A 111,282-nucleotide genomic window follows, 5' to 3' on the forward strand; every position below is an offset into this window, starting at 1 on the left:
ACTCCGGCCCGGCGCCGAGCACCAGCCCGCCGCAGGCCTCGGCGAGGTCGCTCAGCGTCGTGAGGTCGTGCTCGGTCGCGAACGCCTGCGTGACGGCGAACGCGTTCTGGTCCTGCGCCGGGGACGGGGTGCCGAAGGCCAGGCCGGCCTGCTCGCCGAGGTCGGTGAGCGCCGTCATCGTCGCGTCGAGGTCGCCGCTCGCCTGCGGCTCGGCGTCCGCTCCGTTGAGGTCCTTGTTGAGGAACTCGGTGAGCGTGCCCACGTACTCGGGCACCATCTGCACCTGGTCGCCCTTCAGCAGCGCGGGCAGGTACGTCTCGCGGTTGCCGATCGTCGTGACGGAGGCGTCGTAGCCCGCGCTCTGGAGCACGTCGGCGTAGATGTTGCCCAGGGTGGCGCTCTCGGCGAAGTCGGCCGCGCCGATCGCGACCTTCACGCCCTCGCCCGCCGAGGCGTCGTCGGCCGCGAGGCCGGCGTCCTCGACGAACTGGGCGGCGACGTCCTCGGAGGTCTTGCGGTCGATGTCGACCGCCTTGTTGAGGCCGATCAGCGTGTCCGTGTCGAGCGCGGCGGACACGGTGTCGAGCAGCGGGATCAGGTCGGGCGCCTGGGACGCGAGGTCGGCGTTGACCGCGGGGACGATGTTGTCCACGGTCTGCAGCTTCTTGTCGTCCTCGAGCACCACGAGCGCGTCGTCGGGGACGGCCTCGCAGGTCGCGGCTGCGGCCGAGGCGGTGGACGTGGAACCGCCGCCCCCGGCCGAGCCGGGGTCGCCGCAGGCGGCGAGCAGCCCGCTCGCGCCGACGACGGCGGCCAGCGCGGCCGTCGTGCGACGCAGGGTGGTGGTGCGGTGGGAGGTCATCGAGCTCTCCGTCCGTGGGAGGGACCAGGGTGGGGGTGGGTACCGCGTGGGAGTGACGGGCGAACCGCCCCATTCGACCGCGGAGGCCGGGGCGGGGCAACCGGTTTGTGGTGGATCGACCTGGTCACCGCCGGGCGGACGCCCGCAGGGGAGCCGGGGTGACGAGCCGCTGCACGACGGCGAAGACGCCGTCGAGCACGAGGGCCAGGGCCGCGACCAGGACGCCCCCGGCGAGCACCTGGCCGTAGCGCTGGGTGCCCATGCCGAGCGCGATGATCTGCCCCAGGCCGCCGCCGCCGGCGAGCGCCGCCAGCGGCACCGTGGCGCTGACCTGCACGACGGCGGTGCGCACGCCCGCCGCGACCAGCCCGGTGGCGAGCGGCAGCTCGACCCGGGTGAGCACCTGACGACCCGGCATCCCGAGGCCGACCGCGGCGTCGCGCGCGGAGGGGTCCGCGCCGCGCACGCCCTCGTACGTGTTGACCAGCAGCACGGGCGCGGCGAAGAGGGCGGCGGCCACCACGGTGGCGCCGTCGCCGAAGAGGCCCGCCGTGGCGAGCAGCAGGATGATGCCGAGCGTCGGGACGGCGCGGCTGGCGTTGGTCAGCCAGACGGTGACGCCGCCGCCCCGGCGGCCGTGGCCCAGCCACGCGCCGACCGGCAGGGCGACGGCCGCGGCGACGAGCACGGCGGCGGCCGTGAGCGCCAGGTGCTCCCGCCCCAGCTCGAGGATGCCCCCCGGCCCGGTCCAGCTCAGGGGGTCGTTGAGGTAGGCGATCGCCTGGCTGACGACACCGGTGTCCTGTGCCATGGTCACGGGCCCGGTGGCCGCGGCGCTCATGCGGACCTCCCGCGCAACCACGGCGTGAGCGCGCGGCCGGCGGCCCACAGCACGAGGTCGAGGACGAGGGCGAGCAGGACGCAGGCGATCGTCGCCGTCATGATCTCCGCCCGGTAGAAGTTGTTGCGGAAGCCCTGGAACATCAGCTGGCCCAGGCCGCCGTAGCCCACCACCACGCCCACCGTGACCAGCGCGACGGTGGTGACGGTGGCGAGCCGCAGCCCCGCCATGATGCTCGGGAGCGCGTTCGGCAGGCGTACGCGGGCGAGCACCTGCAGGGGCCCGTGGCCCACCCCGCGGGCGGCGTCGACCGCGGCGGGGTCGACGCCGTCGAGGCCCGTCACCGTGTTGCGCAGGATCACCAGCAGCGCGTAGAGCACCAGCCCGAGCAGCACGGGCTGGCGGCCGATCCCCATGATCGGCGCGAGGATCGCGAACAGTGCGAGGGACGGGACCGTGTAGAGGATCGCCGCGGTGCCGAGCAGCGGCCCGGCGAGCCAGCGCACCCGGGAGGCGAGCAGACCCAGCGGGATCGCGACGAGCGCGGCGATCGCCACCGCCTCGACCGTGAGCAGCGCGTGCTCGGTGGTGCGCGCCCACAGCACGTCGGCGTTCTCGGTCACGTACGACCAGGAGAACCACGGGTTGTCCGCGGCGGCGGTGCTGACCATGGGCTCGACCGTAGCGGCCGGGTCCGACGCCGTGCCGTGGGCCACCCCGGCGCGCCGCGGTCCGGGGTGTCGGACGGCGTGGATAGCCTCGCAGCCATGCCCGCCCCGACGGACCAGTCCGCACCGCCCGCGTCGCCGCCCGCCCGGTTGACGACCGGCATCGAGCTCGACGCCGTCCGCAAGGCCTACCCGGACGGCACGGTCGCGGTCGAGGGGTTGAGCCTCACGGTGCGGCCGGGGGAGGTGCTCGCCCTGGTGGGGCCCTCCGGCTGCGGCAAGTCGACCACGCTGCGGATGATCAACCGCCTCGTCGAGCTCACCTCCGGGCGGGTGCTGGTGGACGGCGAGGACGTCACGCACGTCGACCCCGTCGCGCTGCGCCGCCGGACCGGGTACGTCATCCAGGACGTCGGGCTGCTGCCGCACCGCACGGTCGAGGCGAACGTCGCCACCGTGCCGCGGCTGCTCGGCTGGGACCGGCAGCGCGTGCGCGACCGCGTGTCCGAGGTGCTCGACCTGGTCGGCCTCCCGGCCGACCGGTACGGGCGGCGCTACCCGCACCAGCTCTCCGGCGGGGAGCGGCAGCGCGTCGGCGTGGCCCGCGCGCTGGCCACCGACCCGCCCGTGCTGCTCATGGACGAGCCGTTCGGCGCGGTCGACCCCGAGCGCCGCCGGGACCTGCAGAACCAGGTGGCGCGCATCCTCGCCGAGGTCGGCTCCACGGTGGTGCTGGTCACGCACGACGTCGACGAGGCGGTGCGGCTCGGGGACCGGGTGGCGGTGCTCTCCCGCGGCGGGCACCTGGAGCAGGTCGCCTCGCCGCTGACCGTCCTCGCGCACCCCGCGACCGACCGGGTGCGCGACTTCGTCGGCGCCGGGGCGCACCAGCGCATGCTCGCGCTCGCCGTGGTGCAGCGCGAGGACCTCGAGGACGCGTCGCTGGTGGTGCTGCCCGCGCCGCCCCCCGTGGCCCTCGGCGCCAGCCTCGCGGAGGCGTTCGAGGCCGTGGCCGCGCTGCCGACGTCGTCCCAGGGGCGGGTCCCGGTGGTCGACGACGGTGGTGCCGTCGTCGGCTCGCTCACCGCGGCCGGCATCCTCGGCGGGCTGCGCCGTGCCGCGGACGCCGCGGCGCCTGCCGTGTCGCCCGCCGACTAGGCTCGACGCGTGACCACGACCCGCATCGGCCTCGCCACCTGCTCCGCCCTGCCCCGCCTGGACAGCGACGACCGCCCGCTGCTCGCCGCGCTCACCGATCGCGGCGTGGTGACCGAGGCGGTGGTGTGGGACGACCCGGACGTGGACTGGTCGGTCTACGACCTCGTCGTCGTCCGCTCCACCTGGGACTACTCGCCCCGCCGCGACGACTTCCTCGCCTGGGCGCAGACGGTGCCGCGCCTGGAGAACCCGGCCGACGTGCTGCGGTGGAACACCGACAAGGGCTACCTGCGCACCCTCGAGGAGGCGGGCGTGCCCGTCATCCCGACGATCTGGCTGGACCCCGACCGGCACCTGTCGAAGCGCGCGGTGCACACGCGCATGCCCGCCTTCGGCGACTTCGTGGTCAAGCCCGTGGTCAGCGCCGGCGCGCAGGACACGGGTCGCTACCAGCCGGTGTCCGCGCAGTCGCGGGCGCTCGCGATCAAGCACGCGGTGGACCTGCTCGACGGCGGCCGCGCCGTGATGATCCAGCCCTACGTGACGTCGGTGGACACGACGGGGGAGACCGGCCTCGTCTTCGTGGACGGCGAGCTGCGGCACGCGGTGCGCAAGCACGCGCTGCTGACCGGGCCCGTCGAGGCCAGCGAGGCGCTCTACGCCGCAGAGCGCATGGAGCCCGCGGTGGCGACGCCCGAGCAGGTCGACGTCGCGGAGAAGGCGCTCGCGGTCGCGCGCGAGCAGGTCGGCGGCGAGCAGCCGTTCCTCTACGCGCGCGTCGACCTCGTCGCCAGCGACGACGGCACCCCGATGGTCATCGAGCTCGAGCTCACCGAGCCGTCGCTGTGGATGCAGCACTCCGGCACGGCCGCCACCCTGGACGCGTTCGCGGACGCGATCGTCGCGCGGGCCTGAGCCCGGCGGCCCCGCGGCGGTCCCGGGCGCGCGGTGTCGTCAGCGGGCGCGGTCGAGCTCGGCGACGATCGCGTCGTAGCCCCGGGAGGCGGCCAGGTCCCGGAGGAGCACGCCGTCCCCGTCGCGGATCGTCGGGTCCGCGCCGGCGTCGAGCAGGAGGCGTACGACCTCGACCTGGTCCGCCGACCCGTCGCCGAGCACGATCGCCTCGTGCAGCGCGGTCCACGACAGGCGGTTGACGTGGTCGACCGGCACGCCGGCGTCGGGCAGGATGCGCACGGTCGAGACGTGCCCGTGCTCGCTCGCGGGGATGAGCGCCGTGCCGCTGTCCCGGTTCGTGCTCGTCACGTCGGCGCCGGAGGGTGTTCCGGAGGTGGTGTCGCGGGCGCCGGCGTCGTCCGCGCGACCGATGCGCAGCAGGGCAGGGACGGCGACCACGAGGACGACGAGGCAGACGACGAGCGCCAGGCTCGCCCCGAGGGCCGTGCGGGGCACGCCGACGTGCTCCGCGACCACGCCGATCACCAGCGTGGCGGCGGGCATGACGCCGATCACGAGCTCCTGCAGGCCGAGCGCGCGGCCGTGCACGCCGGGGTCGGTGACCATGAGGAGCAGCGTGGTCTGCAGCACGCCGAACGCGGCGCCGGCGAGCCCGATGACGGCCATGAGCACGAACGCGGGCGCAGGCGCCGCGGTCAGCGAGAACGCGGCCCAGGCCAGCCCCCACACCGTCGTGCCGAGCACGAACAGCGCGCCCTTGAAGCGGAAGTCGCCGAGCGCGGCGATGACGAGCGACCCGACGAGCCCGCCCACGCCGGCGCAGGTGAGCAGCGCGCCGAGGCCCGCGGCATCGAGCCCGAACGACTCGGCGGCGAAGACGGGCATGAACGACTGGTACACGGGCCAGAGGAAGACGTTCGCGGCCAGGGTGACGAGCAGGACGCCGACAGCGAGCCGGTTCCCGGCGACGGCGCGGAACCCGCCCGCGACCATGGCGAGCACCGACGCCGAGGCGTGGCCGCCCGGACCGGTGCGGGTGCGCAGGCGGCGCAGCGGCAGCAGGAGAAGGAGAGAGGCCACGTACCAGGCCGTGGAGACCCAGAGCGCGGCCGGGGCGCCTATCGCCGCGATCATGCCGCCGCCCAGCGCCGGCCCGATCACCTGGGTCATGTTGAGCGCCATCGAGTTCAGCGCGTTCGCGTTCGAGAGGTTCTCACGGCCCACGAGGTCGAGCACGAGCGACATCCGGGCCGGCTGGGAGGGCGACTGGGCGATGCCGATCGCGAAGCCGCCCAGGACGATCGCCCCGTAGGGCAGCAGGTCGGCGGTCGCGAGCGCGGCGACCACGGCCACGGCACCGGTGGCCCAGGTGCAGGCGACGAGCAGCAGCCGCACCCGGTCGTAGCGGTCCGCGAGCGCCCCCGCGACGGGTCCGAGCAGCAGGGGTGCCAGCCGTGCCGCGGTGTACACGGCGACGAGGAGCTCTGAGCCGGTGAGCTCGAACGCGAGCCAGCCGAGCACCAGGGTCTGCGTCCAGACGCCGCCGAAGAAGAACAGGTTGGACGCCCACAGGAGCTGGAACGGGCGGTTGCCCCGCAGGGAGGAGAAGGTGGCGGTGGCCGCGCTCGGGCGGGCGGGGGCGGCCTGTCGTGCCACGGCGGGGGTGTCTCCTTCGGTCACGGGGGACCGCGTCCGCGGCCGTGGCGATGGTATACCGAATGGACCGGGGCGGGCCCTGCCCGCACCCGCCCGGAGACGGAGAGAGGCCCCCGTCGCGTCCGGACGGACGCGACGGGGGCCTCTTCTGGTGGGGTGGCTAACCGGGCTTGAACCGGCGACCTCCTGGACCACAACCAGGCGCTCTACCGACTGAGCTATAGCCACCATGGTCCGGTTACCGAAGCACCGGGCCGTCGAAAAGTGTACATGCTCCGCGGGGCGGTTCAGGCCTCCGTGGTGCGCCGGGTGACCGACGTCTCGCTGACGCGCTCGGCGACGACGCGGGCGGTCTTCGTGTCCGGGCCGGGCTGGGGCACGAACAGTGCCTCCCGGTAGTACCGCAGCTCGTCGATGCTCTCGAGGATGTCGGCGAGCGCCCGGTGGCCGCCGTCCTTCTTGGGGGAGGCGAAGTACACGCGGGGGTACCAGCGGCGGGCGAGCTCCTTGATCGACGACACGTCGACGATCCGGTAGTGCAGGTGTCCCACCAGCTCGGGCATGTCCCGGTCCAGGAACATCTTGTCCGTGCCGACGGAGTTGCCGGCCAGCGGTGCCTTGCCCGGGTCCGGCACCCACTCGCGCACGTAGTCGAGCACGGCCTGCTCGGCCTCGGCGAGCGTCGTGCCCGCGGGCAGCTCCTCGATGAGGCCGGACGTGGTGTGCATGTCGCGGACGAAGTCGTTCATCTGCTCGAGGGCGGCAGCGGGCGGCGCGACGACGACGTCCACCCCCTCGCCGAGCACGTTCAGCTCGGAGTCCGTGACCACGGCGGCGACCTCGACCAGCGCGTCCGCGCGCAGGTCCAGACCGGTCATCTCGCAGTCGATCCAGACGATGCGTTCGTTCGGGTTCGCGGGGCTCACGGGGTCAGCCTACGGTCCGCGCGCCCGGGGGCGGCCCGGTGACCCTGGTGACCCCGGTGAGCTCGGTGACACGACGAGGGCCCCGGCGCTCCGGACGGTTCGGTGCGAACGGTCCGGGCCCCGGGGCCCTCGTGGTGGCGTCGTCGGCGGGTCGATACCCGGCCGGCGCCCGCCCTGCGGGTGTCATGCGGTCAGCCAGTCGTACAGCCACCGGGCGATGCTGGTGCGCTGTCGGCGGGCGTGCGGCTGCGGGCGCAGCTTGCGCTGCTGCTGCAGTCGGTGGATGGTTCGTCGTCGCTCGGCGTCCTCGAGACGCTCGCGCTGGATGGCCTGCACGAGAAGCAGGTTCTCCGGGGGAAACATGGTGATGGTGTCCTTCGTGACGTGGGGTCGTCGGTCCGGGCCAGGGACCACCCGTGCGACCGGTGTCTGACCGGCCGCGCGTCACCGCGGTGCATGCATGAGTCTGCCGGGACGTCATCGTCCGGCGCACGGCTTTTTCCCAGGTGGGCGCGCCCCCGGCCGTGCACGGGGCCGTGGTCGACGGGCGCCGTGCCGATACCATGGGTGCGCGCCTCCATAGCTCAATGGATAGAGCAACGGCCTTCTAATCCGTAGGTTGCAGGTTCGAGTCCTGCTGGGGGCACCGTCAGACGGCAGCGGGGCGCGGCATGGCCGCCGCGTCGGCGTGGTCGACCAGCTCGCGCCCCTCGCGCCGGATGCGCTCGGAGCCCCACAGCCCGAGCGGGGCGAGCGCGTCGTTGAGCGCCCGCCCGTGCTCGGTGAGCGCGTACTCGACGCGGGGCGGCACCTCGGCGTAGACGGTGCGCACCACGAGGTCGTCGGCCTCCATCTCGCGCAGGTGCTGGGTGAGCACCTTCTCGCTCACGCCCGGCAGCCCGCGGCGCAGCTCCGCGAAGCGGCGCACGCCGTGCTCCTCGAGCTCCCAGAGGATGAGGCCCTTCCACTTGCCGCTCACGACGTCGAGCGCGGCGTCGATGCCGCAGACGTAGGGGCCGCGCCGGGTGCTGGTGGTCATGGTGCTCCTCGTGTCCGGGTACCTCCCTCGAGGTAAGTACCGCAGTTTTTTGTGCGTACTTCACACGCTTGCCGTACCCCCTGAGCATGGAGGTGTCCGGCTCGAAGGACAAGTCCCGACACCAGGAGGAGACCCCATGACGCAGCACCACGCACCGATCGAGCAGGCTCCGGTCACCGTGATCGGCCTGGGCCCGATGGGCCAGGCGATGGTCCGCAGCCTGCTCAACGGCGGCCACCCCGTCACGGTCTGGAACCGCACCCCGTCCCGGGCCGACGGCGTGGTGGCGGCCGGTGCGGCCTTCGCGCCCACGCCCCGCGAGGCGCTGGAGGCGGCCGAGCTGGTCGTGCTCAGCCTCACCGACTACGCCGCGATGGACGCGATCCTCGACGGCGCGGCCGACGCGCTCGCCGGTCGCACGCTCGTCAACCTCAGCTCGGACACGCCGGACCGGACCCGCGCTGCGGCCTCGTGGGCCGCGGAGCACGGGGCCGGCTTCCTCACCGGCGGCGTGATGACGCCTGCGCCGATGGTGGGTACCGACGAGGCCTTCGTCTACTACTCCGGGCCGCAGGAGCTGCTCGAGCGGCACCGCGACGCCCTCGGGCGGATCGGGCGCCCGCGCTACCTCGGGGCGGACCCGGGGCTGGCGCAGCTGATGTACCAGGCGCAGCTCGACGTCTTCCTCACGTCGTTGTCCGCGCTGATGCACGCCACGGCGCTGATCGGCTCCGCGGGCCTGCCCGCCCGCGAGTTCGTGCCTGACGCGGTCGCGCAGCTCGGAAGCATCCCGGCGATGCTCGAGGCCGGCGGGAGCACCGGCGAGCAGATCGACGCCGGGGACCACCCCGGGCACCTGTCCACGGTGACGATGATGGGCGCAACGGCCGACCACGTCGTCGCGGCGAGCGAGGCGGTCGGCATCGACACGGCCCTGCCGCGGGCCGTGCAGGCGCACTACCGCCGCGCGATCGACGCCGGGCACGGCGCCGACAACTGGACGCGCATCATCGACGGCATCCGGGACCCGCGGTGAGCCGGGCGCGCGAGGCGGTCGCACTGCTCGGGCTCGGCGTCATGGGACGGGCGCTCGCCGCGACCCTGCTGGACGGCGGTCGCGCCGTCACGGTCTGGAACCGGTCGCCCGGGCGGGACACGGAGCTGGTGGAGCGCGGCGCCCACCGGGCGGCCGCCGCCCGCGACGCCGTCCTCGCGGCGCCGGTGGTCGTCGTCTGCCTCTACGACCACGTGTCTCGGTGCGCGACACGCTCGAGCCGCTCGTCGAGCAGCTGCGCGGCCGCGTCGTGGTCAACCTGACCACGACCACCCCGAACGAGGCGCGTGCGCTCGCCTCCTGGGCGTCCGACCACGGGGTGCGGTACCTCGACGGCGCGATCATGGCCACCCCGCCGATGATCGGGTCGCCGGGCGCCGCGATCCTCTACAGCGGGGACGAAGGCGTGTTCGACGAGGTCAGGGGCCCGCTGGACGTGTGGGCGACCAGCACGTTCGAGGGGCCGGACGCCGGCCGCGCGTCGCTGCTGGACCTCGCGATGCTGTCGGGGATGTACACGATGTTCGCGGGGTTCCTGCACGGCGCCGCGATGGTGGGGGCCGACGGCGTGGACGCCACCAGCTTCGCGCGCCGCGCGGCACCCTTCCTCGCCGCCATGACCGAGGCGTTCGCGCTCGACGCCGCGGTGATCGACGACGGCAACTACTCCGACCCCGTGCAGAGCCTGGACTGGTCCGACCTGGGCCACCTGGTGCGGGCGAGCGAGGAGCAGGGGGTCGACCCCGCGCCGATCGCGATGGTGGAGGAGCTGCGCCGGCGCCAGGTCGACGCGGGGCACGGCGGGTCGGACTTCGCGCGGATCTACGAGAGCCTCCGCCGCCGCTGAGGAGCCGCGCCCGACGTCGTCCCGGCGTGGCGACGGACGCCGTGGCCGGCGAGCGTGCCGCGCGGGGGAAGATCGGCCCTCCGCGCGGCGCGCGCGTTTGGCACGGAACGCCCCAGCGGGAAGGATGTGCCCGTGACACCTTCCCTGGAAACCCGCGCCTCGCGCCGCGCCGCGAGCAGGAAAGACGGCGGGGCGGGCGAGGAGATCGGCGTCACCGTCCACGACGTCGCCCGAGACCTGCGACGTGACGTCGCGGCCGTCGAGCTCCCCCTGCCGATCGAGGGGGCGGAGGAGGCGGCGGCTTCCCGGGACCGGCTGCTCGCGCAGCTGGACGAGCACCTGCTGCCCCGCCTGAAGGAGCTGTCCTCGCCGGCCGTCGTCGTCGTGGCCGGCTCGACCGGGGCGGGCAAGTCCACGCTGTACAACTCGCTGCTCGGCGAGGCCGTCTCCGAGGCCGGGGTGCTGCGGCCCACGACGCGCGAGCCCGTGCTCGCCCACCATCCCCTGGACGCCGACGTCATGTCCTCCGGCCCGGTCACGGAGCTGTCGCGCGTGGTGCAGCACGAGGGCGTGCCGCGCGGCACGGCGCTGCTCGACGCCCCCGACCTGGACTCGTTCGTGCAGCAGAACCGCTCCACGGCGCACCAGCTGCTGGAGGCCGCCGACCTCTGGCTCTTCGTCACGACGGCCGCGCGGTACGGCGACGCGCTGCCCTGGCAGGCGCTCGCCCGGGCCACCGAGCGCGGGGCGTCCGTGGCGATGGTGCTCAACCGGGTGCCGAAGGAGACGCTGACCACGGTGCGCGGCGACCTGCTGCAGCGCCTGCGCGAGCACGGCATGACCGACGTCCCGCTGTTCGTGGTGCCCGACGTCGGCCCGCACGAGGGCCTGCTCGACCCGTCGGTCGTGCAGCCCGTGCGCCGCTGGCTCACGATGCTCGCCGGGCCGGACCGGTCGCGCGCCGTCGTCGTGCGGACCCTCAAGGGCGCCCTGGGCGCGCTGCCCGGCTGGGTCACGTCGCTCGCGGACGCGATCGACGCGCAGCAGGAGGCGGAGCACGTGCTGCGGCGGCGGGTGTCCGAGGAGATCCCGCCGGCGGAGCGGCTGGCTCGGGACGCGGTGGCCGCCGGGGTCGTCGCCGGGGCGTCGGTCGAGGCGCGCTGGCGCGAGCTGTCCGGCACGGTCGGTGTCGACCGCGTGAAGGTCCGCGGCGACCGGGCGCGCAGCACGCGCCGGGCCGGTCGCGCGCGGGAGGCGGCGCTCGAGGAGCTGCGGTCCGACGTGGTGGACGCTGCCACGCGCACGCTGGCCGCGTCGGGCGCCCGGGTCGAGGAGCGGCTGCGTGCCGTCCTCGCCGGCCCGGGCGCACCCGCCGGCGGCGAGGCGGTGGCGCCCGACGGCGCGGCGCGCACGGCCGCCCGCGAGGCGGACGTCCCGGGTCGCGTGGCGGGCTGGGCCGAGCGTGCCGACGAGCTGGTCGCCGGGCTCACCGGCGGTGCGGCCCCGGCCCAGGACGAGGCCCGCGTCGAGGCCGCGGTCAAGGCGTTCGGGCCGCGCGGGCTCGCGACGCTGCTCCTGGCGTCCGCCGCGGGCAGCGACGACGCGGCGCGGCTGCTGTCCCGGGTGCTCGGCGAGGTGGCCGACGCCTCGGTGTCGACCCTGCGCGACGACCTGGGCGACCGTGCCGCCGCCGTCGTCGACGCCGAGGTGCAGGCCGTCCTGGACGACCTCGGTCCGTCCGAACCCGCCGACGACGCGGCCGCGGGGCTGCGCGTGCGACTCGCCGAGCTCAGGAGGCTGACATGACCGAGAGCCCGTCCCACGACGCGACGTTGCGTGCCCGCACCGAGGACCTCGCCCAGGCCCTCGACATCGCCGGGCCGCGGCTCGACGACGCCACGTCGGAGCGCGTCTCCGCGGCCGTCGAGGGGGTGCGCCAGCGCCTCGCGCTGGGCGTCGACCACACGGTCGTGGCCTTCGCGGGCGGCACCGGCTCCGGAAAGTCGAGCCTGTTCAACAAGGTGTCGCGCCTGAGCTTCGCGGACGTCGGGGTGAAGCGGCCCACGACGGCGCGTGTCACCGCCTGCTCCTGGTCGGACGGCGCGGAGGCGCTGCTCGACTGGGTGGGCGTGGACCGCGAGCGCCGCATCACGCAGGGCGGGGAGCTCGACGGCCAGGACGAGGAGAAGCTGGCCGGGCTCGTGCTGCTCGACCTGCCCGACCACGACTCCGTCGAGCCCGCCCACCGCGAGGTCGTCGACCGCGTGCTGCCGCTCGTCGACCTGCTGGTGTGGGTCGTGGACCCGCAGAAGTACGCGGACGACGCGCTGCACTCCGGCTACCTGCGGGCGTCCGTGGGCTCCGAGTCGTCGATGGTCGTGCTGCTCAACCAGGTGGACACCGTGCCGGACGCGCAACGGGAGAACCTGCTGGCCGACCTGGCCCGCCTGCTCGAGGACGACGGGCTCACCGGCGTGTACGTGCAGGGCGTGTCCGCGAGGACGGGCGAGGGCATCGACCGTGTGCGGGTGCTCCTGGAGGAGGCGTGTGCGCGCCGCTCGGTCGCGGCCGGGCGGGCGGCGGCGGAGCTGGACACCGCGGCGCGCCTGCTGCTGGCGCAGACCCCGGCCGAGGTGCCGTGGCAGATGGGCCCGGCCGTCGAGCGGGAGCTCGACGCCCTGGTGGCCGCCACCGGGCTGGCGGCGGTCGCGACCCAGGTGGGCAACGCGGTGCGCAACGGCTACGGACGCCCCGAGGTGCCGCCCCCGGACCGGGACGCGGTCGCTCTGTCCCGGGCCCGCTGGCTGACCCGGGCGGGCGCGTCGCTGCGGCCGGGCTGGCAGCGGTCGCTCGCCGCGTCCGTCGCCGGGGCGGACCAGCTGCGCACGTCGGTGGCGGGCGCGCTGCGCGGGGTCGTGCTGGACACGCGCGGGCCGTCCTCCGCCCGGGTGCTGCGCCGCACGTCGTGGGTGCTCGGGGGGGTGGCCGTGGTGGCGGCGGTCGTCGGCGTGCTCGCGCTGACCGGGGTGCTGGACCTCGCCTCGCCGTGGCCGGCGGTCGTGCTGGGCCTGGCCGGCGTGACGGCGGTGGCCGCCGTCACGGTGGCCCTCGCGGGCGCGGGTGCGCGGAGGGGGCTGGCGCGCAAGCGGGAGCAGGCCGTGGCGTCGGCCGGCCGCGCGGCGCTCGAGCGGGTGCTCGCCGAGGGGCTCGGGGAGCCGACGCAGCAGCTGCTCGTCGAGCACCGCCGGGTGCGTGAGCTCGCGCAGGCCGCGACCGAGGTGCCGACGTCGCAGCCGCTCACCGGGTCCCTGAGGCTGCCCACAGACTCCGACCTGGCGTCGTCGTCCACAGCTGCGCCCCGGGCGGGTGCCCACCGGGCGTCGCGCGACTGATCCTGGGCGGACCGCCGGCACCCGCCGACGGCGAGCCCAGGAGGAGCGCATGAACGAGGTCAGCATCACGGTCAGCGGGTTCGTCGGGACGAAGCCGACGCTGAACCGGTCCCAGAACGGGGTCGAGTGGACCACCTTCCGCGTGGCGAGCACGCGACGGGTGCGCGACGCGCGCAGCGGCGAGTGGTCGGACGGCCGGACGCTGTGGTTCACGGTGAAGTCGTTCCGCACCGGGGCCCGCCACGTGGCCGAGTCGCTGGCGCAGGGCGACCCGGTGGTCGTCGCCGGCCGGCTGTCCACCGAGGAGTGGACGGACAAGGAGGGCAAGGACCGCTGGCAGCTCGTCGTCGACGCGCACGCCGTCGGTCCGGACGTCACCCGCGGCCTGGCCCGGTTCACGCGGGTCGTGGACCGGCCGGACCGGGAGGGAGCGCCGGCGGCGGGCGATCCCTGGGCCGAGGTCGCGGACCCGGGCGACCACCCCGGCACCGACGCGGCCGCCGAGGTCGAGGCCGAGGAACCGGTGCCGGTCGGCGGATGACGGCTCCTGTCGCGTAGGCTGGTGGACCGGCCGCCATGCCGGTCCTCCAGCGTGCTCGCTGGAGCCTCGAACCTCTCGGACCCGACCTCTCGGGTTCTCCGCGCGATCGAACGGTGGAAGCAGAGCCAGTGGCTGAGTTCATCTACTCCATGTACAAGGCGCGCAAGGCGCACGGCGACAAAGTCATCCTCGACAACGTCTCGCTGAACTTCCTGCCCGGCGCCAAGATCGGCGTCGTCGGGCCCAACGGCGCCGGGAAGTCGACGATCCTCAAGATCATGGCCGGCATCGAGCAGCCGTCGAACGGCGAGGCACGTCTCTCCCCGGGGTACACGGTCGGCATCCTCATGCAGGAGCCGCCGCTCAACGAGGAGAAGACGGTGCTCGGCAACGTCGAGGAGGCGGTCGGCCCCATCAAGGCGAAGATCGACCGCTTCAACGAGATCTCCGCCCTCATGGCCGAGCCCGACGCCGACTTCGACAGCCTGCTCGCCGAGATGGGCACGCTGCAGGAGGAGATCGACGCCGCCGACGCGTGGGACCTCGACTCCCAGCTCGAGCAGGCGATGGACGCGCTGCGCTGCCCGCCGCCGGACGCCGACGTCACCGTGCTCTCCGGCGGTGAGCGCCGCCGCGTCGCGCTGTGCAAGCTCCTGCTGGAGAAGCCCGACCTGCTGCTCCTCGACGAGCCCACCAACCACCTCGACGCCGAGTCGGTGCTGTGGCTCGAGCAGCACCTGGCGACCTACCCCGGCGCCGTCCTCGCCGTCACCCACGACCGGTACTTCCTCGACCACGTCGCGGAGTGGATCTGCGAGGTCGACCGCGGTCGCCTGTACCCGTACGAGGGCAACTACTCCACCTACCTGGAGAAGAAGCAGGCCCGCCTCGAGGTGCAGGGCAAGAAGGACGCCAAGCTCGCCAGGCGCCTCAAGGACGAGCTGGACTGGGTGCGCTCCAACGCGAAGGGCCGCCAGACCAAGTCGAAGGCGCGCCTGGCGCGCTATGAGGAGATGGCCGCGGAGGCGGAGCGCACGCGCAAGCTCGACTTCGAGGAGATCCAGATCCCGGCCGGCCCGCGCCTGGGCAGCGTCGTCCTCGAGGCGTCGAACCTGCAGAAGGGCTTCGACGGGCGCCAGCTCATCGACGGCCTGAGCTTCACGCTGCCCCGCAACGGCATCGTGGGCGTCATCGGCCCGAACGGCGTCGGCAAGACCACGCTGTTCAAGACGATCGTCGGCATGGAGCCGCTCGACGGCGGCGACCTCAAGGTCGGCGAGACCGTCAAGATCTCCTACGTCGACCAGTCCCGCGGGGGCATCGACCCGAAGAAGACGCTGTGGGAGGTCGTGTCCGACGGGCTCGACTTCATCAAGGTCGGCAACGTCGAGATCCCGTCCCGCGCCTACGTGGCGTCGTTCGGCTTCAAGGGCCCGGACCAGCAGAAGCCCGCGGGCGTGCTGTCCGGCGGCGAGCGCAACCGCCTCAACCTCGCGCTCACGCTCAAGCAGGGCGGCAACCTCCTGCTGCTCGACGAGCCGACCAACGACCTGGACGTCGAGACCCTCGGCTCCCTGGAGAACGCGCTGCTCGAGTTCCCCGGCTGCGCCGTCGTGGTCTCCCACGACCGGTGGTTCCTCGACCGTGTCGCGACGCACATCCTCGCGTACGAGGGCACGGAGGAGGACCCGGCGAACTGGTACTGGTTCGAGGGCAACTTCGCCTCGTACGAGGAGAACAAGGTCGAGCGTCTGGGCGCGGACGCCGCGCGTCCGCACCGCGTGACGTACCGCAAGCTCACGCGCGACTGAGCGCACGGGCTCCGCGCACGCACGACGCCCCCGGCACCCCGCGGTGCCGGGGGCGTCGTGCGTCACGGGCGTCGTGAGCCGCAGGCCCGTCGCGGTGCCGGTCGGCGTGCCGGTCGCGACAAAGGGCTTGGGTCCGGCCGAGGGGCCGTGGATACTCCCCGGATGACCGCCGTGCCGCTGTCCCGCACCCGCCCTGCCTGGCCCGACCTCCCCGCCCCCGTGCGCGCCGGGATCGAGGCCCGTCTCGCCGCGCCCGTGACGGCGTGGACGAGCCACGACGGTGGCTACTCGCAGGGCCTGGCGTCCACGCTGCGCACGGCGGACGGCCCCGTGTTCGTCAAGACGGTCGGGCCGGAGCACGCGTTCACCGTGGGTATGTACCGGGAGGAGGCGCGCCGCGCCGCACTGCTGCCCGCCGGAGTGCCCGCGCCCCGGCTCCTGTGGTCCGCCGACCTCCCTTCCGGCGGCGAGGACGACAGCGGGGACGGTGCCGGCGGGACGTGGGTGGCCCTGGCGTTCGAGACGGTCGCGTCGCGCAACCCGGCCACGCCGTGGGTCGACGAGGAGCTGCAGGTCGTGCTCGACCTCGCCGTCGCGGTGGGGGAGCACCCGGTGCCCGACGGCGGACTGCCGGCGTTCGAGACAGAGCTTCCCACCGACCGCACGCAACGCCTGGCCGCCGAGGCGCCCGCCGGCCTGGCGACCTACGACCCGTGGCTGATCGCGCGGCTCGACCGTCTCGCGGAGATCGAGCTCGACGCCGCGGCCGCCGTCGCCGGGTCGTCGCTGGTGCACGGCGACCTGCGCGGCGACAACGCGCTGCTGGTCGCGCCGCCCGACGGGCCTCCGGGCGCTACCCGCGCGCTGGCCGTCGACTGGCCGAACGCCGCTCGGGGCGCGGCGTTCTGCGACCTCGTGGGCATGCTGCCGGCCGTCGAGGTCGAGGGCGGGCCGCTCCCGGAGGAGGTGCTGAGTCGCCGTCCGCTGCCGGCGGGGACCGACGAGGACGCCGTCACGGCCTACCTCGTCGCGCTCGCGGGGTACTTCGTGCACTCCTCGCTGCAGCCGCCGCCCCCGGGCATCCCGCACGTGCGGGCGTTCCAGCGGGCGCAGGGCGAGGCGTGCGTCGCGTGGCTGCGCCGCCTCCTGAGGTGACGGCCTGGCGGCCACGAGAGCGGATCCGGACGAGGCCAGCGGCAGCTCGCAGACATCGGAGTATCTCTGGCTCTGCACGCCCGCGGCGGAGAACGAGTGCGACCGCAGGTTCTCGACGGCGACCCATCTCGGTGAGCTCCACCACCACGGGGGAGCCGAGCCGTGCCACGAGCGCGGCGACCATCTCGTCGGTGACGGTGGGCGGGGTCGCCGTCATCGCCTCGGCGTACGCCATGACGTCGCGCTGAGCGCGGTGTGTCGACGCTCTCGGCGTCGCGCCAGCGCGGCACCTGCCCGAACGTGCGTCGCGCGTACCAGGCGATGGCGCGGCCGTAGAGGCCCGTGAGCTCTTGCGGGGGATGCGGAACGTGCTGGTCACCTGCGGCCTCCGGGGGCTCGGGATGGGGGTCCCGGCGTGCAGGGCACGCCGTCGTGCCCTCCCCTCTCACCGCGTGCGCGGCCGTCGCGGGCGGTCGTGCGGGGCGTCTCACACGTCGGCTCTGCACGGATCGTCCCGGATGGGCACACTGGGCACATGACCGACCCGGATCCGACGCCTGCCCCCGACCCGCGGGACGAGGCAGCGGCCCGGGAGCTGGTCGACGCGCTCGAGGCACTGCGCGCCCGCCTCGGCGTCCTGCGCCTGCCGCTGGAGACGCCCGGGGCTGCCGCGGCGCGCATCGACCTGCGTCAGGCCACCGGCCAGCTCGACGACTACCTGCTGCCGCGGCTGCGCGCCCAGCAGGCGCCCCTGCTCGTCGTCGTCGGCGGGTCCACCGGCGCCGGCAAGTCGACCCTGGTCAACTCGCTGCTCGGGGAGCCGGTGTCGGCGCCGGGCGTGCTGCGCCCCACCACCCGCGCGCCCGTGCTCGTGCACCACCCGCTCGACGCCCGCTGGTTCACCACCGACCGGGTGCTGCCCGGACTCGCACGCGTCACCGCGGGACACCCGGCGGACGCGGCGCGCACCGCGGCGGACGGCGGGTCGGGCGCGGCGTCGGCGGAGGGCGCCGCGGCCCTGCGCCTGGTCGCGAGCGAGGCGCTGCCTCAGGGCCTCGCCCTGCTGGACGCGCCCGACGTGGACTCCGTGGAGACGGCCAACCGCGAGCTCTCCGCGCAGCTGCTGGGCGCGGCCGACCTGTGGCTCTTCGTCACGACCGCGGCGCGCTACGCGGACGCCGTGCCGTGGGACCTGCTGGGTCAGGCCGCCCGCCGGCGGGCGCAGGTCGCGATCGTGCTGGACCGTGTGGACCCGGGGGCGGAGGAGGTGGCCGGCGACCTGCGCCGCATGACCGTCGAGCACGGGCTGGGCGACGCGCTCGTGTTCGTGGTCGGGGAGGCCGCCGAGCAGGGGTCGGGCGCCCTGGTGGACGGACTGCTGCCCGAGGCCGCGGTCGCGGAGATCGCCACCTGGCTCTCCGGGCTGGGCGGCGACCCCGAGGCGCGGGCGTGCGTCATCGCCGCCACCCGCGACGGCGTGGTCGACGACCTCGTCCGGCGCGCCGTCGCGCTCGCCGAGACCGCGGACGGGCAGGAGGTGGCCGACGCCCGGCTGCGCGACGCCGTCCGCCGGTACCACGCCGAGGCCCTGACGCAGGTGGAGGCCGCGACGTCCGACGGAGCGCTGCTGCGCGGCGAGGTGCTGGCGCGCTGGCAGGACTTCGTCGGCACGGGGGAGTTCTTCCGCGCCGTCGAGGCGGGGGTGGGGCGTGCGCGGGACGCGGTGGTGCGGTTCTTCCGCGGCCGCCCGAAGGAGGCCCCGCAGGTGGAGCAGGCCATCGCCCACGGGCTCGAGTCGGTGATCCTCGACGCGGCGGAGCAGGCCGCCGAGCGCACCTTCGCGGCCTGGCGGGGCGACGGCGCGGGTGCGGCGCTCCTGGAGGGCCTGGATCTGGCGCGGGTGCCGGCGGCACTGCGCACCGAGGTGGCCGAGCAGATCCGGGGGTGGCAGGAGGACGTGCTGTCGCTGGTGCGCGAGCAGGGCGAGTCGCGGCGGGGCACCGCGCGCGCGGTCTCGTTCGGGGTGAACGCGCTCGGCGTCAGCCTCATGGTGATCGTGTTCGCCTCGACCGCGGGGCTCACCGGGGCGGAGATCGGGATCGCGGGCGGCACCGCCGTCGTGGCGCAGAAGCTGCTCGAGGCCGTCTTCGGCGACGAGGCCGTGCGTCGCCTCGCGGCCCAGGCCAAGGAGCGGCTGAACGGCCGCGTCGACGCGGTCCTGCGCGGGCAGGCGGCCCGCTACACGGCGCAGCTCGATGCGCTGGGCACCCAGGACACCGGTGCCGACGGGGTCCGCGCCGCCGCGCACCGCGTGGCTTCGGCGGCCCGGGCCGAGCGGTCCGCGCGGGCGGTGCCGCACGAGGGTGCCACCCGCCCGTGGAGCGGCGGGCTGCTGCGCGGAGCGGGCACCTTCCGCCTGCCGGACACGCCCGGCGGGGCGGACGACGCGCCCGCCGGCGAGGAGGGTGCACCCGCACGCCGCGCCGGCTGGTGGTCACGCTGGCGGTCCCGGGACCGGCACGAGGAGGGGGACCAGTGAGCCGGATCGACCTCGCGGACCGGACCGCGGCGCTGGAGACGGCGGTCGTCGCGGCGAGCGGCCGGCTCGACCGCGGGCTGCTCGACGACGCGCGCGCCGTCGTGAAGCGGGCCCGTGAGCGCGGCGGGCTCTCCGCCGAGCACACGGTCGTGGCGCTCGCGGGTGCCACCGGCTCGGGCAAGTCGAGCGTGCTGAACGCCGTGGCGGGCGCCCCGATCGCGACCGTGGGGGTGCGCCGGCCCACGACGGCCCACCCCGTCGCGGCCGTGTGGGGCGACGGCGCCGGCCCGCTGCTCGACTGGCTGGAGGTCAAGCGGCGCCAGGAGATGCCGGCGCCGACGGCGGACGACGACCCCACCGACGCCGCGGGCGCGGCACGTCCCGCCCGCCGCGGGCTCGCCCGGCTGCGGGGGCGGCGCGGTCCCGCGGGCATCTCGACCGGGCTCGTGCTGCTCGACCTGCCCGACCACGACTCGGTCGTCGTCGAGCACCGGGTGCGGGCCGAGCGGCTGGTGGAGCGGGCCGACCTGCTGGTGTGGGTCGTGGACCCGCAGAAGTACGCGGACGCGGCTCTGCACGAGCGCTACCTGCGGCCGCTGGCGGGCCGGGAGGACGTGGTGGTCGTGGTGCTGAACCAGGCCGACCGGCTCGCCGACGCGGAGACAGACGCGATGCTGGCCGACCTGCGCCGACTGGTCGCCGCCGACGGGTTGGACGGCGCGCGCGTGCTCGCCGTGTCGGCCGCGACCGGGCGCGGGATGGACGAGCTCAAGGGGCTGCTCGCGGAGGCGGCGGCGCGGCGCGAGGCCGCGACTGCGCGGCTCGCCGCGGACACACGCGCCGCGGCGCAGCGGATCGCGGACGCGTGCGGCTCGAGCCCGGCGTCGCGGGCGGGGGAGCGCGCCACCGGCGCGCTGGTGGACGCGCTCGAGGCCGCCGCGGGGGTGCCGGTGGTGGCCGACGCGGTCGCGTCCGCGCACCGTAGGGACGCGCACCTCGCCACGGGGTGGCCGGTCACGCGGTGGGTGTCGCGGTTGCGGCGGGACCCGCTGCGTCGCCTGGGCCTGCGTCGCGGAGCCGACGACGCGGGGACGGGAGCCACGGGTCCGGGCGGCGAGCCGGACCGGCCCGACCTGGTGCGCAGCTCCCTGCCGACCACGCGGCCCGCGGTGCGCGCGGCGTCGGCGTCGGCCGTGCGCCGGTACGTCGACGACGTGACCGACGGGGCCCCCGACCCGTGGGTGCTGGTGGCGCGGGCCCGGGCGCAGGACGCGATCGACCGGCTGCCGGGCGACCTCGACCAGGCGGTCGTCGGCACGCAGCTGGAGGCCGCGCGCCGGCCGCGCTGGTGGGCGGTGGCCGGCGCCGTGCAGTGGCTGCTGCTCGCCGTCGCGGTGGCAGGGCTGCTGTGGCTGGGCGCCGCCGCGGTGGTGGAGTACTTCCGGCTGCCGCCGCTGATCCTGCCGGTGGTCACCGTGGACCTGACGGCCTCGGGCGGGGGCGTGCTCCAGGTCCCGTGGCCGACGCTCCTGGCGCTCGGGGGCCTGGCGCTGGGCCTGCTGCTCGCGCTCGTCGCCCGGGTCCTGACCGCCTGGGGCGCGCGGCGCCGGGCCTCCCGCGTGCGCCGCCGCCTGCGCGAGTCCGTCTCGGGGGTGGCTGACCGGCTGGTGCGCGTGCCGGTGGGCGACGAGCTCACCGCGCTCGCCCGGTGCCGCGCCGCGGCGGCGATCGCCGCCGGCTGACGGATTGCCGGGGCACACGACCGGCGTGCGACCATGCGGGTCATGACCCGTCTGCACGTCCCCGTCTCCCTGCGCTGGTCCGACCTCGACGCGTACCAGCACGTCAACAACGTCGCGATGTTCCGCCTCCTGGAGGACGCGCGCATCACGGCGTTCTGGCGGCACCCGGAGGCCGTGGACGGCGACGAGTGGCCGACCGCCGTGCTGGACACCGGGCCGCACGCCACGTCGCACACGCTGGTCGCCGGCCAGCAGATCGAGTACCTTCGGCCCCTCGGCTTCTCCCGCACCCCGGTGCGTGTGGAGATGTGGATCGGCGCCATCGGGGGCGCCAGCCTCGAGGTCTGCTACGAGGTGCACGACGGCGTCCCGGGCGGCTTCGCCCGCACGGGTCCGGCGACCGGCGGCAAGGCGTACGTCAAGGCGGTCACGACGATCGTCCTCGTCGACGCCGCGACCGGCGCCCCCCGCCGCATCGGCCACGACGAGCGCGCGGTGTGGGAGACGTTCCTCGAGGAGCCCGTGGCCTTCCGCCGCCGCGGCTGACCTGGCCCGGCGGCGGCCGGCGCCCGGGCGCTGAGCACGGTGGCGTGCCAGGCGAGGCGCCCGTCCTCGCCGGTCTCGCGCCAGGCGAGCAGGTCGACGCCGCCGCGCCGGCGCTTCAGCGTGGTGACGAGGCCGGCCACCACCGGGTCCTCGACAAGCACGTCGCGCAGCTGTCCCGACTTGGCGGGATAGCGGAGGTGCGCGCTGCCGTCGCGGCGCACGGTGGCGTGCTCCTTGCGGATCGTCGCGAGGCCGTAGCTGTCGTGCCGCTTCGCGTACACCTCGCCGCGGCGCGGAAGTACGCCTCGTCGAGGAGCCGGAACGCGAGCGCGAGCACCGTACGGCGCTCGAGCCCGGGCCGGGCGAGGTCCCCGGGTGACCCCGGCGCGGGCCGCCGGCAGATCCAGACGTCGGACCAGGCGGGCGGGATCGCCAGGTGGGTGCAGCGCGCGATCTCGGCCTCGTCGGCGAGCGGCGCGCCCTCGACGTCGAGGAACACCCAGCCGTCGCCCTTCGCCCGGCGCGAGTCACCGGGGGAGGACACGGAGACGCGGCGCAGTCGCACGCGCACAGTGTGCGGCGCGCGCTCCCCGCAGCCGCGTCGCGCCTCAGCCGGGCAGCCGGATCATGCCCTCCTGGGCGATGCTCGCCACCAGCCGGCCCTCGCGGTCGTACACGCGGGCGAGGCCCAGACCGCGCCCGCCCTGCGCGCCCGGCGACTCCTGCACGTACAGCAGCCAGTCGTCGGCGCGTGCGTCGCGGTGGAACCACATGGCGTGGTCGAGGCTCGCCATCGGCACGGTGCCGCCGACGTCGATCCACGACCTGCCCGCCTGGCGCAGCACCGGCTCGAGCATCACCTGGTCGCAGGCGAAGGCGAGCAGGGCGCGGTGCAGCAGCCGGTCGTCGGACTCGATCGCGTGCCGGGCGCGCACCCACACCTGCTGCGTGGGCTTCGGCCGAGGGTCGGGCCCCAGGTAGAGCGAGCCACCCACGTGACGCAGGTCGAACGCCGACTCGTGGGACCAGAACTTCGCGGCCGGGTGGTCGATGCCCTCGAGCATCTCGATCGCGGAGGTGACGTCCTCCGGCGGCGGCACGTCGTCGGGGGCCGGCGCGAAGGCCTCGTAGCCGGGCTGGTCGGTCTGGAAGGACACCGTCAGCGACAGGATCGGCTTGTTGTGCTGGATCGCGTGCGACCGGCGCGCGCTGAACGACCGGCCGTCGCGCAGCCGCTCGACGGCGAAGTCGATCGGCGTGTCCAGGGTGCCCTCGCGCAGGAAGTAGGCGTGCAGGGAGTGCGGCAGCCTGTCGTCGTCGACGGTGCGGCCGCAGGCGAGCAGGGCCTGCGCCAGCACCTGGCCGCCGTACACACGGCGGGCGGGGCCGGGCACGCTGTCGCCGCGCCAGACGTCGTCCTCCCCGCGGGGGCCCCAGCCGTCGACCTCGCGCAGGTCGAGCGCCGCCAGCAGACGGTCCAGGGCGTCGGGGATACCCGCCGGGGCCGGCGTGGTGGTGGACGTCTCGCTCACGGGCACTCCTGGTGGGGTCGAGGGGTCACTCGTCGAACGTGTTGATCATGCTGAACGCCGCGCGCTCCAGATAGTCCCACAGCTGGGACTCGTGGATCGGCGCCAGGCCCAGGGAGTCGACGGCGGTGCGCATGTGGCGCAGCCAGCGGTCGCGCGCGTCGGGGTTGACCTTGAACGGTGCGTGTCGCATGCGCAGGCGCGGGTGGCCGCGCTGCTGGCTGTACGTCGTCGGGCCGCCCCAGTACTGCTCGAGGAACAGCGTGAGCCGCACCTTCGCGGGCCCGAGGTCCTCCTCGGGGTACATGGGCCGCAGCACCTCGTCGGTGGCGACGCCCTCGTAGAACACGTCGACGAGGCGCTCGAACGTCGCGTGCCCGCCGACGGCGTCGTAGAACGACGCGGGTGAAGTCTGGTCCGTCACCGGGCCATCCTCCCAGACACCCGCGGTGCTGCTCCTCCCGCTCGGCGCCCCGGAGGGTTACGCTGGTCACGGACCTGCAACGACGCACTCCACGGGAGGCCCCCATGACCATCGCCCCGCACAAGGCCGACGACATCCTCGCGGCGCTCGGCGGCAGCCGTAACGTCGTCGAGCTCGAGCCGTGCATCACCCGGCTGCGGGTCGAGGTGAGCGACCCGGCCCTCGTGGACGAGCCGGGGCTCAAGGCGTCGGGCGCGTTCGGCGTGGTGCGCTCCGGCCGGGTGGTGCAGGTGATCGTGGGCCCGGAGGCCGACGACCTCGCCGCGCAGATGGACCCGCTGCTCGTCTCCTGACGGCCCGGATCAGACCTCGGGCTCCTCCAGCAGGGCCGGCTCGACGTCGTCCTGCTGCAGCAGCACGCCGGACCGGCGCAGCTCGGCCTGCGCCAGTCGGCGGAGCTCGCGCGAGACCTCCCACTGGTCGCCCGGTCGGGTCTGCGCGTGCAGCGTGAACGTCATGGTGATGTCGTTCACGGCGTCGACCCCGCGCACCGAGGGCGCCTCGAGTAGCAGCGGGGAGAGCTCCGGGTCGGCCTGCACGGCGTCGGCGGCGCGGCCGAGCGCGGCGCGGACCACGTCGACGTCAGCGTCGATCGGCACACGGACCTCGGCCACGGCGCGCGACCACTGCTGCGTCATGTTGCCGGCCCGCAGGATCTCGCCGTTGCGCACGTACCAGAGGGTGCCGTCGAAGGCGCGCACCTGCGTGACGCGGAGCTGCACCTCCTCGACCGTGCCGGTCGCGCCCGAGCCGAGGTCGACGACGTCGCCCACGCCGAACTGGTCCTCGACCAGGAGGAAGACGCCGGAGATGAAGTCCTTCACCAGGCTCTGGGCGCCGAAGCCCAGCGCGATGCCGACGACGCCGGCGGAGGCGAGGAGCGCTCCGACCGGCTGACCCACCGCCTGCAGGATCATCAGCGCCATGATCGTGCCGACCGTGATGTTGGCCGTCGAGCGCAGCACCGACCCCACCGTCCGTGCCCGCTGCGCGCGCCGCTGGCTGGCCAGCGGGTTCGCCAGCGCGATCGCGTCCTCGACGAACGGCGTCCGGCCCAGGTAGCGGCGCCACGCCCCGGAGGACGCCGAGGCGTCCTTCGGCGGCTCGGTCGTCTTCGTCCCCGCTCCCGTGGCGATGCGCTCCGTCACGTGCCCGATCACGCGCCGCAGCAGCGCGAGGATGACGCCGCCGATCACCAGGATGACGAGGATCTGCAGCGGCCAGCCGGTGAACCACTCCCAGAAGGCGTTCCCCGCCTCGACGGTCGCGTCGAAGCCCTGCTCGACGATGCCGGTGTCGGACGGGCTGGGGCTCGGGCTCGGGGTCGGGCTCACGGACGCCGGGGCAGCGGTCCGGAGGGCGAGGTTCAGGGGAGTCACCCACCCACGGTAGCGAGAGCGCGTCCGGTGACGAAACACCGGCCGGGCGGGACCGCCGCCGCGTGGGCGGACGGCCTGGTCGGGCAACCGATGGCAGGATCGTCCCCGTGAGCAAGGATCAGCCGACGACCCCGGACGCCGCCCCGGACGAGATGGACGAGACGCCCGACGACGTGCGCACCGACGCGCCCGAGGCGGTGGCCGACGCCCCGTCGGCCTCCGACGAGCCGACCGCCGAGCTGCGCGAGCTCGCCGCGGCGCACGGCGTGCTCACGGAGCACCACGGCTTCGGCGGCGAGGCGGTGACCACGTCGGCGCCGACGCTCGTGGCGGTGCTGGGTGCGCTGGGCGTGCCCGCGGGCACCCCGCAGCAGGTGACGCACAGCCTGCAGCGGGCGCGCGACGACGAGTGGCGCGCCGTCCTGCCGCCCACCGTCGTGGTGCGCGAGGGTGACGACGCGCAGGTCCCGGTGCACGTCACCGCCGGTGCGGCCGTGCACGTGTGGCTGGAGGCGCACGGCGCGGAGCCCGCCGCGCGCGAGCACGCGGTGCGCCGCCGCCGCGACCTCGACCAGCTGGACGTCCTCGTGGAGCCGCGCACGGTCGACGGCCGCACCATCGGCCGCGCGACCTTCGCCCTCCCGGCGGACCTGCCGCTCGGCTGGCACTCGCTGCACGCGCTCACGGAGGGCCATGAGTCCCGCGCCACCGTCGTCGTCACCCCGCGCCGGCTCGAGCTGCCCGCCGGGCTGGAGGACGACCAGTGGTGGGGCTTCCTCGTCCAGCTGTACTCGGTGCGCTCGCGCACGTCGTGGGGCGTGGGCGACCTCGCCGACCTGGCGGACCTCGCTTGGCTGACGGCGCACCGCGCCGGTGCGGACTTCGTCGGGGTCAACCCGCTGTCCGCCACCGAGCCGGTGACGCCGCTGACCACGTCGCCGTACCTGCCGACCAGCCGGCGCTTCCTCAGCCCCCTGTACGTGCGGGTGGAGGACATCCCCGAGACGGCGTACCTCACCGCGGCCGACCGCTCCCTCGTGGAGTGGGCGGCCGACCCGGTGCGCGACCTCGTGGCCGACCCGGGCGCTCTCGACCGGGATGCCGTGTGGGAGGCCAAGAAGGCAGCGCTCGAGGTGGTGTTCACCGCGCCGCGGCGCGCCGCACGGCAGGCGGCCTACGAGGAGTTCGTCGCCGCGGAGGGCACCGGCCTGCGCGACTTCGCGACCTGGTGCGCGATCGTCGAGCACCTCGGGTCGCGGCCGCGTCCCGACGAGCTGGGCGACCCCGCGTCGCCCGCTGTCGCGGCGCTGCGCGAGCAGCTCGCCGAGCGGGTGGAGTTCTACGTGTGGCTGCAATGGGTGGCCGACGAGCAGAAGCAGACCGCCCAGCGCGTGGCCCGCGAGGCGGGGATGCGGATCGGCATCATGCACGACCTGGCCGTGGGCGCGCACCCGCAGGGTGCGGACGCGTGGGCCCACCGCGACGTGCTCGCCCGCGACGTCTCCGTCGGGGCGCCCCCGGACATGTACAACCAGCAGGGGCAGGCCTGGTCGCAGCCGCCGTGGAACCCTCGGGCGCTCGCACGAGCGGGCTACGCGCCCTATCGCGACATGCTGCGCACCGTGCTGCGGCACGCGGGCGCGCTGCGCGTCGACCACGTGCTGGGCCTGTTCCGCCAGTGGTGGGTGCCGGACGGCGCGTCGCCGGCCGCCGGCGCGTACGTCCGCTACGACCACGAGGCGCTGCTCGGGATCCTGTGCCTGGAGGCGCACCGCGCGGGCGCCGTCGTCGTGGGGGAGGACCTCGGCGTCTTCGAGCCGTGGGTGCGTGACGAGCTCGCCGACCGAGGCGTGCTCGGCACGTCGGTGCTGTGGTTCGAGAAGGAGGACGGGCGCCCGCTCGAGCCGGAGAAGTACCGGCGGGCGTCCCTCGCCACCGTCGGCACGCACGACATGCCGCCCGCGGCCGGGTACCTCGCGGGGGAGCACGTGGACCTGCGTGAGCGCCTCGGCCTGCTCGCCGACGACGCGCAGGAGCTGCGGGCCGCCGCGCGCGCCGAGCGGGACGCGGCCGTGCTGGCGCTCGCGATGCGCGGGCTGGTCGGCGACCACCCGTCCGAGCGGGAGATCGTCGAAGGGCTGCACCGGTACCTGCGCAAGACCCCGGCCGCGCTGGTGGGCGTGCAGCTCACCGACGCCGTCGGCGAGCGGCGCACGCAGAACCAGCCCGGCACCGACCAGGAGTACCCGAACTGGAAGGTGCCGCTGGCCGACGGGTCGGGGAACGTCGTCCTCGTGGACGACCTCTTCGACAACGCCCGCCTGCGCTCCCTGGTCCAGGCGGTCCGCACCGCGAGATAGAGCGCGCGTCGCGCCGAGATAGAGACGGCGGTCCACAAGGCCGCCGTCTCTGCGGTTGTCCACAGATGGGCTGACCGCGCCGCTGAACGACCCCGCCGGTGGCGACGCTGGACACGTGCCCATGAGAACCGCCCCCGGTCCGCTCCGTCCGCCGGCTCTGCCGTCGCCGGTGACATCGGGCCTGCTCCTCGACCTCGAACAGGCGGCGAACCTGTCCGGGGTGCTGCGACTACGCGGCGACCTGTACACGACTCCGGACCCGGAGGCACCACCGGCGGTGGCGCGCGGGGACCTCGTCATGGCGCGCGTTGCTGCCACCTTGGCGGCCCTGGACACCCAGTTCTGGTTCAGCGGTCCGACGGCGGCACTCGTGCACGGCCTGTGGACCTATCGGCTCGCCGACGCCGTGCACCTGACCCAGCTGTATCCGCCGCAGGTGCGCCGGGAGACCGAGTCGTGGGACCACCGGCACAAGGTGACGCGGCACTGGACCGACCTCCCCTGGCGCGACCGCGTCGTCGTGCAGGGCGTCCCGGCGAGTGCCTGGTGCGACTGATCGCTGTCGAGCAGCGGTTCGGCCCGGTGGAGACCCAGATCCCGGTGGAGACGCGGATCGGCACCCGGTGGATCGACGTCGGGTGGACGCGGCCGCGAGTCGGGATCGAGTTCGACGGCGCCGTCAAGTACACGGACCTCGCCGCCGGGGACCACGACGGCGTGCGGCGGCGGGAGCGCGAGCGTCACGAGGCCATCGAGGAGACGGGCTGGCACCTCGAACGCGCCGACTGGAGCGACGCCGAGGGCGATGCGGCGTTCGTGCGGCGGCTGCGGAGGGCGTTCGTCGGCCGGTGGCGCGCGACGGCTGGATAGCGCAGCGCGCGCGCCGCGCCGGAATAGAGGATCGCGCTCTATCTCGGCGCGACGCGCGCTCTATCTCGGCGCGACGCGCGCTCTATCTCGCGTCAGGCGGCGTCGACGGCCTGCGCGGCAAGCGCCCGCTCCGTGCCGGCGAGCTGCTCGACCACCATGCGGCGCAGGGCGGCCGGGGCGTCCGCGTGGGTCTCCAGCCAGCCGCGGACGGCGTCGCGCAGCGCGACCGACGCCAGCGGCGCCGGGTAGAGACCCTCGATGAGCTCCTCGGCGATGTGGTAGCTGCGTGTGGTCCAGATCGGCAGCAGCGCATCGACATAGCGGGCGGCGAAGGGCTCCAGCACCGCCGGGTCCGTCACGTGCACGAAGCCGGCCGCGGTGGAGCGGATGATCGCGTTCGGCACGTCCGTCTGGTCGACGACGGACGCGAACGCGGCCTCCTTGCCCGCCACGGTCGGCGTCGCGGCGCGCGCCCGGGCGGCCGCCTGGCGGCCCGTGGCCGTGTCGTCCTGCTCGAGCGCGGCGTCGACCTCGGCACCGTCGGCAGCGCCGAGCAGCACGAGGCTCTCCAGCAGCTCCCACCGCAGGTCGGTGTCCACCGTGAGCCCGTCGAGGGTGACCGAGCCGTCGAGCAGGCCGCGCAGCGGGGCCGCGTGGCCGGGCGTCGACGCGAGCTGCGCGAAGAACTTCACGAGCTGCAGCTGCAGGTCGGAGCCCGCGGAGGCCTCCTGTGCGAGGGCCCACAGCCGGTCGCCGATGCGCGCCAGGGTCGCGGCGCGCCGCTCCGGCGCCACGTACGAGCGGGCGGCCAGGCCGAGCTGGTTGAGCGTCGTGCGGACGGTGGTCGACTCGGTCTCCGCGGCGATGTTGCCGAGCACCAGGTCGACGTACGCGGACGCCGGCGTCTCGCCGTCGCGCACCGCGTCCCAGACCGAGCCCCAGACGAGGGAGCGGGCCAGCGGGTCGGTGATGCGCGACAGGTGCTCCAGGGCCTCGGCGAGCGACGCCTCGTCGAGGCGGATCTTCGCATACGCGAGGTCCTCGTCGTTGAGCAGCACGAGCGCGGGGCGCTCCCGACCGACCAGCTCGGGCACGTCGGTGCGCTCGCCGTCGACGTCGATGACGACCTCGTGCGTGCGGGTGAGCGCGCCGTCGACGAGGTCGTAGAAGCCGATGCCGAGGCGGTGCGGCCGGATGGTCGGGTAGTCGGCGGGGGCCGACTGCAGCACGGCGAAGCCGGTGATGCGCCCCTCGGCGTCCTCCTCGATCTCCGGGCGCAGCGTGTTCACGCCGGCCGTCTCCAGCCACGCCTTCGACCAGGCGGTCAGGTCGCGGCCGCTGGTGGCCTCGAGCTCGACGAGCAGGTCGCGCAGCTCGGTGTTCGACCAGGCGTGCTTGCGGAAGTACGCCGACACGCCTCCCAGGAACTCGTCGCGGCCGACCCACGCGGCGAGCTGCTTGAGCACGGACGCGCCCTTGGCGTAGGTGATGCCGTCGAAGTTGACCTGCACGTCCTCGAGGTCGCGGATCTCCGCGACGATCGGGTGCGTGGAGGGGAGCTGGTCCTGGCGGTACGCCCAGGTCTTCTCCATCGCGGAGAAGGTGGTCCAGGCGGCCTCCCACTCGGTGGCCTCGGCGGTGGCGAGCGTGGACGCGTACTCGGCGAACGACTCGTTCAGCCAGAGGTCGTTCCACCACTTCATGGTGACGAGGTCGCCGAACCACATGTGGGCCAGCTCGTGCAGGATCGTCACGACGCGGCGCTCGCGCATGGCGTCGGTCACCTGGGAGCGGAAGACGTACGACTCGGTGAACGTCACGCAGCCGGGGTTCTCCATCGCGCCCATGTTGTACTCGGGCACGAACAGCTGGTCGTACTTGTCGAACGGGTACGGCACGCCGAACGTCGACTCGTAGAAGGCGAAGCCCTTGCGGGTCGTCTCCATGATGTAGTCCGCGTCCAGGTGCTCGGCGAGCGAGGAGCGGCAGAACACGCCGAGCGGGATCGTTCGACCGTCGGACGACGTGAGCTCGCCGCGCTGCACGGCGTACGGGCCGGCGACGAGGGCCACGAGGTAGGACGAGATGCGCGGCGTCGGCTCGAACGTCCAGGTCGCGGTCGGGACGTCGGCGTCCGTCGCGTGGGTCGCCGTCATGGGCTCGGGCGTCGGCTGGTTCGACACGACCTCCCAGGCCGCGGGGGCCGTGACGGTCACCTGGTACGGCGCCTTGAGGTCGGGCTGCTCGAAGGTCGCGAAGACGCGGCGGGCGTCGGGCACCTCGAACTGCGTGTAGAGGTACACCTCGCCGTCGACCGGGTCGACGAACCGGTGCAGGCCCTCCCCGGTGTTCATGTAGGCGCAGTCGGCGACGACGCGCAGCTCGTTGGTCGCGGCCAGGTCGGTCAGCGCGATGCGGGAGTCGGCGAACACCTCGGCCGGGTCCAGCGCGCGGCCGTTGAGCACGACCTCGCGCACGGCCGGGGCGACCAGGTCCACGAAGGTGCTCGCGCCCGGCGTGGCCGAGAACCGGATGACGGTGGTGGACGCGAACGTGGTCGGTCCGGTGGTCAGGTCGAGATCGATCGCGTAGGACGCGACGTCGGTGACGACGTCGGCGCGCTCGATCGCCTCGGCGCGGGTCAGGTTCTCTCCGGGCACGGGTTCTCCCTCGTCTCAAGGTGGTGCAGCGCGTGATGGGCGCGCAGGCTCGCGCACGATGATGCCACCTCGGGCCTGCCGAGCCGCACGGGTTTCTCGGGGTCCGGTGGGGCCGGGTTCGACCGTCGAGACCGGATCGTGACATCCTGCCCGGTGCGTCGCCGCGGCTCGGGTGCCCGACACCCCGCCCGCGACGCCCGAGGAGTGACTGGAGGGAGTCCAGATGTCCGGCACCGTTCCGCCGTCTCCGCCGGGGTCCGACGGCAGACCGCCGTCGGTGCCGCCGACGTCGCCGGCCGCCGGCGTGCGCCGCGTCGCGTCCGCGTACCAGCGCCCCACCGTGGTCGACCCGTGGGCCGACGTGCCGCTGCAGCAGGTCACCGCACCGGCCGCCGCGGCCCCACCGCCGCGGCCGGAGCCCGCCGCGGCCGCACCCACCACGCCGCCCGCCGGCGCGGCGACCGTGCACGCCCCCGTGCCGCCACCGCCGGAGCCGGCGGTGGCCGCGCAGCCGACGTACCCGCCGGCCCACCAGGCCACGCAGCAGATCCCGCCCACCCCGGCGTACTCGCCGCAGGCGGCGCCGTACCCGCCGGCGTACTCGGCCCAGCCCGCCTACGCCGCGCAGCCGGCCCCGGTTCCGCCTGCGGCGGCGACCCAGGTGCAGCAGCCCGTCCACGCGCAGCAGGCGACCGCCACGCACGCGCCAGCCGGGTACGCCGCCCCTGCCGCGGCACCCCCGCCCGCGCCGCCGCGCCGTCGCCGGAGGCTCTCCGCCGGCTGGATCGCGTTCATCGCGGTCGACGTCGTGCTCATCGCCATGGCGGTCGTGTTCGCCGTGCAGATCTTCAGCTCGTCGTCCCCTGACGCCCCCGCGGCGGACGCCGGGACGGTCGCCAGCCCCACGCCGTCGGCGTCCGCGTCCGCGCAGGAGCCGATGCAGGGCGAGGTGCTGGCGCACTTCGCGGCGCCGTCGAAGAACATCGCGTGCTCGATCTACGCCGACGGCGCCTCCTGCGGGATCGCCCAGCTCAACCAGCAGCCCGCCCCGACGGAGGGTTGCGACGGCACCACGGGCTACGCCGTGACGGTCGACGCCGAGGGGACGGTCGCGCAGCCGTGCGTCCCCGCGAACGAGCAGCCGGAGGCCGCGGGCGACGACGTCGACGTCCTGGACTACGGCGACTCGATCACCGAGGGCGACTACACGTGCACCAGCGAGGAGACGGGCATGTCGTGCACGCACGACCCCACGGGCAAGGGCTTCTCCCTGGCACGGGCGGGCATCGGCACCAGCTGATCCGCCGTCCGCCTCCCGACGCGACGAAGCCGCCGACCGTGAGCACGGCCGGCGGCTTCGTCGCGTCGGGAGGGTGTCCCTGCCCGGTGCGTCACCAGATGCGCACGCGCTCCTCGGGCGCGAGCCACAGCGCGTCGTCGGGGCGCACGCCGTAGGTGGTGTGGAACTCGTCGACGTTGCGGACCACGCCGTTGCAGCGGAACTCGTTGGGGGAGTGCGGGTCGGTGGCGATGCGCCGCACGATCTCCTCGTCGCGCCCCTTGGACTGCCAGACCTGGGCCCAGCCGAGGAAGATGCGCTCGAGACCGGTGAGCCCGTCGACGACGGGGGCGTCGTCCAGCGACGTGCCGAGCGCGATGCGGTAGGCCTTGATCGCGATGGACAGGCCGCCGAGGTCGCCGATGTTCTCACCGATGGTCAGCGCGCCGTTGACGTGCGGACCTTCGGCGGGCAGCTGCGCGGGACGGAAGCCGTCGTACTGCGCGATGAGGGCCTTGGTGCGCTTCTCGAACTCGGTGCGGTCGGTCTCGGTCCACCAGTCCTCGAGTCGGCCGTCGCCGTCGTACTTGGAGCCCTGGTCGTCGAAACCGTGCCCGATCTCGTGCCCGATGACGCCGCCGATGCCGCCGTAGTTGACGGCGTCGTCGGCGTCCGGGTCGAAGAACGGCGGCTGCAGGATCGCGGCCGGGAAGACGATCTCGTTCATGCCCGGGTTGTAGTAGGCGTTGACCGTCTGCGGCGTCATGAACCACTCGTCGCGGTCGATCGGCCGCCCGATCTTGCCGAGCTCGTGGTCCTGCTCGAAGGCGTGCGCGCGGCGGACGTTGCCGACGAGGTCGGCGGCGTCGACCTCGAGCGCGGCGTAGTCGCGCCACTTCACGGGGTAGCCCACCTTGGGCGTGAACCGCTCGAGCTTGGCGAGCGCCTTGACCTTGGTCTCGGGCGTCATCCAGTCGAGCGCCTCGATGGACTCGCGGTAGGCGGCCACCAGGTTCGCGACCAGCGTGTCCATCCGCTCCTTGTGCTCCAGCGGGAAGTGGCGGGCCACGTACTGCTCGCCCACGGCCTCGCCGAGCGCCCGCTCGACGAGCGCGACGCCGCGCTTCCAGCGGTCGCGCACCTCCTGCGCGCCCGAGAGCGTGCGGCCGTAGAAGTCGAAGTTGGCCTCCACCGTGGCGTCGTCGAGGTAGGCGGCGCGGGCGGTGACCAGGTGGTACGCGGCCCAGAGCTTCCAGTCCTCGAGCGCCTCGGAGCGCCACAGCTCCGCGAGGCCGGTCGCGAACGAGGGCTCGCGCACCACGAGGGAGTCCAGGGACCCCTCGGGGGCCCCGAGCGCCGCGGCCCAGGCGCGCCAGCCGAAGCCGGGCGCCTGCTCGACGAGGTCGGCGAGCGTCATCGGGTTGTAGGTGAGGTCGGCGTCGCGGTCGCGCACCACGTCCCAGTGGTGCGCGGCGAGCTTCGTCTCGAGGGCGAGCACGCGGGCCGCGGCGTCCTCGGGGTCGGCGCCCCACGACGAGCCGGCCGTGACGCCCGCGAGCGCCAGCATGCGAGCCAGGTGCGGCGCGTACTTCTCCCGCACGGGGGCGTACTGGTCCTCGCGGTAGTAGGCCTCGTCGGGCAGGCCGAGGCCGCCCTGGACGAGGTAGGTCACGTACGTCTCCGGGTCCTTGGCGTCGTTGTCGACGTAGAACGCGACGGCGCCGCCGCCCCCGGTGCGCTGCAGCGCGCCCAGGACCTCGACGAGCGCGGCGGAGTCGGCCGCGCCGGCGATCTGGGCGAGCTCGTCGGCCACCGGCGTCGTGCCGAGCCGCTGCACCCGGTCGGTGTCGAGGAAGCTCGCGTACAGCGCGCCGATCTTGGCGGGCGTGGACGCCGGGTCGAGGTCCTCGGTCGCGGCGAGGTCGGTGATGATGGCGCGGACGCGCTCCTCCGAGAGGTCGTGCAGCTCGCGGAACGCGCCGTCCATGGCACGGTCGGCGGGGATCTCGTGCTGGGCGAGCCAGCGCCCGTTGACGTGGCGGTACAGGTCGTCCTGGGGGCGGACGGCCTGGTCGAGGGCGGAGAGGTCGATACCGGACCGCAGCCCGGTGGCGTCGGCAGTCATGGCGTCACCCTACGGCGCGACGCCCACGCCCGGTGAGGGAGAATGACGCCATGCGCCTGCACATCGCCGCCGATCACGCCGGATACGAGCTCAAGACCCACCTCGTCGACCACCTGCGCGCCGCCGGGCACGACGTCGTCGACCACGGCGCCCACGAGCTCGACCCGCAGGACGACTACCCCGCCTTCTGCATCGCGGCGGGCGAGGCCGTCGTCGCGGAGCCCGGCACGCTCGGCATCGTCATCGGGGGCTCGGGCAACGGCGAGCAGATCGCGGCCAACAAGGTCGTCGGGGTGCGCGCGGTGCTCGCCTGGTCGCTGGAGACGGCGACGCTCGGCCGCCAGCACAACGACGCCAACGTCATCGCCGTCGGCGGCCGCATGCACTCCGTCGAGGAGGCGACGTCGTTCGTCGAGGCGTTCGTCGCCGAGCCCTTCAGCGGCGACGCCCGCCACCAGCGCCGCATCGACAAGCTGGCCGCGTACGAGGCGTCGCACGACGTCTCCGCCATCGCCTGACGTGCCCGAGGGGCACACCGTCCACCGCCTCGCCGGAGCCCTGAACGGGCTGTTCGGCGGCGAGATCCTCGCCGTGTCCAGTCCGCAGGGCCGGTTCGAGGGCGGTGCCGCGCTGCTCGACGGCCGCCGTCTCGTGGCGGCGGAGGCGTGGGGCAAGCAGCTCTTCTGCGCCTTCGCGCCCACCGACCCGCCCGCGGGGCCGCACGACGACGTGCGCTGGCTGCGCGTCCATCTCGGCCTCTACGGGGCGTGGACGTTCGCCGGCGACCCGTCGACGGGCCCGGGCGGGAGCGGCAGCAGGATCGTGCACGCCATCGGCGCGCCGCGGCGGCGCATCGGGGAGCGGGAGACGACGCCGGTCGCGGAACCCGGGGGCGCCGTCGACGGCTGCCTCTCGGGGGAGTGGGTCGCGCCCGCCCCACGGGGCGCGGTCCGGCTGCGCCTGCTCGGCGCGCATGCCGTCGCGGACCTCACCGGCCCGACGGCGTGCGAGGTGCTCACGGGGTCCGAGAAGGCCGCCGTCGAGGCGCGCCTCGGGCCGGACCCGATCCGCGCCGGGACGTCGGGGGACGGGGGTGGGCGCGCGGAGTTCGTCGCCCGTGTCCGCCGGTCGCGGGTGACGGTCGGCCAGCAGCTCATGGACCAGGCGGTGATCGCGGGGGTCGGCAACATCTACCGCGCGGAGGCCCTGTTCCGCGCCGGGGTGGACCCGCTGGGCCCCGGGCGCGACGTCCCGGAGACGGCGATCGGCGCGATCTGGGACGACCTCGTCGTCCTGATGCGCGACGGCGCCACCACGGGCGCGATCGTCACCACCCGGCCGGAGCACCGCGTGCCGGACGGCGTGCACGGCGCCGCCCGGCGCACCCGGCAGAACACCGACGGCGCCGCGGGCGCGGTGCCCTCCGACGAGGCGTTCTACGTCTACCACCGCGACGGCCTGCCGTGCCGTGTCTGCGGGGCGCCCGTGCTCACGAAGGAGCTGGTCGGGCGCAACCTGTTCTGGTGCGGGGTCTGCCAGGCCTGACCCCCGCCGGGCCGACGGCGGTCAGAACACCCAGCCGCAGGCGGGCGCGACGGGCCAGCCGAACGCGGCGGACGCCCGGGCGAGCGCGCCGGGCGTGCGCTCGGTGACGAGTCCTGCGCCCGCGAGGGCCGCGAGCGACGTCCCGCCCAGGTAGGCGGCGCCGAGCTCGCGGACGTCGAGCTCCAGGTCGGGCGCGGCGTCCGTGCGCTCGCACGACGCCTCGCCGAACGCGGCCGCCCGCAGCCGCCACGACCCGGCGTTGTCGGGCAGGCGTGCGTCCGCGACGCCGAGGACGACGTCGACCTCGGCCTGGTAGCGGCGGCCGGCCAGCGCGGCGGGGACGTCGACGACGCGCACCCACACGTTGTCCGCGACGCGGGGCGCGGCCGCCCGCGGGTCCACCAGGAGGCTCGTGACCGGGTCGTCCGTGGCCAGCAGGAACGGCTCGGTCGTGGCCATGAGGTCGAGGTCGAGCAGCACTCCCCACAGGGCGCGCGCCGCGGCGGCGTCGAGCGCCACGACGTCCCCGGTGTGCACCGTGCCGCGCGGGCCCGTCACCTGCCAGTCGAGGGTGCGGCGGAACGTGGCGTAACCGCGCGGCTCGCCGTCGCGCTCGACGACGACGACGCGCAGCGACTCCCGCCCACCGGTGCGGAAGGTCTTCGGGTCCGACCAGTAGCTGTCCCACAGCGCGTCGCTCTCCCGCGTGGCCCAGCCGGGGCGGTTGAGGCCCCCGGGCGCCGTCGGCAGCCCGGGGGCGCGGTGCAGCCGTGCGACGAGCTCCCCGTGCCGCACGCGGTCGGCGTGCTCGATGCGCACGGAGTGCTCGTCCGCCCCGGGGACGTCGCGCAGGGCGGCGCCGCGCGGGACGGTCAGGCGCAGGTCGTCCGCCGCCTTGCCGTAACCGAACCGGCCGTAGATGGCGGTCTCCGCGGCGAACAGCGCCGACAGGGCCTCGCCGCGCTCGCGGCAGCGCTCGAGGTGCTGCCCGATCATGGCCGTGAGGAGCCCACGACGGCGGTGCTGCGGGTGCACACCCACCCAGGTCAGGCCCGCGGTCGGCAGGGTGGCGCCGGGCACCGGGAACTCGGCGAACGGGTAGGACGCGCGGACCGCGGCCAGGCCGCCGCGCCCGGACGGGCCCGCGACGCCGTCGGCCTCGACGCCGACGGCGCGCTCCCAGGTCAGCGGCAGGGCGAGCGCGTCGAACTCGTCCACGGAGTGCGGGTCCGGGAAGGCCCAGGTGTCGAGGTCGAGCAGGGCGTGGCGGTCGGCGGACGTGAGCTGGCGGAAGCGGTACCCGGCGGGCAGGGCGGTCGCGGGCTGGTCGGAGGTCACCGCTCGATCGTCGCCCGAGGGTCCCGCGCCGGCCAGTGCATTTCCGCGGTCGGTGCCTGGTCGTAGGGTCGCCGTGTGCCTGCCGCCCCCGAGGAGCCACTGGACGCCCCCGACGAGTACGCCGCCGAGGTGCTCGGCCTGGTGCGCCGCATCCCGTCCGGCCGCGCGATGACGTACGGCCTGGTCGCGGAGATCGTCGGCGAGAAGCTGGGGCGGGGCGGCCCGCGGCAGGTCGGGAACGTCATGGCCGGCTCCGGGGACCGCTACGCGCACCTCGTGCCGGACGGCGCGGTGGTGATCGGACCGGTGCAGGACGACCACGCCGTCCCGTGGTGGCGCGTGGTGAACGCGTCCGGGGCGCCGCCGGCCCGGCACGTCACCGCGGCGCTCGACGCGCTGCGCGCGGAGGGCTGCCCGCTCTCCCGTGACGGCCGCCGCGTGGACCTGCGCCGCGCCGTGTGGTTCCCCCAGGACGACGGCGGCGTCGAGGGCCGACGGGACGACCGGGTCGTCTAGGCCTTCGTCGGCGCCACCCGCGCGGCCACCGAGCCGGCGGTGGCCCGCACGCGGGCGCCCAGCGGGGTGCCGCCGTCCGCGTTCTTCCGGGCGGCCTGCGACGCGGCGAGCACGGTGAGCATCGAGGACGGGTCGCCCTGCAGCAGCATCGTGGTCAGCGCCGTCCCGTCCCAGCGGGCCAGGTCGCGGGCGATCTTGTCCGCGGGCCCGACGAGGGCGATCTCCTCGACCAGCTCGGTGGGCACGGCGCGCGCGGCGTCCTCCTTGCGGCCGGCCAGGAAGAGCGCCTGCACCTCGTCGAGCTCGGCCGCGTAGCCGAGCCGGTCGAGCGAGGCCTTGTGGAAGTTGGCCTCTTTGGAACCCATGCCGCCGGCGTACAGGGCGATGTGCGGGCGGATCACGTCCGCGGCAGCCTCGACGTCGTCGCGCACGACGACGGGCACGGTCGCGAGCACCTCGAAGGACGAGGACGGTGCACGCTCGTCGGTGCGCTGCGCGAACCCGGCCGCGAGCAGCTCGCGGTGCTCGGCGTCGGCCTTCGGGGCGTAGAACCCTGCCATCCAGCCGTCGGCGATCTCGGCCGCGAGCGCGACGTTCTTGGGGCCCTGCGCGGCGAGCACGATCGGGATGTCGGCGCGGCGCGGGTGCACCGTGGGCTTGAGGGCCTTGCCCAGCCCGGTGGCTCCGGGGGCGTCGGCGGGCAGCGGGAGCCGGTAGAAGTCGCCGTCGGCGGTCACGGGGCGCTCGCGGGCGAAGACCTGGCGCACGACGTCGACGTACTCGCGCGTGCGTGCCAGCGGTCGGCGGTACGGCTGGCCGTACCAGCCCTCCACGACCTGCGGTCCGGAGGCCCCCAGCCCGAGCACGAACCGCCCGCCCGAGAGGTGGTCGAGGGTGATCGCCTGCATGGCCGTCGCGGTCGGGGTGCGGGCCGCCATCTGCGCGATGCCGGTGCCGAGCCGCAGGCGGCGCGTGCGCGAGCCCCACCAGGCGAGCGGCGTGAACGCGTCCGAGCCGTAGGCCTCGGCCGTCCAGACCGAGTCGAGGCCCAGCGCCTCGGCCGCGACGAGCGCGGGCACGATCCCCTTCGGAGGCTTGCGGGACCAGTAACCGGTCTGGATGCCGATGCGCAGGGTGCTCATGGGGCGGGTGCTCCTCGTCGAGATGGGCCGTCGCGGCGTTCCCCGATCTTCCCGGTACCGGGAGTATGGGGTAATGCCCGTCACACCTTAGCCGACGTCGTGCGTGCGGCGGGCGGGCCGCTAGGTTCGGGCTCATGGTCACTCTCGACGACGCGGCCCGCGCCGCCGCGGCGCTGCCCGACGTCACCGAGACGACGACGTTCCGGAACCGGGCTTGGGCGGTGTCCGGCCGCGTGTTCACGTGGGTGCGGCCGTTCAGCAAGGCCGACCTGCGGCGGTTCGGGGACGACCCCGTACCCGACGGGCCGATCCTCGCCGTCGTCGTCGACGACCTGGGCGAGAAGGAGGCCGTGCTCGCCGCCCGCCCGGAGACGCTGACGATCCCGCACCTCGACGGCGTGGCCGTCGTCCTCGTCCGGCTCGACGCGGTCGACGCCACCGCCCTGCGCGAGCTCCTCGTGGACGCCTGGCTCGCGAAGGCGCCCCGGTCGCTCGCCGAGGCCCACCGCGACCTGCTCGGCTGACGTCGCGCGTGGTCAGTGGCGCCGGGAGCGGTCGGCCATCGCGTTGAGCAGCGCGGCGGCGTCCGCGGCGCCGTCGACGGTGACCGCGAACGACCGCCCGCCGGTGCGCTCGACGAGCAGCGCCTCGCCCGAGCGCAGCACCACGCCCACGCGCCCGTCGCGGGCGGTGCGCCAGCCCCACCCGCCGTAGTCGCGCATCGGGCGCACCTGCGTCACCGAGGCCCGCACCACCTCGTCCGCCGGGACGTGCGTGCCCGGCCACCGGGCCGCGGAGCGCACCGTCAGGCCGGCGGCGTCCACGCGCACCGTGAAGGCGAACATCGTGACGAACAGCGCAGCGAGGGCGGCGGGGACGACCAGCATCGTCCACTCGGCCGTCAGGGCCGCGGCCAGGGTGGTCAGCGCGACGGCGGCCGCCCCGACCGCGATGCCCGGTCCGCCCGTCGCACGGCGTAGCCACACCGCGCGCTCGCCGTCCCGCAGCGCGGCTCGTGGCGCGTCGTCCGGCACGGCCTCGGTGGCCGGCATCGCGGGGTCGCCCGGTACGAGCGCGGCCGCGATCGCCGCGGGCACGAGCGGGAGCAGGAAGGTGGCCAGGAGAGCGGCGCCGGACAGCTCGGCCTGCGCGGCGTCGACGAGGCCGCGCTGCGGCGCGAGCGTGGTGACGGTGATCGTCGCCATGAAGGCGCCCGACCACACGCAGCCCGCCGCGGTGATCCGCCGGGTCGCGGCGGCGGCGCCCTGCGTGATCCCGATGGCCGCGAAGAGCGCGCAGAGCCCGACGGCCGCCACGACCCCCACGACGGCGAGCGTCGTCGGCGCCATGAAGCCGTCCGGTGTGCTGCCGCTCCAGTGCGACGCGACCTGTGCCGGCAGCTCGTCCCGCCACGTCCACACCACCGCCGCCCCGGCGAGCGCGAACAGCAGCCCGGCGAGCGAGGACCATGTCATCGCCCGGCGCGCCCGGGGGCGCCAGGCCTCCGTGCCGGCCGTTCGCGAAGAGCCGGGCGGGGGAGCGGGGGTCATCGGTTCATCGCCTCCGTGACGAGGGTGGTGGTGGTCTGGGTGGACAGCCCTGCCCGCCGGGCCGCGGCGGCCAGGTCGGCGACCGCCCGTTCGACGTCGGTCAGGTCGGGAGCGGCGGCGGAGACGACGGCGCCGCGGCCGCGCCGGAGCTCGACCGTGCCGTCGTCGCGCAGCACCTGGTAGGCCCGCAGGACGGTGTGCATGTTGAGGTCGAGGGACGCGGCCAGCTCGCGAGCGGACGGGAGCCGTTCCCCGGGACGCAGGGCACCGTGTGCGACCCCGAGGCGCACCTGGGCGACCAGCTGCGCGTACAGCGGCTCGTCGGTCGTCGGGTCGATGCGCCACATCACCCGCGCGAGGCTAGTTGTTCTACGACTACTAGAACAAGTTCGCCGCGTCCCCGCCGGCCGTGTGCCCGGGACCGACCGAGTGCCGGGAACGACCACGGCCCGTGCCCCGCCGTGACGGCGAGGGCACGGGCCGCGGTGGCCGGGCGTGCTCAGATCACGTACTCGAGCAGCTCCGAGGCGTCCTCGACGTGCTGGCCGTGGTCCGGCCGGTGGCCGGGGGCGCGTGCGTGCGCGGGAACCCCCACGGCCACCATGCCGGTCGGCACGTCGCGGGTGACGACGGCGTTCGCGCCGATCTGCGCGTCGTCGCCGATCCACAGCGGGCCGAGGATCTTGGCCCCGGCGCCCACCATCACCCGGTCGCCCAGGGTGGGGTGCCGCTTGCCGCGCGTCATCGACCGCCCGCCCAGGGTGGAGCCGTGGAACAGGACGCAGTCGTCGCCGACGACGGCGGTCTGGCCGATCACCACGCCCATGCCGTGGTCGATGAAGAGCCGCCGCCCGATCCGGGCCCCCGGGTGGATCTCGATCCCGGTGGTCCACCGTGCGACCTGGGACAGGAGTCGTGCGGGGAGCCGCAGCGCGGGCCGGTGCCACATGCGGTGGGTCACCCGGTGCGCCCAGACCGCGTGCACGCCCGGGTAGCCGAGGGCGACCTCGAACCGGGAGCGGGCGGCCGGGTCGTGGGCGTGCGCCGCCTCGAGGTCCTCCGCGAGGATCTCGACCAGGTGCCGGAGGCCGGGGCGGTGCCCCTCCGGCATCGGATGGTCGACGTCGCCGTCCACGCCCTCGGCGGCGTCGACGTCCGGTGCGTTGCGGTGGCTCGTCACGTCAGTCCAGCAGGTCCGAGTACAGGATCGTGGACAGGTACCGCTCGCCGAAGTCGGGGATGACGACGACGATCAGCTTCCCGGCGCTCTCCGGCCGCTTCGCGACCTCGAGCGCCCCCGCGATCGCGGCGCCCGACGAGATGCCCACCAGGAGGCCCTCCTCCTTGGCCGCGCGGCGGGCGAGCTCGACCGAGGTCTCGGCGTCGACGTCCAGCACCTCGTCGTAGACGGAGGTGTCGAGGATCTCCGGCACGAAGTTGGCGCCCAGGCCCTGGATCTTGTGCGGCCCGGGGTTGCCGCCGTTGAGGATGGGGGACTCGGCGGGCTCGACCGCGACGATCCGCACCTCGGGCTTGCGCTCCTTGAGCACCTGACCCACGCCCGTGATCGTGCCCCCCGTGCCGATGCCGGACACGACGACGTCGACCGCGCCGTCGGTGTCTGCCCAGATCTCCTCGGCGGTGGTCTCCCGGTGCACCTTCGGGTTGGCCTCGTTGGCGAACTGCCGGGCGAGGACCGCGCCGGGTCGCTCGGCCGCGATCTTCTCCGCGGCGGCCACCGCGCCCTTCATGCCTTCCGCCCCCGGGGTGAGCACGAGCTCGGCGCCGTAGGCGCGCAGCAGGGCGCGCCGCTCCTTGGACATGGTCTCGGGCATCGCGAGGACGACCTGGTAGCCGCGCGCGGCGCCGACCCAGGCCAGCGCGATGCCGGTGTTGCCCGACGTGCCCTCGACGATCGTGCCGCCCGGCTGCAGGGCGCCGGACGCCTCCGCGGCGTCGATGATCGAGACGCCGATGCGGTCCTTCACGGAGTTGGCCGGGTTGTAGAACTCGAGCTTCGCGACGACCGTCGCGTCGAGGCCGGCGGCGAGACGGTTGAGCCGGACGAGCGGGGTGCGGCCGATGAGCTTCGTCGCGTCGTCGTAGATGCGTGCCATGGGGTGATCCTTCTCGAGGGTGCGTGCGGGCGAGATGGTGCGGGTGTGCCGCCGCGCGGCGCCGGGCCTCGGAGAAGCGCAGCGCAGGGGAGCGACGGCCGGGTCGGTGCGAGCGCCGCACGGTCGCCGGGGACCCGCCGTCGGGCGGGTCGGACGTGACGTGGACGCTCTACCGACAGGATCGCGGCGTCGTCGCCGCGGCGCACGCCGGGGTGCGGGGCGAGGCCGCCGGCACCGTCCTGCGAGCGGTCGAGGGGGTGGCGCGGGGGACGGCGACGGTCATGCCCGGCCCTCCTCCTGGTGCTTTCGGTGAATGCTGTCGTCAGGCGACGTCTGTCGCAGGCTGACGCGCCGAGCCTAACCAGGCCCCGACCGATCGACAAGGAGCATCTCACCGATCGGCATCGTCGATCTGTCGGGGCCTGCTGCCGCTCGAGGGGGGCGCCGCGGGCGCGCGAAACGCCAGGACGCGTCCGAGGCGCTCGAAGGAGGGGTGCGCAAGGAGGGCGCGCCCAGAGCGCGCGAGGGAGGTGAGGGGAGAGGGAGCGGGCGACGGGAATCGAACCCGCGTAGCCAGTTTGGAAGACTGGGGCTCTACCATTGAGCTACGCCCGCACGGCCACCCCGCGACATCGCCGCCGGGTGGGAACGCGGGCTCACCCTAGCAAAGGTGCGGAGCCCTCCAGAGCCGTCCGTGCACGTCCTGGCTCCGCCAGGGGGCGGCAGCACTACACTGACCGGGTCCCGCCCAGCGGCGGGCCACGGGGTGTGGCGCAGCTTGGTAGCGCATCTGCTTTGGGAGCAGAGGGTCGCTGGTTCGAATCCAGTCACCCCGACGTGCTGACGGACGGTGTCGTCCGTCGAGGTTCGCCCGCCGGTCGGCCCACGCCCGGCGCGCTGATCTGGAAGGATCGGTCCCTGATCGCCGAGGGACGGCGACCGACGTGCGAGGAGAACCTTGATGACCACCCCGGACCCCTACACGCCAGGCACGCCCGACCAGGGCGGGTCGGCGACGCCGCCCGGTGGCGCCGAGCCCCAGCAGCCCGTCCCCGGCCAGCAGAGCCCGGGTCAGCCGGCGCCGGGGCAGCAGGCTCCGGGTCAGCCCTACGCCGGTCAGCCCTATCCCGCGCAGCCGGCGCCCGGCCAGGCGTACCCCGCCGCTCCGGCGGCCGGGCAGTACCCGCCCGCCTACGGCCAGCAGCCCCAGAACCCCGGCAAGACGCTCGGCATCGTCGGCCTGATCCTCGGCTTCTTCGGGCCGCTGTCGATCGTCGGCCTCATCCTGTCGATCGTCGGCCTCGTGAAGTCGCGCAAGGTCGGCCAGCCGAACGGCGTCGCGATCGCCGGCATCATCGTGAGCGGCCTCGTCCTGATCGGGACGATCATCATGTTCGTGGTGCTGGGCGTGGCGGCGAGCCACCTCCTCGAGGTGTGCAACGACCTCGGGCCGGGCATGCACGACGTCGACGGCATCACCTACACCTGCTCCTGACCACCCGCTCGTGACGAGCCCGGTGAGGGTCGTCCGACGGCGCGCGTCGGTATGACGCGGGCGCCTGTCGGGCGGCCCTCACCGTGCCGTAGGATGGACGGGTTGCCCGTACGTCCGTCGTACGGCCCCGCACCCCGCGCCGCAGCAACCAGGCCGGCTAGCGCCGGTGAGACGCGCGCGCACGCACCCGAACCGTTGGAGACCATCGAAGTGAAGAGCGCCGTCGAGACCCTGGATCCCACCAAGGTCAAGCTGACCGTCGAGGTGGAGTACGACGAGCTCAAGCCGAGCATCGACCACGCGTACAAGCACATCGCCGAGCAGGTGAACATCCCCGGGTTCCGCAAGGGCAAGGTTCCCCCGCGCATCATCGACCAGCGCGTCGGTTGGGGCGCCGTCGTCGAGCACGCCGTGAACGACGCTCTGTCGAACTTCTACCGTGACGCGGTCACGGCCGAGTCGCTGCGCCCGCTGGGCCAGCCCGAGGTCGAGGTGACCGAGGTCCCCGCCAAGGCCGGCGAGGGCCAGCTCGCGTTCACCGCCGAGGTCGAGGTCCGTCCCGAGATCACGCTGCCGGACCTGTCCGGCATCGAGATCACGGTGGACGCCGCCGAGGTGACCGACGAGGACGTCACGGAGCGCCTCGACGCGCTGCGCGAGCGCTTCGGCACCCTCGTGGGCGTCGACCGCCCGGCCGTCGAGGGCGACTACATCGTCATCGACCTCAAGGCCGTCATCGGCGACGAGGAGATCGACTCGGTCTCCGGCGTCTCCTACCAGATCGGCGCCGGCAACATGCTGGAGGGCCTCGACGAGGCGCTCACCGGCCTGTCGACGGACGAGACCACGACCTTCGCCACGAAGCTCGCCGGTGGCGAGCACGAGGGCGAGGAGGCGCAGGTCACCGTCACGGCCACCGCCGTCAAGGAGCGCGACCTGCCGACGCCGGACGACGACTTCGCCCAGCTCGCGTCGGAGTTCGACACGCTCGAGGAGCTCACGGCGGACCTGCGCGAGCAGGTCGCGTCGATCAAGACGTCGAACCAGGCCGTCGCCGCGCGCGACCTGCTGCTCGAGAAGCTGCTGGAGGCCGTCGAGGTCCCGGTGCCTTCGGGCGCCGTCGAGGCCGAGGTGCACCGTCACCTGGAGTCGGAGAGCCGCCTCGAGGACGACGAGCACCGTGCCGAGGTCACCGTGGACGCCACCAAGGCCCTGCAGAACCAGATCCTGCTCGACACGCTGGCCGAGAAGCTCGAGGTCCAGGTCGGCCAGGGCGAGCTCGTCGAGTACCTGGTCCAGGCGTCGCAGCAGTACGGCATGGACCCGAACCAGTTCATCTCCACCCTCGACCAGGGCGGTCAGATCCCCGCCATGGTCGGTGAGGTCGCGCGGTCGAAGGCGCTGGCCGTCGCGCTGCGCGACATCGAGGTCAAGGACGCCGACGGCAACGTCGTCGACCTGACGGAGTTCATCGGCACCGAGGAGGAGGACGCCGCGGCCGCCGAGCTCGAGGGCGCCGAGGTCGCCGAGTCGGCCGAGGTCGCCGAGTCGGCCGAGGCGTCGGAGGAGACCCCGGAGGAGACGGCCAAGGCCTGATCCCCGGTCCCACCGGACCTTCGACGGCCCGCATCGTCCCTCAGGGGCGGTGCGGGCCGTTGCCGTTCCGGGCACGTCGGCGGGTCTCGCCGCCCAGGACCGCGGCCACGCCGAGGGCCGCGAGGGCGAGGCCGGCGGCGGTGACGGCCGAGAGTGGCTCGCCGAACAGCATCGCGCCCGCGAGCGTGGTGGTCGGCACGACGAGGAACAGCAGGGCGTTGAGCGTCGTGACGTCGACCCGGCGCAGCAGGGACCAGGAGAGTTGGTACGCGGCCAGCGACGGGACGAGCGCGAGGACGGCGAGGGCGACCACCGCGACTCCGGAGTGCAATGCCGGCAAGGGCCCGGCCGGGAGGGTCGCGGGGTGGCGTCGCTCGAGGAACGTCGCGGCGACCAGTGCCGCGACCCCGGCGGACGCCGTCGCCAGCCCGGCCCACTGCATGCGTCTGACGTGCTGTCCCAGCAGGGGGCCGACCAGGGCCGCGACCAGGACCGGCTGCACGGCGTCGACGAGGGAGGCGGCTCCGGTGCTCACACACCGAGGCCGATCGCGCCGTACACGGGCAGCACGTAGCCGACCTGGGAGAGCAGGCCGACGGAGACGTGGTGCGCCGTCGCGCGCGGTCGGGCAAGGTGCGGCGCGACCGCCGCCCCGGTGCTGGCCGAGGGCGCCCGGGCGCGGCGCCGACGGCGGGCCGGCCGCGCGACGCCGAGGATGGCCCCGAGCAGGACGGCAGCGACGAGGTAGCGCCACAGCAGCAGGGTGGGCACCGCGGCCTGCCCGGTGCCCAGCTTCGCGCCGAGGAAGCCCGAGCTCCACGGCAGCACGAACACGGCGGAGGCGAGCGTCGTCGTGGCGCCGACGATGTACCGATCTGTCTACTCGTGTACCGGCGATATACAGATCGGTATAGTCGTGCGCATGACCGAGCCCACCACCCTCACGCCGGCGGCGCGCCGGGTCCTCGACGCGGCGTCGCGACTCTTCTACGCCCGCGGGCTGCACGCCGTCGGCGTCGACACGATCGCGGCCGAGGCCGGGGTCACCAAGAAGACGCTCTACGACCGGTTCGGCTCGAAGGAGGCCTTGGAGGTCGCCTACCTGCGGGCTCGCGACGCGCGCTGGGAGGAGCGCCTGCGCGACGCCCTCGCGGCCTGCCCCGGGGCGGGCACGGACCGGGTGCTGGTGCTCTTCGACGCCGTCGAGGGATGGATGGCGACCGAGGGCGGGCGCGGCTGCGCCGCGATCAACGCCCGTGCGGAGGTCGACGACCCGGCGCACCCGGTGGCCGTCGAGGTCTCCCGGCAGAAGACCTGGGTCCGCGAGCTGCTGCGGACCGAGTGCCATGCGGCCGGGCTCGCCCGGCCGGACGCCCTCGCGGACGCCCTCGTGCTGCTCTACGACGGGGCCCTCGCCGGGTCGGGGACCGGGGTGCCCGGCGATCCCTTCGCCGTCGCCCGCCGGGCGGCGCGGACGCTGTGCGAGGCGCACGGGGCGTGAGTCGAGGCGCCCCCGGGCGCTGCGTGTGCGCCCGCAGCGAAAAGGCCCTCCACCGGGACGTTCCGCGTGCCCGCCGCACGTTAGGGTCGATCGACGGCGATGACGAAGGAGACCGACGTGAACGACTTGCTGCGGATGGACGGTGCGACGCCGGTGGCGCGCGCCGACGGCCAGGGCCTCGCGCTCAACGACTCCATCTACAACCGGCTCCTCAAGGAGCGCATCATCTGGCTGGGTTCGGAGGTGCGCGACGAGAACGCGAACGCCATCTGCGCACAGATGATGCTGCTGGCCGCGGAGGACCCGGACAAGGACATCTGGCTGTACATCAACAGCCCCGGCGGCTCCATCACGGCCGGCATGGCGATCTACGACACGATGCAGTACATCAAGCCCGACATCGCGACCATCGCGATGGGCATGGCTGCCTCGATGGGGCAGTTCCTGCTCTCCTCGGGCGCGAAGGGCAAGCGCTACATCACCCCGCACGCCCGCGTGCTCATGCACCAGCCGTCCGGCGGCGTCGGCGGCACCGCGACGGACGTGCGGATCGGCGCTCAGCTGATCATGCACATGAAGAAGGTGCTCTCCGAGCTGACGGCCGAGCAGACCGGGCAGTCGCTGGAGCAGATCCTCAAGGACAACGACCGCGACAAGTGGTTCACCGCGGACGAGGCCCTCGAGTACGGCTTCGTCGACCACGTGGTCACCAACGCCGCCTCGGTCTCGGGCGGTGGCGGCGCGTCGGGCTCCTGACGACGAGCCCCCTCCACCCGCCACAGAACCGACAGACTTCCAGCCGAGGAGAACATCGTGAGCTACTCCGACGAGTACCAGTTCGCCATGCGGGCCCAGAACCTGGCGGGCGCCGCGGCGCGACCCGGCGGGGTCGCGCTCCCGCACGGCGCTCCGTCGTCGCGCTACGTGCTGCCCCAGTTCGAGGAGCGCACCGCGTACGGGTTCAAGCGCCAGGACCCGTACACCAAGCTGTTCGAGGACCGCATCATCTTCATGGGCGTCCAGGTCGACGACGCGTCGGCGGACGACATCATGGCGCAGCTCCTGGTCCTGGAGAGCCAGGACCCGGACCGCGACATCATGATCTACATCAACTCCCCCGGGGGTTCGTTCACGGCGATGACCGCGCTGTACGACACGATGCAGTTCATCAAGCCGCAGATCCAGACGGTGTGCCTCGGTCAGGCGGCCTCGGCCGCCGCGGTGCTGCTCGCCGCCGGCCAGCCGGGCAAGCGCCTCGCGCTGCCGAACGCGCGCGTGCTGATCCACCAGCCCGCGATGGAGGGCGGTGGCTACGCACAGGCCTCCGACATCGAGATCCACGCCAACGAGCTCATCCGCATGCGCGAGTGGCTCGAGGAGACGCTGGCCGGCCACACGGGCAAGACCGTCGACCAGATCCGCGAGGACATCGAGCGGGACAAGATCCTCACCGCCGCCCAGGCGAAGGACTACGGCCTGGTCGACCAGGTGCTCGAGAGCCGCAAGCCGGCCGTGCTCGCTCCGCGCTGACCTGCAGGATCACGGGGCCCGCGGCTTCCCGAGGAGGAAGCTGCGGGTCCCGTCGCACGACGCACCGGGGCGCTCGGCTGACAACGACGCCCCCGTGGTGTGGAATGGACGCAGGACCCAGCACTCAGGACATGGAGGCTCCCGGTGGCTCGGATCGGTGACGGCGCAGACCTGCTCAAGTGCTCGTTCTGCGGGAAGTCGCAGAAGCAGGTCAAGAAGCTGATCGCAGGCCCTGGCGTGTACATCTGCGACGAGTGCATCGACCTGTGCAACGAGATCATCGAGGAGGAGCTCGGCGAGGCGGCGGAGCTGGGGCTCACCGAGCTGCCGAAGCCGCGCGAGATCTTCGACTTCCTCGAGCAGTACGTCATCGGGCAGGAGCCTGCCAAGCGGGCCCTCGCGGTGGCGGTCTACAACCACTACAAGCGGGTGCAGGCGGGCGAGGCCGCGCGCGACGGCGACGACGCCGTCGAGATCGCGAAGTCCAACATCTTGCTCATCGGCCCCACCGGCACCGGAAAGACCTACCTGGCGCAGACGCTGGCGAAGATGCTCAACGTGCCCTTCGCCATCGCGGACGCCACGGCCCTCACGGAGGCCGGGTACGTGGGCGAGGACGTCGAGAACATCCTCCTCAAGCTCATCCAGGCCGCGGACTACGACGTGAAGAAGGCCGAGACGGGGATCATCTACATCGACGAGGTCGACAAGGTGGCCCGCAAGGCGGAGAACCCGTCGATCACGCGCGACGTCTCCGGCGAGGGCGTGCAGCAGGCCCTCCTGAAGATCATCGAGGGCACGACGGCGTCGGTGCCCCCGCAGGGCGGGCGCAAGCACCCGCACCAGGAGTTCATCCAGATCGACACCACGAACGTCCTGTTCATCGTGGCCGGCGCGTTCGCGGGCCTGGACGACATCGTGGCCTCCCGGTCGCGCAAGCGCGGCATCGGGTTCAGCGCCCCCATGGAGAGCGGCGCCGACGAGGACCTGTACGCCGAGGTACGGCCCGAGGACCTGCAGAAGTACGGGCTCATCCCCGAGTTCATCGGGCGGCTGCCCGTCATCGCGTCCGTGTCGCCGCTCGACCGCGACGCGCTGGTGCGAATCCTCACCGAGCCTCGCAACGCCCTCGTCAAGCAGTTCCAGCGCATGTTCGAGATCGACGGCGTCGAGCTCGAGTTCGATCAGGAGGCGGTCGAGGCGATCGCGGAGCAGGCCCTGCTGCGCGGCACCGGCGCACGCGGCCTGCGGGCCATCATGGAGGAGGTCCTCCAGCAGGTGATGTTCGACGTGCCCAGCAGGGACGACGTCGAGCGGGTGGTCGTGAGCCGCGAGGTCGTGCTCGAGAACGTGAACCCGACGCTGGTGCCGCGCACCTCTCCGGTGCGCCGCCGCACCCCCCGCGAGAAGAGCGCCTGAGCACTCTCGGCGCCCTCACCGCGCGTAGAGGGCGTCGACATCCTCCGCGAAGTCGCGCAGCACGAGGTCCCGCTTCACCTTGAGCGACGGCGTGAGGTACTCGTTGGCCTCCGTGAAGTCGCCGTCGAGCACCCGGAACTTGCGGATCGACTCCGCGCGGGACACCGCGGTGTTCGCCTCCTCGACGGCGGCGTCCAGCGCCGCGAGCACGCGGGGGTCGGTCCGCGCGGCTCCCACCGACATCGGCGGGATCCCCTGCGTGGCCAGCCAGCCGGGCAGCATCTCGGCGTCCAGGGTGATCAGGGCGCCGATGAACGGGCGCTTGTCGCCCACGACGACCACCTGGGACACCAGCGGGTGGGCGCGCACGCGGTCCTCGAGCGGTGCGGGCGCCACGTTCTTGCCGCCGGCGGTGACGATGATCTCCTTGGTGCGGCCGGTGATGCGCAGGTGGCCGTGGTCCAGCGCGCCGACGTCGCCGGTGCGGAACCAGCCGTCCACGACCGCTTCGGCGGTCAGGTCGGGCCGGCCGCGGTAGCCGCGGAAGAGGTGCGGTCCGGAGACGAGCACCGCACCGTCGTCGTCCACGCGCACCGACGTGCCCGGGAACGGCGGGCCGACGGTGCCGATGCGCAGGTCGGAGGGCAGGTTGACGGCCGTGGGCGCCGTGGTCTCGGTGAGCCCGTACCCCTCGAGGACGGTGAGCCCCGCACCCCGGAAGAAGTGCCCGAGCCGGTCGCCCAGGGGCGCGCCGCCCGAGATCGCGTACCGCAGGTTGCCGCCCATCGCCGCCCGAAGCTGTGCCAGCACGAAGCGGTCGGCCAGGGCGTGCCGAGCCCGCAGCCCCGCCGGGACGGCGCCGCCGTCGAGGGCACGCGAGTACTCGCCGGACACGCGGGCGGCCCAGCCGAAGACGCGCCGTCGAGCGCGCGACCCGGCCCGCTGCTCGGCGGAGTTGTAGACCTTCTCGAACACGCGTGGCACGGCCAGCAGGAACGTGGGACGGAACGTCCGCAGGTCGTGGGTGAGGGTCTTGACGTCCGGGAGGTGGCCGAGGACCGAGCCGCTCGCGATCACCGCGACCTGGATGAGCCGCGCGAAGACGTGCGCCAGCGGCAGGAACAGCACGGTGCGCGCGCCGTCGGCCTCCAGCAGCTCGGGGAGCGCGAGGCGCGCGTTCATCGCCAGGTGGGCGAAGTTGCCGTGGGTGAGCTCCGCCCCCTTGGGGCGGCCGGTGGAGCCGGAGGTGTAGACGATGGTCGCGAGGTCGTCGCGGCGCACGGCGTCGCGACGCGCCGCGACGTCGCGGGCCGGCACGGACGCCGCCGTCTCGCGCAGGTCGTCGAGCGCGCCCGTCGCGATGACCAGCACGTCCTCGAGGTCCGGCAGGTCGTCGCGAACCTGGCGCACGGCGTCGGCGTGCGCCGGGGTCTCCACGACGACCAGGCGCGCGCCGGAGTCGGCGAGGATCCACCGCACCTGATCGGGGGAGGACGTCTCGTAGACGGGGACCACGACCGCGCCCACGGCCCAGGCCGCGAAGTCGAGGAGGGTCCACTCGTACCGGGTGCGCGACATGATCGCGACACGGTCGCCGGCGGCGATCCCCTGCGCCACCAGGCCGCGGGCCACCGTGAGCACGTCGGCCTGGAACTCGCCCGCGCTGACGGGGACCCAGGAGCCGTCGGTCGCCGCGCGCCGCTCGATCAGGGTGCGGTCGCCGGCGCGGGCGACCCGGTCCGCCAGCAGCGTGCTGATCGTCGTGCCCTCGGGCACGTCCACGAGGCTCGGCGTCGTCGCGACCGTCATCTGCTCTCTCTCTGTGTGCGGCATCGTGCCGGGTCCGGCGTCCGTCCAGTGTCCGGTGGGCGCCCGGGCCGACGTGGGACCTTACACGCTCGGCGTGCCTCGTAGGATCGGGGCATGCCCGACACCCCTCACGACCCCGCAGCCCGGCCCGCCGGCCCTCCCGTCACGGACGGGATGCCGCAGGAGATCCTCGAGCTGCGCGCCAGCATCGACAACATCGACGCCGCCCTGGTGCACCTGCTGGCCGAGCGATTCAAGATGACCCGGCGCGTGGGCGAGCTCAAGGCCGTGGGCGGCCTGCCGCCCGGAGACCCCTCCCGCGACCGACAGCAGGTCGACCGGCTCAAGGGCCTGGCGGAGAGCGCCGGGCTCGACCCCGAGTTCACCGAGCAGTTCCGCAACTTCATCGTCTCCGAGGTGATCCGCCACCACGAGCGCATCGCCGCCGAGCACGCCGCCGGGCGCCTCAAGGGCGAGCTGCCGCCCCTGGACACCTACGCTTGAAGAGGTGAGATCTGACCCGCTGAACCGGGTCCGAGGACTTGCGCGACGCGGTGGCGTCCGCCGCGTTTCCGTCGCACGCTGGGGGCTACAGCCGACGACGGACACCTGGGGGAACCACGGATGAAGATCGACTGGCTCAAGCCCCTCGTCGGCCGCCCCGGACCGTTCGCGACCGTCTACCTGGACGCGACGCCCTCGGCCGAGGCGGGCGACAGGGACGTCGCGAACCGATGGCGGGCGGTGCGACGCTCCTTGGAACGGCAGTCCGCTCCGGCGGGCGTGCTCGACGAGCTCGAGGTCGCCGTGCTGCGGCCCACGCGGGTGGCGGGCGCCCACGGCCGGGTGCTCATCGCCGAGGACGGCGGGGTGGCGGTCGACCGCGTGCTGCGGAACCCGCCGGCCGTCGCGACGGGCGTGTGGCTGCCGGTGCCGGTGCTGCTGCAGGCGGCGCAGGCGGCGGACGAGGCGGTCGACGCCCTGTGCGTCGCCGTCGACCGCAGCGGTGCGGACTTCTGGCCCTGCGACGCCGGCGGCCGGCCGGGCAGGGCCCGCGAGATGTTCGAGGGCCCGAACGACGAGGTGAGCAAGACCTCGAGCACCGGCACGAAGCGCGCCATCATCGAGTCGCGGGCCGAGGACTCGTGGAAGCGCAACGCCGAGGCGGTCGCGGCGGAGGTCGACCGGCGCGTCGCGCAGGGCCGCCCGGAGGTCGTGGTGCTCACCGGCGACGTCCGCGCCGTGAACCTCGTGCGGTCGGCGCTCGGCCAGGAAGCTGCGCGGCGGTCTGTGGAGGTCGCGGGCGGCGGGCGCGGGCCGGGCATCCGGGCAGCGGACTTCGCGGCGAGCGTCGAGGACGCGCTGGACTCCTACCGGGAGCGGCGGCGCGAGGTGGTGCTCGCCGAGTACCGGCAGGACCAGGGGCGCGAGGAGGGCGCCGTGACGTCGATCGACGACGTCGTCGCCGTCCTGGCACGCGGGCAGGTCAAGGCCCTGGTGCTGGCCGAGCAGATCGCTCTCGACTCGACGTCCGCGCTCGCCGCCACCGGCGGAGCGGGCGGCGCCGACGGGCTGCTCGGTGGCCGCACGCTGTGGATCGGGCCGGACCCGATGCACATCGCGACCTCACGGTCGGACCTGGCGGACCTCGGCCTCACCGACGGGCTGGAGGAGCTGCCGGCCACGTCAGCGCTGCTGCGCGCCGCGATCGGGCAGGACGCGGCGCTGACGTTCGCGCCCGAGGGGTCGGTGGACCTCGTCGACGGCGTCGGGGCCACCCTGCGCTGGCACGACGACGGGACTCCCAAGGAGGTCGCCGCCACCATGAGCGGCGACGGCGACCGGTTCCGGTCGCCGAGGTAGTCCAGGATTTGCCGAACTACCTCGGCAAATCCTGGACTACCTCGGCGTGGCTCAGGCCTTCGGCTTGCGGGCCGGAGGCTCGCCCAGCTCGGACGCGGTGACGACGATGCCGCCCTGGACGTCGGGGTTGCCCTGGCCCTCGACCGCCTCGATGACCTCGAGCGTGCCGGTCGCGCGGCCGGCGCCCCGGACGTCGTCGAGCGCAGACCGGACGCCGTCGAGCAGGCCGGCCGGGACCGCCATGGACGCGGCCAGGATCGGCGTGCGCATCGAGACCTTGGCCTCGGACTTGATCTTGCGCAGCGCGGCGAGCGCGTGCCCCGCGGCGGTGAGCTGCACGAGCTCGGCATCCCCCGCTGCGGCGCGGAGCGGGGCGGCGACGGGCCAAGCGGCGTGGTGCACCGAGCCGGCGCGCCACCACGACCAGACCTCCTCGGTGGCGAACGGCAGGAACGGCGCCAGCAGCCGCAGCAGGGTGTCCACCGCGAGGGCGAGCGCCGTGCGGGCGGACTCGGTCTCGGCCGTCACCGCGGTGGCCGCGGCGCCGGCGCCGTACGCGCGGTCCTTGACCAGCTCGAGGTAGTCGTCGCAGAAGGTCCAGAAGAACGTCTCGGTGACCTCGAGCGCGCGGGTGTGGTCGTACGCCTCGAACGCGTCGGTGGCCTGCTCGACGACGTCCGCCAGCCCGGTGAGCATCGCGCGGTCCAGCGGCACGGTGACGCGGGCAGGGTCGAGCACGATCTCGCCGGCGCCGGTCTCGGGGTCGACGCCGAAGGTCAGCGCGAACTTCGAGGCGTTGAGCACCTTGATGGCGAGGCGACGGCCGATCTTCATCTGGCCGACCTCGAAGGCGGCGTCGGTGCCCAGACGTGCCGCGGCGGCCCAGTAGCGGACGGCGTCGGCGCCGTGCTCCTCCAGCAGCGCCATCGGCGTGACGACGTTGCCCTTGGACTTCGACATCTTCTTGCGGTCCGGGTCGAGGATCCAGCCGCTGATGGCCGCGTGCTTCCACGGCAGCACGCCGCACTCGAGGTGCGAGCGCACGACCGAGGAGAACAGCCAGGTGCGAATGATGTCCTGGCCCTGCGGGCGCAGGTCCATCGGGTAGACGCGGGAGAAGAGGTCGGCGTCGCGCTCCCAGCCGGACACGATGAGGGGCGAGAGCGACGACGTCGCCCAGGTGTCCATGACGTCGGCGTCGCCGACGAAACCGCCGGGCGCGCCGCGCTGGGACTCGTCGTAGCCCGCCGGGGCCTGCGACGTCGGGTCGACGGGCAGCTCGGCCTCGGACGGCACGATCGGGTGGTCGTGGTCGACGTCGCCCGCCTCGGTCAGCGGGTACCACAGCGGCACGGCCACGCCGAAGAAGCGCTGGCGCGAGATGAGCCAGTCCCCGTTGAGGCCGTTCACCCAGTTCTCGTAGCGCACGCGCATGAAGTCGGGGTGGAAGTCGAGCTCCTTGCCGCGCGCGAGCAGCTCGGCCTTGAGGTCGCGGGCCTCCCAGTCGCGCCCGCCGTTGCGGATGTACCACTGGCGGGAGGTGACGATCTCGAGGGGCTTGTCGCCCTTCTCGTAGAAGTTCGTCATGCGCTGCGTGGCGCTGGGCTCGCCGTCCAGGTCCCCCGAGGCGCGCAGCGCGTCGACGACGGCCTTGCGGGCGCTGAACGTGGTCTTGCCGGCGAGCTCCTCGGTGTACAGGGCCTCGCCCGGCCCGCCCGCGACCCAGTCCGGCGTCTCGCGGGACAGGCGACCGTCGCGCTGGATGACGGAGCGGGTCGCGAGCTGCAGCTCGCGCCACCACTGCACGTCGGTGAGGTCGCCGAAGGTGCAGCACATCGCGATGCCGGCGCCCTTGTCCATCGCGGCGGCGGGGTGCGCGAGCACCGGCACCTCCACGCCGAACAGGGGAGAGGTGACGGTGGTGCCGAACAGGTCCTGGTACCGCTCGTCGTCGGGGTGCGCGATGAGCGCCACCACGGCCGGGATGAGCTCGGGCCGGGTGGTCTCGATGTACAGCGGGGTGCCGTCGGGCCGGTGGAACGCAACCCGGTGGTAGAAGCCGGGGTACTCCCGCGCCTCGAGCTCGGCCTGCGCGACCGCCGTCTGGAACGTCACGTCCCACAGGCCGGGGGCCTCGGCCTGGTAGGCCTCGCCGCGGGCGAGGTTGCGCAGGAACGCGCGCTGCGACGCGGCGCGCGAGGTGGTGTCGATGGTCTGGTAGTTCTGGGCCCAGTCCACGGACAGGCCGAGGCGCCGCCACAGCTCCTCGAACTGCCGCTCGTCGTCGGCGGTGAGCTGCTCGCACAGCTCGATGAAGTTGCGGCGGCTGACCGGCACCTGGTCGGCGGGCTTGACGTTCTTGCGGTCGGTGCCCTGGTGCGGGGGCTCGAAGCCCTCGACGTACGGCAGCGACGGGTCGCAGCGCACGCCGTAGTAGTTCTGCACGCGGCGCTCGGTGGGCAGGCCGTTGTCGTCCCAGCCCATGGGGTAGAAGACCTTCTTGCCCCGCATCCGCTGGAAGCGCGCGACCGTGTCGGTGTGGGTGTAGCTGAACACGTGGCCCACGTGCAGGGAGCCCGAGACCGTGGGCGGCGGGGTGTCGATCGAGTACACCTGCTCGCGCGTGGCGGTGCGGTCGAAGGCGTACGTGCCCTCGGCGGTCCAGCGCTCGTCGAAGCGCTGCTCCAGCCCGTCCAGGCTCACCTTGTCCGGTACCTCCCGGACCACCGCGCGCACGACGTCGCCGGCTACGGTGCCGGCGGGCGGGGTCGCTGCGGGGGTCTGCGCGGGCGCGGTCGGCGCCTCGTGGGTCGGGAAGTCGCTCATGGTCGCTCATTCTCCCAGATCCGCGGTGACCCTCGGCGCACGGATATCTCATTCGATGGACAGTCATTCCATGATGTGGACAGGCGTCCTGAACGGCGTCGGAACCGTCGTAATGTGGCGGCCGGCGCCACGGGTGGCGCCACCTCGAACCGTCCGGCCCGCTCCACGGGACCGGACCACGTCCCGGGAGGACGAGATGCAGGCGATGTGTTGTCGGTGCTGTTGCCGCCGCTTCGCCCTGCCCGCCTGACACCCGAGGAGCTCCCATGACGCTCGACCACGCCGACGAGCTGGTCGTGCCCGAGGGGCAACCCCCGTCCGCCACCGGGCGGCGCACGTTCTGGCACCGCTTCGCCCAGGACCGGTTCGCCGTCGCCGGCGCGGTCACGGTGGTCGTCTACGTCGTCGTCGCCCTGTTCGCGCCCCTGATCACGCGCCTGCTCGGCGTCGACCCGTACACCTACGACCTGGCCGCCCTCGACGCGACGGGCGCCCCGGCCGGCTGGGGCGGCGGCATCAGCGCCGAGCACTGGTTCGGCGTCGAGCCGCTGACCGGCCGCGACCTGTTCGCGATCGTGCTCATGGGCTCGCGGACGTCGCTGGTCGTGGGGATCGGGGCCACCGTCGTCTCGATGTTCATCGGCACCGTCCTCGGGCTGCTCGCCGGCTACCTCGGCGGCTGGGTGGACTGGGTGGTCAGCCGCGGCGTCGACATCATGCTCGGCCTGCCGGCGCTGATCTTCATGATCGCGATCGGCGCCGTGGCCCCGGAGTCCTTCCCCCGTCTCCTGCTGCTCGTGCTGGTCATCGGCGTGTTCAGCTGGTCGTCCGTGGCCCGCGTCGTGCGCGGACAGGCCCTCGGCCTGCGGTCGCGCGGCTTCGTGCGCGCCTCCCAGGCGCTCGGTGCCGGGCACGGGCACGTCCTGTTCCGCCAGGTGCTGCCCAACCTGGCCGCCACCGTGGTCGTCTTCGCGACGATCAGCATCCCGGGCGCCATCGGCGCAGAGGCGGCGCTGTCGTTCCTCGGTGTCGGCGTGCCGCCGCCGACGCCGTCGTGGGGCCGGTCCATCGGCGACGCCGTGACCTGGTTCAGCTCCGACCCGATGTACCTCGTCTTCCCCGGCCTCGCGCTGTTCGGCATCACGCTCGCGCTCAACGCGTTCGGCGACGGCCTGCGCGACGCTCTCGACCCGCGCTCCGGAGGCCGTCAGTGAACGCTCTGCGGTTCGTCGGCACGCGCCTCACGAGCATGGTCTTCGTGCTCCTCGCGGTCTCCCTCCTGACCTACGCGATCTTCGTGCTGCTGCCCGCCGACCCGGCCCAGCTCGCCTGCGGGCGGCCGTGCACGCCGGAGCGGCTCGAGACGGCGCGCGCCTTCATGGGGCTGGACCAGAACTTCCTGGTGCAGTGGTGGAACTTCGTGACGGGCATCTTCACGGGCCGCACCTTCGGGTCGGCGGGCGCGGAGATCACCTGCCCCGCCCCGTGCCTCGGCTACTCCTTCGTGCTGCGCCAGCCGGTGACCGATCTCATCGTCGGGCGCCTGCCGGTGACGTTCTCGATCGCGCTCGGGGCCGCCGTCCTGTGGCTGCTCGCCGGTGTCGCGGCGGGCGTGGTCGCCGCGGTGCGCCGCGGCACCACCGTCGACCGCGCGATCATGGTCACCGCGATCACCGGGGTCTCCGCGCCCAGCTACCTCGTGGGGTTGCTCGGCATCCTGCTCTTCGGGTTCACGCTCGACATGGTGCCCGTGAACGGTTACGTGCCGTTCACCACCAGCCCCGTGGACTGGGCCTGGCACCTGGTGCTGCCGTGGTGCGTGCTGGCGTTCCTGTCGGCGGCGATCTACGCGCGGCTGACGCGCGCCCAGATGCTCGACGCCCTCGGGTCGGAGTACGTGCGCACCGCCCGCGCCAAGGGGATCACCGAGCGGCGCGTCGTGACCCGCCACGCGCTGCGCAACGTCATGGTGCCGGTGGTCACGCTGTTCGGCCTCGACCTCGGCGTGCTGCTGGGCGGCACCGTGATCACCGAGAAGGTGTTCTCGATGGCGGGGCTCGGCGCGTTGCTGCTCGACGCCGTCGGCAACACCGACGTCCCGCTGCTGGTGGGCGTCACCTTCTTCTCCGCGGCCCTCATCGTGGTCGCCAACCTGCTCGTCGACGTCGTGTACGGCGTCATGGACCCGCGGGTGCGCGCATGAGCGCCCGTGCGTACGCGGGGCGATGTCCCGGCGGCACGCGCCACCCCCACCCCACGTCCTTCTCCGAGGAGCCCTGAACCCATGACCCGCAACACCACCCGCCGACGGTCCGTCGGCGCCGTCTCCGCCGCCGCCGCGCTCGCGCTGGTCCTCACCGCGTGCGGCGCGAACGACAAGGACGACAGCGCGACCGGCAGCCCGGCCGCCGCCCAGCAGGGCGGCACCCTGCACATCCTCACGTCGGCGCCGTCGATCAACTGGGACCCGGCCACGAGCCAGAACCTCGCCATCACGACGCTCGGGCTGGTGGAGCGCCGCCTGACGGCCTGGCAGACCAACTCGGACGGCAGCACCGAGGTGGTGCCCGACCTGGCCACCGACACCGGCACCGCGTCCGACGACGGCAAGACCTGGACGTACACCCTCAAGGACGGCGTCGCGTTCGAGGACGGCACGCCGATCACGTCGCAGGACGTCAAGTACTCCGTCGAGCGGTCGTTCGCCCCGGAGCTCACCGGCGGGCTGAGCTACCACAAGAGCCTGCTGACCGGCGGCGACGACTACGCCGGCCCGTACGACGGCAAGACCCTCGACTCGATCGAGACGCCGGACGACAAGACGATCGTCTTCCACCTGGACAGCGCGTACGGCGACTGGCCGTGGATCGTCTCGATGCCCGCCTTCGGCGCGGTGCCCGAGGACAAGGACGACGTCTCGACGTACACCACGACGCCCGTCGCGACGGGTCCGTACAAGGTGGCCGATACGCAGGAGGGGACCTCGGTCACCCTCGAGCGCAACGACGCCTGGGACCAGTCCACGGACGAGGCGCGCACGGCGGGCCCCGACTCGGTCGTCTTCGAGCTGGGCCAGGACGAGTCCGTTGTGGCGCAGCGCCTCATCGCCGACGCGGGCGACGACCAGAACGCCTTCGGCGCGACGTTCGTCCCCGCGGCTCAGCTCGCGCAGGTGCAGAACGACGCGAACGCCAAGGAGCGTCTCGTGACCTCCGGCCCGGGCGCGCTCGCGTACCTCGCGATCAACACCGAGGCCGAGGGGCTCGACGACGTCAAGGTGCGCGAGGCGCTCCAGTACGCCGTGGACAAGCAGGCGTTCCAGGTGGCCTCGGGCGGTGCGATCGCCGGCGACCTGGCGACCATGCTCATCACGCCGGGGATCCCCGGGCGCGAGGAGTACGACCTGTACCCGGCGGAGCCGTCCGGCGACCCGGACAAGGCGAAGGACCTGCTCGCGGACGCGGGCTGGAAGGACCGGCCGCTGCGGCTCGTCGTCCCGGACGACGCACCCACGCGGGCCAAGGCGGAGGCCATCGAGCAGGGCCTGAAGCGTGCCGGCCTCACGGTGAAGATCGTGACCCAGCCGGCAGAGGTCTGGACGCAGACCGTGACGCAGGGCGACGGGTCGAAGTACGACCTCACGCTCTCGTCGTGGCAGCCGGACTTCCCGAGCGCGAACGGCAACATCCAGCCGCTGTTCGCGTCCTCGCAGATCGGCGACGGCGGGTACAACCTGTCGCGCTACTCGAACGCGGACGTGGACGCGCTCATCGAGCAGGCGACCCAGGAGACCGACACCGACGCGGCGGCCGCCCTCTGGGCGCAGGCCGACAGGGCGATCGGCCTGGACGCACCCGTGGTCCCGCTGATCTACACGAAGAACTCCTTCCTGCACGGCTCCAAGGTGCAGAACTTCGAGATCCCGGACTTCCCGGCGTACCCGAACTACCTCAAGGTCTCGCTGGCACCGTGAGCACCGACACCGGTATCGATCCCGGGGACGGGCAGCCCCTCCTGCAGGTGGAGGGGCTGTCCGTCGTGTTCGACGCGGCCGGCGCGCCGGCGGTCGACGGTTCGTCATGGGCGCTGCGTGCCGGCCAGGTGACCGCGCTGGTGGGGGAGTCCGGCTCCGGCAAGTCGGTCTCGGCGATGGCCGTGCTGGGGCTCCTTCCCCCGAGCGCCACGGTGGTGGGCAGCATCCGGTACGACGGGGACGAGCTGGTCGGCGCCTCGCCCGACGAGGTCCGGGCCGTGCGGGGAGCGGTGTTCTCGCTGGTCTCGCAGGAGCCGATGAGCGCGTGGAACCCCGTGCTCACCATCGGCGACCAGGTGGCCGAGGCGGTGCGGGCGCACGCCCGCGTCGCGCGGTCCGCCGCGCGCGAGCGGGTGCTCGGGCTGCTGCGCGAGGCCGGCCTGGCCGACGCGGAGCGGGTCGCGCGCTCCTACCCGCACCAGCTGTCGGGCGGGCAGCTGCAGCGTGCCCTCATCGCGATGGCGCTGTCGCAGGACCCGGTGGCGATCGTCGCGGACGAGCCGACGACGGCGCTCGACGTCACCGTGCAGGCCGACATCCTCGACCTGCTGCGGCGACTGAGGGACACCCGCGGCACGGCGGTGCTGCTCATCACGCACGACATGGGCGTGGTCGCCGACCTCGCGGACGACGTCGTCGTGATGCGCGACGGACGCGTCGTCGAGCACGCCCCGGTGCGCGAGCTGTTCGGTGCGCCGCGCGAGGAGTACACGCGCACGCTGCTCGACGCCGTCCCGCACCTGGGCCGGCAGCTCGACCAGGCCGCCGAGGTCCGCGAACCGGCGGAGGCCGTCGGGGCGACCGGCGACCACGACGACGTCGTCGTGCTGGAGGACGTCGACGTCGTGTACCCGGGCGGGCGCCGCCGGGCGCCCGTGCGTGCGGCGGACGGGGTGAGCCTGCGGATCGCGGCGGGCGAGGTGCTCGGCCTCGTGGGGGAGTCGGGGTCCGGCAAGTCCACGCTCGGTCAGGTGGTCTCGGGCCTGCTGGCCCCCGACCGGGGCCGGGTCGTGGTGGACGGCCTCGAGCTGGCGGGCGCCCGGCGGGCCGACCTGCGCGCCGTGCGCCGGCGGACGGGGATCGTGTTCCAGGACCCGGCCTCCACGCTCAACCCCCGCTGGTCGGTGGGCACCTGCGTCGCCGAGCCCTTGCGCCTGCACGCGCAGCTCGGCGAGGAGGCGACCCGGGCGCGGGTGCTGGAGCTGCTCGCGATGGTCGGGCTGGACGCGGAGCACGCCGCCCGGTTCCCGCACGAGCTCTCCGGCGGCCAGCGGCAGCGGGTGGCCATCGCGCGGGCGGTCGCCCTCGACCCGGCGGTGCTGGTGGCGGACGAGCCGACGAGCGCACTCGACGTCTCGGTCCAGGCCCGGGTGCTGGACGTGTTCGCCGAGCTGCAGGCGCGGCTCGGCTTCGCGTGCCTCTTCGTCTCGCACAACCTCGCCGTCGTCGAGCGCGTCAGCGACCGGGTGGCCGTCATGCAGGGGGGCCGCATCGTCGAGACGGGCCCGACGGCACGGGTCCTGGGCGCACCGGAGGAGGAGTACACCCGGCGCCTCGTGGGGGCCGCGCCGGTCGCCGACCCCGAGCTGCAGGAGCGCCGCCGGCGCGAGCGGGCGGGGGTCTGAGCTTCCCGTCGACCAATTCTCTGACTAAAGTCAGAGATATGAAGAACGTGACGAAGGATGCGGACGTGGCCGGGCCGGTCGACGTCGTGCGGCGGTTCAACCGCAGCTACACCCAGCGGGTCGGCGCCCTCGAGGACTCGTTCCTCGGCACGGGGATGCCGCTCGGCACGGCCCGGCTGCTGTTCGAGATCGGCACCGAGCCCGGCACCACCCGCGACCTGCGCGCCCGCCTCGGGCTCGACTCCGGCTACCTCAGCCGCCTGCTGCGGCGGCTGGAGTCGGACGGCCTGGTCGTCGTCGTCCCCGACGACGACGACCGTCGTCGCCGCCGTGTGGACCTCACCGCCGCCGGCCACCGTGCCTGGGACGACCTCGAGCGACGGTCGGTGGACCGGGCCCGCGACCTCGTCGCGCCGCTCACCGCACGCCAGCGGGCCCGGCTCGCCGCCGCCCTCGCGGAGGCCGACCTGCTGGTGCGGGCGGCGACGGTCACGCTCGAGCGCACGGACCCTGCCTCGCCCCTCGCGCGGTCGGCCGTCGCCGCCTACGTGGCCGAGCTCGGTGAGCGGCTGCCCGGCGGGTTCGATGCCGGGCCCGCACCGGCGCCCGGCGAGGCCGACCCCGAGGACGCCCGCCTCGCGGCGCCGTCGGGCGCGTTCGTCGTCGCGACGAGCGACGGCGAGCCCGTCGCCTGCGGCGGCGTGCGGACGCTGTCGGACGATGTTCCCGACGGTGCCGCCGGGGGCGTCGGGGAGATCAAGCGGATGTGGGTGCACCCCGGCTGGCGGGGCGCGGGGCTCGGCTCCCGGCTGCTGCGTCACCTCGAGGGCGTGAGCCGCGACCTCGGCCACCGCGAGGTGCGCCTCGACACCAACGGGACGCTCGCCGAGGCGGTCGCGATGTACGAGCGGGCAGGCTACCGGCGCATCGCCCGGTACAACGACAACCCGTACGCCGAGCACTTCTTCGCCAAGCGCCTGGGCTGAGCGGACGCGGTACCACATACCTGGGCGTCGGCCGGAGATAGGGTCGAGACATGGCTGCGAACCCCGACCTGACCATCGGCTATGCCGCGATGCTCGAGCAGTTCCACCCCACCGACGTCGTCGAGTACTCGGCCTACGCGGAGGAGCACGGCTTCTCCGGCGTCATGGCCGCCGACCACTTCCAGCCGTGGGTGCCGCAGCAGGGCGAGGCGGCCTTCGTGTGGAACGTGCTCACGGCCCTCGGCGAGCGCACCCGCGGGGACCTCGGCCCGGGCGTCACCGCACCGACCTTCCGCTGGCACCCCGCGATGGTCGCGCAGGCGTCGGCCACGCTCGCCGCGATGTACCCCGGCAGGCACTGGCTCGGGCTGGGCTCGGGCGAGGCCCTCAACGAGCACGTCGTGGCCGGCTACTGGCCGGAGGCCCCGGAGCGGATCAACCGGATGTTCGAGGCCATCGACATCATCAAGAAGCTCTTCGCGTCCGGCATCGACGGCAAGGACGTCAAGCACTCCGGGCAGTACTACAAGATGGAGTCCACGCGGTTGTGGACCATGCCCGAGTTGCCTCCGGAGATCCTGGTCGCCACCGCCGGCCCGATCACCGCCAAGCGCGCCGGCAAGCACGCCGACGGCCTCATCACCGTCGGGGCGCCGCTGGAGAAGATCGAGATGCTGTTCGGCAAGTTCGACGACGGCGTCCGCGAGTCCGGACGCGATCCGAGGGGCATGCCCAAGGTGCTGCAGGTGCACATGTCGTGGGCGTCGACCGACGAGGAGGCGCTCGCGAACGCGATGACCGAGTGGCCCAACGGCGGCATGAAGTTCCCGAAGGCCGACATCCGCTCCCCGCACGACTTCGCCCAGATGGCGAAGCTGGTGCGCCCGGAGGACTTCGAGGGCCGCATGGTCATCAGCGCCGACCCGGACGAGCACCGCGCCGCGATCCAGAAGTACGTGGACCTCGGCTTCGACCGCATCTACCTGCACAACGTGGGGCGCAACCAGAAGGAGTGGATCGAGGTCTTCGGCCGCGAGGTGCTCCCGAAGCTGGTGCGGTGACGGCCCACCGGCCGGTCGCGCCCGTCGAGAACTTGCCGCCCGGCACGTGGGTCTCGGCGTGGGCACCCGAGGGCTTTCCCGAGGTACGCCCGGGTGACGACCTGGCGACGCTCGTGGGCGACGCGGTCGCGGCCGGGTCGACGGCCGCGCTCGCCGAGGGCGACGTCGTCGTGGTGACGTCGAAGATCGTCTCGAAGGCCGAGGGGCGTGTGGTATGCGCCGCGGACCGCGAGCAGGCCATCACCGACGAGACGGTCCGCGTGGTCGCGACGCGCGAGCGTCCGGACGGCCTGCCTCCGCTGCGGATCGTCGAGAACCGGCTCGGGCTGGTCATGGCCGCGGCGGGCGTGGACGCCTCGAACACCCCCGAGGGCACGGTGCTCCTGCTGCCTCACGACCCGGACGCGTCCGCCCGCGCGCTGCGCGCCGCCCTGCGCGCGCGGTTCGGCCTGGACCGGCTCGGCGTCGTCGTCACGGACACCGCCGGCCGGACCTGGCGGGACGGCCTGACGGACATCGCCATCGGCGCGGCCGGCGTGGACGTGCTCGACGACCTGCGCGGCGGCGTCGACGCGCACGGCCGCCCGCTGTCGGTGACGGTGACCGCCGTGGCCGACGAGATCGCCGCCGCCTCCGAGCTGGTGCGCGGCAAGGCGGACGGACGCCCCGTCGCGGTGGTGCGCGGCCTCGCCCGGCACGTGCGCGCGGGGGACGGCCCGGAGGCGGACGGCGCCGGGGCCCGCACGCTGGTGCGCCCCAGTGCCGACGACCTGTTCCGGGAGGGCAGCGCCGAGGCCTACGCCCGCGGCCTCGCCGACGGCCGCGCCGGCGCGCCGGCGTAGTCCGGGATTCCGCTCGCGGTGGCGGCCCGCGGTCGCCTACGGTGCCGACATGCCTGCGCCCGAGACACCCACCGCCCTGCCCACGGACTGGATCGAGCACCGCCGCCCCGAGGACCGGGAGGCGCTCGGCTGGCTGCGCCCCGCGGGTGACGACTGGGTGGCGGTGTCCCTCCTCGGCCGGGACCTGAGCGGTCCGCTCGACTGGACCGACGCCGAGGAGACGCTCGAGGCGACGGGGCTGACCTGGATGGCCGACGTCTGGATGCTCGAGCGCGACGACGACGAGCCGCTGCGCGTGCGGCTCGTCGAGGTCACGCCCGACCACGTCGTCGTGCAGACCGACGACTTCGGTGCGATCGACGTCGCCGTCGAGCGGTTCGAGCTGCCCTGGCCGGCGCCGCTCGCGCTGCGCCCGCGGCGCGACGGGGACCCCGACGGCCGGGTGTTCTTCGCCGGCTGACCTCGCGGGTGAGCGGTTCGCTCGGGACGGTCTCAGCCGGCGTCGGTCGTGCCCTCGTAGAGCCCGATCCTGTTGCCGTCCGGATCCTGCACCGCGGCCCACCAGCTGGTCGGGCTGATCTCCGACTTCTCCCTGATCACCGTGCCGCCCAGCCCGCTCACCTTCGCGAGCGTGTCGTCGATGGAGTCGACCTCGACGTAGCTGCGGGGCTGGTCGAACCCGTCGTCCCGGGGCGCGAGCCCGCCGCCGCTGATCTCGTTGGGTGCCCGCCACATCGGGTAGCCCTCGAACCCCGGCGGCTCCGCGATCTGCCAGCCGAACAGGCCGGAGTAGAAGCCCGTGGCCCGCTCCTTGTCCGTGACGGGGATGTCGATGTGCGTGATGTCGCCGTGAGCCATCGTGGTGCTCCTTCGCCGGAGATCGGCCCGTGTCGGGCGGCAGCTGCCGCTCGCTTCCACGCTAACCACGGTCGCGGGCCGTGGCCGGGCCGGTGCCAGGGGCAAGGATCCTCGGCGCGTCGCGTGGTAGACGGCGTCGCACGTCGTGATACTCGGTCTCGGCGTTCAACGACGAACGCCCGCGGACACACCAGGGAGCTGTCTCATGCACCATGCACGTCGCACTCACCGCACCGCCAGGGCCGCCCTCGCCGCGGCCTCCGCCGTCGTCGTCACCGCCGCGGGTCTCGTCACGGCCGCCGCGCCCGCCGGAGCGGCACCCGCGCCCGACCGGTACGTCGCGCTCGGCGACTCCTACTCCGCCGGGTCCGGCATCCTGCCGCCCGATCCCGACGCCCCGCTCGCCTGCCTGCGCACCACGCTCAACTACCCGCACTTCGTCGCGGACCGCCTCGGCGTGGACCTCGTCGACGTCACCTGCGGCGCGGCGCAGACGTCGGACCTCGCGACGGCCCAGTACCCCGGCGTCGCGCCGCAGCTCGACGCCGTCACCGACGACACCGACCTCGTGACCCTGACGATCGGGGGCAACGACAACGGCACCTTCATCGGGGCGCTGCTGGCGTGCGGCTCTGCCGGCGCCCTCACGGCGGGCCGCGGCAACCCGTGCGAGCGCACCTACGGCGACCGGTTCACGAGCCAGGTCGAGGAGTCCACCTACCCGGCCGTCCGGCAGGCGCTCGAGGACATCCGGGCCCGGGCCCCGCACGCCCGGGTCGCGATCCTCGGCTACCCCTGGATCGTGCCCGCCGAGAAGGGCTGCTTCGCCAAGCTGCCCGTCGCCGCCGGCGACGTGCCCTACCTGCGCGACCTGCAGGCCACGCTCAACGGCGTCATCGAGCGGGCGGCCGAGGAGGCGGGCGCGACGTTCGTCGACCTCGCGGAGCGCAGCGAGGGCCGCGACGCGTGCGCCCCGGCCGGCGAGCGCTGGGTGGAGCCGCTGCTGTTCGGCACGAACGTCGTGCCCGTGCATCCGAACGCGCGCGGCGAGAGCGCGATGGCCGACGCCGCGCTGGACGCGCTGGGCTACTGACCGCCGAGCGACCGCACGGGGATCATTCCGCGGGCGGCACGACCGGGGTCGGCGTGCCGCCCGTGATCCGCACCAGCTCGTCGTACGAGGTCGGGAAGACGGTCTTCGCGTGGCCGGCGGCGGCCCACACGACGTCGTGGCCGCGCAGGTCGACGTCGACGAGCGTGCGCACCGGGGCGGGGTGGCCCACGGGCGCGACGCCGCCGATCACCTGGCCCGTGGCGTCGCGCACCGTCTCCTTGCTCGCCCGCGCGAGCCGGCCGCCGAGGCGCGAGCCGAGGTAGTCGGTGTCGACGCGGTGCGCGCCGCTGGTCAGGACGAGCACCGGCGCGTCGTCGAGCGTGAAGACGAGGGAGTTCGCGATCGCGCCGACCGGGACGCCGAGGGCCTCGGCAGCGCGCGCGGCCGTGGTCGCGTGGTCGTCGAGCCAGCGGATCTCCCCGTCGGCACCCTCGGCGTCCAGGGCGGTACGGACCCGGTCGACGGCGGGGTGCGAGGGCGCGTGGTCCGGCGCCGTCGCCACGACGGTCGGCGTGGCCTGCCCGGTGGTGGCCTGCTCGGTGGTGACCGCGCCGGTGGTTGCCGCGGCGGGGAGCTCGTCCTCGGGCGTGACGTCGTCGCCGGAGAGCCACCGCAGCCAGACGGTGCGGGGGTCGCCCTCGAGCACGAGAGCCCGCACCAGCAGGGTCAGCGGGATCGCGAGGATGGCGCCGAGCGGGCCGATGACGAAGGTCCAGAAGACCACCGACACGAAGCTCAGCGTGAGGCTCAGGCTCACCGCGTCCGACACGAACTTCGGCTGCACCAGCACCTGCAGCACCACGTTCACCACGCAGTAGACCGCCCCGACCGCGAGGGCCAGCGGCCAGCCGCCCACGACGAACGCCATGATGACCGGCGGGATGAGGCCCAGCACGAAGCCGATGTTCGGGATGAAGTTGGTGACGAACGCGAGGATCGCCCACACGACGGGCGCGGGCACGCCGAGCAGGGCCAGCGCGAAGCCGTCGACGATCGCGACGACGGCGCCGAACGAGGCGTTGACGACGAAGTACCGCCGCACGCCCGAGCTGAACCGGGTGGCGCGCGCGATCTGGGCGGAGTGCGTCGCGCCGAACACGCGGGACGCGGTGGCGTACCGGGCGGCGTCGGCGGCCATGAAGATCGCGTACGCGAGGACGAAGAAGAGCGCGGTCGCGACCGCCAAGACGATGCTGCTCACGCTCCCCGCCACGGCGAGCATGCGCGACGGCTCCACGAACGACGTCGCGGCGTCGGCGATCTGGGCGTCCAGGCCCAGGGCGGACAGCTGTGCCGCGATCTCGGCGACCGACTGCTGGAGCTGGCCGAGGTACTCGCGCACCAGGCCGGCGAACTGGAAGCCGGCGAACACCAGCATCGCGAGCAGTGCCGCCAGGATGAGATAGGCGACCACGATCACGGCGGTCGTCGCGGCCCAGCGCGGCCACCCCCGGGCCTCCAGCGGGTGGCGCACGGGGTGGCAGATGATGACGATCACCGCGGCGAGGAACACGGGGGCCAGGACGTCCGACGCCCAGTACATCCCGGCGAGGACCAGGACTGCGGCCCCGAGGGACAGCAGGGTGCGGGTGGCGGGGTTGAGGCCGCCGTGGTCGGTGGTCGGGGTGCCGGGGCCGGTCGCCGGGGTCGAGGTCACCCCGCGACCCTAGCGACCGTGACCGGCGAGGGCGCGCCCGTGCTCAGATCCAGCGCTTCCAGCGGAACACGGCGAACAGCGCCACGCTCACGCTGAGCATGGCCACGAGGGCCGCCGGGTAGCCCCACGCCCAGTGCAGCTCGGGCATGTCGTCGAAGTTCATCCCGTAGACGGTGCCCACCAGCGTCGGGGCGAAGAGGATGGCCGCCCAGCCGGAGATCTTCTTGACCTCCTCGCCCTGACGGATGCTCACCTCGGTGAGGTGGGTCATCTCCTCGTTCTGGCGCTGGGCCACGAGCGTGGCGTTCACGGTGAGGATGTCGCGCAGTGCGGCGCGGAACGACTCGACACGGTCGGCGACCTCGGTGAGGTGGTCGGCGACGTCGCGCAGGTACGCCTGCATCTCCTCGGTGACGCCGTACTTCTCAGCACCCTTGGCCAGCGAGCCGCAGACGCGCTGCAGGGGGCGCACGGCCCGCTGGAACTCGACGACCTCGCGGGAGAGCTCGTAGATGCGCCGCGAGACCGCCGCGTCGCCGCCGAACACCTCGGACTCGATCTCGTCGATGTCGCCGTCGAGCCCTGTCACGACGGGGGCGTAGTCGTCGACCACGCGGTCGACGATCGCGTAGAGCACCGACTCGGGGCCGCGGGCCAGCATGGCGGGGTGCGCCTCGAGGTGGGTGCGCACCGCGGCCAGGTCGGGGCACGCTCCGTGCCGCACCGTGACGACGAAGTCCGGGCCGACGAAGACGTGCAGCTCGGAGAACTCCACCTCCTCCGCTTGGTCCAGGTACCTGGCGGCGTGCAGCACGACGAACAGCGTCTCGCCGTAGCGCTCGATCTTGGGCCGCTGGTGCGCGACGATCGCGTCCTCGACGGCGAGCGGGTGCAGGTCGAACTCACGGGCGAGCGAGGCCAGCTCGGTCTCGTCGGGACGCTCGAGCCCGATCCACGCCATCCCGCCCGGGTGGGCGCGCAGCTCGCGGAACGTGTCGGCGAGACGGGTGAAGCCCGCCACCCGGCGCCCGTCGGCGTCGTACAGGGCGGACTCGACGATGGACGTCCGGCCGGGCAGGTCGCGGCGGTCGGTGTCGGTGCGGGCGCTGCCGAGGCGCCCGCCGGCGCCGCTCGCGGGCGTGCCGCGGCGGGGGCGCAGCGCGCCGAGCAGGGGGCGGGTGCGGACCGTGCGGGAGCTGGTGACGGCGCGGGTGGAGGTGACGGACATGGCGGACTCCGAGCGTGCATCTGGGCGTGCAGGGACGAGGGACGGTCGTCGGTCCCGCGACTGCGGCTGGGAGGCACCCGGGATCGTCAGGGGTGCTCGGAGATCGGTGGCGCACCGGTGCGCCACGGCCGCCCGGCGAAGGCCGGGCGGGGAGCCGTCAGTCGCGGCTCGGACTACTGGGAGGCTCGCTACGGGTCATGTGCGCGCACCTCCCTCGTCGTCCGCGGCGGTCGCCGCTGCTGCTCAGGCCGTCGGCCAGCATAACCGCGCTCGCGCGCCGGGGCCACGCCCGGGCGGGGGCGGGCAGGGTGATCTCCGCGACGTCGGCGAGGAGTCGGTGGCGGGAGATCAGCGCCGCGGGTCGACGACGACCATCCCTGCGCGCGGGGTGTCGGCCAGCCCCGGCAGCAGGCGCGCGCCCTCGGCGAGCCCGACGACCCGGTCGACGAGGTCGGCCGGACGCAGGGTGCCGTCGGCGACGCGGGCCAGCATCTCCGGGTAGTCGGCAGCTGCCATCCCGTGGCTGCCGAGCACGTCCAGCTCCCAGCCGATCACGCGGGACATGGGGACGCGGGGGTGGCCGCCGACCGGCGGGAGCAGACCGACCTGCACGTGCCGCCCGCGGCGGCGGAGGCTCTGGACCGCGTCGGCGCAGGTGCGCTCGCTGCCGACCGCGTCGACGCTCACGTGACAGCCGCCGGTGAGGTCCTGCACCGCGGCGGGCACGTCGACCCCCTCGTCGGCGCGGACCGTGTGCGCGGCGCCGGCCCGGCGCGCGGCGTCGAGCGCGCCGTCGTGCCGGTCGACGGCGACGACGCGGGCGCCGAGCGCCGCGGCGACCATGACGGCGCTGAGGCCCACCCCGCCCGCGCCGACCACGACCACCCACTCGTCCCGGCGCACGCGGGCGCGGCCCGCCACCGCGCGGTAGGCCGTGGCGAAGCGGCACCCGAGGCTCGCGGCGGTGGCGTCGTCCACGTCGTCCGGCAGGGCGACGAGGTTGGTGTCGGCGGCGTGCAGCACGACGAGCTCCGCGAACGACCCGGCGTGCGTGAACCCCGGCTGGGTCTGGTCGGGGCAGACCTGCGCCTGCCCGGAGCGGCACCACGCGCACCGCCCGCACCCGCACACGAACGGCGAGGTGACGCGGTCGCCCTCCCGCCAGCACTCGACGCCCTCGCCGACGGCGGCCACGACGCCCGCCAGCTCATGGCCGGGGACGTGGGGGAGCGAGGTGATGTCGGTGTCGTGGCCCGCCCAGGCGTGCCAGTCGCTGAGGCACAGCCCGCTCGCGTGGACGCGCACGACGACGCCGCCGGGCGGGGCTGCGGGGGCGGGCACGTCGCGGACCGCGACGTGCCCGCCGAACCGGTCGAACGTCATCGCGCGCACGGGGCGATCCAACCACGCCCGTACCGGCGTCCCGCGTCGTCGGGCTCGGGCGCCCGGCACGCGGGTCACGATTGGGCCACGACGCGCGGGCGCCGCTAGCGTGCGCGCGTGACCCAGACCCGGTCGCGGGCGACGTCGCTCGCGTGCTCCCTGTTCCTGCTCGTCCTCGCCGCCCTCGCGGTGTGGTCGGTGCTGCCGCCGTCCCCGCGCGGCGCCGGCGCCGCCGCGGACGAGTTCAGCGCCGAGCGCGCGTTCGCGACGGTCGAGGCGATCGGCACCGAGGTGCACCCGCACGGCACCGCCGCGGCCGCCGCGGTGCGCGACACGATCGTGGCGGACCTCGAGGAGCTCGGGCTCGACCCGGAGGTGACCGACGGCGTCGGCATGTCCGGGCGGCTCGGGGACCAGAGCCGGGTCGCGGCCACGAAGAACGTCGTCGCGACCCTCCCCGGCACCGACTCCACCGGGCCGGTGTTCCTCGTCGCGCACTACGACTCGGCCGAGGTGTCGCACGGCGCCAACGACGACGGCGCCGGCGTCGCGACGCTGCTGGAGACCGCCCGTGCGCTCGGTGCCGGCGAGCCCCTGCGCAACGACGTCGTGCTGGTCTTCACCGACGCCGAGGAGGCCTGCCTGTGCGGGGCCGAGGCGTTCGCGCACGCCGACCCGCGCGCCGCCGACGGGGGCGTGGTGGTCAACGTCGAGGCTCGCGGCTCGTCGGGCCCGGCGATCATGTTCGAGACCTCCGACGGCAACGCCGCCCTCGTCGACGCGTACGCGCACGTGCCGTATCCCGTGGGTAGCTCGCTCGCCGTCGAGGTGTACCGGATCCTGCCGAACGACACGGACTTCTCCCCGTTCCTCGACGACCCCGAGGGCCGCTTCACCGGCCTCAACTCCGCGTACATCGACGGGTCGGCCACCTACCACGCACCGCAGGACACCCCCGAGCGGATGTCCCTGGCGAGCCTGCAGCACCACGGCTCGAACATGCTCGCCCTCGCGCAGGAGCTGGGTGACGGCGACGCCGCCGCACTGGCGACACCGTCCGCGGACGACGCCACCTACTTCCCGCTGCCGGGCGGCGTGCTCGCGCGCTACCCCGGGTGGCTCGTGTGGCCGCTCGCCGTCGCCGCCGTGCTCGCGGTGGGCGCCCTGGCCGTCCTCCTCGTCCGGCGCGGCGAGGCGGGCGGCGAGCGCACGACCGCCGGCCGCCTCGCGGTCGGGTTCGCGTCCGCCCTCGTCCCGCTCGTCGGCGCCGTCGCGGGCTCGATCGCGCTCTGGTGGGTCATGGGCCTGGTGCGGCCCGGCTACGGCGAGATGCTCGACCCGTGGCGGCCCTGGGGCTTCCGCGTCGCCCTGCTCGGCATCGTCGCCACCGTGCTCACCGCGTGGTTCGTCGGCCTGCGCCGGTCGCTCGGCGGGCCCGCGCTCGCGGTCGGGGCGCTCGGCTGGCTCGCCGTCCTCGGCGTGGTGCTCGCCGCCCTCACCCCCGGGGGCTCGTACCTCGCTGCGCTGCCGGCCCTCGCGGGCGCCGTGGCCGGCCTGATCGCGCTGACGGCGGCGCGCCGGGTGGTCGGGCGCCGGGTGGTCGTGACCCTGGGCGCGGCCGTGGGCGTCCTCGTCCTCGTGCCGATCGTGCTCCTGTTCTTCCCGGCGCTCGGCCTGGCGACGGGCGCGGCGCCCGCCGTCGTGGCAGCGCTGCTGGGCCTGGCGCTCACTCCGGTCCTCGCCGTGCTGTGGCCGCGGGGGCGGCGGCCCGCGCTCGGGCTGGTGGGCGGGTGCGCCGCGGTGGGGGTCGTGGCGCTGGTTGTCGGCTTCGTCACGGACCCGTTCGACGCCGAGCACCCGGAGCCCACCCGCCTCGCGTACGCGTTGGACGCCGACACCGGCACGGCGCACTGGGTGTCCGACGAGACCACCCCCAGCGACTGGACGGCGCGGTACGCGGACACGGAGACCGACATGTCCGAGCGGTTCCCGATGTTCGACGGGGAGGTGTACGCGGGCGACGCCGAGGCGGCGGACCTGCCCGCCCCCGTGGTCGACGTCCTGGACGCCGAGCCCGCCGGGGACGCGCGTGTCCTCACGGTGCGCGTGACCCCGGGCGAGGGCGAGCCGATCGGCACGGCCGGTGCCCTGCGGTACGTGCAGCTGAACGCCGCCGGGGTCCGGAGCGCGACCGTGGCGGGCCGGGCGGTCCCGGTCGACGGCGGCGCGCTCGACACCCGCTTCTACGCCCCGGGCACCGACGGGTTCGAGGTGGAGCTCACCGTCGCGGCCGGGGAGCCGCTGGACCTGCGCGTCGTCGCCGCGGGCGGCGGGCTGGAGGGACTGCCCGGGTTCGTCGAGCGCCCCGCCGACGTCGGGGTGGCCGGGTCGCACACGTCCGAGCTGGTGCTGGTCGGGACGTCGGTCACGCTCTGACCGGCGTCAGCCCGCGGGCTCGGGGCGGTCGACGGCATCGGCCAGCTGTCGCGGCGCCTGGATGCAGTAGGAGTCGGTGAGCAGCTCGGCCATCTCGTCCCAGTCGGTGCCGCCGTCCAGCACGACGCCGACGGCGTCGACGCCCCAGCCCGCCCGGAAGTACGGGTGGCCGAGGTGCTCGAACGCCCGCACCTCCTGCGGCTCGGCGCGGAAGGTGACGCGGAAGAGCTGGTCCTCACCGCCGAAGACGTGCGCCACCGTGGCCTTGCGCACCCGCCACCTGACGCCGGTCCAGGCGTCCTCCTCGTGACACTCCGGGAACCGGAGCAGGCCACGGAGTCGCTCCACGAGTGCGGGCGGGACGTCGGGGCGGTCGGGCACCCGACGAATGTGCCACGGCCCACCGACAGGGGTGGCCCGGACGGCGTCGTCGGCGTCGACGAGCCAGGGCCCGTGCCCGCCCGTCGGCGACCCCGGTCAGCCGAGGCGCGCGCTGACCACCAGCTCCTCGCCGACGTCCAGGCGCACGTCGACGAGCCGCACGCCGGGCGGCAGGGCGGCCGCCAGGTCGACCCGGCGGTGCGCCGCCGCCTCCACGCGCCCACGGACGGCGCCGAGCATCGCGGCGACCAGCGGGTTGCCGCTGGAGATGTGCACGTCGCCGACGGTGAGCACCATCGCGGCGTCGACCGACGCGGACGCCGTCGCGGACACGCCCGCGGAGAGGAAGCCCTTGCGGATCTTCGCCTCGATCCGCAGGCCCGCCGCGCGGGGACCGTGCTGGTCGACCTGCACGTCGAGGTCGCTGAGCGTGATGCCCTGCGACTGCAGCGACACGGCGAGCAGCCCGTGCACGGTCGCGACGAGGCCGGCGCGGGACACCGCGACGCGGGCGTCACCGATCACCGGGTGCGCGTCGTCGGGCTCGACGGCCTCGAAACCGACCTGACCGTCCGAGCCCTCCACCCAGGCGAACCGCAGGCCCTCGGCCTCGGCGGTGACGTCCACGGGCAGGTCGACGGCGGTCAGCGGGTGGGCGTCGACGCGCAGGCGCCGCACGGTGCCCTCCGCGCGGGCGGCCACCGACGCGGGGGACCAGACGGCCCCGGGGGCCTTCTGCTGCGCGCCGAACGCCACGCCCGTGAGGTCGACCTCGAGCGAGGCGACGTCGGTGCCGTCCAGGTCGGCGGCGATCCGGGCTCGGTCCAGCCCGGCGACGCCGGGTCCGGCCGCCCGCGCGGCGAGCTCGCGCAGGCGTGCGGCGAGGTCGGCGCCGGTCGTGGGGCGCGGGGCGGGGCCGAGCGGCAGGAGGTGCGCGGAGGTCATGCGCGCGAGCCTAGTCGGCGGGGCCGAGGTGCGACGTCGCTGCGAGGTCGGCCAGTGTCCGGTTGCGCCAGAGGTCGTCGTGGGTGAGGTGCGTGATGGCGCCGGGCGAGGTCGGAGGTCGTGACCCGGACCGGGCGCGAGGGATCGTCGCGTCGCGTCAGCCGGCGGAGCTCGGCGGACCGTCAGTGCGCGAGCCCGAGGAGGTCGCCGTCGATGGCAGCGGCCGCCATCTGCCCGGCGGCCATCGCGGCCGTCACGGAGCTCAGGGGCATCGGGAAGTCGGCGGTGTGCGCCAGGTCGCCCGCGGCGAAGACGCCGGCCAGGCTCGTGCGGCCCATCGGGTCGACACCGACGCAGCCCGACTCCCGCAGGTCCAGGCCGAGCTGGGCGGCGAACGGCGCCGCCTGGTGGAGCGTCGGCGCCACCATGATCCCGCCCAGGTCGAGCGTGTCCCCGTCGACGAGCACGGCGCGGGCACCGGCGCGGCCGCCGGGGGACGTCGCGGCCTCGAGGCGCAGGACCTTCTCGGGGCGCACGTCGACGTCGTGGTCCGCGAGGACGTCGCGCACCTCGGGGTCGAGCTCGCCGCCGTCCGTCAGCACCACCAGTCTGGTGGCGATCCGCTCCATGAGCAGTGCGACGCGGGCGACGTGGGGGGCCGAACCGAGCACGCCGACGGTGGTGCCGGAGAACTCGTGGCCGTGGCAGTACGGGCAGTGCGCGGCCACCGTGCCGAACAGCTCGGCGAGGCCCGGTACCGAGGGCAGCTCGTCGCGCACGCCGGTGGCGAGCAGCAGGCGCCGGGCGGTCACGTCGCCGCCGTCCGTGCGCACGACGAACCCCGCCGCGGGCGAGGCGGGGTCGAGCGGGGCGACCTCGTGCGCGGTGGCCCGGCGGAGCTCGACGGTGTCGTACGCGGCGAGCGTGCGGTGTGCGACGGCACGGAACTCGGCGGGCGGGGTGCCGTCGAAGCCGAGCACGTTGTGCATCGCGTCGGTGGGGTCGTTGCGGTACCTGCCGGAGTCGAGCAGGACGACGTCACGGTGGGTGCGGCCCAGGGTGAGGGCGGCCTGGAGGCCGGCCGGGCCGGCGCCGACGACGATCGCGTCGTGGAGGGTGGGGTCGTTCGCGTCGCTGGTCACGGGTGCTCCTTCGTGGGTGGGGTTGCGTCCGGGACCCAGCCTGTGACTTCATGTCAACATGAAGTCAAGCGATGAGGCGACGGTGCCCGCGGCAGGTGCGGCAGGTGCGTCGGGCACGCGGACGTGGAGCGTCGGCGAGCTCGCCGAGCGCTTCGGCCTGGAGACGCACGTGCTGCGCTACTGGGAGGACGTCGGCCTGCTCGCCCCCGGGCGCGACGGCGCGGGCCGGCGACGGTACGGGCCCGACGACGTCGTGCGGGTCGCGACGATCCTCAGCTCCAAGGTCGCGGGCATGAGCCTGGAGCAGATCCAGGTGCTGCTCGACGCCGAGGCGCGCGACCGGCACGAGGTGCTCACCGCGCACCTCGCCGAGCTCGACCGCCGTCAGGAGGAGATCGACCGCTCCCGGCACATGACCGAGCACGCGCTGTCGTGCCGGGCGCACGACATCGCCACGTGCCCGCGGTTCCGCGAGCACGTGCGGGACCTCGTGGACGGCACCCGGACCTGGCGCGACATGCACCCGACGCGCCTCGTCCCCGTGGAGGAGCGGGCATGAGCGGGCCCGAGGGGCCGGGCGCCCGGCCGGGGCCGCGGGAGCTCGGCGTCGTCGTCGGCGGCCTGCCCACCGGCCCGGCCAACGCGATCACCGACGTCACGGGCGTGCGGGTCGGCCACACCACGTTGCACGAGGGCGAGCGCCTGCACACCGGCGTGACCGCCGTCGTCCCCGACGCGCTGGGCGCCGGGCCGGGGCAGCGGCGCACGCTGCCGTGCGGGCTGTTCGTGGGCAACGGGTACGGCAAGCTCGTGGGCGCGACGCAGCTCGAGCAGCTCGGCGCGATCGAGACGCCGGTCCTCCTCACCGCGACGCTCTCCGCGTTCCGCGCGGCCGACGCGCTCGTGACCCACGTGCTCGGGTGGCCCGGCTACGAGGACGTGCGCACGCTCAACCCCGTCGTGGGGGAGACGAACGACGGGTACCTCTCGGACATCCGCGCACGGCCGATCACCGAGGCGCACGTGCTCGCGGCGCTCGCCGGCGCCACCCCCGGCCCGGTGGAGCAGGGCTGCGTCGGGGCCGGGGCGGGCACGGTCGCGCTCGGCTACAAGGGCGGGATCGGGACGTCGTCGCGTCTGGTCGAGGTGGCCGGCGTGACGCGCACCGTGGGTGCACTGGTGCAGTCGAACTTCTCCGGCACCCTCACCGTGCGGGGCGTTCTGCTGCCCGCGGCCGAGGTGCTGGGGTACCCGCCCGCGCCGGCGCCGGACGGCAACTCCTGCATGATCGTCGTCGCCACGGACGCGCCGCTCGACGCGCGACGCCTGGAGCGGGTGGCGCGGCGCGCGGTGATCGCGATGGACCGCGTGGGCTCCGACTTCGCCCACGGCAGCGGCGACTACGGCCTGGCGCTCAGCACCGCCGACCCCGCCGAGCCCCTGGTGCCCGACGACGCGCTGGACCCGGTGTTCGCCGCTGTCATGGACGCCGTGGAGGAGGCATTGCTGGCGTCGGTGTTCACAGCCGTCACGACCGTCGGACACCGGGGCTCGCGGGCAGGAGTGCCGCACGAGCGGGTGCGGGAGCGGTTGCGCGCCGCCGGGTGGTCGCCGGGGCGAACGGCCCGTGACGAGGCCGGGCCGCGGGCGTAGCGTCCATGCGTACCCCACGCATCCTCGCCGTCCTGCTGTCCACGATGCTCGCGGCGACCACGGTCGCGACCGCCGCCGCGGCACCGCCACACCACGACCATCACCACGGCCACCACGCCGACCCGTCTCTCCTGACGTCCGGGCTGTCCGGCGGGGCCGGCTCCACCATCGGCCCCGACGGGGCCCTCTACGTCACCGAACCCGTGTCCGGGGAGGTCTCCCGGATCGACCGCCGCACCGGCGCCGCCTCGATCTCCGTCTCGGGCCTGCCCGTGCAGCAGCCCGGGACTCCCGGCGGCGCCGTCGACGTCGCGTTCCGCGGCCACACCGCGTACGTCCTCGTGACGCTCGCGGACCCGCAGGTCTCGGGCCTGTACCGGATCGGCCGCGACGGCACGGCACGGCCTGTCGCCGACATCGGCGCCTGGTCGATCGACCACCCGCCGAAGACCGACTACTTCGTCCCCTCCGGCGTGCAGTACGCCATGGAGCCGTACCGCCGGGGGTTCCTCGTCACCGACGGCCATCACAACCGGGTGCTGTACGTGACGCCGGACGGCTCGATCGCGCAGGTCCGCGCGTTCGGCAACGTCGTGCCGACCGGGCTCGAGACCGTCGGCCGGACCGTCCTGGTCGCCCAGGCGGGGCCGGTGCCGCACCTGCCGCGCGACGGCCGGGTCGTCGCCTTCACCCCGTGGAGGCACGGCACCCACCAGATCGCCTCCGGCGGACGCCTGCTCGTCGACGTCGAGAAGGGCCGAGGTGGGCTGTACGCGCTCGCCCAGGGCCACTTCACCCCGGGAAACCCCGAGGGGTCGCCCGCCGACCCCGACACCGGCCAGGTGATGAAGGCCGGGCGGCACGGCGTCCTGCGAGCCGTGGCGACCGGGCTCGACCGGCCGACGTCCTTCGAGATCGTCGGACGCCACGCCTACGTCGTCACGCTCGACGGGGAGGTGTGGAAGGTCCCGCTCCCGCGCGCGCACCACGGCCGCTGAGCCGGCCCCACCGTGCGACCGCCGCCGGGGGCCGCGAGACCCGCCCTGACGGCGGTCGCCGGCCGTCCGTCAGGCGCCATCTGCGCGACGGCGGGCCGCGCCGGCGTCACCTTCCGGCGATCTGGCGCGCGTCAGTCCTTCGCCGCCTTCGCCGCGGCCTTCTGCGCCTTCTTGAAGGTCCGCACCTCGGCGAGCGACTCCGCGCTGGTCACGTCGGCGATCGAGCGGCGCGAGCCCTCGTCGCCGTAATGACCCGCGGCCTCCTGCCATCCGGCGGGCCCGACGCCGCGCTGCTTGCCCAACAGCGCGAGGAAGATCTTGGCCTTCTGTTCTCCGAAGCCAGGCAGGGCGCGCAGCCGTGCGAGCACCTCGGTGCCCGTGGCGGGACCCTCCGCGCCCGGCGTCGTCCAGAGCTTCGCGACGTCGCCGTCGTAGTCGTCCACGATCACGTGTGCGAGCGCCTGCACGCGGCCCGCCATCGACCGCCCGTACCGGTGGATCGCCGGAGGAGTGGTCGCGAGCGTGACGAACTCGTCGGGGTCGGCGTCCGCCACCGCCTGCGGGTCGATGCTGCCCAGCCGGTCGCGGATCTTGCGCGGCCCCGCGAACGCGTGCTCCATCGGGTACTGCTGGTCGAGCAGCATGCCCACGAGGAGTGCGAACATGTCGTCGCTCAGCAGCGCGTCCGTGTCGGGGTCGCCGGTGATCCACAGCGTGGTGCTCATGCCGCCATCATGCCCGAGAGCACGGATCCAGGCCGTCCCCCGGATGATCCCTCACCGTGGCTCGCGCAGGGCGGCGTCCAGGGCGCACATGAGCTCTGCGACCCGGTTCTTCGCGCGGGGCGGCGGGGGGTAGCGGCGTAGCACGTCGACGACCACGGGGGTGGCTCGGTGCCGGGCCGCCTCGATCGACCGCCCCGCGGCTTCCGGGGCGCCGGTGGCGAGCTCGGCGATGTGGGCAGCGCTGGCCGGGGCACGCAGGATGTGGCCCACCTGAGTCGCCCGTGCCATGGGGTGGAGGTAGGCGGCGGCCGCGGCGTCGCCCGCCGACCGCGCGGCCAGACGGGCCGCCTCGGAGCCTGCGTCCCGTGCCGCCCGGTGCGCGTCGAGCGCCGTGACGCGCTGCAGCCTCGTGCGACGCTCGCCGCCGACGAACTCCCATGCGGCCGCGAGCGCGGTCCGAGGCCGCGGATCCTCGGGCCGCGCCGCCTCGAAGGTGGGCAGGACGGCCTCGGCGCTCTCGGCGACGAAGCGGGCCACCGCCCGCAGCTCGTCCATCGTGAGGTCGAAGTCGCCGGAGACGGTGGCCATGCCCGTCATTGTCCCGTCACTCGCCCGTGCGGGGGTGTCAGGCGTCGCGCCGCCGGGCGGTGACGGCGGCCGCCGCGAGCACGGCGACGGCGTAGCCGGCCAGCAGCGCGAACCCGGCGCCCGGCGCGAGCAGGCCGTCCGGCGTCGGTCCGGTCGCGATGACACGCTCGCCCGCGACGGTGGGGAGGTACGCGTAGACGTCCTGCGCCCAGGCGGCGGACCCCGCGAGCACCTGCAACAGGAGCGGCAGCACCAGCAGCACGCCGACCGCGGTGGCGATCGCCGCGGCCGTGCTGCGCCACAGCGCGCCGATGCCGAAGGACAACGCGGCCACCGCCACGAGGTAGGCGACCGTGCCGCCGAGGGCCCGCAGCTGCTCGCCGTCGCCGGGGTCCAGCGCCAGGCCGTCCGCGGACAGCATCGACGCGGTGGCCAGCCACGCCGCCCCGAGGCCGACGACGGCGAGCATCGCCGTCGTCGCGGCCACCACCAGGAGCTTGGCCGACAGCACCTGCAGGCGACGCGGCACGGCGGCGAACGTCGCGCGGATCGTGCCCGAGGAGTACTCGCCGGTGATGGTCAGCACGGCCAGCACCGCCACGGTCAGCTGGGCGAAGCCGTAGCCGAACGTCACCGCGACGACGCCGCTCGGAACTGCCAGGCGCGGGTCGGCGTCCATCGTCTGCTGCATGCCGGGGGACTCCGCCGCGGCGCCGAGTGCCGACGCCATGAGCACCGCGAGCCCGGCCATGAGCAGCACCGTCAGCGCGACGCCCCACCACTGGGAGCGCAGGGACCACAGCTTGAGCCACTCCGAGCGCAGCGCGTGCCCGAACGTGACGCGGGCGTCGTCGGGCGTCGTGTCGTCGCGGTGCCCGACCGGGCCCGCGGTCGTCGTCGCGCTCATGGCTGGTCTCCCGTGGTCGTGGTCGGGCTGATGGAGCCGGCGGCGGCGAGGTCGTCGGTGCGGTACTCGACGGCGTCCGCGGTGAGCTCCAGGTAGGCGTCCTCGAGGGTCGAGGCCACCGGCGTCAGCTCGTGCAGCGCGACACCGGCCGTGAGGGCGATCTCGCCGACCGCCGCGGCGTCGAGGCCGGTGACCTCCAGCGTCCCGTCGTGCACGAGGTCGGGGACGGTGATCGTCGCCCCCGCGTGCTCCAGCGCGGACCGCAGGACCGAGGGTCCGGGCGTGCGCACGGTGACCGCGCGGCGCGAGACCGCCTCGACGACGTCGCGGACCGGCGCGTCCGCAAGGATGCGGCCGCGTCCGATGACGATGACGTGGTCGGCGGTGAGCGCCATCTCGGTCATGAGGTGGCTGGACAGGAAGACGGTGCGGCCCTCGGCGGCGAGCCGTCGCGCGAGGTGGCGCACCCAGAGCACGCCCTCGGGGTCGAGGCCGTTGACGGGCTCGTCGAGGACGAGGGTGCGCGGGTCGCCCAGCAGCGCGACGGCGATCCCGAGCCGCTGGCCCATGCCGAGCGAGAACCCTCCCACGCGCTTGCGGGCCACCGACCCGAGGCCGGTGAGCTCGACGACCTCGTCCACGCGCCGGTCCGCCAGCCCGTGGGTGGCGGCCAGGGCGCGCAAGTGTGCCCGGGCGGTCCGGCCGGGGTGCACCGCCCGCGCCTCGAGCAGCGCGCCCACCTCGGTGAGCGGCGAACGGTGCCGCACGTACGGGCGGCCGTTGACCGTGACGGATCCCCCGGAGGGGCGGTCGAGCCCCATGATCATGCGCATGGTGGTGGACTTCCCGGCGCCGTTGGGGCCGAGGAAGCCGGTGACGACGCCGGGGCGCACCGTGAAGGTCACGCCGTCGACGGCGGTCGTGCTCCCGTAGACCTTGGACAGTCCCTGTGCCTCGATCATGCTGTCGAACGTACGGCGGGTGACCGGCGTCACAGCACCGGGAAGCCCCTGAAAGTGACCCTGGCCCGCGTGGGCCCGACCCGGGGGGACCCTTACGCCGAAGCCCCGGTCCGGAGGCGGCGGAGCCGTCCGACGAGGAACTGCTGGATGCCGACCAGCCCCGACGCCGTCCCGACGAACCCGCCGAGCAGGCCGCGCGCCTCGGCGGCGTCGACCACGCGGAGCTGGTCCGCGCGGTAGTCGACGCCCTTGCGCGTGAGGCGGTACGAGCCCGCGGCGCGCACGTTGCGGCACCAGTCGACGTCCGGCCCCCAGGGCAGGGGAGTGAGGACGAGGACGTCGCGGTACTCCCCGATCTCCACCGGGTCGCCGGGCTGCGCGACCCGCGTGTCGATCGGCGCGCGGGCCGCGAACGCGACCACCGGCGTGTGGTACTCCCGCCCGCTCTTGCGGCCGACGTGGTGCAGCGTGACCCACGGCGGCACGCGCGAGCTCACCTTCAGGGCGTAGGGGTTGAAGCGCTTGGTGGCCTTGGCGACGGCGGGAGGCACGGGCATGCGGTCCATCCTGCTGCGCCGGGGGCGCTCCCGCTGGTTGGATGGGCCCATGGACCTCTGGGACGTGCTCCTCGTGCTGACCGCGCTGGTCACCGGCCTGGCGGGCGGGGTGTTCGCGGCGTTCTCGACCTTCGTCGTCGCGGGGCTGCGCCGGCTCGACCAGGCCGACGCCGCGGCGGCGATGGCGGCGATCAACGAGGACGCGGTCCGGCCGCCCTTCATGACGCTGTTCGGGGCGGCCCTGGTGGTGCCGGTGGCGGCCGCCGTGGTGGGCCTGGTCGCCGGCCACGACGGCGCGTGGCTGGTCGTGGCGAGCGCCGTCGTCGTGGTGGTGGGCATGCTCGGCGTGACGGCGGTCGGCAACGTGCCGCTGAACAACCAGCTCATGGCGCACCGTGACGCCGGCGGGTGGGCGGCGTTCGACCGGCCCTGGTCCCGGCTCAACCACGTGCGCACGGTCGCGTGCGCCGCGTCGTGCGCGCTCGCGGGGGCGGCGCTCGCGGTGGGATGACGGATCTGGCCACGGATCGATGACGGGTCCACGACGGATCGATGACGGATCGGACGACGAGGGGGACGCATGAGGATCAGGGACCCGCGCGACTGGAACAGGCCGATCGAGGTGCCGGTTGCACGAGACATGGGCACACCAGAGGCCACCGAGACGTCCCAGGACAGCACGACCGACGTCGAGGCCACCATCGATCGCGTCCTCGACGAGACCACCACCTGGGCGGTCGTCGGCCTGTCGACCAACACGGAACGTGCTGCGCACGGCGTCGCGGGAGTCCTGCAGCGCGCCGGCAAGCGGATCGTGCCGGTGCACCCGAGCGCCGCGACCGTGCACGGAGAGCCGGGCTACGCGTCGCTCGGGGACATCCCGTTCCCCGTCGACGTCGTCGACGTCTTCGTCCGCTCCGAGCTCGCGGGCGACGTCGCCGACCAGGCGATCGCCATCGGCGCCAAGGCGGTGTGGTTCCAGCTCGACGTCATCGACGAGGACGCCGCCGCCCGCGTGCGCGCCGCCGGCCTCGACATGGTGATGGACCGCTGCCCGGCCATCGAGCTCGGTCGGCGGTAGCAGGTCAGCGCGGGCTGAAGGTCAGCACCGGCCGACCCGTGCGCGGGTGGGTGAGCACCTCCGTGCGCACGCCGTAGACGGGGTCGAGGACGTCCGGGACGAGCACGTCGCCCACGGCGCCCGCGGCCACGACCCGCCCGCCGGACAGCAGCACCACGTGGTCGCAGTGCTGGGCGGCGAGGTGAAGGTCGTGCAGGGCGGCCAGCACGGTGACGCCGCGGTCGGCGAGCGCCCGCAGGATCCGCAGCGCGTCGAGCTGGGCGGCGATGTCGAGGTGGTTGGTCGGCTCGTCGAGCAGGATCAGCGCCGGCTCCTGCGCGAGCGCGCGCGCCATGTGCACGCGCTGCCGCTCGCCACCGGAGAGAGTCGTGACCTCGCGGTCCGCGAGGCCCGCCGCGTCCACGGCGTCGAGGGCGCGCCGGGCGGCCGCGCGGTCGTCCGCCGAGTCCCCGGCGAGCGGCGAGCGGTGCGGGATGCGGCCGAGCAGGACGGCGTCGAGCACCGTCACCGGCAGGTCGGTGGACGCCTCCTGCTCGACGAACGCGAGCGTGCGCGCGCGCCGGCGTCGCGGCAGGGCCAGCAGGTCGGCGCCCGCGAACACGACGCGGGCGCCGTCGTCCCGGCCGTCGTCCGACGGCGGCTGCACCCCGGCGAGCACGCGCAGCAGCGTGGACTTGCCCGAACCGTTGGGGCCGAGCAGGCCGCTCACCGCGCCCGCGGGAGCCGTCACGTCCACGCCGTCGAGGATCAGGCGGCCGGCCGTCGACCACGAGACGCGGGCGGCGTCGAGCCCGTCGTCGGGCGGTCCCGCGACGCTCGGGGCGGGGACATGGGTGCGCGTCTCCGTCGTCATGCGATCCTCCGTCCGCGCCACAGCAGGAGGGCGAACACGGGCGCGCCGATCGCGGCGGTGACGATCCCGACGGGCACCTCCCGCGGGGCGAAGACCGTGCGGGCGAGGGTGTCGGCCCAGACGAGGAACGACGCTCCGCACAGCGCGGACAGCGGCAGCAGCAGGCGGTGACGCGCCCCGGTGAGCATCCGCACGGCGTGGGGCAGGATCAGCCCGACGAAGCCGATCGCCCCGCTCTGGGAGACCAGCGCGCCCGTGAGCAGCGCGACGCCCACCAGCAGCAGCCACCGCACGCGGGCCACGGGGACGCCGAGCGCCGCGGCGGCCGTGTCGCCGAACGTGAAGGCGTCGAGGACCGAGCCCGTCGACGCGAGCAGGGTGCCGAGCACGAGGACCGCCACGCCCGCGATGGCCACCGACGTCCACGTCGCGCCGGCGACGGACCCCATGAGCCACGACAGGATCTCGCGGTAGGAGTCACCGGTGGCCGACCAGAAGATGACGAAGCTCGTCGCGGCCGCGGCGAGCTGGCTGACGGCGAGCCCGGCCAGCACGGTGCGGGTCGGCGTGATGGTGCCGATGGCCCCGGCGAGCCCGAGCGCGGCGGCGAGCGCCGCGACGGCGCCGCCGAAGGCCGCGAGCGGCAGCAGCACGGTCAGCCCGGCGACGAGCACGAGCACCGCGCCGAGCGACGCCCCCGACGACAGCCCCAGCAGGTAGGGGTCGGCCAGCGGGTTGCGCGTGAGGGACTGCATGACGACGCCGCACACCGCCAGCCCGGCGCCCACGGCCGCGGCCGTGAGCACGCGGGGCAGGCGCAGCTCCCAGACCATGCCGTCGGGCAGCGCGCCGAGCGGTTCGAGCCCGAGCGCTCCGCCGAGGCCGAGGTGCGTGGCGACCGACCGCCACACGTCAGCGACGGTCAGGTCCGCCGGGCCGATCGTCACCGCCACGAGGACGGTCGCGACCAGCACCACGGCGGCCACCGGCAGCCACCACGCGGCGCCGCGGCGGGCCCCTGGGGTCGCCGCGGTCTCGACAGGCTCGACCGCCGGAGCCCGTCGTCTCCTGACCGCCGTGGTCATCGGTCGAGCCCCTCCAGGCCGTCGAGCTGCGCGGCGAGGTCGACGACGGCGTCGACGTTGCGCACGCCGGCCTCCGACGCCGGGAACGGCACGGTGAGGTAGTGCCCCTCGCGCACGGCGGTCATCCGCGCGGTGGCGGGGTTGGACTCGAGGCGCTCGATCTTCTGCTCCGCGCTGTTCCACGTGGCGTCGACGAGGACGATGACGTCGGGGTCGGCCGCGATGGCCTCCTCCCAGGCGTACGACGTCCAGGTGTCGTGCACGTCGCCCGCGACGTTCTCCAGCCCGACGGCGTCCATGATCATCTGCGGGGCGCCGATCCCCGCGCCGACGTACGGGATGTCGTCGCCGGAGGAGTACCACAGGGCGTCCAGGCCGCGGTCGTCGGGGGTGACGGACGCCAAGGTCTCGCGCTGGTCGGCGACGAGGTCGGTGGCCGCGTCGGAGGCGTCGAAGATCTCGCCCACCTCGCCGATCTCCGAGAAGACGTCGTCGAAGGTCAGCGGGTCCGGCATGTGCTCCGGGTCCTTGCAGGCGGCGGGGGAGACGTAGGTCGCCACGCCGAGCTTCGCCAGCGTCCCGCGGTCGCCCGCGCCGTCGGCGGTGAGGTTGGACTCCCACCCCGCGTACACGAGGTCGGGCTCCAGCCCGAGCACGGCCTCGGCGCCGGGCACCTGGTCGGCCAGCGGCTCGGCGACGGCCGGCACGTCGGCGGCAGCGTCGGCCAGCGAGTCCGGCACGGGGCCGTCGAGGAACGCCGAGCCGACGATCCGGTCGCCGAGGCCGAGCGCGAGCAGCATCTCCGTGGTGCTCGACTTGATCGTCACGACGCGCTGCGGCGCGGCCTCGACCGTCGTCTCAGTGCCGCAGTTGTCGAGCGTGAGCGGGTAGGCGGTGCCCGAGCCGTCGGCCCCGTCGGACGCGGAGGACGAGGCAGCCGGGGCCGCACCGGCGTCGGGTCCCTGCGCGCAGCCCGCGAGGGTGACGACGGACAGGGCGGTCAGCAGGACGATGGGGGCGGCTGTGGTGCGAAGGCGGCGAGGCACGCGGGTACTCCAGGATCACGGGTCGGGGATGTCGCGGGGCGGTCAGGGTCCAGGACGGCGCGCCATCTCGCGCCGGTGGAACCGCGGCCCACAGTCCGGGTCGCGCCGACGGGCCAGAGTCGGGCCCGTGATCCGGCGTCGAGCCTAGTACGCCCGGCGCCGGGCGTGTGGTTGCCTGGCGCGCGTGACCTCCCCGACCGCCGGCGTGCCGACCTCCACGCTCGACCCCGCCGACCCCCGCGCGGTGCGCTGGGGCGGGCTGCCGAACGCCCGCGACCTCGGCGGTCTGCCCACCGCCGACGGCGGGCGGACCCGCGCCGGCCGCTTCTACCGGACGTCGCGCCTCGACCACGCGGGGCCCGACGGTCTGGCGGCGATGGCCGCCGCCGGCGTCGGCACCGTCGTCGACCTGCGCAACGCGGCCGAGATCGAGCCGCTGGAGCTGCCGACGTCGGTGGCGCGGCACCACCGCCCCGTCGAGGACCCGGACGACGAGGAGTTCATGCGCGTCTGGGGCCCGCACCTCGACACCCCGCGGTACTACGCGACCGTGCTGGAGCGCTGGCCCGCCCTCGTCACGGACGTCTTCCACACGTTCGCCGCCGCTCCCGAGGGCGCCGTCGTCTACCACTGCGCGGGCGGGCGCGACCGGACGGGCATGGTCACCGCCCTCCTGCTGACCCTCGTCGAGGTGCCGCGAGCGGTGATCGTCGCCGACTATCTCCTGGCCGTGCGCGCGAACAACGACCGTGCCGCGACCGAGCCGGGGTGGGACGAGGCGTACCGGGAGCCCGAGGCGCTCGCGGCCTGGTGCGACGACGTCGCCGCGGCGCTCGACGACTTCCTCGACGGCGTCGACCCTGCGGGCTACCTGCGTGCGCACGGCGTCGCGGACACGGAGCTCGACCGGGTCCGTCACCGCCTCCTCGACCCGGAGTGAGGGCGCGGGCTCACGCCCGCGTCGCGCGCACCAGCAGGTAGTCCCAGACCATCGTGCCGTCGTCGCGCAGGGCCCGGTCGCCGAGCGCGGCGAGCGCCTCGTCGAGCTCGGCCGCTCGCGCGGCGTCGTCCCCGAGGCTCCGGTAGGTCGCGATGGTCGGCCCGTAGGTCGCCTTGAAGAAGTCGCGGAACATGGTGCCGTCGTCGAACCGGTCGACGACCAGTCCGCGCACCTCGGCACGGACGTCGGTGACGCGGTCCCCGAGCAGCGCCCGCACGTGCTCCTCGGCGCCCCACAGCGGCGGCGGGAGCGCCCCCGGCGGGGGCGGGGGTGCGTACGGCTTGAGCGTCGCGAACATCTGACCGATGAACCCGTCCGGCGTCCACGCGACGTTCCCGATCGTGCCGCCGGGGCGGGTCACCCGCGCGAGCTCGGCGGCCGCGAGCTGGTGGAACGGCGCGAACATCACGCCCACGCACGACATCGTGACGTCGAACGCCCCGTCGTCGAACGGCAGCCCGTGCGCGTCGGCCGGCTCCCAGCGCAGGACGGCGCCCTGCTCCTCGGCGCGCCGACGCCCGGCCTCGAGCAGCTCGCCGGAGAGGTCGGACGCGACGACGTCGGCCCCCGCCAGCGCGGCCGGGATCGACGCGTTGCCCGAGCCGGCGCCGACGTCGAGCACCCGGTCGCCCGGCCCGACGTCGCAGGCCTCCACGAGGACGGCCCCCAGCGACGGGATGACCTGGTCCGCGACCGCCGGGTAGTCGCCCGACTCCCAGACGGCGCGATGTGTGGCGCGGACCGTGTCGAGCAGCTCGGCAGGGACGGTCCGGGGTTCGATGACGCTCATGAGGGGCTCCTTCGCTCCACGGTGAGGGGCAGCCGACGCGCAGCCGACGGACAGGTGCCGGGCACGGTGTCGTGCCGACCCCTTCACGCTGCGCCCGGAACGCCGCACGATCCAGTGCAGGATCTGGACCGGGCGAAGTCCTGGATCTGTACTGGCGGTCCCGCGTCCGGCGGGCGTTGACTGGGGGGATGGCGGGCTACGGCCAGTTCTGCCCCGTCGCCAAGGCGATGGAGGTGCTCGACGAGCGGTGGACGCTGCTCGTCGTGCGCGAGCTGCTGCTGGGCAGCACCCGGTTCAACGAGCTGCGCCGCGGCAACCCGAAGATGTCGCCCACGCTGCTGTCCAAGCGGCTGCGCACCCTGGAGCGCGCGGGCGTCGTGCGGCGAGTCGGCGTCGAGGGGCACACGCGCTACGTGCTCACCCCGGCCGGCGAGGAGCTGCGGCCCGTGGTCGAGGCGCTCGGCGCGTGGGGCACGCGCTGGGTCGGCGGGCTCGGGGCGGCCGACCTGGACCCGCACCTGCTGCTGTGGGACATGCGGCGCACGATCGACGTCGCCGCGTGGCCCCAGGAGCGCACCGTCCTGGCGATCGTCCTCACCGACGTGGCCCCGCGGGTGTCCCGCTGGTGGGTCGTCGTGCGGGACGGGCAGGTCGAGGTGTGCGACGACGACCCCGGCTACGACGCGACAGCGGTCGTGACGACGCCGCTGCGCACGCTCACCCGGCTGTGGCGGGGCGACGTGACGTGGGCGGGCGCGCTGCGCTCGGGCGAGGTGGAGGTCGCGGGGCCCGAGGCCGCGCGGCGCCGGGTGCCCCGGTGGCTGGGTCAGTCGGTGTTCGCGCGCGTGCCGCGGCCGGACCCGGCGGCCGTCGAGGCGTGACGACGGTCGACGGGGCGCTAGCCTTCGACGCCATGACGAGGCCCCGGGTCCAGGACGTGATCTCGTGGCGGCGCCCCCGCCGGCCGCGCCCGAGCCTGCGCGGGGGGATCCAGGCCGCCACGGGCCTGCTGAGCGCCGCCGTCGACCTCGCGGTGTCCGTCGGGTCCGGCACGGCGTCGACCAGCGACCTCTCGACGCTGGGCACCGAGCCGCCGCGGGTGCCGCAGGACCCCGCGCAGCCGGTCCCCGAGCTCCCGTGCGTTGTCGTGGGGGGCACCGCCGGCCGGCCGGCCGCGACCGGGGCGGGTCGCCAGCACCTGTGGGCGACCCGGGACCGGCTCTGGGTCGAGCCCTCCGCGTCGGCCGCGGAGCCGCCCGTCGGAGAGGTCGAGCTGGACCGGACGACGCTGGCGCTCCGGTCGTTGGCGCTCGCGCCGGGGGAGCCGGGACCCTGGACCCTGGAGACGCCGTGCACCGCGACGATCACCGGCCCTGGGACGGAGATCGTCGTGGAGGGGTCGTGGCTCGCGATCGCGTGGCTCGGCCACCTCGCCGGCTGGCCCGACCCCGGCCGCCCCGCCCCTGGCAGCCCTGACTCAGGTAGCGCCGAGCCCTCGGGGGCGCCGCGCGACGGTTGACCTGCGCGGAGCCGCCACGGAGGTCGCCGTGCGTTTCTTACGGTCTCGTCACCGGGCAGGGGAGGACGGGGCGAGGGTGGGACGCTGAGGTCATGAGCAGCGAGTCGCCGTGGGACATCGAGTCGGCGGTCCCGGCCGGGGCGCGGCCGCGCGACGGCTGGTGGGCGGCGCTCGCGGGCGTCGTCGCGACCGGCGCCGGGCTGGCCGTCGCGGAGCTGGTCGCGGCGTTCGTCGACCCGGCGTCGAGCCCGGTCCTGGCGGCCGGCGGGGCGGTCGTGGACGGCGTGCCGGGCTGGCTCAAGGACCTCGCGGTCTCGTGGTTCGGCACGGCCGACAAGGCCGTGCTGCTGGCGACGATGGGCGTCGTCGCGCTCGCCGGGGCCGCGCTCGTGGGCCTCCTGGAGCGGCGGCGCCCGCCGTGGGGCGCCGTCCTGCTGGGCGCCGTGGGGGCGGCGGCGGCCGTCCTCGCCGCGCGGCGTCCCGGGGCGAACGTCGCCTGGGCGCTGCCGAGCCTGGTCGGGGTCGTGGTCGCGATCGTCCTGCTCAGCGTCCTCCTGCGGCGGGTCGAGATCTGGTTCGCCGAGGACGAGCGGCCCGGCGCCGAGTGGCGGTACGCGGTCGACCGACGCCGGTTCCTGCAGTGGTCCGGGCTCACGGCCGCGGGCGCCGTGGTGGCGCTCGGGGTCTCGCGCGCCGTCGCGGCCGGCGGGCGTGCGGTCCGGGTGGCGCGCGAGGCGGTCCGGCTGCCGAGCCCCGCCACCACCGCGCCTCCGGTGCCCGCCGGGGCCGACCTCGGGGTCGACGGCGCCGCGCCGTACGTGACGCCGAATCCGGAGTTCTACCGGATCGACACGGCGCTCGTCGTGCCGCAGGTGGACCCCGGAGACTGGTCGCTCACCGTGACCGGCCTCGTGGACGAGCCGTTCACGATCACCTGGGACGACCTGCTCGCACTGCCGCTCGAGGAGCATCACGTCACGCTGGCGTGCGTCTCCAACGAGGTGGGCGGCGACCTGATCGGCAACGCCCTGTGGCTGGGCTACCCCGTGCGCGAGCTGCTGGCGCGCGCGAGGCCCCAGGCCGGCGCGGACATGGTGCTCTCGCGCAGCACGGACGGCTTCACGGCCGGCACTCCGCTGGAGGTGCTGCAGGAGGACGACCGGCAGTGCCTCCTCGCGATCGGGATGAACGGCGAGCCGCTGCCGACCGAGCACGGCTTCCCGGCGCGCCTGGTCGTGCCGGGGCTGTACGGGTACGTGTCGGCGACGAAGTGGGTCACCGAGCTGAAGGTCACGCGGTTCGCCGACGAGCAGGGCTACTGGACGCCGCGTGGCTGGTCGGCCCTCGGCCCGATCAAGCTGTCGTCGCGCTTCGACGTCCCGCGTCCGGGCGACGATCTGCCGGCCGGGGCGGTGACGCTCGCCGGGGTCGCGTGGGCGCAGCACACCGGGATCTCCGGCGTCGAGGTCCGGGTGGACGACGGCGAGTGGGTCGCGGCCGAGCTCGCCGAGACCGTCGGCCCCGACACGTGGCGGCAGTGGCGCCTGGAGTGGGACGCGACGCCGGGGGACCACCTGGTCGCGGTGCGCGCGACCGACGCGGACGGGAACGTCCAGGTCGAGGCGCAGGCGCCGCCCGCGCCCGACGGCGCCACGGGGTGGCAGACGATCGAGCTGACGATCGCCTGACGACCGCCCGACGTCGCCGGCTCACCCCGCGAACGCGGCCACGAGGCAGGCGGCGACGAAGACGACCTGGAGCGCGGACCGCGCGGGCAGCGGCATGGTGCGGACGCCCGTCGAGGCTCGGGCCGCATGCACGTTCGCCGGGAACATCACGACCAGCAGCAGCGCGAGGCAGATCCCTGCCGCCGTACGGGTGGCCGGCAGCAGGAGCCCGGCGGCGCCGGCGATCTCGAGCGCCCCGGTGACGGTCACGAGGAGCTCGGGCCGCGCGAACCGGGGCGGCACCATGGCGACGAGCGCCGAGCGTCGGGGTGGGGCGAAATGGGCGCTCGCGGTGAGGAGCAGCATCGCCGCGAGGCCGGCGGTCACGGCGGCAGGCCAGCCGTTCAGCGGGTCGACGCCGAGGGCGCCGAGGCCGCGTGCCGCGAGGGTGACGGTGACGAGGACGATGAGGGGGGCCATGACGTTCTCCCGACCGCTAGAGTGGATCTTGACAGTGGCAAGTTAGTCCGCGACGGCGGGCTAGTCAATGGCTAGATGGGGGTCTGATGGCGGACGCATACCACCACGGAGACCTGCGTTCGGTCGTGCTGCACGCCGCGGCCGACCAGATCGCGCAGGACGGCGTCGACCGGCTCTCCCTCCGGGGGCTGGCACAACGGTCCGGGGTGTCGCACGCGGCGCCCGCGCACCACTTCGGCGACCGGCGGGGGCTCTTCACCGCGCTCGCGACCGAGGGCTTCGACCTGCTGGCGGCGGAGCTCCGGGAGGCCGGTACCGACCTGCGGGACGTGGCCGTGGCCTATGTCCGGTTCGCGCTCGCTCGACCGGGGCACTTCGCCGTGATGTTCCGGTCCGACCTGGCCAGGGCCGACGACCCCGGCCTGGCGGCCGCCCGCCGGCGGTCCGGGCAGGCGCTGCGGGACGGGGTGGGCCGGTTGGAGGGCGTCGCCGACCCCGCGGCCGTGCAGCTGGCGGCGTGGTCGGTCGTGCACGGGTTCGCGTCGCTGTGGCAGGAAGGAGCCTTCGTGGGCTCCGACCTGCTCGATCCCGCGGCTGATCCGGAGGCGGTCGCCCGGCGGATCGTGGACACGCTGGTGCTCACCTGACGACGGCGCGGTGCGCCGCGGACCTGGGCGGTGCGGTCGTGCGCGGGCCCGTCAGACGCGCGCGGACACGGCGAGCCGCGCGCCGAACAGGACGAGCACGCCGCCCGTGGCGCGGTCGACCCAGCGCACCGCGCCGGAGCCGCGCAGGCGGGGCCCGACCCAGCCTGCGCCCAGCACGACGAGCGAGAGCCACGCCGTCCCGAGCACGCAGTGCACCAGGGCGAGCAGCAGGCCCATGAGCAGCGGGTTCACCCCGTCGGGCACGAACTGCGGGATCGCCGCGACGTAGAACACCCCGACCTTCGGGTTCATGAGGTTGGTGCTCAGCCCCAGGCCGAGGTCGCGCCACCGGCCGCCGGTGGGGAGCGGGAGATCCACGTCGGCACCCGCGTCGCGCGGTGCCCGGAACGACCGCCACAGCATCGACGCGCCCATCCACACCATGTACGCGGCCCCGGCGAGGGTGAGCACGCGGTAGGCGGTCTGGCTCGCCGCGAGCAGGGCCGCGGCACCACCCGCCGCGGCGGCGCCCCAGACCAGGGTGCCCAGCTGGATGCCGGCCAACGCCGCGAACCCGTGCGAGCGGGAGCGCGTCACCGTGCTGCGCAGCACCAGCGCGGTGTCGAGGCCGGGGACGAGCGTCAGGAGCCCCGCGACGAGGGCGAAGGCGAGCAGCGCCTCAGGGATGGTCACGGAGCCACGATACGAGCCGCGCGCGGGCGAGTCACCGGCGCCGCAGGTCGGGCCGGACCCCGCGCAGTGTCCACAGGCCGTACGCAGCGAGGACGGGCTTGAGCGGGAGCCACTCGCCCCACCGGTGGTCGGCGCCGCGCGTCAGCCTCCCGACGAGGTCCGGCCGCTGGCGCGCGACGTAGGCGCGGGCCTTCAGGGCGTGCGCCGGCTGCGACACGAACGTGATCCGGTCGGCGTCCTCGACCAGCGGAAGGGCCCGGGCGACGTTCTCCCACGTCGTGCGACTCTCCTCCTCGAGCACGACCGGACCGTCGTAGCCCAGGGTGGCCGCGTGGTCGGCCAGGATCCTCGCCTCGGGCCGGGCCGACGCCGTCGGGCCGCCGCAGAGGACCAGCCGCGTGCGTGCGGCAGGGTCGAGGGACCGCAGCCCCGCGCGCACCCGCCACCGGTTGACGACGTTCGCCTCGGGCCCGCGGTTGCGGAACCCCAGCACGACGACCGCCTGGGTCGGCCCGGCGGCGTCGCCCACGAGGGTCCGCGACCAGCGGCGGTTGAGCCACTCGCTCCACACGAGCGCGGCGGCGAGCCCGCTGAGTCCGACGAGGGCGACGAGCGGTCCGGAGCGCATGCCCCGGACAGTAGCCCGCGATAAAGCGCTCGTCGTCCGCCCGCCCCGATGCCACGATCCTTCGTGTGGACATGCCCGAGCGAGCACGTGCGATCACCGCGACGACCGCGATCGCCGAGTCCTTGGGGCTACCGGCCGGCGACACGACCGTTCTCCACAACTCCAACAAGCTCGCGCTGCACCTGAAGCCGTGCGGGGCGATGGCTCGGGTCGCTCCCGTGGGGCAGGAGGTCGCACAGCTGGAGCTTGAGCTTGCTCGACGGCTCGCCGACCTCGGGTCTCCCGTCGGCGCCCTGGAGCCCCGGGTGGATCCGCTGGTCTACACCCGCGACGGCTTCGCGGTGACGTGGTGGGTGTACTACGAACCGGTGACGCCTGCCGTCGCACCCGCCGACTACGCCCGGGCGTTGGAACGGCTGCACGCCGGGATGCGCGGCGTCGAGGGCGCCTTCCCGCGGTTCACCGATCGGATCGCCGAGGCCGGACGGATCGTTGCCGAGCCAGACCTTTCCCCTGGGCTGCCCGATGTCGAGCGCGCGTTCCTCGCACGCAGGCTTCGACGGTTGCACGAGGCGATCGGTGAGAGCTCGCGTGAGCAGCTGCTCCACGGTGAGCCCCATCCCGGGAACCTCCTGAGCACGCACGACGGGCCGCTCTTCATCGACTTCGAGACGTGCTGTCGCGGACCCGTCGAGTTCGACCTTGCCCATGTCCCCGACGAGGTCTCCCAGCACTACCGGGGTGCAGACCACCAGCTCCTCGACCTGTGCCGAGAGCTCGTGCTCGCCATGGTTGCAGCGTGGCGCTGGGAGAAGGGGGACCAGTTCCCGAACGGGCTGCGATTCGGGGAGGAGCTCCTCCGTGTGCTGCATGCGGGGCCTCCCTGGCCCACCCTCGACGTTGTGGTCGGACGACTGGATGGACCGTAGCGATCCGCCGCACGTCAACGGTGGCGGTCTCGACCTGGCGGGGACGGATCACGGGCGGGTGGAAACCGAGGAGTCGACCTCGGGCACTCGATTCATGCGACCGACGACCCTTCCGCAAGGCTCAGGGTCCACCGGAGCCCGCGCCACGTCGTCGAGCAGGAGTGCCGCGACCGCCCCGGGGTCCTCGTGCATCGCGTCGTGGCCGGTGGGGAGGTCGTGGACCTGCCACCCGGGATCGGCCTGGAGTCGGAGGCGGAGCTCGGCGAACGGCGTCCGGTCCTCCCATCCCGAGCAGTAGACGAACTCCCGGCGCGGAACCTCGGCGAACGCGCCCGTGAGCCGGATCGCCTGGAGGAACGCGCCGAGGGGATGGGGACGGCGGCGGGGATCACCGCCGTCCGGGGGTGAGACGGAGAATCCGGTGGCTGCAGCGCCGGCGGCGAACAGCTTCCGGAAGTGCCCGTTCGACGCCGACCAGCACGACTCGCCGTGGCGCGGGACGAAGGCGTCGAGATGCACCAGGCGCGAGACCCGGTCGCCGGCGCGGTCCGCGACCGCCGTGATCACCATCCCGCCGTAGCTGTGGCCGACCAGTGTCGCGTCGGTGATGTGCCGCTCCTCGAGGTGTCGCAGCACGTCGTCGGCGTGCGTGTCGAGGTTGGCCGTCGCGACAGTCGCGTCGTCGTCCGGACTCAGACCGGTCAGGGTGAGCGCGTGCACGGTGTGGCCGGCATGCTCCAGCAGCGGCACCACCGACTCGAAAGCCCAGGCACCCTTCCAGCCGCCGGGCACGAGAACGAACGTCGCCATGACCTTCTCCTTCCTCCGAGGCGCGGCATCGAGTCGCCCCGCACGAAGGAGTCTCATCGGGTCACCAGGTGGCCTGCCACCGCTAGAGTGCCAATCGATGCCCGTTCCCCGCCAACCCCGCCCGACCACCGTGACGTCGCACGTGTGGCCGTCCGGCGGGCGCCATCTCTGGCCGTCCGGCGGAGCGAGCGCCGCGCAGTCGCACGCCCAGGGGCACCTGGTCTTCGCCGTCGGCGGCGTCCTGACGGTGCACACCGAGCGGGGCACGTCGATCGTTCCCGCCAACCGGGTCGCCTGGACCCCCGCCGGGTTCACGCACCATCACCGCGCCCACGGCGACGCGGATATGCGGATCGTCTTCCTCACCCCGTCCCTCGCCCGGCTCGTGCCGGACCGCCCTGTCGTGTTCCTCGCCTCCGACCTCGCACGCGAGGTCCTGCTCGCCCTCACCGGGCCCCGCAACTACGGCGACGGCGCTCCCGCCTACGGCCGCGCCGCGCGTGCCCGCCTCCTGCGAGTCCTCGTCGACGAGCTCCACGAGGCGCACGAACAGCCGCTGCACCTGCCGGAGCCGCGCGACGACCGGCTGCAGGCAGTCGCACGGTTGCTGCACGAGATGCCGGCAGACAACGCCACGCTGGCCGAGCTCGGGAAGACGGTCGGTGCCAGTCCCCGCACCCTCAGCCGACTGTTCCGCCACGAGCTCGGCATGACCTTCTACGAGTGGCGTACGCAGCTACGCGTCTACCACGCGCTCGTGCTCCTCGCCGACGGTCACGACACCACCCGCACCGCCGCCGCCTGCGGATGGGCCAACCCCAGCAGCTTCATCACCGCGTTCACCCACCTCGTCGGAACGACCCCGGGGCGCTATCGAAGCGGCCACCGGAGTACGGGCGAGCCGTCGGGCGACGACCACGAGAGACGTGCGAGCACCCGGGCGTAGGTGTTCACCCTCGGGGATCCGCCTCTCGGGAATCGCGATCTGTAAGTGACGCGCTTGCTCGGCGGCCACGGGCCCGGCCGCAGCCGCAGGGTCTCGAACGTCCAGAACCCGATTCTGACGCGCCTCGACATCGGTCGGCATGGCACGGGTACCGACCGGAGTCGGGTCGTCGTCGACCTGCCATGACCGGCCGGCGGAAATTCCGTGCCCGTCAGCCGGACGGGACGGGCACGCCGGCGGCGCGGAGCCGTGCCTCCGTGAGCGCGGTCAGCCGGGCCGCGATCGGGGCCTGGTTCTCGCGGTGGTTGTTGATCACCTGGTATCGGGCGGAGGCACGGGACCATGCCTGCATCGGCTTCGACCCGGGATCGCCCAGCAGAGCGGGGTGGGTCAGGAAGTGGTCGGCCATGGCGGCTGCGAGCTCCTCGATCCGCGGGTCGTCCGGCGCCCAGGTCTCGGCCTCCATGCTGCGCCTGGTCAGCTCGACGAACCGTGCGTCGTCGAGTCGGAGCTCGAGCTGGGTGAGGAAGCCCTCGAGGCCCTCGGGGATCAGGGCGCTGGTGAGCACCAGGGCTTCCCGCTGGCCGGCGACGTACTCGGGGCCGAAGCCGAGCCCGGGCAACCGGTCGAGGACCGCGCACGCCCGGTCGGGGAGCAGCGCCCGGTCGTCGGCCAGCCGGTGCAGGTTGTCGCGCCGCGCGACGAGGTCGTCGATCTTCTCGGAGAGGCGTTGCTCGACGTCCTCGAGGGCGGCGGCGAACCGCTCGGGATCGGCGTCGAGCATGGGCGCGATCTCGGCCAGCGGCACGCCCGCGGTCGCCAGCGTCCGGACCTGCACCAGGCGCAGCAGGTCGTCGGACCCGTACCGCCGGTAGCCGGAGGCGTCACGGCCAGGTTCGTCGAGGAGCCCGTGCCGGTGGTAGTGCCGCACGGTCTTCACCGTGACGCCGGCGAAGGCCGCGGCCTGGCCGATCGTGAGCCCTCGGGCGGTGTGGGTCATGTGCTCACTGTGCCCGACGACCGACCGAGGCGACCTCGCGGACGGCCTCGGCGACGGCCGGGGAGTCCTTGCGCAGGATCGAGCCGTGGTTGCTGGCGACCTTGGCGCTCACCGTGAGGTGGGGGTTGCGGGCCGGCAGCGGGTCGAGGCTCGCGCGCATCTGCTCCTGCAGGTCGTCGCGGCTGCCCAGCGCCTCCCCGGAGGCGACGACATACCGCACCGGCACCTGCAGCTCCACGAGGAGCGGCTCGAGCGCGGCGTGGAGCAGGTGCGACTCGATCGCGAGGTCCGCGTGCTGCTCGGCGGAGAACCGGGCGGCCAGGCCGAACCGGCGCGCCACCGGCATCATCGGCTTCATCCGCCGGAACACCTTCCGGATCTCGTCGTGGCCGGCCTCGTCGGTCCAGCCGACCGGGTACGGGCCGTCGACGCCGACCACGCCGGCGGCGCGGTCCGGGTTCCGGCTCGCCCAGTGCACCCCCAGGAGCGCCCCGTACGACCAGCCCACCAGCAGCGCCCGGTCCACGTCACGCGCGGCGAGCACCGCGTCGATGTCACGGACGCACGCCTCGAACGAGTAGTCGGCCGCCCGCTTCGACCGGCCGCGGGCCCGCTCGTCGAAGGTGATGTGCCGATAGCCCGGCCCGAGGTCGGCGACGACGCGCCGCCAGTGCCGCTGCGAGGCGTACGAGCCGTTGAGATAGACCACAGGGACGCCGGGGCCGCCGGAGTCCGTGACGGCCAGCGCCGTGTCGTCGACCGGGACCATGCCGGTCCACGCGGGGCGGCCCGGGCGCGTCGTGTTCCGGGCGGGAGATGTCGGGTTCGGGGTGCTCATGCGATCACCGTCCACCCTGACCTTGGGTCAAGGTCAACACTCTTGTCAGGTTCAGGACATGCGCCCGCCGGATGGTCGGCGGGATCGAGGATCTCCCGGAGCCATCGCGCATAGGCGCGCGGGTGGGTGGTGTTGCCGTTGTGCCCGCCGGGAGCCTCCCGGAGCTCTCGACCGATCAGGGTGGCGAGCGCTGCTGCGGCGAGGCGGTCGAAGACGGTCCGTGGCGTGGTGCGCCCGGTCGCGGGCACGATGCGTGTGCTGACGCCTCTCAGGGCCGCGGTGTCCAGGGTGTCGTGGACGATCGCGGTGAAGTCGTGGCGGATGAAGTGGTCGAAGTTGGTCACGCGCTGCGCGGTCATCGGCTGAGGTGTCAGATCGGGCTCGCGGTCCGTGCCCGCGGGGTCGATGCCCAAGGTGCTCGCGATCTCGGGGAGCGTCGCGGCCAGGCCGGCCCGGAGGTAGAGGTCCTGGAGCTCGGCGAGCTCGTGCTCGTGGCGGGCGCGTCGGTCATCGGGCAGCAGGCGCGGGGCGACGGGCTCGTGGGCGACCAGCGTCCGGATCTGTTCGGGATGCGCGACGGCGACATGCAGGCCGATGACCGCGCCGAGGCTGCACCCGAGCATGAGCGCGGGCGCATCGGTGAGCGCGGCCAGCAGGCGGTGGACGTCGTCGGCGTGCTCGGCCATCGTCACCCCGCGACCCGGGTCGTCCAGCCGGCTGCGGGACAGCCCCCGGCGGTCGTAGGTGACGACAGTGAAGGAGTCGACGAGTGGGACGACGAGGTCGTTGCTGCGGTCGGCGTCTCCTTCCCCGCTCTGGGAGATCAGCAGCACGGGTCCGGTCCCGCGGACCTGGTAGTGCAGGGTTGCGCCGGGCACGGCGAGCGTGCCGGTGGTCACGGACATGATCACTCCCTCCGACCGCGACCCTCTGCCGCGGCTCTCCGGACCCTACTCCCATCCAACACGATGCATCAATGACGATGCATCGTGTTGGATGTACACTCCTGGAGTGAACGGAGTCGAGCTGTTCCTGCTGGGACGAGCCCTGATGAAGATCGGCGAAGAGGCGCTGCCGCCGCCTCCGGGCGGGACCGCCCGCCACGCGGGCAGCGACCGGCTGGTCCTCATCGTGGCCAGCGACATCGCCGACCATCCCGATACCACCGTCAGCGAGATCGTCTCCCGCACCGCACTGCCCCAGAGCCAGGTGTCGTCTGCCGTCGCCCGTCTCAAGGAAGCCGGATCGGTGCAGACGGTCACCGATCCGAGCGACCGGCGCCGCGTGCTCGTGCGCCAGGCCGCCGAGGAGTCCGAGCGGGTGGCGCAGGTCCGTGGAGCCGGTATCGACGACGCTCTCACCGCCGCGCTGGGCCCTGACGACCCGGACCGACTGAAGCAGGTCACGCAAGCGCTCGACGTGCTCGCACGCCACCTCCGCCACCGCGCCTGACCAGACTCCCGCCACAGGTACGGCTGTCGACGTGCAGCGCAGATTGCACGGACACGCCGCTGTACCTTGCACGAACCCGGGTGCGCCGTGCGTGGCGCGCAAGATCGTTTGCATCGCTCCCGGTCGGCGTCCACGAGCACCCAGGGCGCCGCCGAAAGGCGATCGAGAGCACTCTGAGCCGCAGCAAGAAACCCCCGCCGGAGGTTTTGAACGAGGGTTCTGACCGGCGTTTCAGGGCGGTCCAGGGGTGAGTGTGCGGAGCGCGTCAGAAACGGTCGGTTCTGGAAGGGCGCGGGGCCTTGTCGAGATCCGCCAAGTCGGTGACCGCCAGGGTCGGACTCACCAGTAGGCGGCCGCGCCGGTAATGACATCGACGGCGTAGTCGGCGCCGACCGCCAGCCCATAGAGCAGGGCTGAGAGGACGACGACCGCGACAGCAGCCGGCAGCCAGGTCCTGACGTCATGGGGTCGCTGCCGGTAGGGCGTGGATCGTGGGTTCGTCTTGGTGGGTGCCATGACGCGTGTCGGCTTCATCGTTCGGCCTTCGGTCCGTGGACGGTGATCTGCACGCTCCCGCCGATGCCGGCATCGACCCGGGCGCAATCGGACGCGCCGTCCGTGATCGCCGTGGCCGTCAGGGTGTCGTCGGCATCGACCGACGAGTACGTCATGTACAGCTCCTCCGCGAGGCGTTTCGCTTCGCCGACGGTCAGGCACCGGTCCGCGATCTTGGTGCGAAGCTGATCCGCTAACGGCCACGTCCCGGCCGCGAACGTGTCCAGCGGGTCACCGCCGGACCCGACGGTGACGACGCCCGGTTCCTGGGCGTCAACCCATGAGCATGGGGCGTCCGGGTCCTGGTGGTCGGCCTGCACCACGGACCATCCCTGGAGCCCGAGGCGTTCCAGCTCCGCCCGGGCCCACTCGACCTGTTCGGGGACTGTGCGGCAGGCCGCGTTGCCGCCGTCGACGAAGTCGGAGGCGCTCTGCCGCATCTCGAGGGCCTGCGGGGTGACCGCTACGCCGGAGGCGAGAACGTGGGCCCCGCTGGGCACTTGGCCGGCGGGCGTGACGTAGGTGTAGTCCTGGAGCGTGAATGCGACCGGGTCCTCGATCGGGGCGAGTCCGGCGTCGCGCATGAAGGTGTCGCAGTCCGCGATCGCGTCGCCGGTCAGCCAGGACCCGATCACGGCGGTGTCCCGGTCGGACCAGTCCGCGAGGCAGTTGGGGCCCTGCGGCGTGCCCCCGAACCATCCCTCGATCCCGGCGTAGCCCGCCCCGCCGCCGATCAGCAGCACGGCGAGGCCGATGCTGAGGGTCCCGCGCTTGCCGAGCCGCTTCCTCCGCGGGGTCGAGGGCTGTGACCTGCCGGGAGCTCGGGGTGTCGAGGCGATCGAGTCCTGCATTGACGACCAGACGCCGGTGCTGATCGGAGGCAGCTCCGACTGCCGGACGGGGTTCGTCGCTCGCAGTCGTGTCATCGGGTCCGTCATCATGCCTCCTCGCTCCATGTCGCGGCCCGCTGCTTCGTGACCGGCGTGGATGCCGCCGGGAGAGCGGCCGGCTGCTCGCTCTGCGCGATTACCGACATCTGCTGGGCCAGACGCTTGCGCGCGCGGTGGAGCCGCACCCGCACCGCGCCGCGCGAGACGCCGAGGACCAAGGCGATCTCATCGCGCGCGAGCTCCTCCCACGCCACCAGGCGCAAGATCTCGCGGTCGTCGTCAGGCAGGCTCGCCATCGCCCGCTCGACGTCGTCGAGGCGTGATGCGCGGCGAGGCACCTCGAAGCCGCGGAGGTCCTCGCGCAGCCTCTCGGCCAGCGCGATCCGACGCCGTTCGCCGCGTTGATGATTGGCCAACACACCCCGGGCCACACCGAAAAGCCAGGGCCGCGCATCCTCGCCCGGAGGGACCTCATCGAGACGGCGCCACGCGATGAGGAACGTCTCGGCGACGACGTCCGCAGCGTCCTCCGGCACCGCGAGCCGGCGCACCGCGTAGGCGAGCAACGGCAGGCGCGTGGCCCCGAAGATCGACGCGAACCTCTCGTTCGCCGTCTCCGGCTCCTGCTGCGGCGGCTGCCGACCCATCGATGGCCCTCCCTGGCTTCCCGTGTCACCTCTACATGTCCGGCGACCCGCGAAGCGTTACAGGAGAATGGCTCAGACTCCGGCTCACTGACTGTTCGGCGTTCATGAACTATGTCCCCGAAGGGGTCAAGGATGGGAGCGAGGCAGGCAGTCCTCAGACCTGCGGAATCAACCGGTGGCAGACTGTCCGAGCATGAGGCGCTGGAGCTGGCTGACCACAGGCACGATCGGTGCGGTAGTTCTCGTGACGGCCGCGGGTTGTGCGAGTGGTGACTCATCGGGAGCAGCTTCCTGCGCCGCACCCGAGCTCTCATGGTCCAAGCAGGCGGCCGCCCCGGGCGAGGTGGTGACACTCGAGGGCACGGCGATGGTGATGGGCTGCGACGACACCGGCGCCGGTGAGTCGGCACAGCCGATGCGCATCACGGCGGCAGAAGTGTTCGTCGACGGCGAAGCGTTCTCCGCGCCGAAGGTTGCCGATGAGGTCGTCGCTACGGACTCTGGCCTGCTCCAGATGCAAGTCGCGGTACCCGACGACGTTCCTGACGGCGCCGAGCTGACTGTTGAGATCACCGAAAGCGGGGGTGCCGTTGTGCGCTCCAACGAACTCTCGGTCGCAAGCGACGGCGCGTAGGCGCGCACGCGGCCTGACCGGACGACGCACGGCCAGCGTCCCAACCAGCCCGACACGTCGCGCGACGTCAGCACAAGGCCGCCCTGGCAGTGGAGTTTTGAAACATCCAGAACCCGATTCTGACGCGCACCAGAATCGGTCAGTTTTGGAGCATCGGGTGCCGTTGTGAATCTCCTACAGTCTTCGTCTGCCCTGTGCTGAGATCGAAGCCGTGACTCCCGACGACTTGGCCCAGGCCGTCCCTGCGTTGATCGCCCACCGGCCGGGTGTCCGGGTGCTTGGCGTGCGGTCGACCGCCAGCGGGATGAACTCGGTGACGGTCGCCGTCACGCTGAGCATCGGGCGGTTCGTCGCGAAGTGGGTGCCGGCCTCCGAGCGGGACGGGCTCAGGAGCGGCGCCTATGCCGCACAGGAGATGACCGCGGGCGGCCTGCGGGCAGGCGCACCGCTGGAGTTGCAGGACGGCGAGGTCACCGCTCCACTCGCCGACGGTGAGGTCGCGCTGTTGGAGGAGGTGCCCGGGAGCCCGCTCACGGCGGACGACGGCAACCAGGAGGCGTGGGGTGCAGCGCTCGGGCGTGCACACCGGATCGCCCCCCGCAGCGAACAAGGCACGTTCTTCGGCTGGGTCGAAGAAGAAGGCATGAACCCGGCGCGGGAGACCTGGGTCCGCCTGGCTGCCACTCGAGTCCTCGAAGAAGTTCGATCGGCGGGCGGCATCTCCTGGGTTCAGCTCCACACCGATCCGGCGCCGGAAGCCTTTCTCCGGGATAACACCTCCGGCGAGGTCGGGGTGATCGACTGGACCGGTTCCGTCCCCGGACCGGCCCTGTACGACGTCGCGTCCGCCGTGATGTACGCCGGCGGACCGGCCAAGGCGGCTCGCCTACTAGAGGCGTACCTCGACACCAGCCGAATGCCAGCGACCGAGGTCACTGAGCTCCTCGACACCTACCGCCGCTTTCGCGCCCTCGTGCAGGCGGTGTACTTCTCGATCAGGCTCGCGCGGTCCGACCTCACCGGCATCGTCTCGCAGGCCGAGAACACCGCGGGACTTCATGACGCGCGCGAGATGCTCCTTGACTTGGGCGTCCTCCCCAAGAGCACAGCGCGCTGCGCGTGAGGTTTCGAAACCTCCAGCACCTGGTTCTGGTGCCCCTCAGAATCGGTCGGTTCTGCCCCGCACGCGTCGACCCGCGCTCAGGTAAAGTCCGCCCAATTTGGATGCTCGCGCACGTACTCGTCGACGGTTTGCCCGATCACCCACTCGCCCTCGGTCATGTCGGCGGTCGTCCAGGCGACCGTGCCTGGCTCGAGGTCGTCAATGAGCCTCGCTTCGGACGCTGTCGCAATGCGGTAGGACTTCCCGCTGAGGCCGACGTCCCGCAGGAACCTCCGGGCCCTGGTGAGACTGTCCGCGCGGACGACGGCAAGCGAGGGCAGCAGGTGTTGAGTCGACGAGCGACCCAGGTCGCCATGGCTCTTGAGTTCGTGGAAGTAGAAGGTCTTCATCGGGTGCATCCCGTCCTTGCGCTGGCCACGGACTCATCCTTCCAGCAGCGCCCGCAGGCACCACAGGTCAGGTGTCACGCTCCGAAATCGGTCAGTTCTGCGCCGCCTCGCCGACCTGTCGAGATTCGACAAGAACGGGTGTTGCACCTGAGCTCCCCGGAACGATGTAGGGGTGTGAGACAGAGGATGAGTCCGTGACGGCGCCCCCCGACATGGTGTTCAGCGAGGTCTTCCGGGCGCTGTATCCGGACGTGCTGAGGTTCGTGCAGCGGCGCACCGATCCGGACGTCGCTGAGGATCTCGTGGCCGAGGTCTTCGCTATCGCGTGGAGCCGGTGGGCCGACGTGCCGCGTGAGGTGCGCCCGTGGTTGTTCGGCGTTGCCCGCAACGTGATCGCCGAGGACCGCCGCTCTCACGGCCGGCGGAATCGCCTCGCGCTTCGGATCGGGGCCGAGCGTGAGCTGCCACGGGATGCCATCGCCCTCGCGACGGCGACGGTGGACCTTCACGTCGCGTGGAGTCGCCTGAGCGAGGCCGACCGCGAGGCGCTGGCCCTGGTCGCGTGGGACGGGCTCACCGGTCGCGAGGCCGCCCAAGTCCTGGGCTGCACGCGTGCCGCCTTCTCGGTGCGCCTGTCCCGAGCGCGCCGCCGCCTCAAGCGCCTGCTCGCCGACATCGAACCCGAACCTCACGTCGACCCTGCACCGTGGCCCGGCCGGCGAGCGAACCCCGGCGTCGTGGAAGGAACACAGCCGTGAACCTCATGACCGAAGACCCCACACTGCGCCGTCTTGCCGGCGCCAACCCCGCGCCCACCGCTCCGCTGAGCCCCGCGGAGACGGCCCGGGCCGAGGCGATCCTGGAACGCATTATGGCCCGCCCGGAGACTGCGGGCCGCCCCGCCACGCAACGGCGGCGCTGGTGGGCCCGCGCGGCCGCCGCTGGCACGGCCCTCGCGGCCGTCATCGCCGCCGGCGTGCTCGGCACCGCTCCCGCCTCGGCCGAGCTGGTGCTGCTCGAAGCGGCGGGCAACGCCGCCAGCCAGCCCGTCGGAGACGGCGAGTACTGGTACGTGCACGAGCAGGTAGTCGACTCGGGGATGGGACCCGACGAGATCGGCCCATACGACCGCGAGGTCTGGCGGTCGCGCGACACCTTCATCATCAGGAGCGAAGAGTCCGCAGCTCGCGCCGCCGCGGAGCATGGGGACTCGGCGTTCGACCTGTCCCTCGTGCGGGTGCGCGACCTCTCCGACGCCGTCGAAGGTGGCGGCACACCAGGGTTCGGGGGGAACCCGCAGTACACGTGGGACGAGCTCGGCGACCTGCCGACCGATCCTTCAGCGCTGGCCGAGGAACTCGCGCTTGGGCTTCCTACGAGTGGACACGGCCACGACTGGGACGTGTGGAGCCAGGCCGTGAGCCTGCTTCAGGGCAGCCCTGCCCGTCCCGAGCTGCGCCGCGCGCTGTGGCAGGTCCTCGCCGGTATCCCCGGCGTCGAGCTGGTCGGTCGCGCCTCTGACTCCGCAGGGCGTGATGCTACGGCGATCCGTGCCGACTTCGCGGATCTCGGTGGCGAGGAACTTCTGCTCGACCCGGCCAGCGGCGCGCTGCTCGAGACCCGCCTCTCCGACGGCGAGGGCACTGTCCTTCTGAGCACCACCGTGCTCGACCAGGGCCCCCGAGACACCGCACCGGTGGCCGAGCCGCCTCTCTGCGGTCCGGGGTCGGTTCCCGATAAGTCGTGCTGAGCGCCGCGAGGGCGTTTCGAAACCTCCAGAACCTGATTCTGAGCGACTCCAGAATCGGTACGTTCTGCGTGGTCTCGCCGACCTGTCGAGGAGCGACAGGAACCGGCGGCCGCCTTGCGGGGTCAGCCCATGACGCTTCCGCCGGGAGGCGGAGGGGGCCCTGCATCCTTGGGCCAGGTCACCTTCGAACCGGGCTCCGGCCACTCGGGCGGACGGTAGGCACGCCCTTCCCGGCGGGCGCGGCGTGCTGCAGCGCGGCGAAGCCAGGTCTCCTTGAGCCTCGCGACCTTGCCCATGTCGTTCAACCAGCCCTTCGTGCTCCTTCGCGTGACTCAGGCTACTCGCGCCTGGTCCTGACCACGAGGTAGACGCCCGAGTCGCTGGGAGTCTCTGTAGGGGTTTCGAAACCTCCAGAACCCGATTCTGAGCGACTCCAGAATCGGTCGGTTCTGAACCGTTTCGCGTGGTTGTCGAGAACAACCAAATTGCTCGACGGCGGGCTGAGGGACGCGGAAGGATGGCCGCCATGCCACCAGGCCCCGCTGTACCCGCCGCTGTTCGTCCCGCGACGCCCGACGACGCAGCCGGGTGCGCGTTCGTCCACCACACGTCATGGGTGGAGACCTACTCCGAACTGCTCCCGACAGATCACTGGGAGTCCGACACCCTCGAACGGCGCACCGCGACATGGCAGCGCTGGCTCCAGGGAGACCTGACCGCCATCGTCGCGGAGTCCGGTGGGCAGGTCGTGGGAGTCGCCTTCGGCAGCGTGGGGCGCAAGATCGGGACACACGAGCCCGTGCGCGACCGCGAGCTCTGGCTCCTGTATGTCCTGGAGGCACACCACGGGACGGGCACGGGCCAAGCGCTGCTCGACACAGCCCTACCCCCGGAGTCGCCCGCCCAGCTCTGGGTGGTCGAGGAGAACCCGCGGGCGCGGCGCTTCTACGAGCGCAACGGGTTCGTGCCCGACGGGGCCCGATTCGTCGACGAGCGTCTCGACCTCGCCGAGGTTCGCCACGTGCGTTAGCAGCCGCGGGAGCTTCGAAACTGTCAGAACCCGATTCTGGTTGGCCCCAGAATCGGTGGTTTCTGACTGCGTCGTCTCTGACCGCTGTGGCCCTGGCGCTATGCCCTGCGCGAGCCCTCGCCCTCGGTCGAGGGCCGGTCAGGATGCATAGCCGGAGGATCGTGCAATCTACGTGGCATCTCGACAGGCGCGACGGCGGGACGATCTCGCTTGCGCGCCTGGCTACCATGGAGGCACAGGCGTCGACCCGGCCATCACCGGCGAGCCTCCGGAAGAACGGAGCGGCCCCCGCTCTCAGTAGAACCGGACGGGTAGGCCCGTCACAGCCGTGAACGAGCGGCGGGCGTCAGCACGATCGACGTCCGCAAGCGGGGTGGTACCGCGGTGACCGCGTCCTTCGGGGCGGGGGAGTCGTCCTCGCACGGCAGCACGACCCTCACCAGCCGGCCCGTACCACCGTCCGCACAGGAGCCCACCCATGGCCTATCCGCAGCACCGCTCGTCCGACCAGCAGCCCGGCGCCGCCTTCGGTATCGCCGGAGTGCCCGCTTCCCCGGACCTGCCGGCGATCGAGCGTGAGGTGCTGGACTTCTGGGCCGCCGACGACACGTTCCGCGCATCCGTCGCGAAGAACCCGGCGGGCGAGAACGGCAGCAACGAGTTCGTCTTCTACGACGGCCCGCCGTTCGCCAACGGGCTGCCGCACTACGGCCACCTCCTCACGGGCTACGCGAAGGACGTCGTGCCGCGCTACCAGACGATGCGTGGCAAGCACGTGGAGCGCCGGTTCGGCTGGGACACGCACGGCCTGCCCGCCGAGCTCGAGGCGATGAGCCAGCTCGGCATCAAGACCAAGGACGAGATCCTCGAGCTGGGGATCGAGAAGTTCAACGCCGCGTGCCGCGCCTCGGTGCTGAGGTACACGTCCGACTGGCGCGACTACGTCACGCGCCAGGCGCGCTGGGTCGACTTCGACCACGACTACAAGACGCTCAACGCCACCTACATGGAGTCGGTGCTGTGGGGCTTCAAGAAGCTCTACGACGCGGGCCTCGTCTACGAGGACTTCCGTGTGCTGCCGTACTGCTGGAACGACCAGACGCCGCTGAGCAACCACGAGCTGCGCATGGACGACGACGTCTATCAGACGCGCCAGGACCCGGCCGTGACCGTCGGCTTCGACGTCGTCACCGCGCCCGCAGGCCAGGAGGCGGTGCGGCCCGGAGACAAGCTCCTCATCTGGACGACGACGCCCTGGACCCTGCCCTCCAACCTGCTCGTCATGGTCGGTCCGGACATCGAGTACGTCGTCGTGGAGTCGTCCTTCACCGGCACGCCGCAGCGGTACGTGCTCGCCGAGGGCCGCGTGGACGCGTACGCCCGCGAGCTGACCGACGAGGGCGAGGACGCGCCGCGCGTCGTCGGCCGCCTGCGGGGCCGGGACCTGCTGCAGACCTCCTACGTGCCGCCGTTCTCCTACTACGAGGGCCGGGAGCGCGCGCACCGCGTGGTCGAGGCGGACTTCGTCACGACGACGGACGGCACCGGCCTGGTGCACAGCGCCGGCGCGTTCGGCGAGGACGACAAGGTCGTCTGCGACCGCGAGGGCGTCGCGTCCGTCATGCCGGTGGGCGCCGACGGCAAGTTCACGCACCCGGTCGACGAGTACGCGGGCCTGCAGGTCTTCGACGCCAACCTGCCGATCATCGACCACCTCAAGGCCCGCACCCGCGGGGAGGCCGACGCCGGTTCCACGACGTCGGGCACGGTGCTCCTGCGCCGCGAGTCGTACGCGCACTCGTACCCGCACTGCTGGCGCTGCCGGCAGCCGCTCATGTACATGGGCGTGTCGTCGTGGTTCGTCGAGGTCACCAAGATCAAGGAGCGCATGCTCGAGCTCAACGAGGAGATCTCGTGGACGCCCGAGCACATCCAGCACGGCCAGTTCGGCAAGTGGCTGGAGAACGCCCGCGACTGGTCGATCACCCGCAACAGGTTCTGGGGCTCGCCCGTGCCGGTGTGGAAGTCGGACGACCCGGCGCACCCGCGCCTCGACGTGTACGGGTCGCTGGCGGAGATCGAGCGCGACTTCGGGCGCCTGCCCCTGAACGCCGACGGCGAGCCGGACCTCCACCGCCCGTTCGTCGACGACCTGGTGCGGCCGAACCCGGACGACCCGACCGGCCGGTCCACGATGCGCCGCGTCGAGGACGTCATGGACGTGTGGGTGGACTCGGGTTCCATGCCGTACGCCCAGGTGCACTACCCGTTCGAGAACGCGGACTGGTTCGAGCACCACTACCCGGGCGACTTCATCGTCGAGTACATCGGCCAGACCCGCGGCTGGTTCTACACGCTGCACGTGCTGGCCACGGCGCTGTTCGACCGGCCCGCGTTCCGCAGCGCCGTCTCGCACGGCATCGTGCTGGGCTCCGACGGCCGCAAGATGAGCAAGTCCCTGCGCAACTACCCGGACGTCTCGGAGGTCTTCGACCGCGACGGCTCGGACGCGATGCGCTGGTTCCTCATGGCCAGCCCGATCCTGCGCGGCGGCAACCTCGTCGTCACGGAGGACGGCATCCGCGACGCCGTGCGCCAGGTGCTGCTGCCGCTGTGGAGCACGTACTACTTCTTCACCCTGTACGCGAACAGCGCTGCGGAGGGCGACGGGTACGTCGCAAAGCCCGTCACGGCCGAGCGGGTCCCCGGCCTGCCGGCCCTCGACCGCTACCTGCTGGCGCGCACGCACGACCTCGTCGCGACGGTCACGGCGCAGCTCGACGCCTACGACATCGCCGGCGCCTGCGAGTCGGTGCGCGAGCACCTCGACGTCCTCACCAACTGGTACGTGCGCACCCAGCGGGACCGCTTCTGGGACGAGGACGCCGACGCGTTCGACACCCTGTACACGGCGCTCGAGACGCTGACCCGGGTCATGGCGCCGCTCGCCCCGCTGCTGGCGGAGGAGGTCTGGCGGGGCCTCACCGGCGGCCGCTCCGTGCACCTGACGCACTGGCCGGCCAGCACCCAGGAGGTCGGGGAGCGGTTCGAAGGCGCCGACGGCGTCTACGCCAAGGGTGTGCGTCAGGTGCCGGAGGCGGCGCTCGTGCGCGACGACGACCTGGTCGCCGCGATGGACGAGGTCCGCGCCGTCGTGTCCAGCGCGCTCGCGCTGCGCAAGGCGCACCAGCTGCGCGTGCGCCAGCCGCTGGCCCGACTCACCGTGGCGGTGCCGGACCCGGCGGCGCTCGCGGACTACGTCGGTCTGCTGACCACGGAGCTCAACGTCAAGGCGGTCGACCTCGTCGTGGCGGACGCGGATGCGTCCGAGCGGTTCGGCATCACCGAGCGCCTGGCCGTCAACGCGCGCGCCGCGGGCCCGCGCCTGGGCCGCGGCGTCCAGGCGGTCATCAAGGCGGCCAAGTCGGGGGCGTGGGCCCGCGACGAGAACGGCCTCGTGGTCGTGACGACCGACGACGGCCCCGTCGAGATGCTGGAGACCGAGTACGAGCTCACCACCGTCGTGGGCGACGCGGCGGGCGAGCACGTGGCCGCGTCGGTGCTGCCCGGCGGCGGGTTCGTCGTCCTGGACCTCGCGCTCGACGACGCCCTGCGGGCCGAGGGCTACGCCCGCGACGTCGTCCGCGACGTGCAGGACGCCCGCAAGGCCGCCGGCCTCGAGGTGAGCGACCGCATCGCCCTCGAGCTCGACGTCCCCGCGGAGCACCTCGGCGCGGTCGAGGCGCACCGCGAGCTCATCGCGCGCGAGACGCTCGCCGTCGACCTCACCGTGGCCGCCGGCGACGGTGAGCGCGTGGTGCGGGTCGCCAAGCGCTGACGCCACCGCGCGTCTCCGTCGGTCCGGATTCGAGCAGCGGATCCGGACCGACGGAGACGCTCGGGCACCCGGGCGTCCGCGGGTGCGCCGGACTACGCTGGTGCTCCCCGGCGCGTCGGCGCCGGCCCTCGCGAGGAGCCAGCCATGGGCAGCAAGCACGCGACGCCCGCCCCCGAGAACGGCCGGCCCTTCGTGCCGCCGCGCTGGTTCGTGCGGTCGGCGTGGGCGTTCCAGCGCGCCGGCTACCGGCTCACCC

Annotated in this window: 110 protein-coding genes, 4 tRNA genes and 1 pseudogene (2 of these 115 running past the window's edge); 62 read left to right on the forward strand and 53 right to left on the reverse strand. The window is 73.9% G+C overall.

Going from position 1 to position 111,282, the window contains the following annotated elements:
- The 3 genes from B5Y66_RS18345 to B5Y66_RS18355 form a co-directional block, all read right to left on the reverse strand.
- Positions 1–862 carry the 5' portion of a glycine betaine ABC transporter substrate-binding protein gene (locus tag B5Y66_RS18345; protein WP_079576069.1) on the reverse strand. The gene continues 176 nt to the left of window position 1, outside the view, so the window shows 862 of its 1,038 coding nt (coding positions 1–862); its start codon is at positions 860–862; its stop codon lies off the left edge, out of view.
- A gap of 124 nt (positions 863–986) precedes the next feature.
- A complete protein-coding gene (locus B5Y66_RS18350; protein WP_245807210.1) occupies positions 987–1,703 on the reverse strand; it encodes an ABC transporter permease in 717 nt (238 codons plus the stop codon).
- On the reverse strand, positions 1,700–2,374 hold the full coding sequence (locus tag B5Y66_RS18355) for an ABC transporter permease (RefSeq protein ID WP_079576325.1): 675 nt from the start codon (positions 2,372–2,374) through the stop codon (positions 1,700–1,702). The genes B5Y66_RS18350 and B5Y66_RS18355 overlap by 4 nt, the downstream gene beginning before the upstream one ends.
- 96 nt (positions 2,375–2,470) lie before the next feature.
- Here B5Y66_RS18355 and B5Y66_RS18360 point away from each other — a divergent pair, with 96 nt between their 5' ends.
- Positions 2,471–3,529, forward strand: a complete 1,059-nt coding sequence (locus tag B5Y66_RS18360) for an ABC transporter ATP-binding protein (RefSeq protein WP_079576070.1) — start codon at positions 2,471–2,473, stop codon at positions 3,527–3,529.
- Positions 3,530–3,538: 9 nt separating this feature from the next.
- Entirely contained in the window at positions 3,539–4,444 is a 906-nt protein-coding gene (locus B5Y66_RS18365) for an ATP-grasp domain-containing protein (RefSeq protein WP_079576071.1), read from the forward strand.
- Between the two features lie 39 nt (positions 4,445–4,483).
- Here B5Y66_RS18365 and B5Y66_RS18375 read toward each other — a convergent pair whose 3' ends face one another.
- From B5Y66_RS18375 to B5Y66_RS18390, 4 genes are all read right to left on the reverse strand, one after another.
- Positions 4,484–6,124, reverse strand: a complete 1,641-nt coding sequence (locus B5Y66_RS18375; protein WP_217700850.1) for an MFS transporter — start codon at positions 6,122–6,124, stop codon at positions 4,484–4,486.
- A 128-nt stretch (positions 6,125–6,252) separates the two neighbouring features.
- Positions 6,253–6,328: transfer RNA gene (locus B5Y66_RS18380), tRNA-His, on the reverse strand.
- A gap of 59 nt (positions 6,329–6,387) precedes the next feature.
- Entirely contained in the window at positions 6,388–7,026 is a 639-nt protein-coding gene (orn, locus tag B5Y66_RS18385) for an oligoribonuclease (RefSeq protein WP_079576072.1), read from the reverse strand.
- Positions 7,027–7,209: 183 nt separating this feature from the next.
- Positions 7,210–7,389, reverse strand: a complete 180-nt coding sequence (locus B5Y66_RS18390; protein WP_079576073.1) for a hypothetical protein — start codon at positions 7,387–7,389, stop codon at positions 7,210–7,212.
- A 210-nt stretch (positions 7,390–7,599) separates the two neighbouring features.
- On the opposite strand from B5Y66_RS18390, the gene B5Y66_RS18395 reads away from it, so the two are divergent.
- Positions 7,600–7,672: transfer RNA gene (locus B5Y66_RS18395), tRNA-Arg, on the forward strand.
- 3 nt (positions 7,673–7,675) lie between these two features.
- Here the strand turns inward: B5Y66_RS18395 and B5Y66_RS18400 are convergent.
- Positions 7,676–8,065, reverse strand: coding sequence for a winged helix-turn-helix transcriptional regulator (locus B5Y66_RS18400; protein ID WP_079576074.1), 390 nt, complete (start codon positions 8,063–8,065; stop codon positions 7,676–7,678).
- Positions 8,066–8,201: 136 nt separating this feature from the next.
- On the opposite strand from B5Y66_RS18400, the gene B5Y66_RS18405 reads away from it, so the two are divergent.
- The 11 genes from B5Y66_RS18405 to B5Y66_RS18450 all read left to right on the forward strand — a co-directional run bounded on the left by B5Y66_RS18405 (position 8,202) and on the right by B5Y66_RS18450 (position 21,692).
- Entirely contained in the window at positions 8,202–9,101 is a 900-nt protein-coding gene (locus tag B5Y66_RS18405) for an NAD(P)-dependent oxidoreductase (protein ID WP_079576075.1), read from the forward strand.
- On the forward strand, positions 9,098–9,382 hold the full coding sequence (locus B5Y66_RS23060; protein ID WP_245807211.1) for an NAD(P)-binding domain-containing protein: 285 nt from the start codon (positions 9,098–9,100) through the stop codon (positions 9,380–9,382). The genes B5Y66_RS18405 and B5Y66_RS23060 overlap by 4 nt, the downstream gene beginning before the upstream one ends.
- The gene (locus B5Y66_RS18410) at positions 9,322–9,966 is read left to right on the forward strand and encodes an imine reductase family protein (RefSeq protein ID WP_245807212.1); all 645 of its coding nucleotides are present in this window, start codon (positions 9,322–9,324) and stop codon (positions 9,964–9,966) included. Before B5Y66_RS23060 ends, B5Y66_RS18410 begins: the two co-directional genes overlap by 61 nt.
- A gap of 132 nt (positions 9,967–10,098) precedes the next feature.
- Positions 10,099–11,772 (forward strand): GTPase domain-containing protein, encoded by a 1,674-nt coding sequence (locus B5Y66_RS18415; RefSeq protein WP_079576076.1) that lies wholly within the window; start codon positions 10,099–10,101, stop codon positions 11,770–11,772.
- Complete coding sequence (locus B5Y66_RS18420) at positions 11,769–13,358, forward strand: GTPase (protein ID WP_079576077.1); 1,590 nt, start codon at positions 11,769–11,771, stop codon at positions 13,356–13,358. Before B5Y66_RS18415 ends, B5Y66_RS18420 begins: the two co-directional genes overlap by 4 nt.
- Positions 13,359–13,407: 49 nt before the next feature.
- Positions 13,408–13,899, forward strand: a complete 492-nt coding sequence (locus tag B5Y66_RS18425) for a single-stranded DNA-binding protein (RefSeq protein ID WP_079576078.1) — start codon at positions 13,408–13,410, stop codon at positions 13,897–13,899.
- A 128-nt stretch (positions 13,900–14,027) separates the two neighbouring features.
- A complete protein-coding gene (gene ettA, locus B5Y66_RS18430; protein WP_079576079.1) occupies positions 14,028–15,710 on the forward strand; it encodes an energy-dependent translational throttle protein EttA in 1,683 nt (560 codons plus the stop codon).
- Between the two features lie 162 nt (positions 15,711–15,872).
- Positions 15,873–16,865, forward strand: a complete 993-nt coding sequence (locus B5Y66_RS18435; RefSeq protein ID WP_079576080.1) for an aminoglycoside phosphotransferase family protein — start codon at positions 15,873–15,875, stop codon at positions 16,863–16,865.
- 535 nt (positions 16,866–17,400) lie between these two features.
- Positions 17,401–19,404: a dynamin family protein gene (locus B5Y66_RS18440; RefSeq protein ID WP_079576081.1), complete on the forward strand. Its 2,004-nt coding sequence runs from the start codon at positions 17,401–17,403 to the stop codon at positions 19,402–19,404.
- Positions 19,401–21,146 (forward strand): dynamin family protein, encoded by a 1,746-nt coding sequence (locus tag B5Y66_RS18445; RefSeq protein WP_079576082.1) that lies wholly within the window; start codon positions 19,401–19,403, stop codon positions 21,144–21,146. The genes B5Y66_RS18440 and B5Y66_RS18445 overlap by 4 nt, the downstream gene beginning before the upstream one ends.
- A 42-nt stretch (positions 21,147–21,188) precedes the next feature.
- Positions 21,189–21,692, forward strand: a complete 504-nt coding sequence (locus tag B5Y66_RS18450; RefSeq protein WP_079576326.1) for an acyl-CoA thioesterase — start codon at positions 21,189–21,191, stop codon at positions 21,690–21,692.
- A 115-nt stretch (positions 21,693–21,807) separates the two neighbouring features.
- Here B5Y66_RS18450 and B5Y66_RS23290 read toward each other — a convergent pair whose 3' ends face one another.
- The 3 genes from B5Y66_RS23290 to B5Y66_RS18465 are packed head-to-tail and all read right to left on the reverse strand — an operon-like array spanning position 21,808 to position 23,645.
- Positions 21,808–22,263, reverse strand: coding sequence for a hypothetical protein (locus tag B5Y66_RS23290; protein WP_407656409.1), 456 nt, complete (start codon positions 22,261–22,263; stop codon positions 21,808–21,810).
- A 37-nt stretch (positions 22,264–22,300) separates the two neighbouring features.
- Positions 22,301–23,224, reverse strand: coding sequence for an acyl-CoA thioesterase (locus B5Y66_RS18460; RefSeq protein WP_079576083.1), 924 nt, complete (start codon positions 23,222–23,224; stop codon positions 22,301–22,303).
- Between the two features lie 25 nt (positions 23,225–23,249).
- Positions 23,250–23,645 (reverse strand): globin, encoded by a 396-nt coding sequence (locus B5Y66_RS18465; RefSeq protein WP_079576084.1) that lies wholly within the window; start codon positions 23,643–23,645, stop codon positions 23,250–23,252.
- A gap of 104 nt (positions 23,646–23,749) precedes the next feature.
- On the opposite strand from B5Y66_RS18465, the gene B5Y66_RS18470 reads away from it, so the two are divergent.
- On the forward strand, positions 23,750–23,998 hold the full coding sequence (locus B5Y66_RS18470) for a glucose PTS transporter subunit EIIB (protein ID WP_079576085.1): 249 nt from the start codon (positions 23,750–23,752) through the stop codon (positions 23,996–23,998).
- Between the two features lie 9 nt (positions 23,999–24,007).
- Here the strand turns inward: B5Y66_RS18470 and B5Y66_RS18475 are convergent, their stop codons facing one another.
- Positions 24,008–25,084 (reverse strand): mechanosensitive ion channel family protein, encoded by a 1,077-nt coding sequence (locus B5Y66_RS18475; RefSeq protein WP_079576086.1) that lies wholly within the window; start codon positions 25,082–25,084, stop codon positions 24,008–24,010.
- Positions 25,085–25,236: 152 nt separating this feature from the next.
- Here B5Y66_RS18475 and malQ point away from each other — a divergent pair, with 152 nt between their 5' ends.
- The 3 genes from malQ (at position 25,237) to B5Y66_RS18490 (ending at position 28,314) form a co-directional block, all read left to right on the forward strand.
- Positions 25,237–27,444: a 4-alpha-glucanotransferase gene (gene malQ / locus B5Y66_RS18480; RefSeq protein ID WP_079576327.1), complete on the forward strand. Its 2,208-nt coding sequence runs from the start codon at positions 25,237–25,239 to the stop codon at positions 27,442–27,444.
- A 115-nt stretch (positions 27,445–27,559) separates the two neighbouring features.
- Positions 27,560–28,000, forward strand: a complete 441-nt coding sequence (locus B5Y66_RS18485; RefSeq protein WP_139820980.1) for a hypothetical protein — start codon at positions 27,560–27,562, stop codon at positions 27,998–28,000.
- Positions 27,991–28,314, forward strand: a complete 324-nt coding sequence (locus B5Y66_RS18490; RefSeq protein ID WP_079576088.1) for a hypothetical protein — start codon at positions 27,991–27,993, stop codon at positions 28,312–28,314. The genes B5Y66_RS18485 and B5Y66_RS18490 overlap by 10 nt, the downstream gene beginning before the upstream one ends.
- A 92-nt stretch (positions 28,315–28,406) precedes the next feature.
- Here the strand turns inward: B5Y66_RS18490 and pepN are convergent, their stop codons facing one another.
- Positions 28,407–30,974 (reverse strand): aminopeptidase N, encoded by a 2,568-nt coding sequence (gene pepN / locus B5Y66_RS18495; RefSeq protein ID WP_079576089.1) that lies wholly within the window; start codon positions 30,972–30,974, stop codon positions 28,407–28,409.
- A gap of 277 nt (positions 30,975–31,251) precedes the next feature.
- On the opposite strand from pepN, the gene B5Y66_RS18500 reads away from it, so the two are divergent.
- Entirely contained in the window at positions 31,252–32,274 is a 1,023-nt protein-coding gene (locus tag B5Y66_RS18500) for a hypothetical protein (protein ID WP_139820981.1), read from the forward strand.
- Positions 32,275–32,365: 91 nt separating this feature from the next.
- Here B5Y66_RS18500 and B5Y66_RS18505 read toward each other — a convergent pair whose 3' ends face one another.
- A complete protein-coding gene (locus tag B5Y66_RS18505) occupies positions 32,366–34,378 on the reverse strand; it encodes a M13 family metallopeptidase (protein ID WP_079576091.1) in 2,013 nt (670 codons plus the stop codon).
- 50 nt (positions 34,379–34,428) lie between these two features.
- On the opposite strand from B5Y66_RS18505, the gene B5Y66_RS18510 reads away from it, so the two are divergent.
- Entirely contained in the window at positions 34,429–34,896 is a 468-nt protein-coding gene (locus B5Y66_RS18510; protein ID WP_079576092.1) for a ribose-5-phosphate isomerase, read from the forward strand.
- Between the two features lies 1 nt (position 34,897).
- Complete coding sequence (locus B5Y66_RS18515; RefSeq protein ID WP_079576093.1) at positions 34,898–35,923, forward strand: Fpg/Nei family DNA glycosylase; 1,026 nt, start codon at positions 34,898–34,900, stop codon at positions 35,921–35,923.
- A gap of 21 nt (positions 35,924–35,944) precedes the next feature.
- Here B5Y66_RS18515 and B5Y66_RS18520 read toward each other — a convergent pair whose 3' ends face one another.
- Entirely contained in the window at positions 35,945–37,261 is a 1,317-nt protein-coding gene (locus B5Y66_RS18520) for a GNAT family N-acetyltransferase (RefSeq protein ID WP_079576094.1), read from the reverse strand.
- A gap of 75 nt (positions 37,262–37,336) precedes the next feature.
- On the opposite strand from B5Y66_RS18520, the gene B5Y66_RS18525 reads away from it, so the two are divergent.
- Complete coding sequence (locus tag B5Y66_RS18525) at positions 37,337–37,777, forward strand: MGMT family protein (protein WP_079576095.1); 441 nt, start codon at positions 37,337–37,339, stop codon at positions 37,775–37,777.
- On the opposite strand, the gene B5Y66_RS18530 is transcribed toward B5Y66_RS18525, so the two are convergent.
- Positions 37,774–38,910: an LLM class F420-dependent oxidoreductase gene (locus B5Y66_RS18530; RefSeq protein WP_079576328.1), complete on the reverse strand. Its 1,137-nt coding sequence runs from the start codon at positions 38,908–38,910 to the stop codon at positions 37,774–37,776. The genes B5Y66_RS18525 and B5Y66_RS18530 overlap by 4 nt on opposite strands.
- A gap of 143 nt (positions 38,911–39,053) precedes the next feature.
- On the opposite strand from B5Y66_RS18530, the gene B5Y66_RS18535 reads away from it, so the two are divergent.
- Positions 39,054–39,443 (forward strand): MmcQ/YjbR family DNA-binding protein, encoded by a 390-nt coding sequence (locus B5Y66_RS18535; RefSeq protein ID WP_079576096.1) that lies wholly within the window; start codon positions 39,054–39,056, stop codon positions 39,441–39,443.
- Between the two features lie 12 nt (positions 39,444–39,455).
- Here B5Y66_RS18535 and B5Y66_RS18540 read toward each other — a convergent pair whose 3' ends face one another.
- The 5 genes from B5Y66_RS18540 to B5Y66_RS18560 form a co-directional block, all read right to left on the reverse strand.
- Positions 39,456–40,469 carry a hypothetical protein gene (locus B5Y66_RS18540; protein ID WP_079576097.1) on the reverse strand — a complete coding sequence of 338 codons (1,014 nt, stop codon included), beginning with the start codon at positions 40,467–40,469 and terminating at the stop codon, positions 39,456–39,458.
- The gene (locus B5Y66_RS18545) at positions 40,466–40,816 is read right to left on the reverse strand and encodes a GntR family transcriptional regulator (protein WP_079576098.1); all 351 of its coding nucleotides are present in this window, start codon (positions 40,814–40,816) and stop codon (positions 40,466–40,468) included. Before B5Y66_RS18545 ends, B5Y66_RS18540 begins: the two co-directional genes overlap by 4 nt.
- A gap of 152 nt (positions 40,817–40,968) precedes the next feature.
- Complete coding sequence (gene epsC / locus B5Y66_RS18550; RefSeq protein ID WP_079576329.1) at positions 40,969–41,580, reverse strand: serine O-acetyltransferase EpsC; 612 nt, start codon at positions 41,578–41,580, stop codon at positions 40,969–40,971.
- Positions 41,581–41,650: 70 nt separating this feature from the next.
- Complete coding sequence (gene cysK, locus B5Y66_RS18555) at positions 41,651–42,586, reverse strand: cysteine synthase A (protein WP_079576099.1); 936 nt, start codon at positions 42,584–42,586, stop codon at positions 41,651–41,653.
- Between the two features lie 544 nt (positions 42,587–43,130).
- Positions 43,131–43,201 (reverse strand) — tRNA-Gly (locus tag B5Y66_RS18560).
- A gap of 147 nt (positions 43,202–43,348) precedes the next feature.
- Here B5Y66_RS18560 and B5Y66_RS18565 point away from each other — a divergent pair.
- From B5Y66_RS18565 to tig, 3 genes are all read left to right on the forward strand, one after another.
- Positions 43,349–43,422: transfer RNA gene (locus tag B5Y66_RS18565), tRNA-Pro, on the forward strand.
- Positions 43,423–43,547: 125 nt separating this feature from the next.
- Complete coding sequence (locus B5Y66_RS22350; protein WP_139820983.1) at positions 43,548–44,081, forward strand: DUF4190 domain-containing protein; 534 nt, start codon at positions 43,548–43,550, stop codon at positions 44,079–44,081.
- A gap of 210 nt (positions 44,082–44,291) precedes the next feature.
- Positions 44,292–45,677, forward strand: coding sequence for a trigger factor (gene tig / locus B5Y66_RS18575; protein ID WP_079576100.1), 1,386 nt, complete (start codon positions 44,292–44,294; stop codon positions 45,675–45,677).
- 40 nt (positions 45,678–45,717) lie between these two features.
- On the opposite strand, the gene B5Y66_RS23065 is transcribed toward tig, so the two are convergent.
- Together B5Y66_RS23065 and B5Y66_RS23070 are read right to left on the reverse strand one after the other, a co-directional pair.
- Entirely contained in the window at positions 45,718–46,212 is a 495-nt protein-coding gene (locus B5Y66_RS23065) for a hypothetical protein (RefSeq protein WP_245807214.1), read from the reverse strand.
- A complete protein-coding gene (locus tag B5Y66_RS23070) occupies positions 46,209–46,511 on the reverse strand; it encodes a hypothetical protein (protein ID WP_245807215.1) in 303 nt (100 codons plus the stop codon). Before B5Y66_RS23070 ends, B5Y66_RS23065 begins: the two co-directional genes overlap by 4 nt.
- An 88-nt stretch (positions 46,512–46,599) precedes the next feature.
- Here B5Y66_RS23070 and B5Y66_RS18585 point away from each other — a divergent pair, with 88 nt between their 5' ends.
- The 4 genes from B5Y66_RS18585 (at position 46,600) to clpX (ending at position 50,127) form a co-directional block, all read left to right on the forward strand.
- A complete protein-coding gene (locus B5Y66_RS18585; protein ID WP_079576101.1) occupies positions 46,600–47,178 on the forward strand; it encodes a TetR/AcrR family transcriptional regulator in 579 nt (192 codons plus the stop codon).
- 135 nt (positions 47,179–47,313) lie between these two features.
- Positions 47,314–47,934, forward strand: coding sequence for an ATP-dependent Clp protease proteolytic subunit (locus B5Y66_RS18590; RefSeq protein ID WP_079576330.1), 621 nt, complete (start codon positions 47,314–47,316; stop codon positions 47,932–47,934).
- 87 nt (positions 47,935–48,021) lie between these two features.
- Entirely contained in the window at positions 48,022–48,708 is a 687-nt protein-coding gene (locus B5Y66_RS18595) for an ATP-dependent Clp protease proteolytic subunit (protein WP_079576331.1), read from the forward strand.
- A 144-nt stretch (positions 48,709–48,852) separates the two neighbouring features.
- Complete coding sequence (gene clpX / locus B5Y66_RS18600) at positions 48,853–50,127, forward strand: ATP-dependent Clp protease ATP-binding subunit ClpX (protein ID WP_079576102.1); 1,275 nt, start codon at positions 48,853–48,855, stop codon at positions 50,125–50,127.
- Between the two features lie 15 nt (positions 50,128–50,142).
- Here clpX and B5Y66_RS18605 read toward each other — a convergent pair whose 3' ends face one another.
- Positions 50,143–51,936, reverse strand: coding sequence for an AMP-dependent synthetase/ligase (locus tag B5Y66_RS18605; RefSeq protein WP_079576103.1), 1,794 nt, complete (start codon positions 51,934–51,936; stop codon positions 50,143–50,145).
- A gap of 114 nt (positions 51,937–52,050) precedes the next feature.
- Here B5Y66_RS18605 and B5Y66_RS18610 point away from each other — a divergent pair, with 114 nt between their 5' ends.
- Both B5Y66_RS18610 and B5Y66_RS18615 read left to right on the forward strand, forming a co-directional pair.
- On the forward strand, positions 52,051–52,440 hold the full coding sequence (locus B5Y66_RS18610; RefSeq protein ID WP_079576104.1) for a chorismate mutase: 390 nt from the start codon (positions 52,051–52,053) through the stop codon (positions 52,438–52,440).
- 120 nt (positions 52,441–52,560) lie between these two features.
- Positions 52,561–53,799 carry a baeRF2 domain-containing protein gene (locus B5Y66_RS18615; protein ID WP_079576105.1) on the forward strand — a complete coding sequence of 413 codons (1,239 nt, stop codon included), beginning with the start codon at positions 52,561–52,563 and terminating at the stop codon, positions 53,797–53,799.
- Positions 53,800–53,850: 51 nt separating this feature from the next.
- Here B5Y66_RS18615 and valS read toward each other — a convergent pair whose 3' ends face one another.
- Entirely contained in the window at positions 53,851–56,625 is a 2,775-nt protein-coding gene (valS, locus tag B5Y66_RS18620) for a valine--tRNA ligase (protein WP_079576106.1), read from the reverse strand.
- 266 nt (positions 56,626–56,891) lie between these two features.
- Here valS and B5Y66_RS18625 point away from each other — a divergent pair, with 266 nt between their 5' ends.
- The 8 genes from B5Y66_RS18625 to B5Y66_RS18660 all read left to right on the forward strand — a co-directional run bounded on the left by B5Y66_RS18625 (position 56,892) and on the right by B5Y66_RS18660 (position 65,632).
- The gene (locus B5Y66_RS18625) at positions 56,892–57,839 is read left to right on the forward strand and encodes an ABC transporter permease (RefSeq protein ID WP_079576107.1); all 948 of its coding nucleotides are present in this window, start codon (positions 56,892–56,894) and stop codon (positions 57,837–57,839) included.
- Positions 57,836–58,828: an ABC transporter permease gene (locus tag B5Y66_RS18630; RefSeq protein WP_139820984.1), complete on the forward strand. Its 993-nt coding sequence runs from the start codon at positions 57,836–57,838 to the stop codon at positions 58,826–58,828. The genes B5Y66_RS18625 and B5Y66_RS18630 overlap by 4 nt, the downstream gene beginning before the upstream one ends.
- A gap of 81 nt (positions 58,829–58,909) precedes the next feature.
- Complete coding sequence (locus B5Y66_RS18635) at positions 58,910–60,598, forward strand: ABC transporter substrate-binding protein (RefSeq protein ID WP_079576108.1); 1,689 nt, start codon at positions 58,910–58,912, stop codon at positions 60,596–60,598.
- Complete coding sequence (locus B5Y66_RS18640) at positions 60,595–62,283, forward strand: dipeptide ABC transporter ATP-binding protein (RefSeq protein WP_245807216.1); 1,689 nt, start codon at positions 60,595–60,597, stop codon at positions 62,281–62,283. Before B5Y66_RS18635 ends, B5Y66_RS18640 begins: the two co-directional genes overlap by 4 nt.
- Positions 62,284–62,321: 38 nt before the next feature.
- A complete protein-coding gene (locus B5Y66_RS18645; RefSeq protein ID WP_079576109.1) occupies positions 62,322–63,269 on the forward strand; it encodes a bifunctional helix-turn-helix transcriptional regulator/GNAT family N-acetyltransferase in 948 nt (315 codons plus the stop codon).
- A 50-nt stretch (positions 63,270–63,319) separates the two neighbouring features.
- The gene (locus B5Y66_RS18650) at positions 63,320–64,330 is read left to right on the forward strand and encodes a TIGR03557 family F420-dependent LLM class oxidoreductase (RefSeq protein WP_079576110.1); all 1,011 of its coding nucleotides are present in this window, start codon (positions 63,320–63,322) and stop codon (positions 64,328–64,330) included.
- Positions 64,331–64,362: 32 nt separating this feature from the next.
- The gene (cofE, locus tag B5Y66_RS18655; RefSeq protein ID WP_079576334.1) at positions 64,363–65,172 is read left to right on the forward strand and encodes a coenzyme F420-0:L-glutamate ligase; all 810 of its coding nucleotides are present in this window, start codon (positions 64,363–64,365) and stop codon (positions 65,170–65,172) included.
- 49 nt (positions 65,173–65,221) lie between these two features.
- On the forward strand, positions 65,222–65,632 hold the full coding sequence (locus tag B5Y66_RS18660) for a hypothetical protein (protein WP_079576111.1): 411 nt from the start codon (positions 65,222–65,224) through the stop codon (positions 65,630–65,632).
- Between the two features lie 32 nt (positions 65,633–65,664).
- Here the strand turns inward: B5Y66_RS18660 and B5Y66_RS18665 are convergent, their stop codons facing one another.
- A complete protein-coding gene (locus tag B5Y66_RS18665) occupies positions 65,665–66,030 on the reverse strand; it encodes a VOC family protein (RefSeq protein ID WP_079576112.1) in 366 nt (121 codons plus the stop codon).
- Positions 66,031–66,235: 205 nt separating this feature from the next.
- Here B5Y66_RS18665 and B5Y66_RS18670 point away from each other — a divergent pair, with 205 nt between their 5' ends.
- The gene (locus B5Y66_RS18670; protein ID WP_079576113.1) at positions 66,236–67,123 is read left to right on the forward strand and encodes an SGNH/GDSL hydrolase family protein; all 888 of its coding nucleotides are present in this window, start codon (positions 66,236–66,238) and stop codon (positions 67,121–67,123) included.
- 22 nt (positions 67,124–67,145) lie between these two features.
- On the opposite strand, the gene B5Y66_RS18675 is transcribed toward B5Y66_RS18670, so the two are convergent.
- From B5Y66_RS18675 to B5Y66_RS18690, 4 genes and pseudogenes are all read right to left on the reverse strand, one after another.
- On the reverse strand, positions 67,146–67,646 hold the full coding sequence (locus B5Y66_RS18675; RefSeq protein ID WP_079576335.1) for a YbaK/EbsC family protein: 501 nt from the start codon (positions 67,644–67,646) through the stop codon (positions 67,146–67,148).
- A gap of 153 nt (positions 67,647–67,799) precedes the next feature.
- Positions 67,800–68,801 (reverse strand): annotated as a pseudogene (locus B5Y66_RS18680) (AI-2E family transporter); the annotation flags it as partial.
- 43 nt (positions 68,802–68,844) lie between these two features.
- The gene (corA, locus tag B5Y66_RS18685) at positions 68,845–70,029 is read right to left on the reverse strand and encodes a magnesium/cobalt transporter CorA (protein WP_079576114.1); all 1,185 of its coding nucleotides are present in this window, start codon (positions 70,027–70,029) and stop codon (positions 68,845–68,847) included.
- A 348-nt stretch (positions 70,030–70,377) separates the two neighbouring features.
- A complete protein-coding gene (locus tag B5Y66_RS18690) occupies positions 70,378–71,421 on the reverse strand; it encodes a zinc-binding dehydrogenase (RefSeq protein ID WP_407656410.1) in 1,044 nt (347 codons plus the stop codon).
- A gap of 108 nt (positions 71,422–71,529) precedes the next feature.
- Here B5Y66_RS18690 and B5Y66_RS18695 point away from each other — a divergent pair, with 108 nt between their 5' ends.
- Positions 71,530–73,848 carry a M28 family peptidase gene (locus B5Y66_RS18695; RefSeq protein ID WP_079576115.1) on the forward strand — a complete coding sequence of 773 codons (2,319 nt, stop codon included), beginning with the start codon at positions 71,530–71,532 and terminating at the stop codon, positions 73,846–73,848.
- 6 nt (positions 73,849–73,854) lie between these two features.
- On the opposite strand, the gene B5Y66_RS18700 is transcribed toward B5Y66_RS18695, so the two are convergent.
- The 3 genes from B5Y66_RS18700 to B5Y66_RS18710 all read right to left on the reverse strand — a co-directional run bounded on the left by B5Y66_RS18700 (position 73,855) and on the right by B5Y66_RS18710 (position 76,316).
- Complete coding sequence (locus tag B5Y66_RS18700) at positions 73,855–74,229, reverse strand: MmcQ/YjbR family DNA-binding protein (RefSeq protein ID WP_079576116.1); 375 nt, start codon at positions 74,227–74,229, stop codon at positions 73,855–73,857.
- 96 nt (positions 74,230–74,325) lie between these two features.
- The gene (locus B5Y66_RS18705; protein ID WP_079576117.1) at positions 74,326–75,174 is read right to left on the reverse strand and encodes a hypothetical protein; all 849 of its coding nucleotides are present in this window, start codon (positions 75,172–75,174) and stop codon (positions 74,326–74,328) included.
- 182 nt (positions 75,175–75,356) lie between these two features.
- On the reverse strand, positions 75,357–76,316 hold the full coding sequence (locus tag B5Y66_RS18710) for an NAD(P)/FAD-dependent oxidoreductase (protein WP_079576118.1): 960 nt from the start codon (positions 76,314–76,316) through the stop codon (positions 75,357–75,359).
- Between the two features lie 58 nt (positions 76,317–76,374).
- On the opposite strand from B5Y66_RS18710, the gene B5Y66_RS18715 reads away from it, so the two are divergent.
- From B5Y66_RS18715 to B5Y66_RS18725, 3 genes are read left to right on the forward strand one after another with little or no spacing between them, the layout of a single operon-like run.
- Positions 76,375–76,875 (forward strand): MerR family transcriptional regulator, encoded by a 501-nt coding sequence (locus tag B5Y66_RS18715; RefSeq protein ID WP_079576119.1) that lies wholly within the window; start codon positions 76,375–76,377, stop codon positions 76,873–76,875.
- Positions 76,872–77,969, forward strand: coding sequence for a P1 family peptidase (locus tag B5Y66_RS18720; protein WP_079576120.1), 1,098 nt, complete (start codon positions 76,872–76,874; stop codon positions 77,967–77,969). The genes B5Y66_RS18715 and B5Y66_RS18720 overlap by 4 nt, the downstream gene beginning before the upstream one ends.
- Positions 77,970–77,974: 5 nt before the next feature.
- Positions 77,975–78,967, forward strand: coding sequence for a hypothetical protein (locus B5Y66_RS18725; protein WP_079576121.1), 993 nt, complete (start codon positions 77,975–77,977; stop codon positions 78,965–78,967).
- A 131-nt stretch (positions 78,968–79,098) separates the two neighbouring features.
- Here B5Y66_RS18725 and B5Y66_RS18730 read toward each other — a convergent pair whose 3' ends face one another.
- The 5 genes from B5Y66_RS18730 to B5Y66_RS18750 form a co-directional block, all read right to left on the reverse strand.
- Complete coding sequence (locus B5Y66_RS18730) at positions 79,099–79,692, reverse strand: HhH-GPD-type base excision DNA repair protein (RefSeq protein ID WP_079576122.1); 594 nt, start codon at positions 79,690–79,692, stop codon at positions 79,099–79,101.
- A gap of 51 nt (positions 79,693–79,743) precedes the next feature.
- Positions 79,744–80,280: a putative immunity protein gene (locus tag B5Y66_RS18735; RefSeq protein ID WP_079576123.1), complete on the reverse strand. Its 537-nt coding sequence runs from the start codon at positions 80,278–80,280 to the stop codon at positions 79,744–79,746.
- 37 nt (positions 80,281–80,317) lie between these two features.
- Positions 80,318–81,187, reverse strand: a complete 870-nt coding sequence (locus B5Y66_RS18740) for an ABC transporter permease (protein ID WP_079576124.1) — start codon at positions 81,185–81,187, stop codon at positions 80,318–80,320.
- On the reverse strand, positions 81,184–82,149 hold the full coding sequence (locus B5Y66_RS18745) for an ABC transporter ATP-binding protein (protein WP_079576125.1): 966 nt from the start codon (positions 82,147–82,149) through the stop codon (positions 81,184–81,186). Before B5Y66_RS18745 ends, B5Y66_RS18740 begins: the two co-directional genes overlap by 4 nt.
- Positions 82,150–82,241: 92 nt before the next feature.
- Positions 82,242–82,706: a PNPOx family protein gene (locus B5Y66_RS18750; RefSeq protein ID WP_079576126.1), complete on the reverse strand. Its 465-nt coding sequence runs from the start codon at positions 82,704–82,706 to the stop codon at positions 82,242–82,244.
- A gap of 49 nt (positions 82,707–82,755) precedes the next feature.
- On the opposite strand from B5Y66_RS18750, the gene B5Y66_RS18755 reads away from it, so the two are divergent.
- Entirely contained in the window at positions 82,756–83,217 is a 462-nt protein-coding gene (locus B5Y66_RS18755) for an anthrone oxygenase family protein (protein WP_139820985.1), read from the forward strand.
- Positions 83,218–83,346: 129 nt separating this feature from the next.
- Entirely contained in the window at positions 83,347–83,787 is a 441-nt protein-coding gene (locus tag B5Y66_RS18760; protein WP_079576128.1) for a CoA-binding protein, read from the forward strand.
- A gap of 4 nt (positions 83,788–83,791) precedes the next feature.
- Here B5Y66_RS18760 and B5Y66_RS18765 read toward each other — a convergent pair whose 3' ends face one another.
- Genes B5Y66_RS18765 through B5Y66_RS18775 form a run of 3 tightly spaced genes read right to left on the reverse strand, consistent with a single transcriptional unit; the run spans position 83,792 to position 86,771 of the window.
- A complete protein-coding gene (locus B5Y66_RS18765) occupies positions 83,792–84,640 on the reverse strand; it encodes an ATP-binding cassette domain-containing protein (protein ID WP_079576129.1) in 849 nt (282 codons plus the stop codon).
- Complete coding sequence (locus B5Y66_RS18770; protein ID WP_079576130.1) at positions 84,637–85,725, reverse strand: putative F420-0 ABC transporter permease subunit; 1,089 nt, start codon at positions 85,723–85,725, stop codon at positions 84,637–84,639. Before B5Y66_RS18770 ends, B5Y66_RS18765 begins: the two co-directional genes overlap by 4 nt.
- Positions 85,722–86,771: a putative F420-0 ABC transporter substrate-binding protein gene (locus B5Y66_RS18775; RefSeq protein WP_079576131.1), complete on the reverse strand. Its 1,050-nt coding sequence runs from the start codon at positions 86,769–86,771 to the stop codon at positions 85,722–85,724. Before B5Y66_RS18775 ends, B5Y66_RS18770 begins: the two co-directional genes overlap by 4 nt.
- Positions 86,772–86,955: 184 nt before the next feature.
- On the opposite strand from B5Y66_RS18775, the gene B5Y66_RS18780 reads away from it, so the two are divergent.
- On the forward strand, positions 86,956–87,711 hold the full coding sequence (locus B5Y66_RS18780; RefSeq protein WP_176168926.1) for a tyrosine-protein phosphatase: 756 nt from the start codon (positions 86,956–86,958) through the stop codon (positions 87,709–87,711).
- A gap of 10 nt (positions 87,712–87,721) precedes the next feature.
- Here B5Y66_RS18780 and B5Y66_RS18785 read toward each other — a convergent pair whose 3' ends face one another.
- Positions 87,722–88,561 (reverse strand): class I SAM-dependent methyltransferase, encoded by an 840-nt coding sequence (locus B5Y66_RS18785; RefSeq protein ID WP_079576133.1) that lies wholly within the window; start codon positions 88,559–88,561, stop codon positions 87,722–87,724.
- A gap of 188 nt (positions 88,562–88,749) precedes the next feature.
- Between B5Y66_RS18785 and B5Y66_RS18790 the strand changes: the two genes are divergently transcribed.
- The 3 genes from B5Y66_RS18790 (at position 88,750) to B5Y66_RS18800 (ending at position 91,768) form a co-directional block, all read left to right on the forward strand.
- On the forward strand, positions 88,750–89,442 hold the full coding sequence (locus tag B5Y66_RS18790; protein ID WP_079576134.1) for a winged helix-turn-helix transcriptional regulator: 693 nt from the start codon (positions 88,750–88,752) through the stop codon (positions 89,440–89,442).
- Positions 89,443–89,474: 32 nt separating this feature from the next.
- The gene (locus B5Y66_RS18795; protein ID WP_139820986.1) at positions 89,475–90,080 is read left to right on the forward strand and encodes a hypothetical protein; all 606 of its coding nucleotides are present in this window, start codon (positions 89,475–89,477) and stop codon (positions 90,078–90,080) included.
- A 92-nt stretch (positions 90,081–90,172) separates the two neighbouring features.
- The gene (locus B5Y66_RS18800) at positions 90,173–91,768 is read left to right on the forward strand and encodes a molybdopterin-dependent oxidoreductase (RefSeq protein WP_079576136.1); all 1,596 of its coding nucleotides are present in this window, start codon (positions 90,173–90,175) and stop codon (positions 91,766–91,768) included.
- Between the two features lie 21 nt (positions 91,769–91,789).
- Here the strand turns inward: B5Y66_RS18800 and B5Y66_RS18805 are convergent, their stop codons facing one another.
- A complete protein-coding gene (locus B5Y66_RS18805) occupies positions 91,790–92,227 on the reverse strand; it encodes a DoxX family protein (protein WP_079576137.1) in 438 nt (145 codons plus the stop codon).
- 86 nt (positions 92,228–92,313) lie between these two features.
- Here B5Y66_RS18805 and B5Y66_RS18810 point away from each other — a divergent pair, with 86 nt between their 5' ends.
- A complete protein-coding gene (locus B5Y66_RS18810; protein ID WP_079576138.1) occupies positions 92,314–92,874 on the forward strand; it encodes a TetR/AcrR family transcriptional regulator in 561 nt (186 codons plus the stop codon).
- Between the two features lie 51 nt (positions 92,875–92,925).
- Here B5Y66_RS18810 and B5Y66_RS18815 read toward each other — a convergent pair whose 3' ends face one another.
- Positions 92,926–93,567: a LysE family translocator gene (locus B5Y66_RS18815; RefSeq protein WP_079576139.1), complete on the reverse strand. Its 642-nt coding sequence runs from the start codon at positions 93,565–93,567 to the stop codon at positions 92,926–92,928.
- Between the two features lie 31 nt (positions 93,568–93,598).
- Positions 93,599–94,195 (reverse strand): YdcF family protein, encoded by a 597-nt coding sequence (locus B5Y66_RS18820; RefSeq protein ID WP_079576140.1) that lies wholly within the window; start codon positions 94,193–94,195, stop codon positions 93,599–93,601.
- A 71-nt stretch (positions 94,196–94,266) separates the two neighbouring features.
- On the opposite strand from B5Y66_RS18820, the gene B5Y66_RS18825 reads away from it, so the two are divergent.
- Positions 94,267–95,124 (forward strand): aminoglycoside phosphotransferase family protein, encoded by an 858-nt coding sequence (locus tag B5Y66_RS18825; RefSeq protein WP_079576337.1) that lies wholly within the window; start codon positions 94,267–94,269, stop codon positions 95,122–95,124.
- Positions 95,125–95,172: 48 nt separating this feature from the next.
- Here B5Y66_RS18825 and B5Y66_RS18830 read toward each other — a convergent pair whose 3' ends face one another.
- Positions 95,173–95,934: an alpha/beta fold hydrolase gene (locus B5Y66_RS18830; protein WP_079576141.1), complete on the reverse strand. Its 762-nt coding sequence runs from the start codon at positions 95,932–95,934 to the stop codon at positions 95,173–95,175.
- Between the two features lie 97 nt (positions 95,935–96,031).
- Between B5Y66_RS18830 and B5Y66_RS18835 the strand changes: the two genes are divergently transcribed.
- Positions 96,032–96,880, forward strand: coding sequence for a helix-turn-helix domain-containing protein (locus tag B5Y66_RS18835; protein WP_079576142.1), 849 nt, complete (start codon positions 96,032–96,034; stop codon positions 96,878–96,880).
- Positions 96,881–97,091: 211 nt separating this feature from the next.
- Here the strand turns inward: B5Y66_RS18835 and B5Y66_RS18840 are convergent, their stop codons facing one another.
- Genes B5Y66_RS18840 through B5Y66_RS18850 form a run of 3 tightly spaced genes read right to left on the reverse strand, consistent with a single transcriptional unit; the run spans position 97,092 to position 99,623 of the window.
- Complete coding sequence (locus tag B5Y66_RS18840; RefSeq protein WP_079576143.1) at positions 97,092–97,880, reverse strand: MerR family transcriptional regulator; 789 nt, start codon at positions 97,878–97,880, stop codon at positions 97,092–97,094.
- 4 nt (positions 97,881–97,884) lie between these two features.
- Positions 97,885–98,718, reverse strand: a complete 834-nt coding sequence (locus B5Y66_RS18845; protein ID WP_245807217.1) for an alpha/beta fold hydrolase — start codon at positions 98,716–98,718, stop codon at positions 97,885–97,887.
- Positions 98,715–99,623 (reverse strand): alpha/beta fold hydrolase, encoded by a 909-nt coding sequence (locus B5Y66_RS18850; RefSeq protein WP_079576338.1) that lies wholly within the window; start codon positions 99,621–99,623, stop codon positions 98,715–98,717. The genes B5Y66_RS18845 and B5Y66_RS18850 overlap by 4 nt, the downstream gene beginning before the upstream one ends.
- 145 nt (positions 99,624–99,768) lie before the next feature.
- Here B5Y66_RS18850 and B5Y66_RS18855 point away from each other — a divergent pair, with 145 nt between their 5' ends.
- A complete protein-coding gene (locus B5Y66_RS18855; protein WP_217700852.1) occupies positions 99,769–100,170 on the forward strand; it encodes a MarR family winged helix-turn-helix transcriptional regulator in 402 nt (133 codons plus the stop codon).
- Between the two features lie 339 nt (positions 100,171–100,509).
- Here B5Y66_RS18855 and B5Y66_RS22360 read toward each other — a convergent pair whose 3' ends face one another.
- From B5Y66_RS22360 to B5Y66_RS18865, 3 genes are all read right to left on the reverse strand, one after another.
- The gene (locus B5Y66_RS22360; RefSeq protein ID WP_217700853.1) at positions 100,510–100,686 is read right to left on the reverse strand and encodes a hypothetical protein; all 177 of its coding nucleotides are present in this window, start codon (positions 100,684–100,686) and stop codon (positions 100,510–100,512) included.
- Positions 100,687–100,700: 14 nt separating this feature from the next.
- Positions 100,701–101,360: a hypothetical protein gene (locus B5Y66_RS18860; protein WP_139820988.1), complete on the reverse strand. Its 660-nt coding sequence runs from the start codon at positions 101,358–101,360 to the stop codon at positions 100,701–100,703.
- A gap of 302 nt (positions 101,361–101,662) precedes the next feature.
- Positions 101,663–102,262 carry an RNA polymerase sigma factor gene (locus B5Y66_RS18865; protein WP_079576147.1) on the reverse strand — a complete coding sequence of 200 codons (600 nt, stop codon included), beginning with the start codon at positions 102,260–102,262 and terminating at the stop codon, positions 101,663–101,665.
- 193 nt (positions 102,263–102,455) lie between these two features.
- On the opposite strand from B5Y66_RS18865, the gene B5Y66_RS18870 reads away from it, so the two are divergent.
- Together B5Y66_RS18870 and B5Y66_RS18875 are read left to right on the forward strand one after the other, a co-directional pair.
- Positions 102,456–102,896, forward strand: a complete 441-nt coding sequence (locus B5Y66_RS18870) for a hypothetical protein (protein WP_139820989.1) — start codon at positions 102,456–102,458, stop codon at positions 102,894–102,896.
- Between the two features lie 211 nt (positions 102,897–103,107).
- The gene (locus B5Y66_RS18875; protein ID WP_079576149.1) at positions 103,108–104,019 is read left to right on the forward strand and encodes a phosphotransferase enzyme family protein; all 912 of its coding nucleotides are present in this window, start codon (positions 103,108–103,110) and stop codon (positions 104,017–104,019) included.
- 77 nt (positions 104,020–104,096) lie between these two features.
- Here the strand turns inward: B5Y66_RS18875 and B5Y66_RS18880 are convergent, their stop codons facing one another.
- Positions 104,097–104,408, reverse strand: a complete 312-nt coding sequence (locus B5Y66_RS18880; RefSeq protein ID WP_139820990.1) for a hypothetical protein — start codon at positions 104,406–104,408, stop codon at positions 104,097–104,099.
- Positions 104,409–104,602: 194 nt separating this feature from the next.
- Here B5Y66_RS18880 and B5Y66_RS18885 point away from each other — a divergent pair, with 194 nt between their 5' ends.
- The 5 genes from B5Y66_RS18885 to B5Y66_RS18905 all read left to right on the forward strand — a co-directional run.
- Positions 104,603–105,166, forward strand: coding sequence for an RNA polymerase sigma factor (locus B5Y66_RS18885; RefSeq protein WP_217700854.1), 564 nt, complete (start codon positions 104,603–104,605; stop codon positions 105,164–105,166).
- Positions 105,167–105,171: 5 nt separating this feature from the next.
- Entirely contained in the window at positions 105,172–106,158 is a 987-nt protein-coding gene (locus B5Y66_RS18890) for a CU044_5270 family protein (RefSeq protein ID WP_245807240.1), read from the forward strand.
- Between the two features lie 616 nt (positions 106,159–106,774).
- Entirely contained in the window at positions 106,775–107,188 is a 414-nt protein-coding gene (locus B5Y66_RS18895; RefSeq protein ID WP_245807218.1) for a GNAT family N-acetyltransferase, read from the forward strand.
- 478 nt (positions 107,189–107,666) lie between these two features.
- Entirely contained in the window at positions 107,667–111,026 is a 3,360-nt protein-coding gene (ileS, locus tag B5Y66_RS18900) for an isoleucine--tRNA ligase (RefSeq protein WP_079576153.1), read from the forward strand.
- Positions 111,027–111,170: 144 nt separating this feature from the next.
- Positions 111,171–111,282, forward strand: the start of a protein-coding gene (locus B5Y66_RS18905; RefSeq protein ID WP_079576154.1) for a nitroreductase/quinone reductase family protein. Its footprint extends 377 nt past the window's final position; 112 of the gene's 489 nt are visible here — the first part of the coding sequence; it begins with the start codon at positions 111,171–111,173; its stop codon lies beyond the right edge, outside the window.

The sequence above is a fragment of the Krasilnikoviella flava genome, from assembly GCF_900167525.1.
Lineage (GTDB): Bacteria > Actinomycetota > Actinomycetes > Actinomycetales > Cellulomonadaceae > Isoptericola > Isoptericola flavus.

Coding starts and splice junctions, on each gene's coding strand:
- B5Y66_RS18350 (WP_245807210.1), bottom strand. CDS start 1,703: ATGAGCGCCGCGGCCACCGGGCCCGTGACCATGGCACAGGACACCGGT.
- B5Y66_RS18355 (WP_079576325.1), bottom strand. CDS start 2,374: ATGGTCAGCACCGCCGCCGCGGACAACCCGTGGTTCTCCTGGTCGTAC.
- B5Y66_RS18360 (WP_079576070.1), top strand. CDS start 2,471: ATGCCCGCCCCGACGGACCAGTCCGCACCGCCCGCGTCGCCGCCCGCC.
- B5Y66_RS18390 (WP_079576073.1), bottom strand. CDS start 7,389: ATGTTTCCCCCGGAGAACCTGCTTCTCGTGCAGGCCATCCAGCGCGAG.
- B5Y66_RS18400 (WP_079576074.1), bottom strand. CDS start 8,065: ATGACCACCAGCACCCGGCGCGGCCCCTACGTCTGCGGCATCGACGCC.
- B5Y66_RS18405 (WP_079576075.1), top strand. CDS start 8,202: ATGACGCAGCACCACGCACCGATCGAGCAGGCTCCGGTCACCGTGATC.
- B5Y66_RS18420 (WP_079576077.1), top strand. CDS start 11,769: ATGACCGAGAGCCCGTCCCACGACGCGACGTTGCGTGCCCGCACCGAG.
- B5Y66_RS18425 (WP_079576078.1), top strand. CDS start 13,408: ATGAACGAGGTCAGCATCACGGTCAGCGGGTTCGTCGGGACGAAGCCG.
- B5Y66_RS18435 (WP_079576080.1), top strand. CDS start 15,873: ATGACCGCCGTGCCGCTGTCCCGCACCCGCCCTGCCTGGCCCGACCTC.
- B5Y66_RS18440 (WP_079576081.1), top strand. CDS start 17,401: ATGACCGACCCGGATCCGACGCCTGCCCCCGACCCGCGGGACGAGGCA.
- B5Y66_RS18450 (WP_079576326.1), top strand. CDS start 21,189: ATGACCCGTCTGCACGTCCCCGTCTCCCTGCGCTGGTCCGACCTCGAC.
- B5Y66_RS18470 (WP_079576085.1), top strand. CDS start 23,750: ATGACCATCGCCCCGCACAAGGCCGACGACATCCTCGCGGCGCTCGGC.
- malQ (WP_079576327.1), top strand. CDS start 25,237: ATGGACGAGACGCCCGACGACGTGCGCACCGACGCGCCCGAGGCGGTG.
- B5Y66_RS18505 (WP_079576091.1), bottom strand. CDS start 34,378: ATGACTGCCGACGCCACCGGGCTGCGGTCCGGTATCGACCTCTCCGCC.
- B5Y66_RS18510 (WP_079576092.1), top strand. CDS start 34,429: ATGCGCCTGCACATCGCCGCCGATCACGCCGGATACGAGCTCAAGACC.
- B5Y66_RS18535 (WP_079576096.1), top strand. CDS start 39,054: ATGGTCACTCTCGACGACGCGGCCCGCGCCGCCGCGGCGCTGCCCGAC.
- B5Y66_RS18540 (WP_079576097.1), bottom strand. CDS start 40,469: ATGACCCCCGCTCCCCCGCCCGGCTCTTCGCGAACGGCCGGCACGGAG.
- B5Y66_RS18545 (WP_079576098.1), bottom strand. CDS start 40,816: ATGTGGCGCATCGACCCGACGACCGACGAGCCGCTGTACGCGCAGCTG.
- epsC (WP_079576329.1), bottom strand. CDS start 41,580: ATGCCGGAGGGGCACCGCCCCGGCCTCCGGCACCTGGTCGAGATCCTC.
- cysK (WP_079576099.1), bottom strand. CDS start 42,586: ATGGCACGCATCTACGACGACGCGACGAAGCTCATCGGCCGCACCCCG.
- B5Y66_RS22350 (WP_139820983.1), top strand. CDS start 43,548: ATGACCACCCCGGACCCCTACACGCCAGGCACGCCCGACCAGGGCGGG.
- B5Y66_RS18585 (WP_079576101.1), top strand. CDS start 46,600: ATGACCGAGCCCACCACCCTCACGCCGGCGGCGCGCCGGGTCCTCGAC.
- B5Y66_RS18590 (WP_079576330.1), top strand. CDS start 47,314: ATGGACGGTGCGACGCCGGTGGCGCGCGCCGACGGCCAGGGCCTCGCG.
- B5Y66_RS18595 (WP_079576331.1), top strand. CDS start 48,022: ATGCGGGCCCAGAACCTGGCGGGCGCCGCGGCGCGACCCGGCGGGGTC.
- B5Y66_RS18605 (WP_079576103.1), bottom strand. CDS start 51,936: ATGACGGTCGCGACGACGCCGAGCCTCGTGGACGTGCCCGAGGGCACG.
- B5Y66_RS18610 (WP_079576104.1), top strand. CDS start 52,051: ATGCCCGACACCCCTCACGACCCCGCAGCCCGGCCCGCCGGCCCTCCC.
- B5Y66_RS18615 (WP_079576105.1), top strand. CDS start 52,561: ATGAAGATCGACTGGCTCAAGCCCCTCGTCGGCCGCCCCGGACCGTTC.
- valS (WP_079576106.1), bottom strand. CDS start 56,625: ATGAGCGACTTCCCGACCCACGAGGCGCCGACCGCGCCCGCGCAGACC.
- B5Y66_RS18625 (WP_079576107.1), top strand. CDS start 56,892: ATGACGCTCGACCACGCCGACGAGCTGGTCGTGCCCGAGGGGCAACCC.
- B5Y66_RS18635 (WP_079576108.1), top strand. CDS start 58,910: ATGACCCGCAACACCACCCGCCGACGGTCCGTCGGCGCCGTCTCCGCC.
- B5Y66_RS18645 (WP_079576109.1), top strand. CDS start 62,322: ATGAAGAACGTGACGAAGGATGCGGACGTGGCCGGGCCGGTCGACGTC.
- B5Y66_RS18650 (WP_079576110.1), top strand. CDS start 63,320: ATGGCTGCGAACCCCGACCTGACCATCGGCTATGCCGCGATGCTCGAG.
- B5Y66_RS18660 (WP_079576111.1), top strand. CDS start 65,222: ATGCCTGCGCCCGAGACACCCACCGCCCTGCCCACGGACTGGATCGAG.
- B5Y66_RS18665 (WP_079576112.1), bottom strand. CDS start 66,030: ATGGCTCACGGCGACATCACGCACATCGACATCCCCGTCACGGACAAG.
- B5Y66_RS18670 (WP_079576113.1), top strand. CDS start 66,236: ATGCACCATGCACGTCGCACTCACCGCACCGCCAGGGCCGCCCTCGCC.
- corA (WP_079576114.1), bottom strand. CDS start 70,029: ATGTCCGTCACCTCCACCCGCGCCGTCACCAGCTCCCGCACGGTCCGC.
- B5Y66_RS18705 (WP_079576117.1), bottom strand. CDS start 75,174: ATGACCTCCGCGCACCTCCTGCCGCTCGGCCCCGCCCCGCGCCCCACG.
- B5Y66_RS18715 (WP_079576119.1), top strand. CDS start 76,375: ATGAAGTCAAGCGATGAGGCGACGGTGCCCGCGGCAGGTGCGGCAGGT.
- B5Y66_RS18720 (WP_079576120.1), top strand. CDS start 76,872: ATGAGCGGGCCCGAGGGGCCGGGCGCCCGGCCGGGGCCGCGGGAGCTC.
- B5Y66_RS18725 (WP_079576121.1), top strand. CDS start 77,975: ATGCGTACCCCACGCATCCTCGCCGTCCTGCTGTCCACGATGCTCGCG.
- B5Y66_RS18730 (WP_079576122.1), bottom strand. CDS start 79,692: ATGAGCACCACGCTGTGGATCACCGGCGACCCCGACACGGACGCGCTG.
- B5Y66_RS18735 (WP_079576123.1), bottom strand. CDS start 80,280: ATGGCCACCGTCTCCGGCGACTTCGACCTCACGATGGACGAGCTGCGG.
- B5Y66_RS18740 (WP_079576124.1), bottom strand. CDS start 81,187: ATGAGCGCGACGACGACCGCGGGCCCGGTCGGGCACCGCGACGACACG.
- B5Y66_RS18745 (WP_079576125.1), bottom strand. CDS start 82,149: ATGATCGAGGCACAGGGACTGTCCAAGGTCTACGGGAGCACGACCGCC.
- B5Y66_RS18750 (WP_079576126.1), bottom strand. CDS start 82,706: ATGCCCGTGCCTCCCGCCGTCGCCAAGGCCACCAAGCGCTTCAACCCC.
- B5Y66_RS18755 (WP_139820985.1), top strand. CDS start 82,756: ATGGACCTCTGGGACGTGCTCCTCGTGCTGACCGCGCTGGTCACCGGC.
- B5Y66_RS18760 (WP_079576128.1), top strand. CDS start 83,347: ATGGGCACACCAGAGGCCACCGAGACGTCCCAGGACAGCACGACCGAC.
- B5Y66_RS18765 (WP_079576129.1), bottom strand. CDS start 84,640: ATGACGACGGAGACGCGCACCCATGTCCCCGCCCCGAGCGTCGCGGGA.
- B5Y66_RS18770 (WP_079576130.1), bottom strand. CDS start 85,725: ATGACCACGGCGGTCAGGAGACGACGGGCTCCGGCGGTCGAGCCTGTC.
- B5Y66_RS18785 (WP_079576133.1), bottom strand. CDS start 88,561: ATGAGCGTCATCGAACCCCGGACCGTCCCTGCCGAGCTGCTCGACACG.
- B5Y66_RS18790 (WP_079576134.1), top strand. CDS start 88,750: ATGGCGGGCTACGGCCAGTTCTGCCCCGTCGCCAAGGCGATGGAGGTG.
- B5Y66_RS18795 (WP_139820986.1), top strand. CDS start 89,475: ATGACGAGGCCCCGGGTCCAGGACGTGATCTCGTGGCGGCGCCCCCGC.
- B5Y66_RS18800 (WP_079576136.1), top strand. CDS start 90,173: ATGAGCAGCGAGTCGCCGTGGGACATCGAGTCGGCGGTCCCGGCCGGG.
- B5Y66_RS18805 (WP_079576137.1), bottom strand. CDS start 92,227: ATGGCCCCCCTCATCGTCCTCGTCACCGTCACCCTCGCGGCACGCGGC.
- B5Y66_RS18810 (WP_079576138.1), top strand. CDS start 92,314: ATGGCGGACGCATACCACCACGGAGACCTGCGTTCGGTCGTGCTGCAC.
- B5Y66_RS18820 (WP_079576140.1), bottom strand. CDS start 94,195: ATGCGCTCCGGACCGCTCGTCGCCCTCGTCGGACTCAGCGGGCTCGCC.
- B5Y66_RS18825 (WP_079576337.1), top strand. CDS start 94,267: ATGCCCGAGCGAGCACGTGCGATCACCGCGACGACCGCGATCGCCGAG.
- B5Y66_RS18830 (WP_079576141.1), bottom strand. CDS start 95,934: ATGGCGACGTTCGTTCTCGTGCCCGGCGGCTGGAAGGGTGCCTGGGCT.
- B5Y66_RS18835 (WP_079576142.1), top strand. CDS start 96,032: ATGCCCGTTCCCCGCCAACCCCGCCCGACCACCGTGACGTCGCACGTG.
- B5Y66_RS18840 (WP_079576143.1), bottom strand. CDS start 97,880: ATGACCCACACCGCCCGAGGGCTCACGATCGGCCAGGCCGCGGCCTTC.
- B5Y66_RS18845 (WP_245807217.1), bottom strand. CDS start 98,718: ATGAGCACCCCGAACCCGACATCTCCCGCCCGGAACACGACGCGCCCG.
- B5Y66_RS18850 (WP_079576338.1), bottom strand. CDS start 99,623: ATGTCCGTGACCACCGGCACGCTCGCCGTGCCCGGCGCAACCCTGCAC.
- B5Y66_RS18855 (WP_217700852.1), top strand. CDS start 99,769: ATGAAGATCGGCGAAGAGGCGCTGCCGCCGCCTCCGGGCGGGACCGCC.
- B5Y66_RS22360 (WP_217700853.1), bottom strand. CDS start 100,686: ATGGCACCCACCAAGACGAACCCACGATCCACGCCCTACCGGCAGCGA.
- B5Y66_RS18865 (WP_079576147.1), bottom strand. CDS start 102,262: ATGGGTCGGCAGCCGCCGCAGCAGGAGCCGGAGACGGCGAACGAGAGG.
- B5Y66_RS18870 (WP_139820989.1), top strand. CDS start 102,456: ATGAGGCGCTGGAGCTGGCTGACCACAGGCACGATCGGTGCGGTAGTT.
- B5Y66_RS18880 (WP_139820990.1), bottom strand. CDS start 104,408: ATGAAGACCTTCTACTTCCACGAACTCAAGAGCCATGGCGACCTGGGT.
- B5Y66_RS18890 (WP_245807240.1), top strand. CDS start 105,172: ATGACCGAAGACCCCACACTGCGCCGTCTTGCCGGCGCCAACCCCGCG.
- ileS (WP_079576153.1), top strand. CDS start 107,667: ATGGCCTATCCGCAGCACCGCTCGTCCGACCAGCAGCCCGGCGCCGCC.